Source organism: Alphaproteobacteria bacterium, from assembly GCA_039980135.1.
Taxonomy (GTDB): domain Bacteria; phylum Pseudomonadota; class Alphaproteobacteria; order UBA6615; family UBA6615; genus UBA8079.
This window is the reverse complement of sequence record JBDXCV010000009.1, coordinates 1-110,853: the sequence shown is the minus strand read 5'-3', so window position 1 is coordinate 110,853 and position 110,853 is coordinate 1. Positions and strand designations below refer to the sequence as shown.

Annotated in this window: 115 protein-coding genes and 1 tRNA gene (1 of these 116 only partly in view); 44 read left to right on the top strand and 72 right to left on the bottom strand. The window is 62.6% G+C overall.

The features are described 5' to 3' along the window. The 7 genes from ABJ363_10995 to ABJ363_10965 form a co-directional block, all read left to right on the top strand. On the top strand, positions 1-1,607 hold the 3' portion of the coding sequence (locus tag ABJ363_10995) for an NAD+ synthase (protein MEP4379519.1). 58 nt of this gene lie to the left of the window's left edge; the window shows 1,607 of its 1,665 coding nt (coding positions 59-1,665); its start codon lies off the left edge, out of view; it ends in the stop codon at positions 1,605-1,607. A 300-nt stretch (positions 1,608-1,907) separates the two neighbouring features. Beyond that, positions 1,908-3,296 (top strand): cysteine--tRNA ligase, encoded by a 1,389-nt coding sequence (gene cysS / locus ABJ363_10990; GenBank protein ID MEP4379518.1) that lies wholly within the window; start codon positions 1,908-1,910, stop codon positions 3,294-3,296. A 3-nt stretch (positions 3,297-3,299) separates the two neighbouring features. Further along, entirely contained in the window at positions 3,300-4,889 is a 1,590-nt protein-coding gene (gene cimA, locus ABJ363_10985; protein MEP4379517.1) for a citramalate synthase, read from the top strand. A gap of 171 nt (positions 4,890-5,060) precedes the next feature. After that, entirely contained in the window at positions 5,061-6,065 is a 1,005-nt protein-coding gene (locus ABJ363_10980) for a DUF3179 domain-containing protein (protein MEP4379516.1), read from the top strand. A 98-nt stretch (positions 6,066-6,163) separates the two neighbouring features. Further along, positions 6,164-6,772 carry an ankyrin repeat domain-containing protein gene (locus tag ABJ363_10975; protein ID MEP4379515.1) on the top strand — a complete coding sequence of 203 codons (609 nt, stop codon included), beginning with the start codon at positions 6,164-6,166 and terminating at the stop codon, positions 6,770-6,772. Positions 6,773-6,776: 4 nt separating this feature from the next. Then, the gene (locus tag ABJ363_10970; protein ID MEP4379514.1) at positions 6,777-7,592 is read left to right on the top strand and encodes an RNA methyltransferase; all 816 of its coding nucleotides are present in this window, start codon (positions 6,777-6,779) and stop codon (positions 7,590-7,592) included. A 52-nt stretch (positions 7,593-7,644) separates the two neighbouring features. Further along, on the top strand, positions 7,645-8,895 hold the full coding sequence (locus ABJ363_10965; protein ID MEP4379513.1) for an adenylate/guanylate cyclase domain-containing protein: 1,251 nt from the start codon (positions 7,645-7,647) through the stop codon (positions 8,893-8,895). Here ABJ363_10965 and ABJ363_10960 read toward each other — a convergent pair. Then, positions 8,892-9,776 carry a DMT family transporter gene (locus ABJ363_10960; protein ID MEP4379512.1) on the bottom strand — a complete coding sequence of 295 codons (885 nt, stop codon included), beginning with the start codon at positions 9,774-9,776 and terminating at the stop codon, positions 8,892-8,894. The genes ABJ363_10965 and ABJ363_10960 overlap by 4 nt on opposite strands. A gap of 191 nt (positions 9,777-9,967) precedes the next feature. On the opposite strand from ABJ363_10960, the gene rpsD reads away from it, so the two are divergent. Next, on the top strand, positions 9,968-10,582 hold the full coding sequence (gene rpsD, locus ABJ363_10955; protein ID MEP4379511.1) for a 30S ribosomal protein S4: 615 nt from the start codon (positions 9,968-9,970) through the stop codon (positions 10,580-10,582). Between the two features lie 160 nt (positions 10,583-10,742). Here rpsD and ABJ363_10950 read toward each other — a convergent pair whose 3' ends face one another. The 13 genes from ABJ363_10950 to purC form a co-directional block, all read right to left on the bottom strand. Continuing rightward, positions 10,743-11,090, bottom strand: a complete 348-nt coding sequence (locus ABJ363_10950; protein MEP4379510.1) for a redoxin domain-containing protein — start codon at positions 11,088-11,090, stop codon at positions 10,743-10,745. A 9-nt stretch (positions 11,091-11,099) separates the two neighbouring features. Next, positions 11,100-11,357: a hypothetical protein gene (locus ABJ363_10945; GenBank protein ID MEP4379509.1), complete on the bottom strand. Its 258-nt coding sequence runs from the start codon at positions 11,355-11,357 to the stop codon at positions 11,100-11,102. 102 nt (positions 11,358-11,459) lie between these two features. Then, on the bottom strand, positions 11,460-11,819 hold the full coding sequence (locus tag ABJ363_10940) for a redoxin domain-containing protein (GenBank protein MEP4379508.1): 360 nt from the start codon (positions 11,817-11,819) through the stop codon (positions 11,460-11,462). 9 nt (positions 11,820-11,828) lie between these two features. After that, complete coding sequence (locus tag ABJ363_10935; GenBank protein MEP4379507.1) at positions 11,829-12,065, bottom strand: hypothetical protein; 237 nt, start codon at positions 12,063-12,065, stop codon at positions 11,829-11,831. Between the two features lie 105 nt (positions 12,066-12,170). Then, complete coding sequence (locus ABJ363_10930) at positions 12,171-12,734, bottom strand: VOC family protein (protein ID MEP4379506.1); 564 nt, start codon at positions 12,732-12,734, stop codon at positions 12,171-12,173. A gap of 88 nt (positions 12,735-12,822) precedes the next feature. Then, a complete protein-coding gene (rarD, locus tag ABJ363_10925; protein MEP4379505.1) occupies positions 12,823-13,671 on the bottom strand; it encodes an EamA family transporter RarD in 849 nt (282 codons plus the stop codon). 148 nt (positions 13,672-13,819) lie between these two features. Beyond that, positions 13,820-14,158 (bottom strand): Grx4 family monothiol glutaredoxin, encoded by a 339-nt coding sequence (gene grxD / locus ABJ363_10920; protein MEP4379504.1) that lies wholly within the window; start codon positions 14,156-14,158, stop codon positions 13,820-13,822. Between the two features lie 21 nt (positions 14,159-14,179). Next, positions 14,180-14,419: a BolA family transcriptional regulator gene (locus tag ABJ363_10915; GenBank protein ID MEP4379503.1), complete on the bottom strand. Its 240-nt coding sequence runs from the start codon at positions 14,417-14,419 to the stop codon at positions 14,180-14,182. A 38-nt stretch (positions 14,420-14,457) separates the two neighbouring features. After that, complete coding sequence (gene purL / locus ABJ363_10910; protein ID MEP4379502.1) at positions 14,458-16,650, bottom strand: phosphoribosylformylglycinamidine synthase subunit PurL; 2,193 nt, start codon at positions 16,648-16,650, stop codon at positions 14,458-14,460. Further along, on the bottom strand, positions 16,647-17,339 hold the full coding sequence (purQ, locus tag ABJ363_10905; GenBank protein ID MEP4379501.1) for a phosphoribosylformylglycinamidine synthase subunit PurQ: 693 nt from the start codon (positions 17,337-17,339) through the stop codon (positions 16,647-16,649). The genes purL and purQ overlap by 4 nt, the downstream gene beginning before the upstream one ends. 79 nt (positions 17,340-17,418) lie before the next feature. Continuing rightward, positions 17,419-19,476, bottom strand: a complete 2,058-nt coding sequence (locus tag ABJ363_10900; GenBank protein ID MEP4379500.1) for a sulfotransferase — start codon at positions 19,474-19,476, stop codon at positions 17,419-17,421. Beyond that, a complete protein-coding gene (purS, locus tag ABJ363_10895; GenBank protein ID MEP4379499.1) occupies positions 19,473-19,718 on the bottom strand; it encodes a phosphoribosylformylglycinamidine synthase subunit PurS in 246 nt (81 codons plus the stop codon). Before purS ends, ABJ363_10900 begins: the two co-directional genes overlap by 4 nt. Before the next feature lie 20 nt (positions 19,719-19,738). After that, positions 19,739-20,506, bottom strand: coding sequence for a phosphoribosylaminoimidazolesuccinocarboxamide synthase (gene purC, locus ABJ363_10890; protein MEP4379498.1), 768 nt, complete (start codon positions 20,504-20,506; stop codon positions 19,739-19,741). A gap of 206 nt (positions 20,507-20,712) precedes the next feature. Between purC and ABJ363_10885 the strand changes: the two genes are divergently transcribed. Continuing rightward, complete coding sequence (locus ABJ363_10885) at positions 20,713-21,192, top strand: cupin domain-containing protein (GenBank protein ID MEP4379497.1); 480 nt, start codon at positions 20,713-20,715, stop codon at positions 21,190-21,192. Positions 21,193-21,210: 18 nt separating this feature from the next. On the opposite strand, the gene ABJ363_10880 is transcribed toward ABJ363_10885, so the two are convergent. The 7 genes from ABJ363_10880 to ABJ363_10850 form a co-directional block, all read right to left on the bottom strand. Further along, the gene (locus tag ABJ363_10880) at positions 21,211-21,963 is read right to left on the bottom strand and encodes an SDR family NAD(P)-dependent oxidoreductase (protein ID MEP4379496.1); all 753 of its coding nucleotides are present in this window, start codon (positions 21,961-21,963) and stop codon (positions 21,211-21,213) included. A 37-nt stretch (positions 21,964-22,000) separates the two neighbouring features. After that, positions 22,001-22,993 carry a zinc-dependent alcohol dehydrogenase family protein gene (locus ABJ363_10875; protein MEP4379495.1) on the bottom strand — a complete coding sequence of 331 codons (993 nt, stop codon included), beginning with the start codon at positions 22,991-22,993 and terminating at the stop codon, positions 22,001-22,003. 28 nt (positions 22,994-23,021) lie between these two features. Further along, entirely contained in the window at positions 23,022-23,351 is a 330-nt protein-coding gene (locus ABJ363_10870; protein MEP4379494.1) for a hypothetical protein, read from the bottom strand. 78 nt (positions 23,352-23,429) lie between these two features. Further along, on the bottom strand, positions 23,430-23,702 hold the full coding sequence (locus ABJ363_10865) for a hypothetical protein (GenBank protein ID MEP4379493.1): 273 nt from the start codon (positions 23,700-23,702) through the stop codon (positions 23,430-23,432). A gap of 58 nt (positions 23,703-23,760) precedes the next feature. Beyond that, positions 23,761-24,495, bottom strand: coding sequence for a hypothetical protein (locus tag ABJ363_10860; GenBank protein MEP4379492.1), 735 nt, complete (start codon positions 24,493-24,495; stop codon positions 23,761-23,763). Positions 24,496-24,529: 34 nt separating this feature from the next. Beyond that, on the bottom strand, positions 24,530-25,300 hold the full coding sequence (locus ABJ363_10855) for a glucose 1-dehydrogenase (GenBank protein ID MEP4379491.1): 771 nt from the start codon (positions 25,298-25,300) through the stop codon (positions 24,530-24,532). Between the two features lie 31 nt (positions 25,301-25,331). Continuing rightward, positions 25,332-26,096: an NRDE family protein gene (locus ABJ363_10850; protein ID MEP4379490.1), complete on the bottom strand. Its 765-nt coding sequence runs from the start codon at positions 26,094-26,096 to the stop codon at positions 25,332-25,334. Between the two features lie 87 nt (positions 26,097-26,183). Here ABJ363_10850 and ABJ363_10845 point away from each other — a divergent pair, with 87 nt between their 5' ends. The 4 genes from ABJ363_10845 to ABJ363_10830 all read left to right on the top strand — a co-directional run bounded on the left by ABJ363_10845 (position 26,184) and on the right by ABJ363_10830 (position 28,382). Beyond that, positions 26,184-26,507, top strand: a complete 324-nt coding sequence (locus tag ABJ363_10845) for a DUF1476 domain-containing protein (protein ID MEP4379489.1) — start codon at positions 26,184-26,186, stop codon at positions 26,505-26,507. 129 nt (positions 26,508-26,636) lie between these two features. Next, positions 26,637-27,236, top strand: a complete 600-nt coding sequence (locus ABJ363_10840) for a carboxymuconolactone decarboxylase family protein (GenBank protein ID MEP4379488.1) — start codon at positions 26,637-26,639, stop codon at positions 27,234-27,236. Between the two features lie 10 nt (positions 27,237-27,246). Next, positions 27,247-28,056, top strand: coding sequence for an alpha/beta hydrolase (locus ABJ363_10835; protein MEP4379487.1), 810 nt, complete (start codon positions 27,247-27,249; stop codon positions 28,054-28,056). Positions 28,057-28,088: 32 nt separating this feature from the next. Further along, complete coding sequence (locus ABJ363_10830) at positions 28,089-28,382, top strand: DUF1330 domain-containing protein (protein MEP4379486.1); 294 nt, start codon at positions 28,089-28,091, stop codon at positions 28,380-28,382. Positions 28,383-28,386: 4 nt separating this feature from the next. Here ABJ363_10830 and ABJ363_10825 read toward each other — a convergent pair whose 3' ends face one another. From ABJ363_10825 to purB, 3 genes are read right to left on the bottom strand one after another with little or no spacing between them, the layout of a single operon-like run. Next, entirely contained in the window at positions 28,387-29,322 is a 936-nt protein-coding gene (locus ABJ363_10825) for a tripartite tricarboxylate transporter substrate-binding protein (protein ID MEP4379485.1), read from the bottom strand. A gap of 47 nt (positions 29,323-29,369) precedes the next feature. Further along, on the bottom strand, positions 29,370-29,702 hold the full coding sequence (locus tag ABJ363_10820) for a DUF1491 family protein (protein ID MEP4379484.1): 333 nt from the start codon (positions 29,700-29,702) through the stop codon (positions 29,370-29,372). A 23-nt stretch (positions 29,703-29,725) separates the two neighbouring features. Beyond that, positions 29,726-31,039 (bottom strand): adenylosuccinate lyase, encoded by a 1,314-nt coding sequence (gene purB / locus ABJ363_10815; GenBank protein MEP4379483.1) that lies wholly within the window; start codon positions 31,037-31,039, stop codon positions 29,726-29,728. 220 nt (positions 31,040-31,259) lie between these two features. Here purB and ABJ363_10810 point away from each other — a divergent pair, with 220 nt between their 5' ends. Further along, the gene (locus ABJ363_10810) at positions 31,260-31,382 is read left to right on the top strand and encodes a hypothetical protein (protein ID MEP4379482.1); all 123 of its coding nucleotides are present in this window, start codon (positions 31,260-31,262) and stop codon (positions 31,380-31,382) included. A 16-nt stretch (positions 31,383-31,398) separates the two neighbouring features. Here the strand turns inward: ABJ363_10810 and radC are convergent, their stop codons facing one another. The 3 genes from radC to sfsA are packed head-to-tail and all read right to left on the bottom strand — an operon-like array spanning position 31,399 to position 33,678. After that, positions 31,399-32,088, bottom strand: coding sequence for a DNA repair protein RadC (gene radC / locus ABJ363_10805; protein ID MEP4379481.1), 690 nt, complete (start codon positions 32,086-32,088; stop codon positions 31,399-31,401). Between the two features lie 22 nt (positions 32,089-32,110). After that, positions 32,111-32,929, bottom strand: coding sequence for a type I methionyl aminopeptidase (gene map / locus ABJ363_10800; protein MEP4379480.1), 819 nt, complete (start codon positions 32,927-32,929; stop codon positions 32,111-32,113). Between the two features lie 32 nt (positions 32,930-32,961). Continuing rightward, positions 32,962-33,678, bottom strand: coding sequence for a DNA/RNA nuclease SfsA (sfsA, locus tag ABJ363_10795; GenBank protein MEP4379479.1), 717 nt, complete (start codon positions 33,676-33,678; stop codon positions 32,962-32,964). Positions 33,679-33,801: 123 nt separating this feature from the next. Between sfsA and ABJ363_10790 the strand changes: the two genes are divergently transcribed. The 3 genes from ABJ363_10790 (at position 33,802) to ABJ363_10780 (ending at position 36,624) form a co-directional block, all read left to right on the top strand. Beyond that, a complete protein-coding gene (locus ABJ363_10790) occupies positions 33,802-34,113 on the top strand; it encodes a hypothetical protein (protein MEP4379478.1) in 312 nt (103 codons plus the stop codon). A 39-nt stretch (positions 34,114-34,152) separates the two neighbouring features. Continuing rightward, positions 34,153-34,935: a molybdopterin-binding protein gene (locus ABJ363_10785; protein MEP4379477.1), complete on the top strand. Its 783-nt coding sequence runs from the start codon at positions 34,153-34,155 to the stop codon at positions 34,933-34,935. Positions 34,936-35,256: 321 nt separating this feature from the next. Next, positions 35,257-36,624 carry an amidohydrolase family protein gene (locus tag ABJ363_10780; protein MEP4379476.1) on the top strand — a complete coding sequence of 456 codons (1,368 nt, stop codon included), beginning with the start codon at positions 35,257-35,259 and terminating at the stop codon, positions 36,622-36,624. Positions 36,625-36,681: 57 nt separating this feature from the next. Here the strand turns inward: ABJ363_10780 and ABJ363_10775 are convergent, their stop codons facing one another. Then, on the bottom strand, positions 36,682-36,855 hold the full coding sequence (locus tag ABJ363_10775; protein ID MEP4379475.1) for a hypothetical protein: 174 nt from the start codon (positions 36,853-36,855) through the stop codon (positions 36,682-36,684). A 73-nt stretch (positions 36,856-36,928) separates the two neighbouring features. Here ABJ363_10775 and ABJ363_10770 point away from each other — a divergent pair. Next, positions 36,929-37,015 (top strand) — tRNA-Leu (locus ABJ363_10770). Here the strand turns inward: ABJ363_10770 and ABJ363_10765 are convergent. Both ABJ363_10765 and ABJ363_10760 read right to left on the bottom strand, forming a co-directional pair. Continuing rightward, entirely contained in the window at positions 37,016-37,957 is a 942-nt protein-coding gene (locus ABJ363_10765) for an AEC family transporter (GenBank protein MEP4379474.1), read from the bottom strand. A gap of 45 nt (positions 37,958-38,002) precedes the next feature. Beyond that, positions 38,003-38,686 carry a carboxymuconolactone decarboxylase family protein gene (locus ABJ363_10760; protein MEP4379473.1) on the bottom strand — a complete coding sequence of 228 codons (684 nt, stop codon included), beginning with the start codon at positions 38,684-38,686 and terminating at the stop codon, positions 38,003-38,005. 198 nt (positions 38,687-38,884) lie between these two features. Here ABJ363_10760 and ABJ363_10755 point away from each other — a divergent pair, with 198 nt between their 5' ends. From ABJ363_10755 to ABJ363_10745, 3 genes are all read left to right on the top strand, one after another. Beyond that, a complete protein-coding gene (locus tag ABJ363_10755; protein ID MEP4379472.1) occupies positions 38,885-39,868 on the top strand; it encodes an amidohydrolase family protein in 984 nt (327 codons plus the stop codon). A 90-nt stretch (positions 39,869-39,958) separates the two neighbouring features. Further along, entirely contained in the window at positions 39,959-40,348 is a 390-nt protein-coding gene (locus tag ABJ363_10750) for a cyclic nucleotide-binding domain-containing protein (protein ID MEP4379471.1), read from the top strand. Between the two features lie 78 nt (positions 40,349-40,426). Then, positions 40,427-40,831, top strand: coding sequence for a RidA family protein (locus ABJ363_10745; GenBank protein MEP4379470.1), 405 nt, complete (start codon positions 40,427-40,429; stop codon positions 40,829-40,831). On the opposite strand, the gene ABJ363_10740 is transcribed toward ABJ363_10745, so the two are convergent. From ABJ363_10740 to ABJ363_10725, 4 genes are all read right to left on the bottom strand, one after another. After that, on the bottom strand, positions 40,816-42,006 hold the full coding sequence (locus ABJ363_10740) for a multidrug effflux MFS transporter (GenBank protein MEP4379469.1): 1,191 nt from the start codon (positions 42,004-42,006) through the stop codon (positions 40,816-40,818). The genes ABJ363_10745 and ABJ363_10740 overlap by 16 nt on opposite strands. A gap of 124 nt (positions 42,007-42,130) precedes the next feature. After that, positions 42,131-42,976, bottom strand: a complete 846-nt coding sequence (locus tag ABJ363_10735) for an OmpA family protein (GenBank protein ID MEP4379468.1) — start codon at positions 42,974-42,976, stop codon at positions 42,131-42,133. A gap of 157 nt (positions 42,977-43,133) precedes the next feature. After that, on the bottom strand, positions 43,134-43,628 hold the full coding sequence (locus ABJ363_10730) for a CinA family protein (GenBank protein MEP4379467.1): 495 nt from the start codon (positions 43,626-43,628) through the stop codon (positions 43,134-43,136). Further along, entirely contained in the window at positions 43,625-44,551 is a 927-nt protein-coding gene (locus tag ABJ363_10725) for a DMT family transporter (GenBank protein MEP4379466.1), read from the bottom strand. The genes ABJ363_10730 and ABJ363_10725 overlap by 4 nt, the downstream gene beginning before the upstream one ends. A 100-nt stretch (positions 44,552-44,651) precedes the next feature. Here ABJ363_10725 and ABJ363_10720 point away from each other — a divergent pair, with 100 nt between their 5' ends. Beyond that, a complete protein-coding gene (locus ABJ363_10720) occupies positions 44,652-46,088 on the top strand; it encodes an amidase (GenBank protein MEP4379465.1) in 1,437 nt (478 codons plus the stop codon). Positions 46,089-46,093: 5 nt separating this feature from the next. Here the strand turns inward: ABJ363_10720 and ABJ363_10715 are convergent, their stop codons facing one another. From ABJ363_10715 to ABJ363_10705, 3 genes are read right to left on the bottom strand one after another with little or no spacing between them, the layout of a single operon-like run. Beyond that, on the bottom strand, positions 46,094-47,506 hold the full coding sequence (locus ABJ363_10715; protein ID MEP4379464.1) for an amidase: 1,413 nt from the start codon (positions 47,504-47,506) through the stop codon (positions 46,094-46,096). Positions 47,507-47,553: 47 nt separating this feature from the next. Then, positions 47,554-48,957: an aminotransferase gene (locus ABJ363_10710; GenBank protein ID MEP4379463.1), complete on the bottom strand. Its 1,404-nt coding sequence runs from the start codon at positions 48,955-48,957 to the stop codon at positions 47,554-47,556. A gap of 19 nt (positions 48,958-48,976) precedes the next feature. Further along, the gene (locus tag ABJ363_10705) at positions 48,977-49,915 is read right to left on the bottom strand and encodes an NAD(P)-dependent oxidoreductase (protein MEP4379462.1); all 939 of its coding nucleotides are present in this window, start codon (positions 49,913-49,915) and stop codon (positions 48,977-48,979) included. Positions 49,916-50,025: 110 nt separating this feature from the next. Here ABJ363_10705 and ABJ363_10700 point away from each other — a divergent pair, with 110 nt between their 5' ends. From ABJ363_10700 to ABJ363_10675, 6 genes are read left to right on the top strand one after another with little or no spacing between them, the layout of a single operon-like run. Beyond that, entirely contained in the window at positions 50,026-50,658 is a 633-nt protein-coding gene (locus tag ABJ363_10700) for a gamma-glutamylcyclotransferase (GenBank protein MEP4379461.1), read from the top strand. Further along, complete coding sequence (locus ABJ363_10695; protein ID MEP4379460.1) at positions 50,651-51,274, top strand: DUF938 domain-containing protein; 624 nt, start codon at positions 50,651-50,653, stop codon at positions 51,272-51,274. Before ABJ363_10700 ends, ABJ363_10695 begins: the two co-directional genes overlap by 8 nt. Positions 51,275-51,315: 41 nt before the next feature. Beyond that, positions 51,316-51,669 (top strand): VOC family protein, encoded by a 354-nt coding sequence (locus ABJ363_10690; GenBank protein ID MEP4379459.1) that lies wholly within the window; start codon positions 51,316-51,318, stop codon positions 51,667-51,669. Positions 51,670-51,704: 35 nt separating this feature from the next. Further along, complete coding sequence (locus ABJ363_10685) at positions 51,705-52,691, top strand: quinone oxidoreductase (GenBank protein ID MEP4379458.1); 987 nt, start codon at positions 51,705-51,707, stop codon at positions 52,689-52,691. A gap of 25 nt (positions 52,692-52,716) precedes the next feature. Beyond that, on the top strand, positions 52,717-53,595 hold the full coding sequence (locus ABJ363_10680; GenBank protein MEP4379457.1) for a haloalkane dehalogenase: 879 nt from the start codon (positions 52,717-52,719) through the stop codon (positions 53,593-53,595). An 8-nt stretch (positions 53,596-53,603) separates the two neighbouring features. Then, positions 53,604-54,350: a sulfite exporter TauE/SafE family protein gene (locus ABJ363_10675; protein ID MEP4379456.1), complete on the top strand. Its 747-nt coding sequence runs from the start codon at positions 53,604-53,606 to the stop codon at positions 54,348-54,350. Between the two features lie 16 nt (positions 54,351-54,366). Here ABJ363_10675 and ABJ363_10670 read toward each other — a convergent pair whose 3' ends face one another. From ABJ363_10670 to ABJ363_10655, 4 genes are all read right to left on the bottom strand, one after another. Further along, complete coding sequence (locus tag ABJ363_10670) at positions 54,367-55,155, bottom strand: hydroxyacylglutathione hydrolase (protein MEP4379455.1); 789 nt, start codon at positions 55,153-55,155, stop codon at positions 54,367-54,369. A gap of 81 nt (positions 55,156-55,236) precedes the next feature. After that, positions 55,237-56,334 (bottom strand): AbrB family transcriptional regulator, encoded by a 1,098-nt coding sequence (locus ABJ363_10665; protein ID MEP4379454.1) that lies wholly within the window; start codon positions 56,332-56,334, stop codon positions 55,237-55,239. Further along, positions 56,321-57,322, bottom strand: a complete 1,002-nt coding sequence (locus ABJ363_10660) for a succinylglutamate desuccinylase/aspartoacylase family protein (GenBank protein ID MEP4379453.1) — start codon at positions 57,320-57,322, stop codon at positions 56,321-56,323. The genes ABJ363_10665 and ABJ363_10660 overlap by 14 nt, the downstream gene beginning before the upstream one ends. Beyond that, entirely contained in the window at positions 57,319-58,119 is an 801-nt protein-coding gene (locus tag ABJ363_10655; protein ID MEP4379452.1) for an NAD kinase, read from the bottom strand. Before ABJ363_10655 ends, ABJ363_10660 begins: the two co-directional genes overlap by 4 nt. Before the next feature lie 158 nt (positions 58,120-58,277). Here ABJ363_10655 and ABJ363_10650 point away from each other — a divergent pair, with 158 nt between their 5' ends. Continuing rightward, entirely contained in the window at positions 58,278-58,772 is a 495-nt protein-coding gene (locus ABJ363_10650; GenBank protein ID MEP4379451.1) for a molybdopterin-guanine dinucleotide biosynthesis protein A, read from the top strand. Positions 58,773-58,779: 7 nt separating this feature from the next. Here ABJ363_10650 and ABJ363_10645 read toward each other — a convergent pair whose 3' ends face one another. From ABJ363_10645 to ABJ363_10620, 6 genes are all read right to left on the bottom strand, one after another. Then, positions 58,780-61,200, bottom strand: a complete 2,421-nt coding sequence (locus ABJ363_10645) for an ankyrin repeat domain-containing protein (GenBank protein ID MEP4379450.1) — start codon at positions 61,198-61,200, stop codon at positions 58,780-58,782. 18 nt (positions 61,201-61,218) lie between these two features. Beyond that, positions 61,219-62,265, bottom strand: a complete 1,047-nt coding sequence (gene moaA, locus ABJ363_10640) for a GTP 3',8-cyclase MoaA (protein ID MEP4379449.1) — start codon at positions 62,263-62,265, stop codon at positions 61,219-61,221. Between the two features lie 212 nt (positions 62,266-62,477). Then, positions 62,478-63,494 (bottom strand): ABC transporter substrate binding protein, encoded by a 1,017-nt coding sequence (locus tag ABJ363_10635; protein ID MEP4379448.1) that lies wholly within the window; start codon positions 63,492-63,494, stop codon positions 62,478-62,480. A 163-nt stretch (positions 63,495-63,657) separates the two neighbouring features. Further along, the gene (locus ABJ363_10630) at positions 63,658-64,488 is read right to left on the bottom strand and encodes a substrate-binding domain-containing protein (protein MEP4379447.1); all 831 of its coding nucleotides are present in this window, start codon (positions 64,486-64,488) and stop codon (positions 63,658-63,660) included. Beyond that, complete coding sequence (locus ABJ363_10625) at positions 64,482-65,204, bottom strand: ATP-binding cassette domain-containing protein (GenBank protein ID MEP4379446.1); 723 nt, start codon at positions 65,202-65,204, stop codon at positions 64,482-64,484. Before ABJ363_10625 ends, ABJ363_10630 begins: the two co-directional genes overlap by 7 nt. Positions 65,205-65,214: 10 nt before the next feature. Then, complete coding sequence (locus ABJ363_10620; protein MEP4379445.1) at positions 65,215-65,925, bottom strand: ABC transporter permease; 711 nt, start codon at positions 65,923-65,925, stop codon at positions 65,215-65,217. Between the two features lie 230 nt (positions 65,926-66,155). Here ABJ363_10620 and fdhD point away from each other — a divergent pair, with 230 nt between their 5' ends. From fdhD to mobA, 4 genes are all read left to right on the top strand, one after another. Continuing rightward, positions 66,156-67,019 (top strand): formate dehydrogenase accessory sulfurtransferase FdhD, encoded by an 864-nt coding sequence (fdhD, locus tag ABJ363_10615; GenBank protein ID MEP4379444.1) that lies wholly within the window; start codon positions 66,156-66,158, stop codon positions 67,017-67,019. A gap of 41 nt (positions 67,020-67,060) precedes the next feature. Then, entirely contained in the window at positions 67,061-67,558 is a 498-nt protein-coding gene (locus tag ABJ363_10610; GenBank protein MEP4379443.1) for a hypothetical protein, read from the top strand. Between the two features lie 99 nt (positions 67,559-67,657). Further along, positions 67,658-68,134 (top strand): hypothetical protein, encoded by a 477-nt coding sequence (locus ABJ363_10605; protein ID MEP4379442.1) that lies wholly within the window; start codon positions 67,658-67,660, stop codon positions 68,132-68,134. Next, complete coding sequence (mobA, locus tag ABJ363_10600; protein ID MEP4379441.1) at positions 68,131-68,754, top strand: molybdenum cofactor guanylyltransferase MobA; 624 nt, start codon at positions 68,131-68,133, stop codon at positions 68,752-68,754. The genes ABJ363_10605 and mobA overlap by 4 nt, the downstream gene beginning before the upstream one ends. A gap of 374 nt (positions 68,755-69,128) precedes the next feature. Here the strand turns inward: mobA and ABJ363_10595 are convergent, their stop codons facing one another. The 4 genes from ABJ363_10595 to ABJ363_10580 all read right to left on the bottom strand — a co-directional run bounded on the left by ABJ363_10595 (position 69,129) and on the right by ABJ363_10580 (position 73,628). Beyond that, positions 69,129-69,683 carry a cupin gene (locus ABJ363_10595; protein MEP4379440.1) on the bottom strand — a complete coding sequence of 185 codons (555 nt, stop codon included), beginning with the start codon at positions 69,681-69,683 and terminating at the stop codon, positions 69,129-69,131. 161 nt (positions 69,684-69,844) lie between these two features. Beyond that, positions 69,845-72,616, bottom strand: a complete 2,772-nt coding sequence (fdhF, locus tag ABJ363_10590; GenBank protein ID MEP4379439.1) for a formate dehydrogenase subunit alpha — start codon at positions 72,614-72,616, stop codon at positions 69,845-69,847. A gap of 35 nt (positions 72,617-72,651) precedes the next feature. Continuing rightward, entirely contained in the window at positions 72,652-73,041 is a 390-nt protein-coding gene (locus ABJ363_10585; protein ID MEP4379438.1) for an FKBP-type peptidyl-prolyl cis-trans isomerase, read from the bottom strand. Between the two features lie 143 nt (positions 73,042-73,184). Continuing rightward, positions 73,185-73,628, bottom strand: coding sequence for a GNAT family N-acetyltransferase (locus ABJ363_10580; GenBank protein ID MEP4379437.1), 444 nt, complete (start codon positions 73,626-73,628; stop codon positions 73,185-73,187). A gap of 304 nt (positions 73,629-73,932) precedes the next feature. On the opposite strand from ABJ363_10580, the gene ABJ363_10575 reads away from it, so the two are divergent. Beyond that, positions 73,933-74,616 (top strand): YciI family protein, encoded by a 684-nt coding sequence (locus ABJ363_10575; protein MEP4379436.1) that lies wholly within the window; start codon positions 73,933-73,935, stop codon positions 74,614-74,616. Here ABJ363_10575 and ABJ363_10570 read toward each other — a convergent pair. The 3 genes from ABJ363_10570 to ABJ363_10560 form a co-directional block, all read right to left on the bottom strand. Next, complete coding sequence (locus ABJ363_10570; protein ID MEP4379435.1) at positions 74,613-75,146, bottom strand: hypothetical protein; 534 nt, start codon at positions 75,144-75,146, stop codon at positions 74,613-74,615. The two genes, ABJ363_10575 and ABJ363_10570, sit on opposite strands and share 4 nt — an antisense overlap. Positions 75,147-75,574: 428 nt before the next feature. Beyond that, positions 75,575-76,618, bottom strand: a complete 1,044-nt coding sequence (locus tag ABJ363_10565) for a hypothetical protein (GenBank protein MEP4379434.1) — start codon at positions 76,616-76,618, stop codon at positions 75,575-75,577. 5 nt (positions 76,619-76,623) lie between these two features. Then, positions 76,624-78,552 (bottom strand): tetratricopeptide repeat protein, encoded by a 1,929-nt coding sequence (locus tag ABJ363_10560; protein ID MEP4379433.1) that lies wholly within the window; start codon positions 78,550-78,552, stop codon positions 76,624-76,626. Positions 78,553-78,639: 87 nt separating this feature from the next. Between ABJ363_10560 and ABJ363_10555 the strand changes: the two genes are divergently transcribed. Both ABJ363_10555 and ABJ363_10550 read left to right on the top strand, forming a co-directional pair. Continuing rightward, positions 78,640-79,911 (top strand): hypothetical protein, encoded by a 1,272-nt coding sequence (locus ABJ363_10555; GenBank protein ID MEP4379432.1) that lies wholly within the window; start codon positions 78,640-78,642, stop codon positions 79,909-79,911. Between the two features lie 165 nt (positions 79,912-80,076). Then, positions 80,077-81,648, top strand: coding sequence for a PAS domain-containing sensor histidine kinase (locus tag ABJ363_10550; protein MEP4379431.1), 1,572 nt, complete (start codon positions 80,077-80,079; stop codon positions 81,646-81,648). Here ABJ363_10550 and ABJ363_10545 read toward each other — a convergent pair. After that, positions 81,645-83,333 carry an NAD(P)H-dependent oxidoreductase subunit E gene (locus ABJ363_10545; GenBank protein ID MEP4379430.1) on the bottom strand — a complete coding sequence of 563 codons (1,689 nt, stop codon included), beginning with the start codon at positions 83,331-83,333 and terminating at the stop codon, positions 81,645-81,647. The two genes, ABJ363_10550 and ABJ363_10545, sit on opposite strands and share 4 nt — an antisense overlap. A gap of 121 nt (positions 83,334-83,454) precedes the next feature. Here ABJ363_10545 and ABJ363_10540 point away from each other — a divergent pair, with 121 nt between their 5' ends. Continuing rightward, positions 83,455-84,090 (top strand): histidine phosphotransferase family protein, encoded by a 636-nt coding sequence (locus tag ABJ363_10540; GenBank protein MEP4379429.1) that lies wholly within the window; start codon positions 83,455-83,457, stop codon positions 84,088-84,090. Positions 84,091-84,155: 65 nt separating this feature from the next. Here the strand turns inward: ABJ363_10540 and ABJ363_10535 are convergent, their stop codons facing one another. After that, on the bottom strand, positions 84,156-84,872 hold the full coding sequence (locus ABJ363_10535) for a response regulator transcription factor (GenBank protein MEP4379428.1): 717 nt from the start codon (positions 84,870-84,872) through the stop codon (positions 84,156-84,158). Between the two features lie 241 nt (positions 84,873-85,113). Here ABJ363_10535 and fliI point away from each other — a divergent pair, with 241 nt between their 5' ends. Next, positions 85,114-86,631: a flagellar protein export ATPase FliI gene (fliI, locus tag ABJ363_10530; protein MEP4379427.1), complete on the top strand. Its 1,518-nt coding sequence runs from the start codon at positions 85,114-85,116 to the stop codon at positions 86,629-86,631. Next, positions 86,628-87,047, top strand: coding sequence for a flagellar FliJ family protein (locus tag ABJ363_10525; GenBank protein MEP4379426.1), 420 nt, complete (start codon positions 86,628-86,630; stop codon positions 87,045-87,047). The genes fliI and ABJ363_10525 overlap by 4 nt, the downstream gene beginning before the upstream one ends. A gap of 118 nt (positions 87,048-87,165) precedes the next feature. Here ABJ363_10525 and ABJ363_10520 read toward each other — a convergent pair whose 3' ends face one another. The 15 genes from ABJ363_10520 to ABJ363_10450 all read right to left on the bottom strand — a co-directional run bounded on the left by ABJ363_10520 (position 87,166) and on the right by ABJ363_10450 (position 102,716). Next, positions 87,166-87,969: a MinD/ParA family protein gene (locus ABJ363_10520; protein MEP4379425.1), complete on the bottom strand. Its 804-nt coding sequence runs from the start codon at positions 87,967-87,969 to the stop codon at positions 87,166-87,168. Further along, positions 87,966-89,021: a GTPase gene (locus ABJ363_10515; protein MEP4379424.1), complete on the bottom strand. Its 1,056-nt coding sequence runs from the start codon at positions 89,019-89,021 to the stop codon at positions 87,966-87,968. The genes ABJ363_10520 and ABJ363_10515 overlap by 4 nt, the downstream gene beginning before the upstream one ends. A gap of 12 nt (positions 89,022-89,033) precedes the next feature. Then, positions 89,034-91,091: a flagellar biosynthesis protein FlhA gene (flhA, locus tag ABJ363_10510; protein MEP4379423.1), complete on the bottom strand. Its 2,058-nt coding sequence runs from the start codon at positions 91,089-91,091 to the stop codon at positions 89,034-89,036. 212 nt (positions 91,092-91,303) lie between these two features. Beyond that, a complete protein-coding gene (locus tag ABJ363_10505; protein MEP4379422.1) occupies positions 91,304-92,665 on the bottom strand; it encodes a sigma-54 dependent transcriptional regulator in 1,362 nt (453 codons plus the stop codon). A gap of 37 nt (positions 92,666-92,702) precedes the next feature. Beyond that, complete coding sequence (locus ABJ363_10500) at positions 92,703-93,578, bottom strand: MotA/TolQ/ExbB proton channel family protein (protein ID MEP4379421.1); 876 nt, start codon at positions 93,576-93,578, stop codon at positions 92,703-92,705. A gap of 7 nt (positions 93,579-93,585) precedes the next feature. Continuing rightward, positions 93,586-93,987: a flagellar motor switch protein FliN gene (gene fliN, locus ABJ363_10495; GenBank protein ID MEP4379420.1), complete on the bottom strand. Its 402-nt coding sequence runs from the start codon at positions 93,985-93,987 to the stop codon at positions 93,586-93,588. Beyond that, the gene (locus ABJ363_10490; protein MEP4379419.1) at positions 93,980-94,726 is read right to left on the bottom strand and encodes a hypothetical protein; all 747 of its coding nucleotides are present in this window, start codon (positions 94,724-94,726) and stop codon (positions 93,980-93,982) included. The genes fliN and ABJ363_10490 overlap by 8 nt, the downstream gene beginning before the upstream one ends. A gap of 2 nt (positions 94,727-94,728) precedes the next feature. After that, positions 94,729-95,751: a flagellar motor switch protein FliG gene (fliG, locus tag ABJ363_10485; protein MEP4379418.1), complete on the bottom strand. Its 1,023-nt coding sequence runs from the start codon at positions 95,749-95,751 to the stop codon at positions 94,729-94,731. Between the two features lie 12 nt (positions 95,752-95,763). Further along, entirely contained in the window at positions 95,764-97,416 is a 1,653-nt protein-coding gene (gene fliF, locus ABJ363_10480) for a flagellar basal-body MS-ring/collar protein FliF (protein ID MEP4379417.1), read from the bottom strand. Between the two features lie 236 nt (positions 97,417-97,652). Beyond that, positions 97,653-97,940, bottom strand: coding sequence for a DUF1153 domain-containing protein (locus tag ABJ363_10475; protein ID MEP4379416.1), 288 nt, complete (start codon positions 97,938-97,940; stop codon positions 97,653-97,655). Between the two features lie 182 nt (positions 97,941-98,122). Then, positions 98,123-99,442, bottom strand: a complete 1,320-nt coding sequence (gene flgE / locus ABJ363_10470; protein MEP4379415.1) for a flagellar hook protein FlgE — start codon at positions 99,440-99,442, stop codon at positions 98,123-98,125. 48 nt (positions 99,443-99,490) lie between these two features. Then, positions 99,491-100,168 (bottom strand): flagellar hook capping FlgD N-terminal domain-containing protein, encoded by a 678-nt coding sequence (locus ABJ363_10465; protein MEP4379414.1) that lies wholly within the window; start codon positions 100,166-100,168, stop codon positions 99,491-99,493. Positions 100,169-100,179: 11 nt separating this feature from the next. Beyond that, the gene (locus ABJ363_10460; protein MEP4379413.1) at positions 100,180-101,613 is read right to left on the bottom strand and encodes a flagellar hook-length control protein FliK; all 1,434 of its coding nucleotides are present in this window, start codon (positions 101,611-101,613) and stop codon (positions 100,180-100,182) included. Between the two features lie 298 nt (positions 101,614-101,911). Next, positions 101,912-102,337 carry a flagellar biosynthesis regulator FlaF gene (flaF, locus tag ABJ363_10455; protein ID MEP4379412.1) on the bottom strand — a complete coding sequence of 142 codons (426 nt, stop codon included), beginning with the start codon at positions 102,335-102,337 and terminating at the stop codon, positions 101,912-101,914. Beyond that, positions 102,327-102,716 carry a flagellar biosynthesis repressor FlbT gene (locus ABJ363_10450; GenBank protein MEP4379411.1) on the bottom strand — a complete coding sequence of 130 codons (390 nt, stop codon included), beginning with the start codon at positions 102,714-102,716 and terminating at the stop codon, positions 102,327-102,329. The genes flaF and ABJ363_10450 overlap by 11 nt, the downstream gene beginning before the upstream one ends. Positions 102,717-102,905: 189 nt before the next feature. Here ABJ363_10450 and ABJ363_10445 point away from each other — a divergent pair, with 189 nt between their 5' ends. The 5 genes from ABJ363_10445 (at position 102,906) to ABJ363_10425 (ending at position 108,644) form a co-directional block, all read left to right on the top strand. After that, positions 102,906-103,763 carry a TauD/TfdA family dioxygenase gene (locus ABJ363_10445; protein MEP4379410.1) on the top strand — a complete coding sequence of 286 codons (858 nt, stop codon included), beginning with the start codon at positions 102,906-102,908 and terminating at the stop codon, positions 103,761-103,763. 139 nt (positions 103,764-103,902) lie between these two features. Then, a complete protein-coding gene (locus ABJ363_10440) occupies positions 103,903-104,940 on the top strand; it encodes an N-acetylneuraminate synthase family protein (GenBank protein ID MEP4379409.1) in 1,038 nt (345 codons plus the stop codon). Continuing rightward, positions 104,937-105,707: an acylneuraminate cytidylyltransferase family protein gene (locus tag ABJ363_10435; GenBank protein ID MEP4379408.1), complete on the top strand. Its 771-nt coding sequence runs from the start codon at positions 104,937-104,939 to the stop codon at positions 105,705-105,707. The genes ABJ363_10440 and ABJ363_10435 overlap by 4 nt, the downstream gene beginning before the upstream one ends. Beyond that, on the top strand, positions 105,673-106,602 hold the full coding sequence (locus tag ABJ363_10430) for a hypothetical protein (GenBank protein ID MEP4379407.1): 930 nt from the start codon (positions 105,673-105,675) through the stop codon (positions 106,600-106,602). Before ABJ363_10435 ends, ABJ363_10430 begins: the two co-directional genes overlap by 35 nt. A 35-nt stretch (positions 106,603-106,637) precedes the next feature. Further along, on the top strand, positions 106,638-108,644 hold the full coding sequence (locus tag ABJ363_10425) for a 6-hydroxymethylpterin diphosphokinase MptE-like protein (GenBank protein MEP4379406.1): 2,007 nt from the start codon (positions 106,638-106,640) through the stop codon (positions 108,642-108,644). A gap of 21 nt (positions 108,645-108,665) precedes the next feature. Here ABJ363_10425 and ABJ363_10420 read toward each other — a convergent pair whose 3' ends face one another. Next, positions 108,666-110,666 (bottom strand): tetratricopeptide repeat protein, encoded by a 2,001-nt coding sequence (locus tag ABJ363_10420; GenBank protein ID MEP4379405.1) that lies wholly within the window; start codon positions 110,664-110,666, stop codon positions 108,666-108,668. Between the last annotated feature and the right edge of the window lie 187 nt (positions 110,667-110,853).

The following is a 110,853-nucleotide window of genomic DNA, read 5'->3' as shown; positions in this document are numbered from 1 at the left end:
ACGGCAATATCGCCAAGATTCGCGCGGCGCGCCTGGCTGCGGCCGGACAGGGCGCCGATCTCATGATCGGTACCGAGCTCTGTGTCACCGGATATCCACCCGAAGACCTGATCCTGAAGAACGCGTTCGTACGCGCCGCCATGGACGCGGTCGAGGCGCTGGCGGCCGATACGGCCGATGGCGGCCCCGGCCTGATCATCGGTGCGCCGTGGTTCGACGATGCCGGCAACCGCTACAACGCCGCGATCGTGCTCGACGACGGCAAGGTGCAGACCGTCCGCTACAAGTGGGATCTCCCGAATTACGGCGTGTTCGATGAGAAGCGTATCTTCAACGCCGGCGAGCTGCCCGGCCCGGTAAACTTCCGCGGCGTGCGCCTGGGCCTCGCGGTTTGCGAGGACATGTGGACGCCGGACGTCTGCGAGACCCTGATGGAATCGGGTGCGGAAATCCTCGTGGTCATCAACGGCAGCCCCTACGAGCGCGACAAGGTCGATGTGCGCATGAATTTCGCCGTCGCGCGGGTGACCGAGACCGAGTTGCCGCTGATCTATGTGAACCAGGTCGGCGGGCAGGACGAGCTCGTCTTCGACGGCGGCTCGTTCGTGCTGGGTGCGGACCGGCGCATGGTCGCGGCGTCGAAACAGTTCGTCGAAGACCTGACCCTCACCGAATGGACCCGCAACGAAAATGGCTGGACCTGCACATCAGATGAAGTCGCCGAATGGATCGAGGGCAGCGAACGGCTCTACCAGGCGATGGTGCTCGGCCTGCGCGACTATGTGAACAAGAACGGGTTTCCCGGTGTGGTGCTGGGCCTGTCGGGCGGCATCGATTCCGGTATCACGGCGGTTGTCGCGGTGGACGCGTTGGGTGCCGATCGGGTGCATTGCGTGATGATGCCGTCGCCGTATACAAGCGAGGACAGCCTCGTGGATGCGCGCGAACTCGCCGAAAACCTCGACGTCCGCTACGAGAGCGTGGGTATCGGCCCGGCCATGTCGGCCTTCGACGAGATGCTGACCGAGGCTTTCAATGAACCGGCCGCCGGCATTACGGCGGAGAACATCCAGAGCCGTGCGCGCGGCCTGACCCTGATGGCCATCTCCAACACCACCGGCGCGATGCTCGTGACGACCGGCAACAAGTCGGAGATGTCGGTCGGTTACGCCACGATCTACGGCGACATGGCCGGCGGTTATTCGGTCATCAAGGATGTCTACAAGACCGACGTGTTCAAGCTTTGCCACTGGCGCAACGATCACCATCCCGATGGGGCTTTGGGACCGGCAGGGCCCGTGATCCCGCCACGGATGATCTCCAAGCCGCCATCCGCCGAATTGCGCCCGGACCAGAAGGACGAGGATTCCCTGCCGCCCTATGAAGTGCTCGATGCGATCCTGCACGGCCTGATCGAGGAGGATCTCGGCGGGGCGGAGCTGGAGGCGAAGGGCTTCGAGCCGGCGACCGTGCAGCGCATCTGGCGCCTGCTGGAGCTTTCGGAGTACAAGCGCCGCCAGGCACCGCCGGGAGTGAAGCTCACCAGCCGCTCGTTCGGCCGCGACCGCCGCTACCCGATCACCAACGCGTTCCGGGGCAAGGCGTAGACCTTCGCGGTGTTCTGCACGGAGCCACCAAGCCCGTCATATGCGGACTTGATCCGCGTATCTCTGCCCAGTCCGTAACGAGATGCCCGGGTCAAGCCCGGGCATGACGCCTGGCTGGTTCTGCGAATGAATGCCAAACCCTTGAATTGCTTTGCTTTCCGGGGAGGCGTATATACCGCCACGTGATGATCAATCGTTCCCATCGATGTTGCTGCCCTGGCGGGCGAATTACCGCCTGACAGGCCCTGTCCGCGCGCGGTTAATCCGCGCGCATGCTGCACTCACTCCCGGGAACCACCAATGACCCTTCATCTCCACAACACCTACACGCGCGAAAAAGACCCGTTCGAGCCGATCGATGCGGCCAATGTGCGCATGTATGTGTGCGGGCCCACGGTCTATGACGATATCCATATCGGCAACGCCCGCCCGCTGGTGGTGTTTGACGTGCTGGCCCAGTTGCTGCGCCACGACTATGGCAACGATCATGTCACTTATGTTCGCAACATCACCGATGTGGACGACAAGATCATCGAGCGCGCCGCCGAGAATGGCGAGGACATCGATGCGCTGACATTGCGCACGACGGAAAATTTTCATGCCGCCGCCGCCGCAGTCGGCTGTGTGACGCCTGATGTCGAACCCCGCGCGACCGACCATATCGCGCAGATGATCACACTTATGGAGAATTTGATCGCGAAGGAACATGCCTATGAGGCCGAAGGTCATGTGCTGTTCCATGTTCCGTCGATGCCGGAGTACGGCAAGCTTTCGGGCCGCAACCGCGACGAGATGATCGCTGGCGCGCGGGTCGATGTGGCGCCCTACAAGCGCGACCCGTCGGATTTCGTGCTCTGGAAGCCGTCAAGCGACACGCAGCCCGGCTGGGACAGCCCGTGGGGCAGGGGCCGCCCCGGCTGGCATCTCGAATGCTCGGCCATGAGCGAGGAACATCTGGGGCGTTCGTTCGACATTCACGGCGGCGGGGTCGACCTCGTGTTCCCGCACCATGAAAACGAGATTGCCCAGTCGCGCTGTGCGCATCCCGATGAAAGCTTTGCGCGTTACTGGGTGCATAACGGCTACCTGATGAGCGAAGGCGAGAAGATGGCCAAGTCGGCTGGCAACTTCTACACGGTCACCGATCTGCTTGACGAATTCCCCGGCGAGGCGCTGCGTCTGGCCCTGCTCAAGTCCCACTACCGCCAGCCGCTCGATTTCTCCAAGGACGGCGTCCGTGAGGCGCGCCAGGAGCTGAACCGCTTCTACCGTGCCCTCGGACTGCGCGCGGCGGCGCTCGACGGAGAAGAAGGGCCGAAGGACATTTCCTATGTCATTCCCGCCGAGGTGGTATCTGCGCTGCAGGATGATCTGAACACGCCGCTCGCGATTGCCGGGCTGCATGTTGCCGCGAATGCCGTATTCGCCGCCGAGACGCCCGAACAGGTTCTGCGGGCCACCGGTGCATTGAAAGCCGCCGGTCGGCTGCTTGGTCTGCTGCAGATGGACTCCGAAGTCTGGTTCCAGGGCGACGGTGATGCGGCTATCGATGCGCTGATCGCAGAACGCATTGCGGCACGTGCAGCCAAGGATTTCGCCCGGGCCGACGAAATTCGCGACGAGCTCACCGCCCAGGGCATCGTCCTCGAGGATGGCGCCGGCGGCACGACTTGGCGTCGCGAGGGTTAACCCATGGCCGAACGCATCTACATCTTCGATACCACCCTGCGTGATGGCGTGCAGACCCGCGGTGTCGATTTCTCCGTCGACGACAAGCGGGCCATCGCGCGCGCGCTGGATGAGGTCGGCATCGACTATGTGGAAGGCGGCTGGCCGGGTGCCAACCCGGTTGATGACGCGTTCTTCGCAACCTCGCCGGGCTTCAGGAATGCGCGATTTACCGCTTTCGGGATGACGCGGCGGCCCGATCACAGTGCGGCCAACGACCCCGGCATCAACGGGCTGATTTCCACCGCGGCGGATTCCATTTGCATGGTTGGCAAGACCTGGGATTTCCATGTCGATCTGGCGCTGGGTATTCCGCGCGAAGACAATGTCGCGATGATCGCGGACAGCATCGCCTATGCCGCGACGCGCAAGGACGAGGTGCTGTTCGACGCCGAGCATTTCTTTGATGGCTACAAGGCGAACCCTGAATATGCGTTGGCCTGCATAAAAGCCGCCCATGACGCGGGCGCGCGCTGGGTTGTGCTGTGTGATACCAACGGCGGTACATTGCCCCACGAGGTCTCGACAATCGTCAAGGAAGTGCTGGCGCACATCCCCGGCGACCATGTCGGCATCCACACCCATGACGACACCGGCAATGCCGTCGCCAACACGCTGGCGGCGGTCGAGGCGGGGGTGCGCCATGTGCAGGGAACCCTGAACGGGCTGGGTGAGCGCTGCGGTAATGCCAATCTGGTGACGGTTTTGCCGAACCTGATGCTCAAATATGACGGCGCCTACGAGACCGGGCTCGACGCGGATGGCTTGCGGCAACTGACCCATGTCTCGCGGTTGCTCGATGAGTTGCTCAACCGGGCACCCGACCGGACGGCGCCCTATGTGGGCGAGGCGGCGTTCACCCACAAGGGAGGTCTGCACGTCTCGGCGGTCCAGAAAGACCCGGCAACCTATGAGCATGTCGACCCCGAAAGCGTCGGCAACGCACGGCATATCGTGGTGTCCGATCAGGCCGGACGATCGAATATTCTCTCGCGGCTCGGCGAGGCCGGGATCGAGGTCGATAGCAAGGACCCGCGAATTACGCGTCTGGTCGAGGATGTGAAGGCGCGCGAGTTCGACGGTTACACGTATGACGGGGCCGAGGCGAGCTTCGAGTTGCTGGCCCGGCGTGCGCTGGGTGAGGTGCCCGATTTCTATCGGGTCGAGAGTTTCCGCTCCGAGGTTGAGCGGCGGTTCAATGCCCGTGGCGATGTGACGACGATCAGCCAGGCCGTGGTCAAGATGCAGGTGGGGGAAAATCACTCCATGCAGGTGGCCGAGGGCAATGGCCCGGTCAACGCGCTGGATGACGCCATGCGCAAATCCCTGCTGCCGGAATATCCCGAGCTGGAGGCCATGCGGCTGGTGGATTTCAAGGTGCGTATCCTGACACCGCAGCAGGCGACGGCCGCCGTCACGCGGGTGATGATCGAATCTTCCGACGATACGGGCCAGCGCTGGGGCACGGTGGGAATCTCGCCGAACATCATCGATGCCGCCTACGAGGCCCTCGACGACGCCATCGTCTTCAAGCTGCTTCGGAGCCGAAGCTGATTGCGGGCGGGTTGTAACCCGCCCCTACAAAAAAATGGCATCCGGTTGTAGGGGTGGGTTTCAAACCCACCCGCAGCGTTCACATCGAATTGAAGCCCTTGTCATGCATGTGCCGCTGGCCGGCGCGGTAGCTTGGCGTACGGCCAACATCATGGCCAAGGAGATGACCGGATGATCGCCTGCCTGCCTGTGTTTCTGCGCGCTAATGCGTTGATGTTTCTGTTCGCGGTGGCCGCGACGGCGTTCGCCGTCCCCGTCGCGTTTGCCGATTTCGACCTGTGGGAGAAGGATTGGCCGCGCACGGATTTCTCCAAACGGGATGTCGATCTCGCCGAGATTTTATCCGGCGGCATCGGCAGGGACGTGATCCCGGCCATCGACACGCCGACCATCGGATCCCTCGAGGCCGCGTATGACAGCCATGACGCGCGTGAGCCGATGATCCGGGTCACGGTCAACGAACAGACCCGCGCCTATCCCCTGTCGGTCCTGATCTGGCACGAGATCGTCAACGACGAGCTCGGAGGGGTGCCCATCGCGGTGACCTACTGTCCGCTCTGCAATACAGCCGTCGTGTTCGACCGGCGCTTGGATAATCAGGTGCTCGACTTTGGCACCACGGGCAATCTGCGCTTCTCCGATCTGGTGATGTATGACCGCCAGACCGAGAGCTGGTGGCAGCAGTTCACCGGCGAGGGAATCGTAGGCGAGATGGCGGGCATGCATCTCACCATCATCCCCAGCCGGGTCGAGCCGCTGGGTGTATTTGCCGCGGCGTTTCCCGATGCCGATATTCTCCAGCGTCCGCCCGGCTTTCCGCGCAACTACGGCGTGAACCCGTATGATAGCTACGACACGTCGGAAACGCCGCTGTTTCCGGGTATTCCGCTGCCGGAAGGGGTCGCACCGATGGCCTATGTGGTCGCGGTCGGTGATCAGGCGTGGACTCTCGACCGGCTGAAATCCGAAAAGCGGATAGAGGCTGGTGATCTTGTCCTGACCTGGGAGACGGGACAGCTTTCCGTGCTGGATATCGCCTATATCAAGGAAGGCCGCGATATCGGCTATGTCACGGTCCAGCGCAAGACGCCGGCGGGTCTGCGGGATGCGATTCACGACATGACATTTGCGTTTGCCTTCAACGCCTTCAACCCGGACGGCACGCTCCACAAATAACCGATCGCCGGATGACGCGCGCGGACGCCTCGCGTAGGTTGCGTCCTGCAATGAAACCAACATCAAAAACCAGTCGGATATGGATTGTCGCTTGCGTGATGATGCTGACGGCCGCGCCGCTTGCGGCGCAGGCACCGCAACCCCTCAATCATGACCTGCTGAGGGTTTCGGCAACGGGCACCGTCGACCAGATCCGGGATCTTCTGGAACGCGGCGCGGACCCCAACAGTGAGGACAAAGTCGGCGTGACACCGCTGATCAATGTCGCCGCGCGCGGCAGCAACAAGTCCCTGCGCCTGTTGATCGAGGCCGGCGCACGGGTCGAGGAAGACGGCCGAAACGGCTGTACGCCGCTGACCTGGGCCGCGAAGAATGGTTGGGAAAAGACGATCGAGCTGTTGCTGGATCGGGGTGCCGACATAAACCACCGCGACAACGGCCAGATGACGCCGCTGATGCGCGCGGCCTGGAACGGGCAGTTTGTTGCGGCCGAGTTTCTGATCCGGCGTGGGGCGGATGTGACGGCGGTCGATTCGAACGGCAATACGGCGCTGACATATGCTCTTGCGAGTCGCAGCCCGCGAATCGAGGGGGCCCTGCGACGCATGGGGGTCCCGAGCAAAGTCGGCTCCCAGGCTGAAGCGATCGCCAAGGTGAAGGGCGAACCCTTCGTGTCCTGCGCGCGCGCAGTTGCGGGCCGGTCCTAGGGTCATGGCCGGTACAGACCGAACCCAACCGCCCGTCCTCGGCGGACCGCGCATCGTCCTGATTGAACCCCAGCTCAGCGAGAATGTGGGTGCGGTGGCGCGCGCGATGCTGAACTGCGGGCTCAACCGGATGTCGCTGGTCAATCCGCGCGAAGGTTGGCCCAACGCCAAGGCCGAGCCGATGGCCGCGGGGGCCACGGAGGTTCTCGATGCTGTGCAGGTCTTTGCCACGCCGGAACAGGCGGTGGCGGATCTCACGGCGGTGTACGCAACGACGGCGCGCCCGCGCGAACTGACCGTGCGCGTTCTGACCCCGCGCGAGGCGGCGGCCGACATGCGTGCCGCCCAGGCGCGCGGTGAGAATGTCGGGGTGTTGTTCGGGCCGGAACGCTCGGGCCTGACGAACGACCATGTGGCGCTGGCCGACAGGATCATCTCGGTGCCGCTGAACCCCGCCTACTCCTCGCTCAATCTTGCCCAGGCCGTACTGCTGGTTGCCTATGAGTGGTTCACCGCCGGCGACGAAACCCCGCCGGACACCGTGACGATGTCGGGCACGCGGATGGCCGCGAAAAGTGAGCTGATAGACCTGTTCGGGCGCCTGGAGACCGAGCTGGACGCGGGCGGATTTTTTCGTGCACCCGATTTGCGGCCGTCGGTGATGCGCAATCTCATGTCCATGCTCCAGCGCGCGCGCCTGACCGACCAGGAGGTGCGGACCTTCCACGGGATGATCAGCGCCCTCACGCGAAGCTGGCAGCACACCCAGAACGCCAAGCGCCGGCGGGGCGAACTGGAACGTGATTCCACGACAGAGTAAACGCCGCGCTGACTTAGTTGCTATAGGTTGGCGGGGAGTGGGGAGTTTGAATGTGAACGACGGAGCGACGTCCCGACATGGTCTGATACCGATGCAGGGCTCGAATGCCTGGCTGGTGGAAAAGGGGCTCGGCGATGCCAGCCTGGCCGAAATAGTTCAGGGGCTGGGGCATAGTCTTGTGGCCCGCGGAATCGCGCTGCACAGAATCGCCGTCGGTGGGATGTTGCTCCATCCCGTATTTGGTGCGCGCGATGTCATCTGGGATGCCCGGACCGACCATGTGCGAAGCGAAATGGCGACCCGTGACATCATCCGGTCCCCGGAATTCCAGAATTCGCCGTTTTTCAGTTCCCTGAGCAACGGTCTGCCGTTCGAACGCCATCGACTGGACGGAGATAATTACCCGGAATTTCCCATCCTGCACACGCTCAAGGAGGATGGGGTCACCGACTATCTGGTTTTTTATCAGCATTATGGCCGGCGCGATCTCTCGCTCTGGGAAGGTTTGCCCCAGGGCCTGGAGGGTGCGGTCAGTTCGTTTTCCACGCGCCGATTGAGCGGGTTCACCGACGACGAAGTCACGTATCTTCAGGCGCTCAACAAGTTGCTTGCCCTGATCGTCAAATCCAGGACGAACCGGGAGCTCTCGATGACGCTCCTCGACACCTATCTCGGAACCTATACCGGCGGACAGGTGATGGATGGCCGCGTCGAACGCGGCGATGGACGGCGCATCGAGTGCGTCATCTGGCAGTGCGATCTGCGTGGCTCCACGGCGCTCGCGGAGAAGCTGCCGATGGAGGATTATCTCTCGACACTGGATGACTATTTTGACTGCACTGCCGGCGTGGTTCTGGACCATGGCGGCGAGGTGCTCAAGTTTATCGGCGATGGAGTCCTGGCGATCTTTCCGATCGATTCCGAGATACGGGGCGTTGAAAGTATGTGCCGTTCGGCATTGTCGACGGCGCGCGAATCTCTGGACCGCGCGGCACGGATAAATGTCGAACGTGATGGTGCGGGATTGCCACCGATCAAATTCGGTGTCTCCATGCATGTGGGCGACGTGGTTTACGGCAATGTGGGAACGGACCGTCGGCTTGATTTCACGGTAATCGGATCTGCGGTCAACGAGACGTCGCGCCTCGAGGGACTTACAAAGATTCTCGATGTACCTGTCGTCGCGTCGGAAAAATTCGAGGAAGCGGCTCCCGAACCGCTGGTCGCTCTGGGCCAACACAAGGTTCCGGGTGTCTCGGGTAAACTCGAAGCCTTCACGCTCCCCGAACTGGTCGCTCCCTAGGCGTTGTGCTTCTCGTCACGCAGGCCGATGGCGAAGTGGACCGCGAGCGTTCCCACGATCACGGTGCCGCCGATCAACGAGAGCGGTGATGGCGCCTGCGAGATGAACCACCAGGCCCAGATCGGCCCCAGGACCGCCTCAAGAAGCATGATCAGGCTGACCTCGGGCGCGGACAGATGGCGCGGGCCGAGCAGGATCATGAAGAACGAGACCGGCAGCACCACGAAGCCCAGCAGGCCGAGCCAGAGCGCATCCAGTGCGATGATCGAGATTGTGGGCGCCACGAACAGCGCCACGACGGCGACGATATAGCCGCTGAGCGCCATGGCGGGCGCCGGATCGTCGATCTGGGTGTGGCTGAGCACAACCACCATTCCGGCCCACACAAGCGCCGTGGCGACCGCTGCGAGGTTTCCGTACAGGTCTCCGCGGCCCAGCCCTTCGGCGAAGATCACTGCCATCGCACCGATTGCGATGAAAATTGTCACGATCGTCCGGCGGGGCACGCGCTCACCCATGAAGATGCGCGCGAAGATGGCGGCAAACAAAGGTGCACAGGCGAGGATAAACAGCGTGTTGGCGACGCTGGTCAGGGTGATCGCCGTGACCCAGCCAACCGACGACGCGGCGAACATGAAGGCGACCGCCAGGTGGGGGAGCTGACGTAATCGGCTGAATATCTGCAGGAGATCGCCGCGGTAACGGACCAGCAGAAAGCCGGTCATCGCGATACCGAGGAGCAGACCGCGCCAGAACAGGGAAGTGCGGATGTCGGCGGCCACGAGCGAGGTGATCAGTCCGTCGGGCGACAGGATAACGACACCCGTTGCGGTGATCGCTATGCCCTTGAGATGATTGCCGGATCGGGAACTGGACGCCATGTTTCGATTCGCCTTGGATACGCAATGTTGGGGGGCGTTCGAACACGCCAAACGAGTTTGACATAGCGCGGCCGATGCCTATAGTGCGCGCCATTCCCGTGTATGTGGACCGGCAACGACCGGATCCCCGTAGTGCGTGACTTATAGCGCGGTGCTGATCGGGACAACAAAGACAAGAATGGATCTGAAATATGTCTAAGCGGCATTCCGCGAAGTACAAGATTGATCGCCGTCTCGGCGAGAATCTCTGGGGCCGGCCCAAGAGCCCGGTCAACCGACGTGAGCACGGCCCGGGCGAGCATGGTCGCCGCCGCAAGAAACCGTCCGATTACGGCCTTCACCTGATGGCCAAGCAGAAGCTGCGCAAATATTACGGCGATGTCGGCGAGCGCCAGTTCCGCCGCTACTACGATGAAGCCGTGCGTCGCCGTGGCGACACGGGCGAGAATCTGATCGAGCTCCTGGAGCGCCGCCTCGATGCGGTCGTCTACCGGATGAAGTTCGTGCCGACGATCTTCGCCGCCCGCCAGTTCGTCAACCACGGGCATATCCGTGTAAACGGCAAGAAGGTCAACATCCCGTCCTACGCGGTTCAGGATGGCGACGTGATCGAGGTCAAGGAGAAGTCGCGCGAGCTGCCGCTGGTGCTCGAGGCGATTGCATCGACCGAGCGCGATCTTGCCGAGTATATGGACGTCGATCTGAACAACCTGAAGGGCACCTATCTGCGCGGACCGAAGCTGGCCGATGTGCCGTATCCGGTGAAGATGGAGCCGAACCTGGTCGTCGAGTATTACTCGCTCTGATCGGTCGTTTCAGCCGAACCCATACAAAAGGCCGCCCTCGGGGCGGCCTTTTTCGTGTCAAAACCCCGTCATACGCGGACTTGATCCGCGTCTCTCATGAACTGCCGGTTGAGATGCCCGGGTCGAGCCCGGGCATGACGAAGCCAAGGAAGCTAAAAGGCTAGCTCGTCGCGTCCTTGCGCAGGACGGCCAGCACATTCTCGATGTCGGGGCGCGAGGAATAATGACGTTCCGAAAAGCGGTGGCTGACCTGGCCCGCGCTATCGAGGACCATGATGGCCGGGTGCGGTACCCCGTAGTAGAAGCTGCCTTGCGGGTAATTCTCCGCCAGTAGGCCGAACGCCCGGATGATGTCCGAATTCACGTCCGAGAGCATCGGGTAGGCGATCTTCTGGCGTTTGCCGAGGCGCTGCAGCGTGCCGACATCGTCATAGGTGACGGTGACGACCTCGTAGCCGAGCGCGCGCACCGCGTCGATCCTGTCGTTCCAGGCGACCGCCTGGACAATGCAATAGGGTCACCAGGACAGGGAGCGTGAGAAGATCAGGATCAGGCCCCGGTTTTTCTTCAGGGTAACGAAGCTCTGCACCTGATTGGACTGGTCAGGCACTGTCAGATCATGGGGCAGGGGAGTGCCGACCTGGACCCCGGCGCGGACCGCGTCCACGACCTGGGCATTGGCGGCATTCGGCCAGAGAAATCCCGCCAGCAGGATCACCGCCAAAGCGGAAATCCAAGCCTTTAGAAGCTTGTGGCAAATGCGACGGGCCGACATCACGGGTGTCTCAATTGTTGCGTATGGGACGCTACGCCGGAGACCCGTTTGTGCGTGATCGCACCGTCGCTTTCAAAACACATTCGCTTGAGAACTGGCGGGCTACTGGCTCTTCGGGGCTTCGGTGGCCTCGATCGCGTTGTTCACGATCGTCGCGATCTCATGATCCTCGGTGTAGCCGTGGCCGTTATAGACGTGGGTCACGACCCCCTCGGCATTGGCAACGATCACCATAGGAATGGCGGTGCCGCGATAGCGGCTGCCTTCCGGGAACCGGTCGTTGAACAGGCCGAAGGCGTTGATCACATCGCGGTTCGCGTCCGACAGGAGCGGATAGTCGATTTTCCGCAGCTTGGCGAAGCGCTGAACCGTCGCGACGTCATCGGCCGTTACCGAGACGACCTCGATGCCCTGGGCGCGGATTTTTTCGATATTTTCGTTCCAGACGACCGCCTGGTGAATGCATGTCGGTCACCACGCGAGGGAACGCGAAAAGAGCATGACCAGGCCCTTTGTGCCCCGCAGGGTCTCGAAGCCACGCACCTGATCGCTTTGATCGGGTACCTCCAGCATATGCGGGATGATCTTGCCCGCCGCAACGCTTTCGGCGGCCGCGCTGCCCGGATTGTGCAGGCTCACGGCGGCGATTAGCGCCGTGACCGCAAACGCCCTGCCGAGCGTTGAGGAAAGTACTTTTCGACCGAACATGAAAGGGAACTCCGAGGTGAATAGCTACCTACCAAACACCGTCGGTATCAGAATATTCCGGTATATTTCAATATCATCATATTCACATATAATTTACTGGAGACTCTAGACGTGGCGTGTGCGCTTTTTGGGCGGATGGATCGGTTTCGGCGCGCCCAGTTTCTTGTTGGTCTTCGACGTTTTCGCCTTGGATTTCTTCAGCGACATGATGCCCGTTTTGTTGAGGTCCGCACCCTTCTTGAACCGTCGCTTCGACGCCGCGCTGTTTCCCGGGAAGGGCTCCATATCGTCATTGTCGGTGGCGGCGAACTGGACCTCGACCTTGTTGCCGTCCGGGTCGAACACGTTGACCTGAACCATGTTTATCTCGAGCAGCGGGACCACGGTATAGGGCGCGTCATGTTCGCGCATTTTGCGCTGGAACGTCTTCATGCTGCCGCTGGCGCGCAGGGCAAAATGTTCGACCTGAGCTTCGCCATTCTTGACCTGCCGGACCGATTCCACGAGGTGAACGATCGCGTTGCTGCCGCAATAGTGCCAGGCACCTCCGAAATCGAAACTAAGCGGCCGTTTGCCACGCTTCAGCCCGAGGACACCTTCGTAGAAGGCGGACATCTCGTCGAGTTTGGCGGTGCGAATATTCACATGATCGAGCCAGTACATAGCCATCGTGTCGTCTCCGGTTATCTTGTTATCGTTGATGTATTTTGCGCTCTGTTCCGGGCGTATTCAACGCGTCAGGCGATCACAGCCACGATTAAACGATCCGTGTCCGCCATATCTCTGCAGTGTAGATGATCAGCGCCAGCCAGATGAAGGCGAAAGTGATGATCTCCGCCGTGCCGAAGGGCTGCGGAAAAAAGGTGAAAGCGAACAGCAGGTAGAATGACGGCGCGATATACTGCATCAGGCCGATGGTCGCCAGCTTCACGCGCCGCGCCGACGCGGCAAACATCAGCAGCGGCAGCCCGGTGACGATGCCGGACAGGGCAATCAGGGCATCGAACCCGAGCCCATGATGGCCGAATGCGCCGGTTCCCCTGAATTCGAACAGAATGAGCACGCCGAGCGCGAGTGGCGCGATGACCGCGCACTCGATGAACAGGCCGACCGCAGCATCGGCGTTCACTGTCTTGCGCAGGAGGCCATAGAGGCCGAACGAAAAGGCAATGATCAACGCGATCCAGGGGACCTGTCCGAACCCGATGACCTGAATGCCGACGCCGATGGTGGCCAGCGCGACGGCGATGCGCTGACCGTTCGACAGGCGCTCGCGCAAGACAACAAAGCCCAACAACACGTTGACCAGCGGGCTGAGGAAGTAGCCCAGACTTGCCGAGAGCAGCTGGTCGGAGACAACCGTGAAGATGAACGTGCTCCAATTGACGCTGATCAGGGCGCCGGAGAGGAACAATGTGGCGAGGACGCGCGGTGTGCGGATCGCGCGGGCCAGCCCCGCCCATTGGCGCGCGATGGTCAGGACGACGGCCATGAACGGGATCGCCCAAAGGAACCGGTGTGCAATGATCTGGGCGACGCCCAGTTCCTGAATGGCTTCGAAATAGAAGGGGGTGAAGCTCCAGATCAGGAATGCACCGACTCCCATCGCCAACCCGGCAGTTTCCGCACCGGAGAATTGCCGGCGGGCGTTCGGCGCTGTCGGGGGCTGTGGCAGGGGAGAACTCCGTTTGGAGGCTGCAAGCAAAACGGGCCGCGAAAACCGCGGCCCGTTCACATTAGCGGAAGGAGGTCGTTCAGGCAGCTTCGCGCGCGACGCCCTTTTCCTCGAACATCTGCTCAAGCTCACCGGTTTCGAACATCTCGCGGATGATATCGCAGCCGCCGACGAACTCACCCTTCACATAAAGCTGCGGGACGGTCGGCCAGTTGGTGAATTCCTTGATGCCGTCGCGGATGGCCGGGTCGACCAGCACGTCGGCGCTGCCGAATTTGACACCCATATGGTTCAGGATCTGGACCACGGCCGCCGAGAACCCGCATTGCGGAAACACAGGCGTCCCTTTCATGAAGAGCATGACTTCATTCTGGTCGATGTCGGTCTTGATGCGTTCCTGTACGGGGCTGTCGGTCATATCGAACTCCGGTTGATGTGGCTAGCTGCTCTCGGGGGCCGAGGTCTGAAGCGCGAGGGCGTGTAGCTCGCCGCCCATGCGGCCCTGGAGGGCGTCGTAAACCATCTGATGTTGCTGGACCCGGGATTTGCCGGCAAATGCCGACGAGACGACATTCGCCAGATAATGGTCGCCGTCGCCGCGCAGATCGTCGATCCGGATTTCGGCATCCGGCAACGCGTCCTTGATCAGGTTCTCGATCTCGCTGGCGGCCATCGGCATTTGGGTAACTCCCCGGGTGATTGCGGTATCGCGCCAGATCAGCTCTCGCGCGACGCCATATACGCCGGCAACCAGCGTGCATGTGCATCGCGTAGTGCCGCGACGGATATAGGCTTCGCCTCGGGGAGTGTCAACGCGGCCCCACCCACGGTGCCGATGGGCTCCACATGGACTCCGGCCTCCCTGGCCGCAGCGGCGAATGCTGCGCCATCGGCGCAGGTGACGATATAACGCGCCTGATCCTCACCAAAGGCCCAGGCATGGGACGGTAAATCGCTCTCATGGCTGATATTCGCGCCGATTTCGCCGGCGATTGCCATTTCGGCAAGTGCGACCGCGATTCCGCCGTCGCTGACGTCATGACAGGCGTTAATCCGGCCCGCGGGGATCGCATCACGCACGAAATCGCCGTTCCGGCGTTCGGCATCGAGATCGACCGGCGGTGGCGCACCGGCGGTCCCCCCTGCCTGATCGCGCTGATAGATCGAACAGCCCAGCCAGCCGGATGTTTCGCCGACCACAAACACGGAATCGCCGTCGTTTTCGAACGCGCCACCCACCGCCTTCGTCAGGTCGTCGATCAAACCGACGCAGCCGATCACGGGGGTTGGCAGGATCGCCTCGCCATTGGTTTCGTTGTAGAGCGAGACATTGCCCGACACGACGGGCGCATCGAGCGCCTCGCACGCGGCACCCATGCCCTGCACGGCACCGACAAGCTGGCCCATGATCTCGGGCCGCTCGGGGTTACCGAAATTCAGATTGTTGGTGACCGCCAGCGGTGTCGCACCGACCGCCGTGACGTTGCGCCAGGATTCAGCGACGGCCTGTTTGCCGCCCTCGACCGGGTTGGCGACCACATAGCGCGGGGTACAGTCGGTGCTGATCGCCAGCGCCTTGTTGGTGCCGTGGACCCTGACCAGGGCGGCATCGCCGCCGGGCCGGCCGACTGTGTCACCCATCACCATATGGTCATACTGCTCCCACACCCAGCGCCGCGAGCAGAGATCGGGGCTCGCGACCATCTGTAACAGCGTGTCCGCCAGATCGTCCGGGGCAGATACGTCGCCCGGAGTCAGAACCGCGCGGGGCGGGGTCGCCGTCCAGGGGCGTTCATATTCGGGTGCGGCGGCGACCAGCGGCGGCACCGGGATGTCGGCGGCAATCTCGTCCTGCCACATGAGGACGAGCCGCTGGCTGTCGTTGGTCTCGCCGATCACCGCCAGATCGAGTTCCCATTTGTCGAAGATGGCGCGCGCCATCTCCTCGCGGCCGGGCTTGAGCACCATGAGCATCCGCTCCTGGCTTTCCGACAGCATCATCTCGTAGGGCGTCATTTCCGTTTCGCGCTGGGGTACATGGTCGAGGGTCAGGGTAATGCCCACCTCGCCCTTGCTGGCCATCTCGACCGATGAAGACGTCAGACCCGCGGCACCCATGTCCTGAATGGCGATGATGGCGTCCGTCGCCATCAGTTCCAGGCAGGCCTCGAGGAGCAGTTTCTCCGTGAACGGGTCGCCGACCTGCACCGTGGGGCGTTTCTCGTCGGAATCGTCGTCGAACTCGGCCGAGGCCATGGTCGCGCCATGGATGCCGTCGCGTCCGGTCTTGGCGCCGACGTAGACCACCGGCAGACCCACGCCGGCGGCGGCGGAGTAGAATATCTTGTCGGTACCGGCGATCCCGACGGTCATGGCGTTGACCAGGATATTGCCGTTGTAGGCGGGGTCGAAATTTACCTCGCCGCCGACCGTGGGTACGCCCATGCAGTTGCCGTAACCGCCGATCCCCGCGATAACGCCGTCTACCAGATGGCGTGTTTTCGGGTGATCCGGGGCGCCGAAGCGCAGCGCGTTCATGTTGGCGATCGGCCGCGCGCCCATGGTGAACACGTCGCGCATGATGCCGCCGACACCCGTTGCGGCACCCTGGTAGGGCTCGATGAAGCTGGGATGGTTGTGGCTCTCGATCTTGAAGATCGCCGCGAGCCCGTCGCCGATATCGATGACGCCCGCATTCTCGCCCGGGCCCTGGATCACCTGCGGGCCTTCGGTCGGCAGGGTCTTGAGCCAGAATTTCGACGATTTGTAGGAGCAATGCTCCGACCACATGACCGAGAAGATGCCGAGTTCGGTGAAATTCGGTGTGCGTCCGAGAATTTCGAGGATCGTGTCGTATTCGTCGTCGCTCAGACCCATCAGGTCTTCGGGGCGTGCCGCCGTGTCACTCATGCCGCAATCGCCTCTGCCAGGCCCGTAAACATCGGCGCGCCGTCCGTGCCGCCGAGCAGCGGGTCGGCCAGCCGTTCCGGGTGCGGCATCATCCCCAGAACGTTGCCGGTCTCGTTCAGGATGCCGGCGATGTTGGCCAGGGAGCCGTTGGGGTTGGCCGCGTCCGTGATCGCGCCATCGGGCCCGCAATACCGGAAGGCGACCCGGCCATTGTCTTCGAGTGTTTGATGCGTGTCCGGGTCGGTGAAGTAGTTGCCGTCATGATGGGCGACCGGCACCCGGATCACCTCGCCGGCCTCGTAGCCGCGGGTGAAAATCGTGTCATTGCGCTCGACGCGCAGATTGACGTCGCGGCAGATGAATTTGAGGCTCGCATTGCGCATCAGCACACCCGGCAGCAGGCCGCATTCGGTCAGCACCTGGAACCCGTTGCAGATGCCCAGCACCGGTACGCCGCGTCCGGCATGGGCGACGACTTCGCGCATGATCGGACTGTTCGCCGCCATGGCGCCCGAGCGTAGATAATCGCCGTATGAAAAGCCGCCGGGGACCGCAATCAGATCGACCTTCGGCAACGCGCTGTCGCCATGCCAGACCATCTGCGGGGCGTGGCCCAGCACGGCTTTCAGCGCGACGGCGATATCGCGATCACAGTTCGACCCGGGGAATACAATGACGGCTGCTGACATTCGAAAACTCCAAGTTCAGCTATAGCCATTGCGGGCCGAGTCGCAATCGCGGCTGGGGAAAACCGACGTGCCGGCGCGCTCAGTCATCGGCGGGATCGCCATAGCCGAACGCCTCGATGTACGGCTGGAGGATCGGCATGACGGGTTCAAGCATCTCGGCATACCCTTCCCAGCGGCCCACGGCGCGTGTGTTCACCGATTGTGTCACGCCGGTGTAGCTGGGGGTGGACACGTAACGACCGACATTCGCACCGGCGGATTCGAGCAGGCTGTCGTGCCATTCGAGGCCGAGGAACGCCACGATTTGTCCCAGCACGGTGCGGGGGTCGCGGACGAGGTCCTCATAGCGGTAGACGAAGAAGTCGAGCGGCAGGATGTCCCGGTAGAGAAGCCACAACCGCATCGTCGCGGCGTAGGCGCGCGCTGTTTCCGGCAGGTCGAAAAATCGCATGGTGACGTTGTTGGGAATGAAATCGGTCGTGAAGCAGCTCATGCACACGTCGCGTGGGTCGCGCAGCGCGACAATGACTTTCGCGCCGGGAAACGCGCGTGCGATCAGGCCCAGATGGTCGAGATTGAGAGGGTGTTTGTCCACGACGAGGCGATCACCGGTCGGCCCGTCATGGCTTTCCTCCAGCAATTCCCGGTAGAGCATGCGCAACCGCGCGATCTCCTCGGCCCCGACATGGGCCAGCGCGTCGGGATAGATGTTGCCACCCGGCGCGGCCGTGTCGAGCGCATTGCACATGGCGTTGACCATCGGAAATTCCGGGGTTGCCGTGACCCGGTCATGCGCATCGAGCAGGCGCTCGACCAATGTCGTGCCGGATCTCGGGTACCCCGTCAGAAAACAGGGCGTCGCGAAACCGTCCGCGATGGGTTCGTCTGGCCATCCGGCAATCCACGACGGCGCGCTCTCCGCTTCGAAAAGCGCGAGGAGGGCTTCCTGGGTTCGCGCGTGTTTGTCCGGGTCGCACGCCCGCGCCTGCCGGGTCTGGGCGCGCGCGGCATGCGCGTCTTCAAATGTGGTGAAGGCCGTGTCGTGGCGGTCGAGCGCTTCGAGCACCTGGCCGCGCTCGAACAGAATATTCGCCGCGAGCCATGGGGGTTCCTTGCCGGTGTCGACTTTTTCCAGAAATGCCAGCGCACCACCATTGTCGCCGGACCGTCGATCCAGTCGCGCCGCGACCATGCAGGCGCGCGTCTTTTGCGGGTCCCACGAGAGCGCGCGTTCCACCCATTCGCGCGCTTCGTCGAGCAGCGACATACGTTCGAGGAGCTCCGCGAGCCGTGCTGCCGCATCGGCGCTGTCGGGCGCCAGCGCGACGGCTTGCCGGCCATAACCGACGGCGAGGTCGCCATCGCCCAGATTGGCGGCGATGTCGCGGAGCAGGTCGATCGCGGTCACGTTGTCGGGTTCGATTTCCAGAATTCGTTCGGCCGCAGGTCTGGCGCGTGCGTGCTGGCCGCTGGCACTCAGCGCCATGGCCGCGAGTTGCAGCAGTTCGATGGAGCGTGGTTCGGCATTCACAAGAGGTCGAAGCAGCGTGAGCGCGGCATCGAATTCCTCGAGTTGAATCAAGGCCATCGCCAGGTTGCGTTGCGCGAGCACAAAGTCGGGCGCGAGCCTGGTTGCTTTTTCCAGATGCCCGCGCGCTTCTTCGGGCCGGCCCGCGGTTAGCAGGGAGGCGCCGAGCTGGCCGAGGAGTGCGGGATGTTCCGTTGCATGGGGGAGTGCGGCGTGCGTGATATCCACGGCCGCGTCGGCGTCTCCGGCCGCGAGCAAGAGCCCCGACAGGCCGATAGCGGCCTCGACATGCGCGGGCCGGGCTGTGATCGCGGAACGATAGGCCTCACATGCTTCGGTCGCGTTCCCGAGGCGATGCAGGCATTCGGCCAGATTGTAATGCGCGTCGGCATTGGCGGGCTGGATCTCTATCGCGCGTTCGAGAACCTTGCGTGCGTCTTCCAGTCGGTTGGCCTGGCCGAGCAAGGTGCCGAGCAATTGCAGTATTTCTGGCGTATCGGGCCGGGCTTCGAGAATTTTTCGATAGGCCGTTTCGGCCTCGTTCAGGCGACCCGCGCGATGCAACTCGAACGCGGCGGTTGCGGCCGTGCGGAACTCCGCTTCGTTCACGAGTCGCCGATCTCGACGGTGTAGTTCTCGATCACCGTGTTGGCGAGCAGTTTTTCGCACATCTCGGCGACCCTGGCCCTGGCGGCCTCGGCGTCGTCGTCGGCGAGTTCAAGCTCGATGAATTTGCCCTGGCGCACATCTTCGACACCGGCGAAGCCGAGACCTTCGAGGGAGTGATGGATCGCCTTGCCCTGGGGGTCCAGGACACCGTTTTTAAGAGTGATGTGTACGCGTGCTTTCAACGGAACCGCCGGGAAATGGGTTACTGAATGGTCGAGGGACCCTTGATATCCTGTTGCCCTGATTCGGGTGTGATACCCAGCCGCCGCGCCACTTCCTGATAGGCCTCGGCGACCCCGCCCATGTCACGGCGGAACCTGTCCTTGTCCATCTTCTCGTTGGTCTCGACGTCCCACAGGCGGCAGCCGTCGGGCGTGATCTCGTCGGCCAGCACGATGCGCATCTGGTCGTTCTCGTCGTACAGGCGGCCGTATTCGAGCTTGAAATCGATCAGCCGCAGGCCGATCCCGAGGAACAGTCCGGTCAGGAAATCGTTGATCCGCAGGCTGAGCGACAGCATGTCGTCGATCTCTGGCGGTGCGGCCCAGCCGAACGCGGTGATGTGCTCCTCGGAGATCAGCGGATCGCCCAGTTCGTCGTTCTTGTAATAATACTCGACGATCGAGCGGGGCAGGGGCGTGCCTTCCTCGATGTTGAAGCGCTTGCAGATCGAGCCGGCGGCGATGTTGCGCACGACGACCTCGACCGGAACGATCTCGACCTCGCGGACGAGCTGTTCGCGCATGTTCAGGCGGCGCACGAAATGGGTCGGAATGCCGACCTCCGCCAGGCGCAGCATCAGGTATTCGGATATCCGGTTGTTGAGGACGCCCTTGCCGGTGATGACACCCTTTTTCTCATTGTTGAAGGCGGTCGCGTCGTCCTTGAAATACTGCACGAGCGTGCCCGGCTCGGGACCCTCGAAGAGAACCTTGGCCTTGCCTTCGTAAATCTTCCTGCGTCGCGTCATGGTGCTGAATTCCGCGGTGTTGGCGCGTTTCGAATCGTGTTTGTGCGCCCGCGAGGTATAGCAAGCGCCGTGACGGTGAACAATCGTGACGGGCGTCGAGCGGTGGATAGATCATATGGCTTCATGGTCTGGTCAACACAGCCGGAATGCTATGCTGGTGCCGCCTGACCAAGGCAATCGGGGTAACGTGAAGAGGGTCTGATCTGATGGAATACTCGACGACGCCCGGGCCGGTGATTGCGCGCGAAGTGCCGGCGCGGACACGACCTTCGAATTATCCGGAACCCTTCGCGAGCCGGATGGCTGGACGAAGCAAGCGGCGGCTCGGCGACGTATTCGGCTTGGCGAATTTCGGTGTAAATCTTACCGAACTGGCGCCCGGTGGAGAATCCGCGCTGCTCCACCGTCACAGTCGCCAGGACGAGTTTATTTATGTGCTCGAAGGAACGCCGACATTGGTAACTGATGACGGAGAAACCCTGCTCGCACCGGGCATGTGCGCGGGTTTTCCCGCCGGCGGAACCGCCCATCATCTCCAGAACCGATCCGATGCGGGTGTCACATATCTTGAGATCGGCGATCGCCAGTCCGGTGACACTGCGGAATATCCCGACGATGATATCCGCGCCGAGCTCGATACATCCGGGCAGTGGGTGTTCACCCACAAGGATGGGCGCCCTTACTGAATTCGGCAGAGTTGGAGTTTAGTAGTCCGCGCGGCCGCCCGAGATATCGAACACTGCACCGGTGGTGCCCGAACAGTCCGCCGAAGCGGCCCAGACGGCCAGTGCGGCGATCTCCTCGGGCTCGATCAGGCGGTCGAGCGGCATGGCTGACGCGACCTGCCGGGCGTAGGCGGCCGGCAGATTGTCGAACAGTTCGGTGTTGGCCCCGCCGGGGGCGACCGCATTGACCAGGATTCCCGTCCTGGCGGTCTCCTTTGCCAGCGTCTTCGTGATGCTGATGACTCCCGCCTTTGCGGCGGCATAGGGCGAGTTCTGCAACGTCGCCATCTTGCCCGCATTCGAGGCGATGTTGACGATGCGCCCGTAGCCGTTCTCCATCATATGCGGGGTCACGGCACGGCAGCACAGGAACGTACTGGTCAGGTTGATAGTGAGCATCCGCTGCCAGTTCTCGACCGGTTGTTCCCAGAGGTTCGCCACGGTCCCGACGGCACCCGCATTGTTGACCAGGATGTCGACATTTCCGAAGGCCGCGATAGCCTGTTCGAGGCCCCGCGCAATGGCGTCCGGTTCGGTGACGTCGATCATGTCAAACCGCAGCTCTTCGCCCGCACCGAGTTGCTTGATGGTCTGGTCGGTTCGCGCGGCATCGATATCCCAGATGGTCACCCGTGCGCCCGATGCACGCGCCCGTGCGGCGATGGCCTGGCCGATGCCCTTGGCGCCGCCGGTGACGATGGCATGTCGGCCTTCGAGATCGATCTGGTTCATGGGTGTAATCCTGGTTTGCCGGGCGACGTATCGAGCCTCACGGCGCCAGCACGATCTTGCCGGTGACACTGCCGCCCTCAATGAGGCGGTGTGCATGTTCGGCTTCGGCGAGCGGCATTGTCGTGTGGATGTGCGGCGATATCTCGCCGGCGGCCAGCGCCGCCATCGCGGATTTCATGGCGCCGCGGCGAATGCCGGGCTTGTCGTCGAGGACGTGGATCGAGAACAGGCGAAACGCAACGCTGTCGCCGAACTTCGCGCGCATGGGTGTGAAAAGGTCCGGGTCCGGGTCGCCGCCGAGATAACCGAACATCACCACCATTCCCATCGGCGCGAGCATGGCGAAATCGTCCGACAGTCCCGGCCCGGCAACGGAATCATAGATGAAATCGACACCCTCGCCGTCGGTCAGCTCAGCGATTCGCGCACCGGTATCCTCGACTTTACGTTCAATCACTGCGTCGGCACCCAGTTCACGAACATAGTCTGCCTTCTCGGATGAACCGGCGATGCCGAACACGTTCAGTCCCATGCTCTTGGCGACCTGGACGAGCGCGCTGCCGACACCACCGGCCGCCGCGTGCACGAGGATGCTGTCGCCCGCCCGGGGTGTACCGGCGTAGTTCAGCAGCAGCCAGGAGAGCTGGTAGTTGCCGAGTGCGACTGCCTGGGAGGCCTCGACATTGTCCGGCATGGCGAACACGGCGCCGGCCGGCACCACGATCGCCTCGGCGTAGCCGCCGCCGCGCTCCGGGAGTTCGCGGGAATTGACGTAAACCCGGTCGCCCACCGAGATAGTGTCCACGCCATCGCCGACGGCGTCGACCGTTCCGGCCAATTCGTTGCCCGGGACCACCGGCAGTGGCGGGATCCATTCATAGTTGCCACGGCGCATCAAAATGTCGGGCACGCCGACCCCGATGGCCTCGGTGCAGACGCGAATTTCACCCGGCCCCGGTGCCGGGTCGGGCACGTCATCGACCTTGAGGACTTCGGGTCCGCCGAATTCATGGAAACGAACGACTTTCATCGCGATTTCATCCTGTTTGACGCGCGCGCTATGCCTTCGGTGCGGTCGGGAACTCTTCCGGCCAGTTGTCGAGCAGGTGCTGCAGGTACGCCTTCAATGCGTCCGGGTCGACCTGGGAGCCCGCACCGACCGCATCCGCGCCTTTCTCGGGGTCCGGATCCAGGTGCAGGGAATCATGCATCCGGTTCCGCATGTTGCGGAACGCGCAGACGGTCGTCAGCTCGACAATCTCCGCTTCCGAAAAAACCGCGGCAACCTCGTTGTAAACGTCTTCCCGGTTCTTCGCCGTGTTGAGCGTGACATGCTCCGTCCACAGCAACGTCGCCTTCTCGCGCGCCGTCAGCAGATCGGAGTTCATGTACTCGTTTCCCTGAATGACCTCGAGTTCTTCATCCGTTACCCCCGCCACCCGACCGAGCGACACATTGTGATGGGTTCAGTAGAAGCAGTCGTTGATCGTGCTCGTCTTGATATCGACGAGGGTCTTGAGCTTCGCGGGAAGGATGCTGCCCGCGCCGTTGCGTTGCATCGCGGCGATAAGTGGTGCCAGCCAGCGCGCGACCAACGGGACATGTGAGATCAGCTTGAGGGAATTGATCTTCGAGGCCTGTGCGCCGAACAGAACGTCGTTTGCGGCGTAGTTGGTCTCGATATCCGCTTTCAGGTGATCGGGTGCGTTGTGCGTGTCGATCAGGCTAACCCGGGCCATATCGCCTCCTTCGCGGGTGGATGTTGCGCCGGTCGTGAGACCGGCAGGTGATTGACCCTCAGACCTTCGGCCAGACCCGCCGCCCCGCATGGGGACTGCCCGGAGCGTGGCTGACATATCCCAGGACATGCCGGCCGCGCCAGTTTTCGTCGCGGTCGGCCTCGATGAAGCGTGGTTCGAACGACGTGTCATTGGCACCCAACTCGGTGCCCTCCCACAACACGCCGTGCTTGGCCCAACCCGTCACCGAAATCATCTTGCGTCCGCGGATGATGCCGCGTGACACAGATATCCGCGGGAAGCGCTCTGCGCGATACCAGCGCGCGAGTTCCTCGTCGTCGCCGGGCGAAATGGTGTTGAACGAGCCGATCTGCATCGCCGGCGGCGGGCCCATGCCGTAGGGCGCCGCGCGTTCCTCGGGACCGTTGACCACTTTCTCCTCGATGAACGTGCAGCTGCGATGGTTCTGCCATGTCGCCAGTGCGTCTGCATGCGCCATGTGCAATGCGTCGACGCCGTTGTTCGGCCCCAGGAATGTGTTCGTTGAAAGGCCCGCCGTCAGCACGACATTCTGCCAGCCGGTGGCGATGGCCGGGTCCGTTGTCTCCTGTTTGGCCGGGGCGCCCTCGATATAGGGTCGATCGGGATGCTTGATGATGTCGTAGTGGCCGACCCAGGCGACGCCGGATGCGGACTGCAGCGCCGGCAGGAACTCGGCATGCAGCCATGCCCAGTGCGTGTCGCGTTCGTTATTCGCCAGATCAAACCAGTCGGCGCGCAAGACTTCACCCATCGAACAAACCCTTCTTCTTTTGTGTCGGCATGGCCTAGAGCATGACTTCGCCGCCGCAAACCGCAAGGGTCTGGCCGGAGATAAACGAGCTCGCGGGCGAGGCCAGGAACATCGCCGCGCCGATCAAATCGTCCGGGGTCCCGGCGCGTTTCACCAGGCGCTTGTTCTGGATGAACTCATGCAGGTCGTCGTCCATGCTCGCATGTTCGACCTCGGTCGTCGTGTAGCCGGGCATGAGCGTGTTGACGTTGATGTTGTCGTCGCTCAGCTCCCGCGCCATCACCCGCGTCATGCCGATGATCGCCGATTTTGACGTCACATAATGCATGAATCCGGGGGCACCCTGGGGCACGGTGCCCGATGAGATATTGATGATCCGGCCCTCGCCGGCCGCCTTCATTGGTTTTGCCACGGCGCAGGCGCACAGGTATGAGCCGGTGATGTTCACATGGATCACCTTGTTCCACTCCTCGAAGGGGATCTCATAGAAGGGCCGCTGGGGCAGGGACGCGAAAATTGCCGCGTTGTTGATGAGCACATCGATCCGGCCATAGGCGTCGAGCGCGGCGGCGACCATTGCTTTCACAGAATCCGGATCGCCGACATCGGTCTCGACGGCCAGCGCCGTGCCGCCCGCAGCTTCGATCTCGCCAGCGACCTTGCGCACATTCTCGCCATTCACCTCGGCCAGCACGGGCGTTGCACCCTCCTTGGCGAAGGCCAGCGCGTATTCGCGGCCCAGGCCCTGGCCGGCGCCGGTTATGACGACAACGCGATCGCTCACGTCGAATCGGTCATTACCCATCTGCTTCCCCCGTTCACGGTTCTGTTGACGGTCATTCGACTGCCAGCGACAGAATGACATGCTCGTACGGCGTTGTATCGGGTCTTCCGGGGGCGAAACGCCAGATCGCGTCCACATCCGGCCGGTCGGCGGACGGCAACGCGACAAGAGCACTTGAGACCGTCCCATAGCCCCTGTCGGTGACGATACACATGGCCTCTCGCGGGTCTTCGTCGCTCGAATGCAACCGTGTGGACAGCAGGCTTTCCCAGGCCGACCAGTCGCCCGCCTCGACATCCGGTTCCGCGGCGTCCCGGAATCGCGGCAGAAACCGTCCGATCCGGACACCATCGACATCGTCCAGTTCGCGCGACGTGATCATGTGCAGGCCGGGCGGGATTTCGATAACCTCGACCTTCGGCTGCTCGGTGCCCCTGATCCAGAAGGCGTCGCGGTTGTCGGCAATGATGAGATTGAAGGAGCGATAGGCGCTGCCATCCAGATCGGCCATCGCCTCGGCCGCCACTGCCGCGTCCGGGTGATCGACGGCCTCGAGCACCAATTCGCCGCGCGACCGTTTATCGTTTGTGGGGCCCAGGGAGCCCTCGCGGTTCAGAATCGCCGCTGCGACACCCGTATCGTTGAGCGCCAGCCAGGTGCCGCCCGCCAATTCGTCGAGCCCGCCGACCACGTCGTCACGGTCGGGCCAGTGGCGCGCCGGTGATTTCCAGGCGCGGTCGGTCATTTCGTCGCGGTTGGCGGCGATAAGCAACGGCCAAGCGTGATCGGGGCGACGAAGAATGACGAGGGTGCACATGAGAATTCAATTCAAACCGGGGCAATGGAGCACTATATCTATCTTCAAGGAACGACCGACAAGAAAGCAATGGAGAGTGGGTTAGATATGTCGACTTTTGACGAGCGCGAGCAGGGCTTCGAGAACAAGTTCAAACATGACGAAGAGTTCAAATTCAAGGCGACGGCGCGCCGCAACAAGCTGCTGGGTCTATGGGCCGCAGACCTTCTGGGTCTCGGCGAGGCCGAGGCGCAGGCCTATGCGCAGGAAGTCGTGAAGTCCGACTTCGATCGCCCCGGCGACGACGATGTCCTCGAGAAGGTCCTGGGCGATTTGCAGGCCAAGGGGGTCGAGACGTCTACGCATATTGTGCGCAAGCATATGGACGAGTTGCTCGCCGAGGCCATGCAGCAGGTCCACGACGGCGTGTAACGCCGGCCCGGCAACGGTCGGGCAAGTTTTCGTGCAAACGCGAAGACAGGCGACCCCTGACAGGGAGCCGGATAATCGAGCAGGGGCGGGCTGCGCTCGCCCATCACAATTCAGCTGGGGGGCTGTTCAATGGATGATGTAGCGCAAGCTGCGGGACATAATTGTCTCGTACCGCTCGTGGAAGACGAGGATTTTTCTCCACCGTTCCAAAAGTCGGCCAAGCGGGTTTCAGGCCGTGTCGGCATGGTCGCGAACAATGTGCGGGCGATGGCAAACTCGCCGGAACTGGGCGCCACCATGCGGCAATTTCTGGACGATGTGTGGGATCAGGGCGACCTGCCGAAGCCCATGAAGGCGCTGATCCGTAACAAGGTCTCGAACATCAATGCGTGCCTGTATTGCTCGGCCCACCAGGTCCGGGTGATGGAAAGCCAGGGCGTCGCGCGTGAGAAGATCGACAATATGTACGATTACCTCTCGCATCCGGCCTTCTCCGACAAGGAGCGCGCGATTCTAGCCTATAGCGAGGCATTGACCGTCGATGCCGGCGCCATTCCCGAAGATGTTGTGGCGACGTTCATGGAACACACGACGGCGCAGGAGCGCACCGAGGTGACCATCGTCGCGGCGGCGATGGGCTTGCTGAATCGCCTGAACGACGGACTGCGCGTCCCGCTCGAAGAACCGATGCTGGAGATCGCCAGCGGCATTTCCTTCGAACCCAAATAAGGCGGCGGATATGGCACGTATCGATATCGGGCACATCACGCTCAACTGCGCCGACGCGGGCGAGGGCGACGCATTCATTTTCATTCCCGGACTGGTCGGCCTGTACGACGCCTGGTCGTTTCAGCTCGAACATTTCGCGCAGAACTATCGCTGCGTGACCTTTGACCATCGGGGCACCGGCGAAAGCGACAAGCCCACGGGACCCGGCGCCTATTCGACCCAGGCCATTGCGGATGACGTGATTGCATTGATGGACAAACTCGCCATCGACAAGGCGCATATCGTCGGCACGTCGACAGGCGGCTGCATCCTGCAGAATCTGGCGCTCGACCACCCCGACCGGGTGCGCGCGTGCATCTTCAACAATACCTGGGTGACGGCGGACGAGTTCATCACCCGGGTCGCGCTCACTCGCAAGCGGATCGCGGAATCCTATGGACCCGAGGAGTATGTGAAGGTCTCGTCGATGTTTACCTCCGGCGCCAATCAGTTCCGCCACAACCTCGACGCCGTTATGGAGCTCGAACGACGGGCGCTGGAGACGGTCGGTTCGGTGGAAATTCTGGCCGCGCGGCTCGACATGATGCTCGCGCATGACCGTACGAACGAGCTCAAGGGCATCGACCGGCCGTCGCTGGTGATCGGCACCGTCGATGATGCGACGATCCCGTATTATTTCGCCGAGGACCTGCACGCCGCGATCCCCGGATCGCAGCTGCTGATGTTCGACGATGGGGGGCACTACTCCTATCGCCGCCATCCCGAAAAATGGAATATGGCCGTTACTGAATTCCTGGCCGAGGCCGAGAAGAGCGTTTAGGCCCATACGGGCCGAAACAACGGAGACATTACATGCCGAAAGCCTACTGGGTCGCCGCTTACCATGAAATCCACGATACCGAGCGGTTCAAGGCCTACGCGGAGATCGCCGGGCCGGCGATCGAGGCCGTGGGTGGCAAGTTCCTGACGCGCGGGGACGCCGCGAAGGCCTATGAGGCGGGGCGGCTGGCACGTACGACGATCATCGAGTTCCCGTCGCTCGAGGCGGCGGTCGCGTTGCACGACGGACCGGATTACCAGGCGGCGTTGGAGGTGCTCGGCGACGCCGTGACGCGCGATCTGCGGTTCGTCGAGGGAATCGACTGACCGGTCAGGCGCCGCCGCGCGCGCGGAGCAGGCCAAGCTCGTCGAGAAGCTCGGTGTACTCGGCCGTTTCGTTCGCCAGATAGTCGGCGAGGGCGTCGCCGTCGATATGCATGGCCGACCAGCTCAGCCGCGCAAGTTCGTCCTGCCATACCGGGGTCGCGACGGCTTTCCGCAGCACGTCCCGCCAGAACGCCCCCTGGCCCGCTGACAACCCTGCCGGGCCGGTGACGCCTCGCCACGCGCCGACAACACAGGGCGCGCCCAACTCAACCCAGATCGGCACGTCTGCGAAGCGACCGGCCAGCCGCTCGGGCGCGGAAATGGCGATCAGGCGCGCATTGCGCGCCTCGACCTCGGCCAGGAGGCTCGCGGCAGTCACCGCGCACACGTCGGCGTTCCCCGCCATGACATCGGCGACGGCATCGAGCGCCGAATCGAAGACCCGCACGATCGGCGCGTTTATGTCGGACCCCAGGGCGCGCAGAAGCTTGGCGAGCGCGATGTGATTGGGGTTCCCCAACGCGGTGGAGAGCGCCACCGTCACGTGGTGGGGTTCTTCCTCGAGGCGCAGGAGGAGGTCCGCACCGCTCGCGTAAGCGGATTCGGCGCGCACGGCAAAGGCGATATATTCGGTGACCAGCGTCGCGATCGGCGTGTAGCGGCCGTGGTCGAACCCGGCGAGGCCGGCCAGATAGTCGGTCGTGAGGTTGGGCGAGCTGATGCTCACCACGTGGCCGTCGCCCGGGTGCCGGTCCATGAGTTCGGTCCACACCTTGCGGGCGCCGTCGCCGGGCACGTTTTCGACCGCGACCGGCACCTCGACCGCTTCGGCGACCGCGATCGCCTGTTCCAGCGCGCGCGCAACCCGGTCGAGCCCGCCGCCCGGCGGTGTACCGGCGGCAAGGGTGAGGGGGCCTTCGGGTGTCCAGGTCTCGGTCATCATGCGCTCCCGTTCCGCGGTTGTTGCCGTCAGTCTGGCATCCCGCGCTACATCGTGTCGAACGGGTGCCAGCCTTCGCGGTGCTCGATCTCGATGACCCACAGGTCGGGATCGCGCGATACGGCGCGCGCGATATAGGCGTCGGCTTCGGTTTCGGGAATCGCGGCACCGTCCATGGCGGGAAACCATGACAGCCGGCCGTCCAGGTCACGCGTCTGGGTAAGAATACGGCAGCCCCTGTCGTGCTGATTGAGCTTCAGGATCACCGTGCCCGACTGACGCTCGCCCTTGCGCACCACGGCGATGGGAATGCTCGCATCCGAGGCCCGGCGAAGCCCGGCGCTGACCCAGAGTTCTGTCGGCAGCCGGTTGTCGCTCATCGTTTGCCTTTGCCGTAGCCGGTTCAGGCGGCGCCGAACACGCGGGTGAAAATCGTGTCCACATGTTTGGTGTGGTAGCCGAGGTCGAAGCTCTCGGCGAGATCGTCGTCGGAAATGAGCGCGCTCACCGCGTCGTCGGCCTGCAGGAATGAGAGGAACGCGCCCTCGCGCTCTGCCTCGGGCAGTCCCCACACCTTCATCGCGTTGCGCTGGACGGCCTGGTAGGCGTCCTCGCGGCTCATCCCGGCCTGGGTGAGAGCAAGGAGCACGCGCTGGGAGTGAATGAGGCCGCCGAGTTTTTCCATATTCGCGATCATCGTTTCCGGATAGACGAGCAGTTTCGAAACAACCCCTGTCAGTCGCACGAGGGCGAAATCCAGGGTGACCGTGGCGTCCGGGCCAATCATCCGCTCGACCGACGAATGGGAAATATCGCGCTCGTGCCAAAGCGCGACGTTCTCCATCGCGGGGACGACCGCCGAACGCACCACCCGCGCAAGCCCCGTCAGGTTTTCCGTCAGGATCGGGTTGCGCTTGTGAGGCATGGCGCTCGAGCCCTTCTGGCCCGCGGCGAAAAATTCCTCGGCCTCGCGCACTTCCGTGCGCTGCAAGTGCCGGACTTCGACCGAAAGGCGCTCGACCGCGCTGGCGATCACGCCGAGCACGGCGAAGAACATGGCGTGGCGGTCGCGCGGGATGACCTGCGTCGACACCGGCTCGGATGCCAGGCCCATTTTCTTTGCGACATGGACTTCGACCGCCGGGTCGATATTGGCGAAGGTGCCCACGGCGCCCGAGATCGCGCAGGTGGCGATTTCTGCCCGCGCCGCGACCAGCCTATCCCGGCAGCGGGCGAACTCCGCATAGTGGCCGGCGAGTTTCACCCCGAAGGTGGTCGGCTCGGCATGGATGCCGTGGCTGCGCCCGATGCAGACATCATCCTTGTGCTCGCGCGCGCGTTTCTCCAGTGCCGCAAGCAACCCGTCGAGATCGGCCAGGAGGAGGTCGGCGGCCTGGGTGAGTTGCACAGACAGGCAGGTGTCGAGGACGTCGGATGAGGTCATGCCCTGATGCACGAAGCGGGCATCTTCACCGACATATTCGGCCAGGTTGGTCAGGAACGCGATCACGTCATGGTGGGTTTCGCGCTCGATCTCGTCGATCCGGTCGATTTCCCATGCACCCTTGTCCCAGACCGTCTTGGCAGCCGACGCGGGGATCACGCCCAGTTCGGCCTGCGCGTCGCAGGCATGTGCCTCAATCTCGAACCAGATCCGGAACTTGTTCTCGGGTTCCCAGATCGCGGTCATTTCGGGGCGGCTGTAGCGGGGAATCATGGGTGTCGGCTTTCGCGTTGGCGGGGTGTCTAAACGGTGATCAAACTAGGTGAGCGAGTGATACCCCGACAAGGCGAGTCGCCGATTGTTGACAGGATCCCCCACCTCGCGAATGACGGGAGGTGAACAGGCTTCACACAATAATACCGTTAAGCTATCTTAACCACGCGTTAACGGGTTCCGAGCGATTCTGTTGCACACGCATAAGGCGAGAAACACGATGTCCGTGACCTACCCAGGAACGATCCCGGCACGCCGGACGATCTTCAAGAGACAGAGCCGCTGGCCCGGGCTGCTGCGCCGGGTGATTGTGCTTTGTCTCGTGATGATCGCCACCGCCTGACCGGACGGCCGGGCGCCTAGAAAAGCCCTTTTTCGCGCAGGCTGGCATGGCCCCCCCGCGCGATGATCACATGATCATGGAGTGCCACGCCGAGGCTTTCGCACACGGCCGCGACCGCGCGGGTGATTTCGATGTCGGCGTCGCTTGGTGTGGGGTCGCCGGAGGGGTGATTGTGGACCATCACCAGTGCGCACGCATTGAGTTCGAGTGCGCGCTTGATGACCTCGCGTGGATAGACCGATGTCTGATCGACGGTGCCGGCGCTTTGTTGTTCGGCGGCGATGAGGCCATTCTTACGGTCCAGAAACAGCACATGAAAGCTTTCGCGCGGCAGGTGCCCGATCGCCGCGCGGCAATATTCCAGGACCTTGTCCCAGGAATCGAGGATCTGGCGTTCGTGCAGGTCTTCGCGGGCCTGGCGGATGCCGGCCTGATGCACGGACTTGAGCAGCCCGGCCACCCCGGGTCCGGCACCTTCAACCTGCACGATGTCTCCGCGATCGGCGGCCAGAACACCCGCCAGACTACCGAAGCGTTCGATCAGGCGTTTGGCCAGCGGTTTGGTGTCGCGGCGCGGAATGGCGCTGAACAGGATCAGCTCGAGCAGTTCATAATCCGGCATCGATGCGCCGTCGTCGGCCGCGAAACGTTCACGCAGGCGGGTGCGATGGTCTTTTTGATCGTTGAGATTCCGAGGCGCGGCCATGGCTCCGCCGGTTCCACCGCCATCAGTCGTAGGGCGGCTTGTCCCAGCCCTTGGGCGAGTGGGTGAAGACTTCACAACCGTCGGCGGTGACGCCGATCGAATGTTCGAACTGTGCGGACAGAGACCGGTCCTTTGTTACGGCGGTCCAGCCATCGCCCAGAATCTTCACGTCGAAACGGCCGACATTGACCATCGGCTCGATGGTGAAGAACATGCCTTCGCGCAGCTCGGGTCCGGTACCCGGCTGGCCGAAATGCAGGATCGACGGGGCGTCGTGGAACACCTGACCGAGCCCGTGGCCGCAGAAATCCCGAACAACCGAAAACCGTTCGGCTTCGACATAGGTCTGGATCGCGTGGCCGATATCCCCGACCGTGGTGCCAGGGCGGACGATGTTGATCCCTTCCCACAAGGCCTGATGGGTGACGTCGACCAGCCGCTCGGCCAGGCGCTTGACCTTGCCGACATTGTACATCCGGCTGGTGTCGCCGTGCCAGCCGTCGAGGATGACCGTGACGTCGATGTTGACGATGTCGCCGTTGGCGAGGCGTTTCTCCCCCGGAATGCCGTGACAGACGACGTGGTTGACCGAGGTGCAGATCGACTTCGGGAAACCGCGGTAGCCAAGCGGTGCGGGAGTTGCCCCATGATCCAGAATGAATTCGTGGCAAAGCCGGTCGAGTTCCTCGGTCGTGACGCCGGGCACCACATGGGGGGTCACATGATCGAGCGTCTCGGCGGCGAGTTTCCCGGCATGGCGCATGCCTTCGAAGGCATCGGCATCATGGATGCGGATGCGGCGCGCTTCGGGATCGAGTGAGGCGGTCTTCGTGTCGGTCATCGTGTGTATCGGCTACCGGTCGGAGTCTGGATTCAAGGGTTCATCGGCAAGGGCCGGGTGATTTCGATGCGTTCGAGCGAAACGTCGCATGCATAGCATATCGCCTCAACCCCTCGATGCCGGGCATCTGCGAAAGCGGCGGCGTAGTCCGGGTCGATGTCGTCGGCGAGGCGAAAATCGTCGCAGTCGCTGCGCTGGACCACATAGACCATGACGGCACGGGCGCCGGCCTCGACGGCGTTTGCCAGTTCGCGCAGATGCTTGGCGCCGCGCTTGGTAACGCTGTCAGGAAATTCGGCGGCACCGGATTCGTCGCGCTTCAGATGTACATTCTTGACCTCGACATAGCAGTCCGTCCGGCCCGGGTCCTCGAGCAGAAGATCGATGCGGGAATTTTCGCCGTAGCGCACCTCGCGACGGCGGGAGGCATAGCCGGTCAGTTCCGCGATGCGTCCGGCTTCGATTGCTTCATCGACCAGCGTGTTGGGCAAGGACGTGTTGATCCCGACATGATGGGCGCCGACCCGGATGATTTCCCAGGTGTATTTGAGCTTGCGGTCCGAGTTGCGCGCGGGCGAGACCCAGACATCCGAACCCGGTTCCTTTAATCCGAGCATCGCACCGGGGTTGGGGCAATGCGCGGTGATTTCGGTCGGTGCCCCGTCGCTGCCGACGATCTCGATATCGGACAGGAAGCGCTTGTAACGCCGGATCAGGCGGCCGGGGATGAGCGGGTCGGGAAATTCCATGATGGCGGCAAGGTATGAAGCCGGTCGGAGATGATCAAGCCATCGTGCCCATTGCCGGCGTGTTTTGACTGTCCATTGGGTGCATGATAGTTCGTCAGGTCGGTTCACCATGGAATGAAGCGCATGAAACCTGTTCTGCCCCTGCTTTTCGTCTTCGCGCTCGCGGCCTGCGCCGGTACGGGCGCGGCCTGGGTCAAGGAAGGTGCCAGCGAGGATCAGGTGCGTGCCGATCAGGCGGCGTGTCGCGCGCAGGCGGAAGGCGCGATTGGGCGTAACGAAAGCTTCACCCGTGATATTCGCAGTTCAACGCGCGGTGGCCGGGAAGACACACAGGCCATCGTTACGGAAACCCGCGACCGGAAAGTGGCGCGATCCTTCGAGAACATTTTCGGCCGTTGCATGGCGGCGCGCGGTTACGTGCACCCGAAGTCCTGAATTTGCACCACGGTACAAGCACATAGGCGACGAGACGATATGAACGAATCCACACGCGTCACGGCGGCGGTCCTGATCATCGGCAACGAGATTCTCTCGGGCCGGACCAAGGATGCCAATCTGCCCTTTCTCGGTACCGAGTTGAATCTGCTGGGCATCCAGCTCCTGGAAGCCCGCGTCGTGGCGGATATCGAGGCCGAGATCATCGACGCGGTCGACGCCTTGCGGGCGAAATACGACTATGTCTTCACGACCGGGGGTATCGGCCCGACCCATGACGACATCACGTCGGCCTGCGTCGCCAAGGCGTTCGGCCAGAAGCTGATCCGCCACCCCGAGGCCGAGCGCATCCTGCGCGAACGTATGACCCAAATGGGGGTCGAGGCGACCGAGGCGCGGCTGAAGATGGCCGAGACGCCGGAATTCGCCGAGCTGGTCGACAACCCGGTCAGTGGCGCGCCTGGATTCCGGGTCGAGAATGTCTATGTCATGGCGGGCATTCCGCGCATCATGCAGGCGATGTTCGAGGGGGCGAAACCCCAGCTCAAGCGGGGCGTGACCCTGTTGTCGGTGACTGTCGGCAGTTTCGTGCCCGAGGGGCAGATCGCGACCGAGTTGTCACTTCTGCAGGACGCCTACCCGGATATGGATATCGGCAGTTACCCGTTCTTCTTCGACGGCAAGCCGGGTTCCAATCTGGTGTTACGCGGGCCCGATCAGGCGCGCCTGGATGAGGCTGTGGCCCGGCTGGGGGATCTGATCCGCAATTTGGGCCAGGAGCCCGTCGAAGGCGGCATCGAGGTGCCCAAGTCTGCCGACTAATATTCGGAAGAAGCCATGCGGGGCTTATGTTGATGACCTGGAACGCTGACCGGCTGGGCGAAGCCCGGTTAGAGGCCTCGGCGATATCGGGGGTGCCTGCATCGCCTGCCGAACGGGTGACTTCGGGGCCGCGGTGCTGCTTGCGCGCGGGCTTGCGGTCTGCGATGAGACCCATGCTCCGCGCGGCCCGATAGGCGATCCGCAGCGTTTGTTCTAAGCGGCGTAGCCGCGGCAACCTTTACGACGGGCCTCACAAAATCCTATCCTGAAATCGTTGGGAATATCCTGGAACAACGGGTCCAGTGATGAGGGGGGTCGGATTTGGCACGCACGCTAATACGTAACGGTTGGATCGTGACGGTCGATCCCGCGCTGGGCGACATTCCCGGCGGCGATATCCTGATCGAGGACGGTTTGATCCGGGAGATCGGTCGCGGCCTCACCGTGGGCGATGATGTCGAGATCATCGACGCGACCGACAGGCTGGTGATGCCGGGCTTCGTCAATGCACATCATCATCTATGGCAAACGGGCCTGCGCTCGCTCGCGGGCAACTGGACATCGCCGGATTATCACCGCAACGTCCACGGCAATATCGCGCCGCGCTACCAGCCTCACGACAGCTATCTCGGCGGATTGATCGGCGCGCTCGGCCAGATCGATTGCGGCACCACGACGGTGCTCGACTGGTGCCATAACAACGCCACACCGGACCATTCCGACGCCTCGATCGACTCGCTGGAGGAGGCCGGTATCCGTGCCGTTTTCGCGCACGGCTCCGTCAAGCCGCCAACGCTCGAAGGTGGCAAACCCTTCTCCGAAGTGCCGCATCCCCGCGCGGATGCCGAGCGCGTGCGCAAGGGCCGGCTTGCCACCGACGACGGGCTGGTGACGATGGCGCTGGCCATCAAGGGCCCCGATTACTCCACGCTCGATGTGACGCTGCAGGACTTCCAGCTCGCCCGCGATCTCGATCTGCTGTCCAGTGCGCATGTCTGGAACAAGGCCAGCCGCGTCGCGAAGGAGGGCTATGCCGCGGTCGCGGCTGCCGGTCTGCTCGGCCCCGATCACAATGTCGTTCACGCAAACTGTTCCGACGCGGCGGAGTTTGAGGTCTTCTTTGACGCCGGTGTCACGTTTACCGCCACGCCGGCCTGCGAACTGCAATCGAACGATGTGTCGATCATCGGCCGGGTCCTGGCACGCGGGTTCGCGCCGTCGCTCGGCCCGGATACCGAACTCTATCTCTCGGGCGACATGTTCCAGGTGATGCGCCATGCGCTGCAGACCCAGCGGCTGGCCGACAACGTGACGCGAGTTGCCGCCGGCGAGACGATCGACGGCGTTTCCGTCGGCGCGCGCCAGGCGTTGGAATGGGCGACGATCGAAGGCGCGCGGGCGCTGCGCATGGATGCGCGCACCGGCTCGCTGACGCCGGGCAAGCAGGCCGACTTGCTGCTGCTCCGGGCTACCGACCTGAACCTGGCGCCGGTGCATGATCCGGTGAACGCCATTGTCTTCTATGCGACGGCGGCGAACATCGACACGGTGATGATCGGTGGGCAGGTGGTCAAGCAGGACGGCAAGCTGCTCTACGACCCCAAATTGCGGGTCGAGAAACAGGCCGCACTGGCGGCTTCGGCCGAGCGGCTGTTCGCTGAAGCGGCTTATGCGCACGCCGCCGCCTGACGGACACACCCGTGTCGAGGTGACCGCGTCTGCCGGCTCGGGGGAAAATCGGTTCGTCTAGGGCTGCCAGACGGCGGTCCAGAGCAGTACGCCCACGCCGCCGAGAGCGAACCAGATCACCGCATTCTGCATCGCGGCCTTCCGGTCGCGCGCGATTAACACGATCGTTGGTGCGAGGATCACCAGCGCACCCACGAGCGCGATCAGGCGTGCGATATCGAAACCATCCATTTGGCGGCACCCATTGGCGTTTGGCGGCGGGGTATGTCGTTCGCTACAAGTATAACCCAGTCAGTCACGCGATGCGGGCGTGGTGAAATTGGTAAACACAAGGGACTTAAAATCCCTCGGCCTCACGGCTTTGCCGGTTCAAGTCCGGCCGCCCGCACCATCATCCCACCGGGCTGAAGAGCGCCACCAGTACAGACAGTGTCACAACGGCGAAAAGCATCGACACCAGGGTCGCCGCCGACGCCCGATTGACATAGGTGTCGTAGGTGGACGCCACGAGATAGACGCTCACACCGAGCGGCGTGGCGGCGGCGATGATTGCGATGTTGCGCCACTCGACCGGGATATCCGGGAACGCCGACATGAAGACGAAGACCAGAAACGGATACAGAAGCAGCTTGCCTGCCGCCATGAAACCGGTCTCGCGCATGCGTTCGCTGAAGGAAAGCCCGGCCAGTGACGCGCCGATTGCGAACAGCGCGCACGGGACGGTCGCACCCTGAACCAGGTTGACGAGGCCGTCCAGAACGGCGGGGATTTCCAGCCTCATCATCGCGGCGGCGATGCCGAGCAGGATGGAGGGCACGATCGGATTGAAGAAGATCGCCCGGAAGACCGTCCCGGAAATTGCGACAAGACTGCTGCGTTCGCCGCTCTGGATTTCGAGCAGGACGATGGCCAGCGGCACGATGACAGCCATTTCCACGGCAATCAGGAGCGCGATCGGCAGAACCGAGGCTTCGCCATAGAGCGCGAACCCGATGGGGATGGTCATGAAAACGGTATGGCCAAACGAAACCGCCAAGCCCTGAACGGCCTGTTCGGCGACAGTGCAGTTGAAGATCCATCTGGCAACCGCATAGCCGATCGCGAACGACAAAAGCCCGCCCAGCAGATACGCCAGGATGAAATCACCGCGCAATTGCTCGGCCACCGGGGCGTTAGCCAGGTTGCGGAACAGCAACAACGGGAGGCAAAAGTAAAAGACGAAGGACGTGAAGGCCTTGATGCTCTCCTTGCCCATGATCCCGCGCCGGGCGGAGATGTAGCCGGCCAGAATGACGACAAAGATCGGGATCGTGACTGTCAGCACCAGAATCATGATCGTTCCACTCGTGTGCCGGCGCGCGCGCCCGTGCCCGGTGCTTTATGCCGCGTCCGCCGCCGCCCCTGCGCGTTCGTTGAGGTCATCGAAATCATCCGGCCAGTTGTCGGCGAGCCAGCGCAGGTAGGTCTTGATGTTGCCCGGATCGATCTTGACCGAGCCCCGGATCTTGTCCACTTCCGCCTGTTCCTCGATGGTCAGCTTCAATGAATCATTGAAGCGGTTGAACATGTTGAACATGGAACAGATCAGGCTCAGCTCGACGATCTCGGCTTCGTTGAACTGTTCGGCGACACGCGCGTAGACATCGTCACGGGCTGCCGCGGTGTTCTTTGTCATATGTTCGGCCCACTCGATCGCGGCGCGTTCGCGCGCATCAAAGATATCCGCCGTCAGGTAATCGTCCGACGACATGGCGATCACCTGGTCGTGGGAGATTCCGGCGGCCTCGCCGAGGGCTGTGTTATGGGCGTAGCAATAGTCGCAGCCGTTGATGTGGCTGGTCTTGATGATGACCATTTCCTTGATCTTGGCCGTGAGGCGCACGCCGGGCCATTCTCGCTGGTTGGCGGCCTGAAACGGCAGGAGCAGCATCGCCAGATAGGGCGCATGGGCCATCGTGCGATATGCGTTCGGTACGCGACCGACAAGGCCGGTCACGGCGTCGTAGAAATGTTGTAACTCGTCAGGGGCATTCTCGGGGTTGATTACCGGTACGCGCGCCATCGTTTCTCTCCTCTGTCTCATCGGTTGCCCGGAATTATTGTGCAGTCGGAAGGCCCGGACCGGGTTTCACCACCCGCAGTCTACGCACCCCCGGGATGCGCCTCCATGAATATTCCCTGTTTTGCGGCGAATGGTGCCCCTGAACGGGAAAATTGACTACTCTGGAGCCCTATCCCGCCAAACCGGAGTTCGGAAAGCATGCCCACCATCGATATTCACACCCACATGTTCGGCGATGGCTGGCTCGACATGATCAAGAAGCATGGCGCGCCTGCCTACGAGATCGCCGACATGGAAGACCGGCGTAACTATCTGGTCGAATACGGCACGCCCGCCTGCGCGCTGGAAGTCGAGGCGTTCGACTATGACAAGCGGGTCGAGATGATGGACCGGCTGGGGATCGATATTTCCATCGTCTCTCTGACGTCGCCCAACGTGCATTTCGGGGACGAGGCGATCAGCATCGCGACCGCGCGCATCGCGAATGACGAGATGGCGGCCGGTCAGACGGCACATCCCGACCGCATCCGCTGGTTTGCCTCCCTGCCGTGGGAGTACCCGGATGCCGCACTGGCCGAGCTCGACCGTTGCATCGCGATGGGCGCGGTGGGGGTCATGTGTGTGGCCCATATCGGCCAGCGGCATCTGATCGATCCGCTGTTCGCGCCCGTCTGGGACGCGCTGAACAAACGTTCGTTCCCCGTGCTTTTGCATCCGACCGCACCGCTGGGTGCCAAGGACGTCAATTACGGCTTCGAACGTATTCTCATGCCGGCGGCAGGTTTCATGTACGACACGACCATCGCGCTGGCGCGGATGGCCATCGACGGCTTCTTCGAACGCTATTCGGACATCAAGATGATCGCCAGCCATGGCGGCGGCTACATCCCGTTCGTGAACGGGCGGGTGGACATGTTCTTCGGTGTCGAGACCCTGGCCAAGTTCGACATCCCCAAGCTGCCGAGCGACTATTTCAGCCAGCTTTACTACGACGCGATTGTCTATGACCCGGCCGCACTCCAGCTGGTGATCGACATTGCCGGCCCCGAAAAGGTGATGTTCGGCACCGATCTGCCGATGCCGGCGGATGTTCCCAAACTCTATGACCTCGTGGACGGCCGTCCAACGGACGAGATCGCGGCAATTCGTGGCGACAACGCCGTCCGGGTGTTCGGCCTGTAGAAAGCCCGGCCCGCGTCATCAACGGATTGTTCATGCATTCACGCGAAAATCCGTCTCCGCCCGATTCGCCGGGCGGGGATAGGGTTTCGTATGAACGTCCAACGACAGAAAACCGGCTGGAAGTACGGTACGCAGGATTTCCGGGCCGGGGACATTGTCTTCCGTGAGGGCGATCTTGGCGCGGAGGCCTATATCGTCGAATCCGGCGCGCTGGAAATCCGCAAGGAAGCGGCTGGGCATCCTGACGGCCTTGTTCTGGGGGTCCTGGAGAAGGGCTCGGTTTTCGGCGAGATGGCGCTCGTGGATGACTGTCCGCGCATGGCCAGCGCCGTGTGCACCGAAGCGACGGTCCTCCGCGTGATTCCCGTCGATGTTTTCGAGATGAAACTCCAGCAGTCGGACCCCTTCATTCGCGCCCTCGTGCGCGTGCTCGTGCGGAATGCCCGGGCGAATGCCTGCGTTCAGACCGAAACGGACTAGCTGCCGGCAGGCCTTCACGCAACGCGCGCGCGCGACGTAGACTGGGCGCGTTTTTCACCGATCAGCGGAACAAGTTTCGTGTGCGCGAAAAAATCCGATCTGCGATACGTCTCACCCGAAGGTGCGATTGAGCCCACCGGCACGTGGTCGCTGGCGACCCGCGCCGGCGACCACGTGTTCGTCGCCGGTATGCGGGGCATCGACCCGGCGACCAACGAACTCGTCGCGGGCGACGAGAACCGCATCCGTCAGGCATTCGTGAACATGGCGCATATTGCCGCGTCGGAAGGCGCGCGCTTGGGCGACGCCGTCCGCTTGACCGTCTATGTCACCGACATGGATCGCTACCGCCCGATCGTGAACAAGGTCCAGGAGGAGATGTGGGCCGGCGGGCCGTATCCGCCGCGCACGATCTTGGAAGTATCCGCTCTGAACCAGGGGGATATCTTCGAGGTCGAAGGTACCTTCTACGTCCCTGTTTGACCGCGACGCTCATAGACGAAAACGAGCAGCAGCGCCGCCGTCAGGCTAAGCCCGGTCGTCGTCATTTGCGCGATACCGAAAGGCAGGGTCGATGTGTGTTCGACGCTGGCAACGGTCAACGTGATCACGAATGCCCAGCCCATATGAATGAACCCGCTGAGTGCGGAAGCGGCGCCGGCATAGGACGGGGAGACCGTGTTGAGCGCCTGCGAATAACAGCAGGCCAGGACCAGCCCGGTTCCCAGATTGGACAAGGCGAATGCGCCAAGCACGTGCAGCGGCGTAATCTCGGTCTGGCCCAGGCCGAGCCCGAAGCCCAGTTGCAGCAGCCCGCCGCCCGCGCTTGCGAATGCGCCGATCAGGACGATGCGGTTGACCGGGATCCAGAAGGTCAGCCGGCCGGCCAGGAAGCTGCCGATCATGTAGATCATCGGCATCAGCATGACGCAGAAACCATAGAGAGCGGGGGGCATGTCCATCTGCACGATCAGGATGATCGGCGATGCCGCCAGGAAGGCCTGCATGGCGCCGCTCGCGAATGCGACCGTCAGGCTGTAGCCGACGAAGACCGGGTTTCCGCACAGTCTGAGATAGGTCACGATCTGTTCGCCTGCGCGCGCGGCGCGACGCTGGTCGGGCGGGAGTGTTTCCTTGAGATAACGCAGAACGGCGAAGGTCGTGACCGTGCCGATCAGGGCGGTGAAATAGAATGTGGCGCGCCAATCGAACCAGGTCACGAGCTGGCCACCGATGAAAGGCGCGGCAGACGGACCGACGGCCATGGCGATGGCGAGCGCGCTCATCGCGCGCGCTGCGGCGGCCCCCTGGGCGGTATCGCGGATGATGGCGCGGGCCACGACCATGGTGGCGCATGCACCGCTGGCCTGTACGGCGCGCGCGGTCAACAGCAGTTCGATGTCGGGCGCAACGGCGGCGGCAAGGCTTGCCAGGCTGAACAGGCCGAGCCCGCCGATGATGACGCGGCGGCGACCGAAACCGTCGGACAACGGGCCGACGACGAGCTGGGCGATCGCGAAGCTGCCGAGATAGGCGGGCAGCAACATCTGTGCCGCGGAAAGGGTCGTCTGCAGATCGTTGGCGATGCCGGGCAGGCCGGGCAGAAAAATTGTGGTGGCAAGCTGGCTCGCGAACATCATCGCGAACAACAGCGGCATCGAGGGCGCCCGGGGTTTGGCCTTTATCATGGCGCGGTCGATGCTGAGGTCACGATGTTCCCATCAATACAAAAAGGGCGCCGGCAACTGCCGACGCCCTTCTAGTGCTTGGTGTCAGTGCCGCTTACGGGGCGACCGAAACCTCAACGCGGCGGTTCTTGGCCTCGGCAACACCGTCTGCGGTGCGCTTGGCAAGGAACTCTTCGCCGTAGCCGTCCATCTTCATGTTATCGCGCGAAATGCCGCGGATACGAAGTGCGGCGGCGACCACTGCGGCGCGGCGCTTCGACAGCGTCAGGTTGCTGGCGGCGCTGCCGACCGTGTCGGTGTAACCGCTGACGACAACCTGAACCGGGTTGAAGTTGGCGGAATACGCAACGGCGTCCGTCAGAACAGCGTTCGCGGCGGCATCGAGCTTGGCACCACCGGTCGGGAACGAAACGACGAAGGTCTTGCCCTTCAGCGGCTTCGCCTTCGCAACCGGCGCCTTGGCAACCGCGTTACGCAGGGCCGGGATCAGCCCGTCGAGCTGGTCGCGACATGCTGCGATGTGCGGCGGCTGGTTGTTCTCTTCGAGTTCCTGTGTCCAGCACTCGTATGCAACCTGGGCGGTCGCGGCGAGCTGGGGCGCACGCACACGCGCGCCGGCTTCGAGAACCTCGGTAAGATCCTTGTTCATGGCGGCAACACTCGCGGCGTTGTCCGGCGTATATTGACGCGCGTCGGCGGCAGGCAGAGGCACGACTTTGGTCGGCGATGCAGCTGCCATGGACTGAAGTGCGAAATAGTCCGAGTCCGTATAATCGCCTTCGGCGTATTCGGCCTGCGCCAGCCGGAGATAGCCGGCCGCCAGTGCGTTGTCGAATTCGGTGCTGTCGGCCGCTGTCTTCTGCGCCTTGCCCAGTTCCTGCCCCGCACACGCTGTCAGTGCGATCATTGCCGCGGCAGCGAGTAATGCTTTCATGGTCATCCTAAGGATCCCCTTGCTAATTATTTCTTCCGGTCGATGTTGGTTTCCGCCGTGGGCGGTCCCCGCTCACATACTCCCCCGACCGGTTCTGCCCGATCATGGCGATTTTACCAAAGTAAATATTTAATCCAACCCGTAGGTACCAAGATATGCAGATTTATGATTCTGCCGATTCTTTCAGACATAGCATGAACAAAGCCAACGCTTCCGCGGAAAACCGCCACATATTGGCGCCTCGGTCGTCACTTCGGGTCTCGAGTGTCGCGACTTTGGACACAGGCCCGGATACCGCAACGCATGTATGCCCGGCATCGTCACCATATCGATTGCCCGTCGGGCCGGCTGCGCCAGTTTCCGCGAGCCCCCATGTTGCGCCGAGCTTTTCCCGCAATGTCTGCGCCAGCAGTTGGGCAAATGGTTCGCTGCTGGAGCGAATTCCCGCCATGTCCGCATCCGTGATGCCGGCCAGACCCTCGCGAGATTCCCCGGTATAGAGAACGCCGCCGCCCAGGAAGTAGGCGGAGGCGCCCGGCACGGCGAGCAGCTGGGCCGAGACCAGGCCGCCGGCGGAGGTCTCGGCGACGGCAACGGTTTCACCGCGCGCCTTCAGGAGTTCGGCGATCGCGCCGGAGTGTTGGAGCAGGTTTGTCATGATGTTTTCTTTGCCTCGGAAAGTTGGCCGTTCGCAGGTGCCTTGGCGATGGGAACGCGTGTGTCGGACAAGCGTAGCGACAATACGGCCAGAATGACCAGCGCCGCCCCGAACAATTGCATGCCCGACAGCACTTGGCCGAGCAGCAGGAATCCGAATGTCATGCTGGCGACAGGCTCGAAATTCATCGACATCGCCGCCGTCGACGGTCCGGCGAGCGATATCGCGATGAAGACCGTGACGATGGCAACGGCATAGAATCCCGGGCCGATGAGAAAGGCTGCCCAGCCGGTTGCCGTGGCGGGCAATGCGTAATCGCCGGTTACCCCCGTGACGATGGTGGAGATAATGGCGGCAGAGAGCATCATATGGAATGTGACCGGGCGTGAATCGCCATCACCGACCACGCGGTTGTTGAGGATGACGACCAGAGTAATACCCATGGCGGCCATGACCGCCAGCCCGACACCCAGGGCATTCAGCTGCCCGCCCTGGAGATCCAGTGCGAGGACCAGCCCGATGAACGCCACGATCAACGCGCTGACGGCGCGGATCGTGGGGCGTTCCTGCCCGCTGACCCAGGCGTAAATACTGGTCAGCAGCGGGAATGTGTAGAAGATCAGTACCGCGAGCGCGACGGGGATGAACTGGATCGCCGACAACAGGCCGTAGGAGTACAGCGCCAGTATGGCGCCGATACCGAGTGCCGCCAGCCGGCGTCCGGCTGGCAAGCGAAGGCTTCGGCGGCTCAAAAGGATGATCGCGAGGACCAGTAGAGCGGCTACCGCCGAACGCAGAGAAAGGAACGTGAGCGGGTTTGTGCCGCCGTCATAGGCGATTTTTGCGGCCGTCGAGTTGGCGGCGAAGCCGACACCCGCGGCACCCGCCAGTGCAGCGCCGAGCAATATGTTGGGGCGTGACATCGTGTGCCGTTTCAGTGAACCATGCGTATTCGCGACAGTGGACAAATCGAGCGCGGCAATCAACACGCGGTTTCAAACAGCGAACAGGGCGGGGACGATAGTGACGACATTCGACGAGTATGAGGACCATGATGCGGTCGGCCTGGCGGCGTTGATCAGGGACCGCGAGGTCACGGCCTCGGAGGTTCTCGAAGCCGCCATCGCCCGCAGTACCGCACGCAACCCGGCCCTCAATGCATTGGTCATGGAGCTCTACGACCATGGCCGAGCGGCTGCAGCAGGCGATCTGCCCGCCGGTCCCCTGGCGGGTGTTCCGTATCTGATCAAGGATCTGGGCGCGACCCTGGCCGGAACCCCGACCACCGGCGGCAGCAAATTCATGGCCGATGTGGTGCCGGATACCGACAGCGAGACTGTCACGCGTCTGAAGGCGGCCGGTATGGCGATCTTCGGCAAGACCAACACCTGCGAATTCGGCATGTCGATCACCTGCGAGCCGCAATTCTATGGTCCGACACGCAACCCGTGGGACGACGCGGTCACGCCCGGCGGTTCATCGGGCGGCGCGGCATCCGCCGTGGCGGCACGCATTCTGCCGGCCGCCCATGCGAGCGACGGTTTCGGCTCGATCCGCGTACCGGCTTCCTGTTGCGGGCTGGTCGGTATGAAGCCGACGCGCGGGCGCAACAGCTTTTCTCCGGGCCTGGGCGAACGCATGGGCGGGATTGTCGCCGAACACGCGGTATCCATATCCGTGCGCGACCATGCGGCGATCCTCGATGCGACCGCGGGGCCGGCACCCGGCGATCCCTATTTTGCACCCCCACCGGCGCGGCCGTTCCTGGAGGAGGTCGGCGCCGACCCCGGGAAACTGCGGATCGGGTTCAGCCATGGCGGGGCCACGGGCGCGCGCACCGACGGAGAGCATAGGCGAGTGCTCGACGAGACGCTGAAGGCGTTGGGGACGCTGGGTCATGACGTGATCGAGGCGGACCCGCCGATCGACAATGGCGAGATGCAGGACATATTCCGCACCCTGATGGCCTCGAATGCGGCCCAGACGATCCGGCTGCATCCCAGCAAGGGCCGATTGCCGGAATCGGGTGAAGTCGAGAATGTCGTCGCGGCAACAGCCGAAAAGGGCGAGAAGGTCACCGGCTATGACGTGTTCCTGGCGCAGGGACGAATGCATCAGGCCGGGCGGCGCATGGCGGCCTACCACGCAGATTATGATGTCCTGCTGACCCCCGGGCTTGGTCATATGCCGCCGAAACTGGGCTGGCTCGACATGATGATGGACGATGCCGACGAATACTGGGACCGGGTGGCGGCGTTCTCACCCTTCACGGTCTGGTTCAATTTGACCGGCCAGCCGGCGATCAGCCTGCCGGTCGGGACGACGGACGAGGGCTTCCCTGTGTCGGTGCAGGCCGTGGCACGCTTCGCGGACGAAGCGACGTTGTTCCGGCTTGCTGCACAACTCGAGACCGCGATGCCGTGGCGTGACCGCAAGCCCGCGGGGCTTCCCGCCGTCTGAAATTTCTAGACGTAGCCCGGCGCGGTGGCGAACGGATGTGCCTTCTCGTAGGCGCGCGCCGTCCGGAGAACCAGCGCGTCTTCCCAGTGGCGCCCCACCAGTTGGAACGCGACCGGCAACCGCTCGTCGCCCAGCCCACACGGCACGGAGCAGGCGGGCTGCATGGTCAGGTTGAACGGATAGGTGAATGGGCACCAGTCGACCCATTGCTTCATGTCGCGTCCGTCGGGAACAAGCTTGCCCGCTTCGATCGCCTCCAGGGGCATTTGCGGGGTCAGCAACAGATCATGGTCTTCGTGAAAACGTGCCATCCGGTTGCCCAACTCGACGCGTGCGGCGTGGGCGCCGACGAGATCGGTGACGCTCAGCTTGCGGCCTTCTTCGGCGATGGCCAACAAACCGGGGTCCATCAGTTCGCGTTTGTCGACCGGCATCTGATCGACCAGCCAGGCATCCGCGGCAGCCCAGATCACCTCGATGATCGGCCGAACCGGGGGGATGTCGGGGTCGACCTCTTCGACGATCGCGCCCAGGTCGGAGAGGGTTTTCGCCGCGGCCGCGACCGCTGCGGCCACATCGTCATCCGCCCAGCCGTTCCCGCCCAGGGTCGGGCTATAGGCGATGCGTACGCCCTCGATGCCGGCGTCCAGCGCGTTCAGATAATTCTCGTTCTGGGCCGATGCGGGCGCGGCCATGGAATCGCGCGAGTCGGGCTTGGCGATGATGTTCAGCATCAACGCCGCGTCGGTCACGGTCCGGGTCAACGGGCCCATATTTGCCAGATTGCCGACATGGCCGGGCAGGGGATAGTTGGGCACCAGTCCGAAGGTGGGCTTGTGGCCGAAGACGCCGGCGAAGGCGGCGGGAATGCGGATCGAACCGGCCGCGTCGGAGCCCTGGTGCAGTGGTCCCATGAAGGACGCGCAGGCCGATGACGCGCCGCCGGACGATCCACCCGGCGTCCTCTCCGGGTTCCACGGGTTGCGGGTTATCCCGGTCAGGGGATTATCGGTCACGCCCTTCCAGCCGAATTCCGGTGTCGTGGTCTTGCCCGTTAGGACGGCACCCGCCTCGCGCAGGCGGGCCGTTGCCGGGGCGTCTTCGTCCCACGGGCCTGCCGGGTCGCTGGTGCGTGAGCCGCGCAAGGTTGGCCAACCCTTGGTGAGAGTCAGGTCCTTGATCGAGACGGGTATGCCGTCGATGGCGGACAGCGGCTCACCCTTCTGCCAGCGCGCCTCGGACTCCCGCGCGGTCGCCAGCGCGGAATCTCCGTCGATCAGGCAGAAACAGTTCAGGGTCGGATTATGGGCCTCGATCTGGTCGAGCACGGTCTGGGTCGCATCGACGGGTGAGGCCGCGCCGCTCGCATACAGATCGCTGAGCTGGGTGGCCGTCAGCGCCGCAAAATTCTCGGACATTCTTAGTTCCTCACGTCTTCAGTCAGGCATCGTTCGCGCGCGACGGCCTATTTCGCCGCAACCTGTCCATGCGTCTGCAGCAATTCGAGTGTGTCGTCGAGCGCAAGCCGGAATCGTGAGATCATTTCCACGATTTCGTCCCTGTTGATGATCAGCGGTGGGCAGAAGGAGATTGTGTCCCCGATCGCGCGGACGATCAGGCCATGTTCCTCGGCGCGCGCGTTGCAGTAGGGGCCGACGCCGAGCGCCGGATCGAAGGCGGCACCGGTTTCCTTGTCGCTGACAAGTTCCACACCGGCGACGAGCCCCTTGCCGCGGACTTCGCCAACCAGCGGATGTTCGCGCAGCGCTTCGAGCCCGCCCATGAAGTGCGGCTCCATTGCCCGGACATGTCCGACGATGTCTTCTTCCTCGTAAATACGCAGCGCCTCGCGCGCCACGGCGGCGGAAACCGGATGGCCCGAATATGTGAAACTCAGGCCGAACACGCCGACGCGGTCGCTTTCCTCGGCGATCACGTCGAACACGCGGGCATTCACCATCAGCGCGGAAATGGGAATATAGGCGCTCGACAGGCCCTTAGCGCAGACCAGCATGTCGGGTTCGAGCCCCATCGTGGTCGTGCCGAACATGTTGCCCGTTCGACCGAAGGCGGTGATCACCTCGTCGGCGACGAGCAGCAGATCATGCTTGCGGATGACCGCCTGAATTTTATCGTAATAGGTCCGCGGCGGCACAATCACGCCACCTGAACCCATGATCGGTTCGGTGAAGAACGCACCCACGGTCGCGGGGCCTTCTGCCTCGATCAGCGCATCGAGTTCGTCGGCGAGACGCGTTGCGAAATCTTCCTCGCTCTCGCCCGGTTTTGCATAGCGATAATGATGCGGCGGGGTGACATGCAGGAAGCCTTCGAGGGGCAACCCGAAGGACGCATGGTTGTAGTGCATGCCGGACAGGCTCGCCGACGCGATCGTGTTGCCGTGATAGGCGCGCTCATGGGCGATGATCTTGCGCTTCTCGGGCTTGCCCATCGCATGCCAGTAGTACCAGACGATCCGCGCGGCGCTGTCGTTGCCCTCGGATCCCGAGTTCGCGAACCAAATCTTGGACATTGGAACCGGCGCGATCTCGAGCAGCTTCTCCGCGAGGTCGATCACCGGCGAATGGCTCTTGTGGTTCGTCAGATGATAGTAGGGCAGGCGGGCCATCTGCTCGGTGGCGGCATTGACCAGCCGCTGCTGTCCATAGCCCAGCGAGATGCACCACAGCCCGGCCATCCCCTCGATATATTCTTTTCCATGGGCGTCCGTGACCCAAACGCCCTTGCCCTCCTCGATGACGACCGGTCCCTTTTCCAGGTGCGTCTTCAGGTTGGTGAGCGGATGAATCACTGACGCGGCGTCGCGCGCCTCGGGTGAATTCGGGCGGGGTGCAGTGTCGTCGGGCATGACCTTCTCCGGGTTACCGCTATTCGGCAGCTTCGTTCAGGCCGTCATCGACGTCGACATTCTCCGGCTTGATGTCATAGCCCGCCATGGCGGCCTGAACCTTGATCATCGCGGCGAAATCGTCTTCACCATGGCCGAGCCCGATCAGGGCCTGCACCAGTTCGCGGGTGAGATTGGTGACCGGCATCGGCACTTCGAGGTCGTGGGCCTCGGCCAGCGCGAGATCGAGATCCTTGCGCAGCATCTTCGATGTGTGGGTTGCCGTGAAGTCCAGGTTCACCAGGGCCGGGGCCTTGTAGTTGGTGAAGATCGAGGACATGGCGCTGTTGTTGAAATAGTTCAGAAACGCGTGGCGCTCGATGCCGCCTTTCTCACAAAGAACCGTGATCTCGGCCAGGCACTGGGCAACGACACCCAGCATGACATTATGCGCGAGCTTTGCGAGGCGCGAGGAATCACCCTCGCCGATATAGGTCTCGGCGCGGCCCAGCGCGGCGATATAGGGGCGCGCGATGTCGTAGGCTTCGCGCGGACCCGAAACGCCGAGAGTCGCCTTGCCCGCCGCCACCGCATGGCCATTGCCGCTGATCGGTGTGGCCAGGAACATCACGCCCTTGGCCTCACAGGCGGCGCGCATGTCCTTCGATGTTTCGATGGAGATCGTCGAGCTGTCCGAGATGATCTTCGGCAGCGTTGGCCCGGAGAGCACACCGTCAGGCCCGGTGATCATTTCACGGATGGCCTTATCGTCGGTGACAATCGTGAAGACGATGTCCCGATTGGCCAGATCCGAGGGTTTGGCGACGACTTCGACGCCGAGCGGTTCGGCCTTGGCAGCCGTGCGGTTATAGACTTTGACGTCCGCGCCGGCTTCGATCAGCAGGCCGGCCATCGGGTAGCCCATCTTGCCGGTGCCGATCCAGCCGACGGTGTGTGATTTCAAACTATAGCCAGACATGACCATGCCTCTCCCGAGAACGCAGTTTTCTTTGGATGGAAGAATAACAGGACCCGCGCTATACCGCCCCGACTTTCTGTTGAAGAGTTCGCACCGCGTACGGACTTGCCATGTCAGATGGACCCATTAACCCGCCGCCGACCTCCTTCGTTGAATGGAGTGACGAGACGCGGGCCGTGAATCTCCGCGATACGCTCACGGCGTTGCCGGACCCGGCCGCGCTATGGGTGTTCGGGGCCGGTTCGCTGATGTGGGATCTGCGCTTCGAACCGGACGAAACCCGTGTTGCGACGCTATTGAACTATCGCCGCGCGTTCAGTTTCTGGACTGTCCGGGCGCGGGGGTCGTTTGAGCGACCCGGCCTTGGCCTGGCGCTGGAACCTGGAGGCACGTGTGCGGGCGTGGTGTTTCGCGTGCCGGAAGCCGGCCGGGAGGAAATTCTCGATGAGCTGTGGCGGCGTGAAATGAGTGGCGGCGTCTATGTGCCGACCTGGACAGAGGCTGAAACGGAGATGGGCAAGGTCTGGGCGCTGGGATTTGTCGCCAACCGGGAACATCGGAATTACGCCGGGGAACTGCCGCTCGATATGTCGGTGCGCATCATCGCATCGGCGCTGGGGACGCGCGGCACATGTCATGAATACCTGTCGCTTTTGATCGCGGCGCTGGATCGCCATGGCCTGGAGGATGACGAAACCCGCGCACTGCATCTGCGTGTCCAACAGGAACTGGCGAATGGTTGAAATGCCGCGTGGACAGGCCTCGGCCGACCGCAATAGCGATGATATTCTTTCTGTCCTGCAGACGCTTGTGCCCGAAGCCGGAAGCATCCTCGAAATCGCCAGTGGCAGCGGACAGCACGCGGCCCGGTTCTCCGAGGTCTTCGCGCCACGGGTCTGGCAACCGAGCGAGTATGATCCGGACCGTATTGAATACATGCGCGCGCGGTTCGCCGGGCTCGATCGGCCGAATTTGCGTGATCCGGTCGCGCTCGATGTGACCGCCGTTCCCTGGCCCGTTGAGCGGGATTGGGCTGATCCGCCGATCCGCATGATTTACAACGTGAACATGATTCATATCGCGCCCTGGTCGGTGTGCCTGGGACTTTTGGCCGGTGCGGCACGGATCCTGCCGGCAGGCGGTTTTCTGTTTCTTTACGGACCGTTCAATCGGGAAGGTGCCTTTACATCCGACGGCAATGCGGCGTTCGATAGCTCACTGCGTGGACAAAACCCGGAATGGGGTTTGCGCGACCTGTCGCAGGTGTGCGAGGCCGCTTCCGATGCAGGGCTGGCGCTGGATCGGGTTGTCGAGATGCCGGTGAACAACTTGTCTGTGGTGTTTCGCGCCTCGGGATAGAAAAATGCCGGCGCAAAAGCGAACGGACGGAGGAGAACGGAATGACTGTCGAGAAGCTTCAGAATGCCTATTACGTCACCGGCGACATGGAGCGGGCGGTAGCGTTCTATCGTGACACGCTCGGCCTGGACCTGATGTTCCAGGACGGCGGCAAGTGGGCCCAGCTCAAGGCGGGCGGCGTGAATTTCGCACTCAGTTCAACCGACGAAGCGCCCGACGGCGCGGTCGGCGCAACGGTGGTTTTCGAAGTACCGGATGCCGCAGCAGCCGGTGTCGCGATCGCGGCAGCGGGCGGCGAAATTCTCGGCGAACGCGACATGGGTGACCATGGCAAAACCGTCACCTTCCGCGACCCCGACGGCAATCTCGTGCAGCTTTACCAGCGCGCGTCCTGACCCATTCACAAGCGATAGAGATTCTGGAGAACGACATGATGACGAACGCGTTTCGGATCTACAAGAACGGCGGTCCCGGCGAGCTGAAATGGGAAACGGTCGAGGTTCCCGCACCGGGAAGAGGCGAAGTCCTGCTGCGTCACACGGCGGTGGGCCTCAACCTCGCCGATACGTACCGGCGCACCGGTCTCTATCCGATGCCGCTGCCGAATGGCATGGGCAACGAGGCGGTCGGCGTGGTTGAAGCGGTCGGCCCCGGTGTACGGGCCCTGAAGGTGGGTGATCGGGTCGGTTATATCGGTGGCCAGGCTTTCGATGCCTATTCCAAGCGGCGCGTGGCCAAGGTCGCGAGCCTCATTCCGATACCCAAATACATCGATGACCGGGCAGCCGCCGCGTCGTTGCTGAAGGGCATTACCGCGCAATATCTGCTCCGCGACGCCTATCAGGTGAAACGCGGTGACACGATCCTCGTGCATGCGGCGGCTGGCGGCGTGGGCATTATCATGTGTCAGTGGGCCAAGGCGATTGGTGCCACCGTCATAGGCACGGTCAGCACGGAAGCGAAGGCGCGATTTGCCAAGCGCAACGGTTGCCATCATCCCATCGTGGTGAAGCGCAAGGGGCCGAAATTTGCCAAGAAGGTGCGTGAACTCACGAACGGTGAGGGCGTCCATTGTGTCTATGATTCAGTCGGCAAGGAAACCTGGGAAGAATCGATGGCCAGCGTGCGCCTGCGCGGGACGGTCATCAGTTTCGGCAGCGCGTCGGGCAAGCCGCCGTTGGTGGATATCGCCGCAACGGGCAACGCTGGTTCACCCTTTATCGCAAGATGTTCGCTGGTGAATTACACCACGAGCCGGAAGGAAACGATCGCACGTGCCGACGATCTGTTCGCCGCCATCAAGAAGGGCCACGTCAAGGTTCAGGTGAAACAGCGATACAAGCTGAAGGATGCGGCGAAGGCCCATCGCGATATCGAGGCACGGCGAACCACCGGCTCGACGGTGCTGATCCCCTGAACAACCGCATCCCGAGGAACGTCATATGACCTGGACCGAGAAGAAGTTTGCCGAGGTGAATGGCCATCGCATGGCCTATGTGGAAACCGGCAATCTCGATGGCGATCCCATCGTCTTCCTGCATGGGAATCCCACATCCAGCTATCTCTGGCGCAACATCATGCCCCATGCCGAAAAACTCGGGCGTTGCATCGCGCCGGACCTGATCGGCATGGGGGATTCCGACAAGCTGCCCGACAGCGGACCGGACCGGTATCGCTTCGTCGAACATCGTGAGTATCTCCACGTGTTGCTCGAACAGCTTGGCGTCAACGCCAATGTCACCCTGGTGATCCACGACTGGGGCAGCGCCCTGGGGTTCGACTGGGCGAACCAGCATCGCGACGCGGTAAAGGGCATCGCGTACATGGAGGCGATCGTGAAATCGCGCTCCTGGGATGATTTCCCGGAACGTGCCCGTCCGGCGTTCGAGGCTTTCCGCTCGCCCGCCGGTGACAAGATGGTTCTGGAGGAGAACTTCTTCGTCGAACGGATGTTGCCGGGGTCGATCCTGCGCGATCTGACGGATGAGGAAATGACCGAGTATCGCCGCCCTTTCACGCAGCCGGGTGAATCCCGTCGCCCGACCCTGACCTGGCCGCGCCAGATACCGATAGATGGCGAGCCCGCGGATGTGACGGCAATCGTGGACGACTTTGCCGCCTGGGTCTCGACGGCGAACTTCCCCAAGCTGTTCATCAACGCCGATCCCGGCGCGATCCTCGGCGAAGGGGAAAGCCGGGATTTCTGTCGTACCTGGACGAACCAGACCGAAGTGACGGTCAAAGGCTCGCACTTTATCCAGGAAGATTCCCCGGACGAGATCGGCCAGGCGCTTGCCGACTGGCTGCAGGCCATCGGCTAGGCGCGCCGATGGATTTTGACATTGCCGGACTGGTGCTGGTCGCCGCGGTGTTCGGTGTCGCGGGGCTTGTGAAGGGCGTTATCGGTTTCGGTCTGCCAACCATCTCGATGGGCGTACTCGGCGCCCTGATCGCGCCGGATGTCGCGGCGGCGATTCTGATCGTGCCGACCTTGCTGACCAATGTCTGGCAGACCTTCGTGGGCCCCCACACGCTGGCCGTCCTGCGCCGGATATGGCCGATGCTCGTTGCTGTCATTCTGGGGACGCTCGCGACGGCGGGCATTATTACCGGCGCCGATCCGAGCATCGCCGCCGCGCTGATCGGGGCGATGTTGTTCCTCTATTCTGTCCTCGGTTTGTCGGGCGTGCGGTTCCGGGTGTCGCGGAAGGCAGAAGTGCTGGCCGGTCCGGCGGCGGGGCTGGCGACGGGGCTGATCAACGGCGCGACCGCGATCTTTGTGCTACCGGGTGCGCCCTATCTGCAGGCATCGGAGTTTGGAAAAGACGAGCTTATCCAGGCGCTCGGGTTCGTGGGCCTCGTCGCACCAGCTGCGCTGGCGTTGGGGTTCGGCCTGAATCAACCCATCGATTTCGGGCTCTGGCCGGCGGTGATCATCGCCCTGGTTGCTGCGAGCGCGGGCATGACGGTCGGCCAGATGGTTCGTGGCCGACTGTCGGTCGCCGTATTCCAACGATGGGTGTTCGTCGGCCTCGCGGGCCTCGGTTTTGTCATGATCATGCGGTCGTTTCTCTAGAAGCCGACCTCGACGCCTACCAGTCGTTGCGCAGCAGCCGCAGGCTGAGGAAGATGTCTTCGTCGCTCGGCGTTTTCGGCAGGTCCGGGAACTTCGCCTTGATGCCCTCGACGACGCCCGCACTGTCGAGGCGCATGAAGGTGTTCACCTTGCGCTCCGTGCCCAGGGTCGTGACCAGCGCCTGGTCCGGGTCCTGGCCCTCGACGTCGGCCAGAAGCGCCTTGGCATCGGTATTGTCCGGTTCCCGGTCGAGCGTGAACTGAAGGTTGTTGGCGATGTAATCGTGACCCGGATAGACGCGGGTCCCGTCGGGCAGTTTCGAGATCTTGTCCCGGAACGTTGCGTAGAGCACGTTCGGATCACCGGAATGACAATGGCCGACACCGGCGTTGAAGACGGTATCGCCGCACAGCAGATGTGGCTCGTCGTTTTCACCGAACAAGGAGATATGGATTGGCGTGTGACCGGGGGTCTCGATGACCTCGAGGTCGACCGTCTTGCCGAGCTTCACATGGTCGCCCTCGCGCACACCCTCGTCGACCTTGGGAATCCGGCTGCCGGCATTGTAGGGCGCAATCAGCCTGGCGCCTGTGGCCGCGACCACGTCGTCGTTGCCGGCGATATGGTCGCCATGTTCGTGGGTGTTGAAAACGCGGGTGATGTCCCAGCCCTTGTCCTTGGCGACGGCCAGGCATTTGGGCGGATCGATCGGATCGATTGCGACCGCTTCGCCCGTCTCCGAGCATGCGACCATGTAGAAGAAGTTGCGGCCCGAATTTCCGGTCCAGATCTGTTCGACGATCATATCTCTACCCCGTGATTTTTCCTGTTGGCATGAACATACGCCCCCGGTGACGGCTTCGCTAGGTTCCGGCGAAGTCCCTGTCTAGTCGATCAGGCCGCGCGCGCGCATGATCTTGAAGAGGAACGGAATGAGCATAACCACGACCGTAATTCGCACAATATGATGTGTCGCGACGAATGCGGTATCGACATTGAGCGCGAGCGCCACGAGGCTCATTTCCGTCAGCCCGCCGGGCGAAAATGCGAGCACGATCGATGCGAAGGGAATGCCGGTGAGTGCGTTCAGTCCGACGGCGAAGATGCCGGTGATGAAGAGCATGATGACCGTCGCGATTCCCCCCAGTCGCAGCACGCGCCCGAGGTCTCGATAGGTCAGCCCCGCGAACCGGGCGCCGACCGAAGCGCCGAGGAGAATTTGCGCGAACGCGACGACGATGACCGGGGGTGACGCATTGGTCAGGCCAATCAGGTGCACGGCGGCGCTCGCCACCATCGGGCCGGTGAGATGCGGCGCGGGGAGACGCAGGAAACGTGCAGCGTAGAGGCCCGCCACGGCGCTGCCGGCCAGCAATGCGATATCGACAAGCGTGAACGCTGCGCCGTCGCCGGAGAAGGTACGCAGACCCGGCTCGAAATCCTCGATCAGGCGAAACAGGAACGGCAGGACCATCACGACCAGAAAAATACGTGTCGTGTGCGCGACGCTGACCTGGCGTTCATCGCCGCCCATCGCGCCGGTCAGCGTTACCATCTCGTTCAACCCGCCCGGAACACCCGAGAAAAAGGCCGTCTTGGGTTCGAACCCGGCCAGGCGGAAATAGACGTAGCCCGACACGGTGCTGAGCAGAACATAGCCGGCCAGGGAGACCAGCGTGATCGGCCAAAGCGCCGCACGGTCCAGGATTTCAGGTGAAAAGGCGCTGCCGAGCAGCACCCCCAGCACGACGATCATCAAGGTGCGCAGGCGGATATCCATGTTCGTCTCGATCCGCATGAGCGTGACCGACCCGGTGGCCAGCATCGCCCCCAACATCCAGGGCAGCGGCAGATTGAGCGCATTGAATATCGCGCCGCCGACGAAGGCGATCGCAACCGTCCGTGCGAAGACCGGCAAGTCGGCGCGCGTCAGGCGGCGGACCGGATTGATCTGTGGTGAGCTTGCCCCGTCAGCCATCGTCATGTTCTTCGATTCGGTGCCTGCGACCGAGGCGAACGGCGGTCTGACCGGCCGCCGGTTGGCGCGACGGCATGATCAGGACGCAATCGTCATACGGGGTCCGGACGGGTTTCATGGCGTCATAGGCGATGACCGTGCCGCGTTGCGCGATCACTTCCATGCCGACGAAGGGCTTGATGAAATACGCGTCGTCGTTGCGCGGGACGAAACGCTCCGTCACTTCGACCCAATAGTCGGGTGGGGTACCGGCCAGCAGGTGTGCCGCAGCCGTTGCCTGATCGATCATTCCGAGCGCCAGGAGGAAACGGTAAGCCGTGTCGATAGCCATTCTCGCCGTTGCGCTCTTCCAGTGCTGACCGCATTCCGCGAGTACCGATTTCTGCGGTTGCTCCGGCTTATTGAACGGGCCGAAATCGCGCAGTCGCGTGCCGTCATCATGCCCCGTATCGCAGACAATGACGGCGGCACTCGAGAGGCTGCGGGAAAGAATTCGTCCCTTTTCGCTGGGGCCCGCGAGCAACAAAGCCGGGATTTCCGACTGCATGGAATGGAGGTCGAGCAACAAGTCGACAGTGTCGATGAATGGTCGAAGCGCCTCGACGCGCAGGGCCTCGACAGATGTGGAATCGACGGCGCTGCATGCGTCCGATCCCCAGAGCCGGTTCAGGTCGTGGTCGATATACCGCGATGCGCTGGGGCGGCGCGGGTCGAATTCCGCATAGGCGGCGACATTGGCGAAGATCAGTGAGAGTTTGCCGAGCCCGGGTCGGATATCGCTACGCAGGAGCTGGTCCAGGGCCAGCGCACCCGAAATCTCATTGCCATGGGTCAGCGCCACGATTGCCGCATGGGGCCCGGGGTGACCGCTGTCGAAGCTCGTCACATAGGGGATGCCGGTGTTTCCCGCACGGTAGGCCGTAATATCCGGTGGTTCGAGTTCCACCCGTTCGGCATCACCGGGGTGCATCCAGGCGCGGCCGGCTGTCGTCACGGTGCGAACTGTTCCTTGAGGATGCGCTCCTCGAGGTTGGTCTCGGGGTCAAACAGGATCTCGAAACTTCGGGTCCGGTCCTCGCGGATGGTGACCTCAATGACGTTGCGGACTTCGAAGTCATCGGCCGTTGCGCTGACCGGCCGCTTCCCGGCTTCGAGAATGCGGAATACGACGTCGGCGTCATGGGGCAGCAAAGCGCCGCGCCAGCGCCGGGGCCGGAATGCGCTGATGGGTGTCAGCGCCAGGATTTCCGCGCTGAGCGGAATGATCGGGCCATGCGCGGACAGATTGTAGGCGGTACTGCCCGCCGGGGTGGAGACCAACGCGCCGTCGCAGATCAGTTCCGGCAACCGCACGACGCCGTCGACCAGGATTTCCAGTTTTGCCGCCTGATAGGTCTCGCGAAGCAGGGAGACTTCGTTGATTGCCACGGATTCCTGAGTGCTGCCGTCGAGCGTCTTGGCGATCATCTGGAGCGGATGCAGTGTTACCGCCTGCGATTCTTTCAGGCGATTGGGCAGGTCGTCGGGCCTGAACTCGTTCATGAGGAATCCGACCGAACCGCGGTTGAGGCCGAAAACCGGCACGCCGCTATCGATGAAGCGGCGCAGGGTCTGAAGCATGAATCCATCGCCGCCCAACGCCACGATCACGTCGGCGTCCTCCGGCGCGACACTGTCATAGGCCGCGGTCAGATTTTTCAGCGCCGCTTGTGCGGCGTCAAAGTTTGCGGCGACGAACGCGATGCGATCGGCAATTACTGTTGACGCCTTGTCGGATGCTGCCTGGGACACGATCTCGCACGCGGATTAAACTGTTTGGCCGCCGGGCCGGGGAGAAATGCAGTATATCGTAGGGATATGGTGACAAACCAGCCGTAGTCACGATGCTGGCAAGACGCCGCGTCGTTGCGGCTGTAAGTTCCGTACCAGAATCCGAAGGGCGCCTGTGCATGAAGTTCCATCGTTTGTTTATCGCAACCTTGTTCGCCGGATTGGCTTTTTCACCGCTCGGCGCGTCTGCCATCGCCCAGTCGGGTGATCGGCATGTCGGGTATTATTATCCGGCACCCGCGACATCCGAGGTCTACGAGGCCCGGGTTCCCGTCCTGCCGGGCAGTGACCGCAAGCGTCGCATCGGTTTCGTGACGGTCATGACCAACGAGATGCTGAAAAACCCGTACCCACCGCAGTTCGCGATCTTTGCCAAGGGTGCGGAGGCCGAGAAGCTGATCATCACCGGGTTGAACGCGAACAGCTATGACACCCTGTTTCGCGCACGTGGGCTTTTCGCGATTTTGACCGCCGTTGCGCGCGGCACGCCGTTCTTTCAGGAACAGCCCGAGGCCGACCGGTTCACCTTCTTCGATCTGGCCAAATTATTGGGATTCAGCCAGATCACCTATACCGACGGCGCCTCGTTCGCGCACCAGATACAGCTCCGATGATGCGTGTCTAGGCGCCGAACGAGCGAAGCGTGCGCGCAACATTGCGATGCTTGCCCTGGATCGCGTAGTCGAGCGCGGTCTTTCCGTTCCCGTCTTTTATATTGGCGCGCGCGCCGGATTCAATCAGGAGGCGCACAATCGTGTCGTGGCCGTTCCAGGCCGCCCGCATCAGCGGTGTCAGCCCGTCACGGTCGATCACATTGGGGCGTGCGCCGGCTTCGACGAGCTTCTGGACAACATCGTTATGCCCGTTGCTGGCGGCCCAGGAAACCGCCGTACGTCCGTCATAGTCCGTGACGTTGAAATCGGCGCCGAGTTCAACAAGCAGGTCCACGACTTCGGTCCGGCCTCGCCAGGATGCATTGATCACCGCGGTCCGGCCCGATGTATCGTTGCCCTCGAGGTCGGCGCCCCGCGACAGGAGTTCGGCAATCTTGGCGGTGTTTCCGGCCGCGGCCGCGTCGAGCAGTTGATCGCTCAAACCATCACCGTTTGTACCGCGTGCGCGCGGTTGCGCCACAGCGTCGAGCAGGCGCTTGTATTCCCGCGCAAGCCGGCGGGAATCGGCAATTTCCCGGGGCGCCATCTGGCGTTCAAGCACCGGCAGAATGTCGTTCGCCTCGTCGCTGCCCTGCGCGGCCGCCAGGTCGAAGAAGACATGGGCCTGGACCTTGTCCTGCGGCACGATGCGGCCGTCGGCGAACAAGGCGCCGAGCATGAGCTGCGCTTCCTGATCACCCTGTTCGGCGGCATTGCGCAGAAGCTCGACCAGTTTATCGGGATCGCTTCCGTCGACGAGGCCCAGGACGTAGCGTTTTGCGAGCTTCGTCTGCGCGGCGGCGAGGCCGGCTTCGGCGGCCTTCTCCAGGACCTCATTGGTGCGCTGGGTCCCGGGGTCGGGGTTCCCGCCGATCGTGTCGAACGGGCTGGGATCCGACAAGGCACGTGACAGCGCGTCGTCATCGCCGGCAATCGCCGCGACGATCCTGGCGAGGGGATTGTCTTCGCCGTCGCGCAACGATGGCCGGTCGAACTCGTTGGTCTCGCGTGCGGTGAAGGCTTCGCCGGTCTTCAGCGCAGCAACTTCCGTCCCGGCCAGGTCTGAATCCTTGGATTTTTCGGCGCGGTCCAGCGCGCTTTCCGGCGCACCGGGCCGAACTTCGTCCGACCGGCGCGCAAGCTGGGTTGCTTCGGACAAGCCTTCGGCGACCTTGACCTGTTGTTGGTTGACATCCTCGTTCTGGCCGATGAGGCCGTCTTCCTGTTCGGTCACACCGGGGAGTTTGGAGCCGATACGCGCAAGCGAGGTGCCAACCTCGTCGGGATCGCGCAACTGCTGATGATCCTTGAGTTGCGGTGCGGGCGTGACGGCACCCGGAATGCCCTTCAGCGGCACCGCCACGGTGCGTTGGGCCTGGGCCGTTGTGTCCGGCGGGACCGGTTCGTTCTTCGGCTTGATGTCCGGACCGGCATCGGGCAGGCCGGGTTGGCCGGTCGCGGCCTGCACGGCGGTCGTTTGTTCCGATGCCTCGGCCACGCCGGACGGGTTTTCGTCCTTTTTGATCGCGGCGGTGGATCGCGTCGGGGCCAACGAGTTTTCGTCAGCCAGCGGGAGGGAGTCCGGGAGACCACCTTCGACATCGGTCTGCGCCGCCGCGCTGCCGCTGGAGGGGGAAATTTCGCCTGACTCCGGAGCGACCGCCTTGTTCGGGTCGAGCGTGCTTTCCCGGCCTTCGGAAGTTTCGCCGTCTTCCGGCGCATCGGGAACGCCGGCGCGTAGATCGTCCGGCGCAATTTCCGGCGTGTCCTCGTCGAGCGCGGCGAGTTCGGCCAGCGCTTCGCCCGCCGTTTCAATTGCGATCGGGGCCGGCAAATCCGTGGGCCCGGCCTCGCGAGCGGCTTCGGTCTCGACGATTTCCTGGTCGGGCTCGGGCTCCGGGCGGAGATTCACGAAGATGATAATCTCGCGTGTCGCTTCGCCGGCATCCTCGGCGTCGCCGGTATCGCCATCATCCTCTCGATCGCCCTCGAGGCTTGCTTCCACGGCCTGATCTTCGCCTTGCCCGGCGCCACCGGACGGCGTGTTCCGCTGTCGAGCCGCATCGGGCGAACCCCTGAGGGAGTCGGTCTGGTCCGAATCACCGGCTTCGTCGAAGCCGAATTCACCGCTGGTGAGCGTATCGACATTATCATCGGGGTCGAGGCCGGATGCGTTCTCGTCCTCGATCATCTCGCCGGGATTATCGGTCAGCGCGCCGGTCGAGAATTTGCTCTGGAATTCATTGCTTTCCTCATAGGAAAGGACATCGCGGGTGGCGCCGCGACCGAACCGGTCGCCGAAGGCCAGTTCGATGGCCGGCAAGGTCCCCAGCGAGGCGGCCACGATGATGACGTGGACGATACCCGAAGTACCTGCCGAGAAATACATGTCGGGGCGCGATCGCGGCTAGCCGCCCGTCACGCTCATGTGACGGCCGACCGCCGGGGCGTTGTGGCGTCGATCGATGATGAAGTCATGGCCCTTGGGTTTGCGGCCGATGGCTTCGTGGATCGCCTCCGTCAGGAGAGCGTCGTCTTCGCTGGCCCGCAGGGGCGCGCGCAAATCCGCGGCATCTTCCTGACCGAGGCACATGAAAAGGGTGCCGGTGCAGGTCAGGCGCACCCGATTGCAGGATTCGCAAAAATTGTGGGTGAGCGGCGTGATGAAACCCAGCCGTTGGCCGGTTTCGGCCAGATCGAAATAACGCGCCGGCCCGCCCGTGGAATGATCGGACTCGGTCAGGGTCCAGCGCTCCGAGAGGTCGGCGCGGACCATTGAAAGGGGGAGATACTGATCGAGCCGCTGCTCGCCGATCTCGCCCATCGGCATGACCTCGATGAAGGTCAGGTCGAAACCGCATTCGCCGCACCAGTTGATCAATCGATCGATTTCATCGTCGTTGACGCCGCGCAGCGCAACTGTGTTGATCTTGATCGCCAGGCCGGCCTTGCGTGCGGCGGCGATGCCGTCGAGTACCTGATCGAGGTCGCCCCAGCGCGTGATCGCCTTGAACTTCGACGGGTCGAGCGTGTCGAGGGAGATGTTGATCCGGCGAACGCCTGCGTCGGCGAGTTCGTCGGCATAACGTGCCAGCTGGGTGCCGTTCGATGTCAGGGTCAGCTCGTCCAGCGCGCCGCTGTCGAGATGGCGGCCGAGACGCCGGATCAGCCACATGATGTTCTTGCGGACAAGCGGTTCGCCGCCGGTCAGGCGCAGTTTCCGCACACCCAGGTCGACAAATGTGGTGCAGAGCCGGTCCAGCTCTTCGAGGGACAGAATCTCGGCCTTTGGCAAAAAGGTCATATCCTCCGCCATGCAATACACGCAGCGGAGGTCGCACCTGTCAGTGACCGAAACCCGCAGATAGTCGATCGATCGCGCAAATGGATCGATCAATGCCGGTTCGGCAGGTGCCGGTTGAGTATTCGCGTTTTCAGACAGTTCAGTGCTCATGCATGTGTATGTAGTACATTTCGCGAACGGTATGTAGGGCGCGATCGGTGTCATATCGGCAATATTCGCGAAAAAGGGCATGATTCCGGCAGTTTTTGCGTCGATTCGACAATCATTCTCAGCCTCTACGAAGCATGTTTCGTGCCACGCATGCTGGTCGGCGTCGAGGCACCGGGTCTTGCCGAATGGCTGTCGGTCAGACGGTTCTGCACTCAGCGCAATGGTGTCTCCGGCTTGACCCGGGGTGCCGGCACGTCGATTCCCCGCGCCACGCCAAGCGGCGGCGGTTCTTCGGGGGCGCTCGGCTTGATCCGCGGCCGCGGCCCGGCGATGTCGGCCCAATCCACGACGGAGCGCTGTCGAAACGCCGTATCGCGCTCCAATGCGGCGATATCGACGAGTGCGCGCGCGTCCTGGTTCACCACCAAATGAGACGCCCGGGCGCGCTCGAAGGGCGCGCGGGTCGCCGCTGAATCTTCGAGAATTCGCGCGATCAGATCGCCGAGCTGGACCCCGACCCCGAAGGGTTCCACCACCATGGCCGCGAGCGCACCGCGGATCACGCTGTCCTCATCGGTCGCAAACAGGGGCAGTTTGCGTGTTTCTGCCGCGGCGGCGAGAGCCTCTACCGGGGCTGTTGGAAGAAGCTCCCGGTCCAGGAGGATGACGCTCGTTTCCGGGTCGAGCTCGGAGATTCTGTTGCTGACCGCGTTCTGCAACACCGAAACCGGCAGCGGCATGATTGTCAGCCCATGGCGGCGCGCGACGGCGGTCAGGCCGCGCAAGCGCTCGTGCATGTTGCCGTCGATCGGATCGACCGGTACGGCGACGGTCTTGGTTTGCGATGCGAGATTCCCGATCAGTTCGAATTGCTCGTTGTAGGTTTCGCCGGACACGATGCCGGTGACCGTCCGCCGGCGACGTTTGCGTTTGTTGGCTTCCGCGATCTCGAGGGAGACCCCGGCAACGACCAGCGGCAAACGCGAATTGGCTGTTATCGCCGCCTTGATCGATGGTTCCGATATGGCGACCAGGACCTCGGCGCCGCGCCGGACAAACGCGCGAACCTGATCGGCCGCACGTGCCGTGTCGGCACCGGCGTCGGCCACCTCGATCGTTATCGTGTCGCCGGGCCAATGGCCTCGTTTGGCAAGCTGATCGCGCATGCCGTCGATGATCGCCTGGATTTCCGCGCTGCTGGTGATGGTTGTCACCGCGACAAACGGCATTTGTTTGTCCGTTTGACGGTCTTGTGCATACGCATTGCCGGTCACCGCCAGCAAGACGGAAAACGCGATCGCGAGCAAAAGAGCGGTCGTCCTGATGGGGGCATTGGCCATGGCGCCAGCGTGGCGGCGATGACGGGATGCGTCAATCACGGCCTGGCGCCATTCAACGGGCGGGCGCGAATGGCGGTTCACCATCGACACGGAAGTCGGCAATGAAGGATTGGCCTGGCGGCCCTGTCAGCCACTCCACCAGGCGTGCGGCGGCGCCGGCGGCAACATGGGGATGTCGATCGGGATTGATCGGGATGATGGTGTAGGGATTGGCGAGATGCGGCCCGCCCTCGAAAAGCACGGTCAGGTCACCGCGATTGGCGAAATTGGTCCAGGAACCGCTTTCGGTGAAGGTGTAGGCGGAAAGAACGCTGGCCATGTTCAGGGCCGCACCCATGCCGGAACCGGTTTCCCGATACCAGCCCGTGCGATCGGTCCAGGGCGCTCGTCCCGCGAGGCCCCAGAGGTTCCGCTCCGCGGCGTTGGTGCCGCTTTCATCGCCGCGTGAAATGAAATTGAACGTCCCGTCTGCGATACGCGTCAGTGCGCCGCCGGCGTCGGGTGCGGCGCGCACATTCGCCGGGTCGCTCTTGGGGCCGACGATCAGGAACCGGCTGGTCATCACCGGGTGGCGGGCGATGCCGTCGCCGCCTGCGACGAAGGCCGCTTCCGCGTCGGGATGATGCACCAGGACCACGTCGAAATCCCCGCTGCGCCCCAGTTGCAGTATCGCGCCGGTGCCGCGCACGACGGTCCGCACCTCGATCCCGGTCGCGTCGTGGAACGCCTCGAGAAGGGGGCCAAGAAGCCCGGAATTGTCGACCGATGTGGTGGTGCCGAGCAGCAGCGCGCGGTCATTGTCTGCGGCGATGGTTTGCGACGGAAGTAACAGCGTGGCGACTACCAGCGGGGCCAGGAAAATCCGGCGCAGGCGCGCTACCACAGCAATTCTCCGGCGATGAATGCGCGGCCCTCGTCGGTCTGCGGTTTCTCGAAGAACTCTGTGGCGCCCGACGTTTCGAGCAACCGGCCCTTGTGCAGGAACAGGATGTCGTCGGCGATCCGCCTGGCCTGTGCCAGGTCATGTGTCGCCATGACGATCTTGGTGTCGGCGGCGTGGAACCCCTCGATCAGGGTCTCGACGGCGCGGGTCGCGGCGGGGTCGAGACTCGATGTCGGCTCGTCCAGAAACAGGATCTCGGGTTCGGTCGCCCAGGCGCGGGCAAGCGCGAGGCGCTGTTGCTCACCGCCGGACAGCACCCGGGCGGGCCGCCGCGCCACATGGGAGAGCCCGGCCAATGCCAGCGCGGCGTTCGCGCGCGCCAGCCTGTCGGCGCGCGGAACATCATGTGCGGTAAGCGCGTGGGTGATGTTGCCAGCCGCCGAGCGGCGCAGCATCACGGGCTGCTGGAATACCATGGCCTGCCGGCGCGCGTTTTGTCGTCCCTCGATGGCCCAGCGAACGTCGCCCGATGTGGGCTGGAGCAGCCCGTGGCACAGGCGGAGCAGGAGGCTCTTGCCCGCGCCGTTCGGCCCCAGCAGGACCGTGCGTCGCCCGGCCTGCAGGGTGAAACTCACGTCGTCGAGCAGGCGCGTGCCGTCAGCCTCGAAGGCGAGACGTTGCACCTGGAGGGGGAGTATGGACGCCGGGCCGCTCATGGAAGCTTGCTCATGCGAGCGCCGCCCGCTTGCCTGCTTGTGTGTTGATGATCTGCACGGCGGCGTTGACCGTTAGTGCGAGGAACAGAAGCACGATACCAAGCCCGAGCGCGGTCGAAAGATTGCCCTTGCTGGTCTCGAGCGCGATGGCGCTCGTCATCACGCGGGTCACATGGTCGATGTTGCCGCCGACGATCATGACCGCACCGACCTCTGCGATCGCCCGGCCGAACCCGGCCAGCACGACTGTGGCCAGGGAATAGCGCGCGTCCACAATGAGCGTTGCCAGCGTGGTCACCGGCCCCGCATCAAGCGACCGCAGATGTTCGCCATACTCGACCCACAGATCGGCGACGATCTGTCGGGTGAGCGCGGCTACAATGGGCGTAACCAGGATCGTCTGGGCGATGATCATCGCGGCAGGCGTGAACAGAAGTCCCAGCACGCCGAGCGGTCCGGCGCGCGACAACACGAGAAACACGATCAGCCCGACCACGACCGGCGGCAGGCCCATGAAGGTGTTGAGCAGCAGGACCGCCACGCCGCGGCCGGGGAAGCGCGTCAGCGCCACGAGTGCGCCCAGCGGAAACCCGATCAGGCAGGCCAGGGCGACGGCGGTCAGGCTGACCCGCAGCGACAGCCCGACGATCGACAGGAAGTCCGGGTCGAAGCTGACCAGCAAAGCGCCGGCTTCCGCGAAGGCTGTGACGAAGCTGTCCATCTGGTTTCTGCGTCAATCCGCTGGTTTGGGTTCGGGGCCATTATCTATGCAGGGCCGTGGCCCATGTCCACACACGCCTCTGGTCCGGGCGACCGGGTGTGTCACAGACCCACCCCTACCTGGGATTGGCGCTCGCGGTTGTAGGGGCGGGTTTCAAACCCGCCCGGGTGTTTTCGCGCCGTGGTCGATTGCGACCCATCTTGCCGTGGATTTGATATGCTGGGCAGGTCATGCCACCTGATCACACCCTCCAGCCCAACCCGGACGACCCGCGCCTGACCGAACCCGTCCGCGGGATCGACCAGGACGGCAACCCCGTCGACGCCCGGGTCGTGGTCGAGCGTCCACTCACCCTGTTCCTGAACGGGCAGGAGATCGTCACCATGATGACGATCGGCGACTACCCGGATTATCTCGCGGTCGGCTATCTCGCCAACCAGAACATGCTGCTCCCCGACGACACGATCACCGGCATCGACCATGACGATGATCTGGGTGTGGTCGTGGTGCGCACCGACCGGGAGACCGACTACGAGGCGCGGCTCAGGAAGAAGACGCTGACCAGCGGCTGCGCCCAGGGGACGGTTTTCGGTGACTTGATGGAATCCCTAGAAGGTGTGGTCCTGAAGCCCGATGCGGAACTGCGCACGTCATGGCTCTACGCCCTGACCAAGGCCATCAACACCATGCCGAGTCTCTATCTGGCCGCCGGTGCGATCCATGGCTGCGTGCTGTGCGAGAAGGACCAGCCGCTGATCTATATGGAGGATGTCGGCCGTCACAATGCGGTGGACAAGATTGCCGGTTACATGCGCCTCAAGGGCATCGCGGCGGATGACAAGATATTCTACACGACCGGGCGGCTGACCTCGGAGATGGTCATCAAGACCGTGCATATGGGCATCCCGATACTCGTGTCACGCTCCGGCTTCACCGCCTGGGGCGTAGACCTCGCCCGTGAGGCGAACCTGACCCTGATCGGCCGCGCGCGCGGCAAGCGCTTCATGGCGCTGGCGGGGGAAGAGCGGATTACGTTCGATGCGGATGCTGACGGTGAGGAGCCCACCGACGTGGCGCGCAAGGGTGCTGCGTAATGGGGGACGATTATTGATCTGCTTCGGGAACCAATAGTCGCATGAAACTGGAGTTTTGCACACCTGCTTCGACTGCGGTTGCCAAGTCGTATTTAGGCACAACCGCCGCATTTACGTTCGGCATAATTGTTTTGATCGCCTCTTTAGAGGGTGATTCAGAAGCCACTTCTATTGTTTTTGTCGTCATTGGTACGTTTTTGTATCCGTCTGTCGAGTTGATACTTTTCCCCTTTCTTTTTTTCTTTGCTTATTTCCGTCCTCATTTAGCGTTTAGGTCTCGAACCAGCTTTGTCCTACGATTTATGCCGTTCATGCTATTGGCTGTTATTGCCAACGGACCGTTGGCTTCATTCGTATTTTGGCTGTTCTCGGAGGATACTCTGGAAGATCTTTTCCAAAGTTTTTCAATCTCTTGGCAAACGAGCCTCTATGCAGCCCCTTTCAGCTTCTTTTTGTTGTTCCTCACTTTGCTGATTTCGTCGCATTGGTTTCTTTGCGATGTCTCGAAATCGGTAGGTTCCAATGACACAGGCGTTTGACCCGGATTCCGTCCTCGGCGTCATCCTGGCCGGCGGGCAGGCGCGGCGGTTCGTGCGCAGCGATAAGGCCGTTCGACGAACGGCGCTGAGGACCAAGCTATGACTGAGCAAACTGACCTCATCGAAGACGACTGGGCGTTCCGCCGTCCGCGCGTTCTGTGGGTTGCGATCGCTGCCCTGGCGCCGCTCGGGATCGCGGGTGCCGTGTCCTATGGGCTGCTGGTGGTCGGGATGCCCATTCTGCCGTGGTTCGGGGCGGCGATGTTTGCCGCCGCGACGCTTGTCTTCGCGGCACTCCTGACGCGCTGGCTGATTCGCCGCGGGAGCCTCGCTTTCGCCCGGCGGGCGGATCTGATCATGCCCGCGTTCATTCGGGCGCTTTTGGCTATCCTGATTGCCGATATTGGCATTCTTATCTGGTTTGTCGCGATGGCGCCCGACGGAGATATTCCCCGCACGGTCATGTCGATCTGGCTCGTCGGTTCGCTTCTGACGTGGCTGCTCGGTACGCCCATCGCCTTTTTGTGCGTTTTGCTGTTCGGCTTTATTGCGCTGGGTCGGATCCGCTCGAATTGAGTGAATCTTTGTCCATTCTTGGCGTCATCCTCGCCGGCGGGCAGGCGCGGCGCCTCGGCGGCGGCGACAAGGCGCTGCAGGAGGTCGCGGGGCGGCCCCTGCTGGCCCACGCGATCGAACGTCTCAGGCCACAAGTCTCGCGAATCGCCCTCAACGCCAACGGCGATCCGGCACGGTTTGGCTCGTTCGGATTGCCGGTTGTGCCCGATACCGTCGAGGGGTTCGCAGGTCCCCTGGCAGGTATACTCGCCGGCCTCGATTGGGCGGCGGAAAACGCCCCCGAATGTGAGTGGGTGGTGACGGTTGCGACGGACGCGCCGTTCTTCCCCGAAGACCTGGTCGCGCGCTTCGTTGAGGCCGTTGATTTCGACGATACCGACCTAGCATGCGCGGAATCCGGGGGGCGGACGCACCCGGTATTCGGTCTCTGGCCAGTCGGTTTGCGTGAGGATTTGCGTCGCGCGCTGGTCGATGAGGACATTCGCAAGGTCGATCGCTGGACCGCGCGCCACCGGCTGACAGCGGTTCCATTTCCCGTGTTGGTGGTCGATCCGTTCTTCAACATCAACCGTCCGGAAGACGTCGCGGCGGCGGAGAGATTTTTCACAAGCTTGAAATAGTCCTCTGGGATGAGACGTGAATTGACTCTTGTCGCCGGACTCACTTAAATCGCGACCGCAGAATAAAGCACCCTGGCAAAGTCGGGGTGTCGCGCACCAGCCGGAAGAAAATTCAGGCGGTGTGCACGACGGCCCGAGGGAGGGGAGGAGAGGAGAGCAAAGACGGAAGAGCGCCTGGCGCTCGACCAGCGGGAACGGGGGAACAAGAAGACCTGCCCGTGGAAAATGCTCTTGCTTAGATCTGAGGGGTCCGGTGCGAATACGCGCCGGGCCTTTTCTTTTTTCGATATGCGGGTGGGTTTGAAACCCACCCCTACATTCGTCTATGGCCGTAGGGGCGGGTCTGCGACCCGCCCGGCTAGCCGGTTGTGGCTCTACCCCGCCGCGACATCCTTGAGGTTCCCGTCGTCATCCACTTCGAGGCCGGTCTCCCGGGCGCGGTCGATGACACTGGGGTGCCAGGCGACATTGCCTGCCTCGGGGCCGCCGACGATTGCCAGCATCAGGGCGTCGTCTTCGTCGGTGATGCAGCGAAAGCCGCGGTACACGCCGACCGGCACACTGACCACATCAAGCGGTTCAAGCGCGATGGCGCGTTCCTCGTCGCCCTCCAGCCAGACCACCTCCCAGGTGCCCTTCATGGGCACGAACACCTCTTCGGTCTGGTGGACATGGAAGGCCGGGCCGGAGCCGCTGCCGGGGGTCCGCTTGTTGTAGACCAGCGAGAAGCCGAAGGCGTTACCCAGCTTCGGGACGAGATCGGGGTCGTCACGATTTTCGGTCACGTTCATGCCGATGACGTTGACGATCTCGCGCTCGTGGCCGGGCAGGCGCTGGTCGAGATAGGCGAGGTCCGAGCCGTTGCAGTCGGCGTAGCGGACGACATGGTTCTGCTCCATCTCGGCGGTGGAAACTTTCGGCGTGTCCATGAGCGTTCCTCCCGGTGGCGTGCGGGAAAGTCTCGGGCGACCGGTGGCCGGAGTCAATTCCGCTACCAGAGTCGTCATGCCCGGGCTCGACCCGGGCATCTCATTCAGCTGTTGAGACAGAGATGCGCGGATCAAGTCCGCGCATGACGATTGGAGGTTATTTATTCCGCAGCGTTCTTGACGCCGGCCTCCACCTTCGCGGCGCAGAATTTGAACTCGGGGATCTTGCCGAACGGGTCCAGCTGCGGGTTGGTCAGCAAATTGGCCGCCGCCTCGGCGAAACAGAAGGGGATGAAGATCATGCCCTCGGGCACGTCCCGGTCGGACCGGGCCGCGATCTCGATGGTGCCGCGCCGGGTCGAGACCCGGATCGGGTCGCCCGGCCAGACGTCGAGGCGCTTCATCTCGCGCGGATGCAGCGAGGCGACCGCCTCGGGTTCGAGATGGTCGAGGATCGTGGCACGGCGCGTGATGGCACCCGTGTGCCAGTGTTCAAGCAGCCGGCCGGTCGAAAGCACCATGGGATAGTCGGTGTCCGGCAGTTCGTCCGGCGGCAGCACTTCGGTCGGGACGAACTTGCCCCGGCCCGTGGGTGTTGGAAAACCGCTTGCGAACATGATTTCCGTACCCGGCGCGTTCTCGTCGTCGCACGGATAGATCACCGCATCCTCGCGTTCCAGCCGTTCCCAGCTGATGCCGTCGATCGAGTGCATGGCCTCGCGCAGCTCGCCATAGACATCCGCCGGGCCGTCGTAATTCCAGTCGAGCCTGACGCGGCGTGCGAGCTCCTGGATGATCCACCAATCCTGTTTCGCGCCGCCCGGTGCGTCGAGGGCCGGGCGGCCCATCTGGACCTGCCGGTTGGTGTTGGTGACCGTGCCGGATTTCTCGGGCCAGGCCGAGGCCGGCAGGATGACGTCGGCATGAAATGCCGTCTCGGTGAGGAAGATTTCCTGCACCACGAGATGATCCAATGCGGCGAGCCCCTGACGGGCGTGATGCTGGTCCGGGTCCGACATGGCCGGGTTCTCGCCCATCACATACATCGCCCGGATGTCACCCGCGCGCGCCGCGTCCATGATCTCGACCACGGTCAGCCCCGGTTCGGGGTTGAGGTCCTCCACCCCCCAGAGCCTCTCGAACTTCGCCTTGATGTCCGGGTCGGCCACGCTCTGATAGTCGGGATAGACCATGGGGATCAGGCCCGCGTCCGATGCGCCCTGAACGTTGTTCTGGCCGCGCAGCGGGTGCAGGCCGGTCCCGGGGCGGCCGACATGGCCGGTCATCAGCGCCAGCGATATCAGGCAGCGTGCATTGTCCGTCCCGTGCACATGCTGGGAGATGCCCATCCCCCAGAAGATCATCGCGCGTTCGGCGTTGGCATAGGTCCGGGCGATGGTTTTGATGGTTTCGGCATCGATGCCGCAGACGTCGGCCATGGCTTCGGGCGTGAAGTCCGTCAGCGAGGCGCGCAGCGCTTCGTAGTCTTCGGTGTAGCCGGCGATATACTGCGCGTCGGTCAGGTCTTCCGCGACGATCGTGTGCATGATCGCATTCAGAAGCGCGACGTCCGTGCCCGGCTTGAACTGGAGAAAGTGATCGGCGTGGCGGGTCAGCGCATAACCGCGCGGGTCCATCAGGATCAGCTTCGCCCCGCGTTTCGCCGCGTCCTTGATGTAGGTGGCGGCCACGGGATGATTTTCCGTCGGACGCGCGCCGATCACGATGATGCAGTCCGTGTCTTCGGCGGCGGTGAAGGGCGCGGTGACCGCACCCGAGCCGATGGTCTCCATCAACGCCGCGACCGAACTGGCATGGCACAGCCGCGTGCAGTGATCGACGTTGTTGGTCCGGAACCCGGCGCGGATCAGCTTCTGGAAAAGATATGCCTCCTCGTTGGAGCCCTTGGCCGAACCGAACCCGGCGACGGCCTGGCCGCCATGTTCGTCGCGTGTGCGGGTCAGGCCGGCTGCCGCGAATTCGAGGGCCTCGTCCCAGCTCGCCGCGCGGAAATGGGTCGAGGGATCAGCCGGGTCGACCTGGTCGTCCCAGAGCTTGCCGATGCCGTCTATCCGGATCAGCGGTGTGGTCAGCCGGTGGGGATGATGCACATAGTCGAGACCGAACCGCCCCTTGACGCACAGGCGCTGCTCGTTCGCCGGGCCGTCGCGGCCATCGACCTTCTGAATCTTGCCGTCCTTGAGGTGATAGGTGATCTGGCAGCCGACCCCGCAGAAGGGGCAGACACTGTCGACCGTCTCGTCGGCCTTCGCCACGCCGACGCCGGCCGCATCGACCATCGTCGACGGCAGCAGGGCGCCGGTGGGGCAGGCCTGGACGCATTCGCCGCAGGCGACGCAGGTGGACTGGCCCATGGGGTCGTCGAAATCAAACACGATCTTCGATTCAGTCCCCCGCATGGCCATGCCGATGACATCGTTCGACTGGACCTCGCGGCACGCCCGCACACACAGGTTGCAATGGATGCAGGCGTCGAGATTGACGGCCATCGCGGGGTGGCTGGGATCGGCCTCGGGGGTGGCATCGCGCGACGGGAAACGGCTGGATTCGATGTTTACGCGGTCGGCCCACTGCCAGAATCTGGAATCTGCGTCATGGGCGGTGGCGCGGTCCGGCTGGTCCGCCGCCAGCATCTCGATCACCATCGCGCGGGCCTTGCGGGCCCGTTCGGCCTCGGTGTCCACCACCATGCCGTCGGCAGGCTTGCGCAGACAGGATGCCGCCAGCACCCGTTCGCCCTCGATATGCACCATGCAGGCGCGGCAGTTGCCGTCGGGCCGGTAGCCCGGCTCGGGGGCATAGCAGAGATGTGGAATCTCGGTGCCTTCGCGGGCCGCGACCTGCCAGATGGTCTCGTCGGGCGCGGCCGTGACCTCGCGCCCGTCGAGGGTGAATCGGATCGTGTTACTCATGGCCCGATTATATCACGCGGGCAGAGAGGGCAGGTCTAGCGAATCTCGATCAGCTCGACGTCGAACATCAATGTGGCATTCGGGGGAATGACCCCGCCGGCACCGCGCGCGCCATAGCCGAGTGCGGGCGGAATGATCAGCGTGCGTTTGCCGCCCGGGCGCATGCCCGCGACCCCTTCGTCCCAGCCGCCGATCACCCGGCCGGCGCCGAGCGGGAAGTTGAACGGCTGGTTGCGATCGACGGAACTGTCGAACTTGCTGCCCTTCTCGCCATCGACATAGAGCCAGCCGGTGTAGTGGACGATCACATTGTCGCCGGCCTTGGCCGCCTCGCCGGCGCCAGGCGCGCTATCGACATAGCGCAGGCCACTGGAGGTGGTGATCGTGTCTTGGGCGTCGGAATCGTTGGGCATAATGAAAACCATCGCCGCGGCGAGAAGCATCGCGGTCAGCAAGTGTTGAAGACGAGTTAGGTGTGCCATGGGATACCTCCGGGGCGAAAAGTGCAAGACCGAACCAGCACTAGCCCGGTCTCGCACCCGATCGAAATAAACAGCGCGTGAGCACATCACGCGTTGGCCTGGAGAATACCGCGTTGCACGGCGCTCGTCAGTGCCGGCCCTTCATAAAGTCCCATCGCGTTGGTTTGCGCCAGGAAACCGAACTTCGCGTAGAAATCTTCCTTGCCGAAGACAGACGTCAGGAATATCCGCTCGAATGGCAGCTTCGCCAGCAGTCCCTCCATCAGTAACCGGCCGACGCCGCGTCCCTGATGTTGTGTCGCCACCACCACGTCAAACACCGTCGCGTAGTAGACCCCGTCGGATGTGGCGCGCGCGGCGGCAACGAGCGTGTCGCCCTTGTATACGAAGACCGAGGTATAGCTGCCGTGAAAGGCGCGTGCGATGTCGAACGCCTTGCGGTCGAACAGGTTCGCATCGGCCATGATGTTGGCCAGCTGCCACCAGTCGATGGTCGAGAGTTCGTCGCTTAGTCTGTATTCGTTCTGCATGGTTCGGTCCCCGCTCGCTTGGGTTGTTTGCCGGGTCCACGCACAAAAAAACCGCCGTGCATGTTGCCGGCGGTCCGTCGATCTTCTGTGATGTGATGGGTGCTAAGCCATCGTCCTCACAAATACGGAACCGCCCTCGCTCGCGCGTCGCGCGGCAAGTTTCCACATATAGTTCATCATGGCGGTTCGGTTGATCATGGCGCGGCTTGTAGGCGCGTTCGCGGGTGCGGTCAACCAGAAGATATTGACCGCACCCGGACCGGCGCGTGAACATGGAAAAAATTCAGCGGCTTGAGGGAACATCATGAGCGACGAAAAAATCACCGGCTATCAGCCCGACGACCCGCGTTACGGGCTGACGCCGGATGAACTGGCGCAATATTATCGCGACAAGCCCGCACAATGGGTCATCGTCGCCTGGGACAAGCCCGGCCAGGCCGATGCCCGCGCCGCCAACCTCGAAGCCCAGAAGGCCTATGCCAAGTCACTCGGTGACCAGCTGATCGGCTACGGCCATATCGTCGGCGACGATGACGAAAGCGATATCCGGGCGACGGCGTGGTTCGTCGAGCTCGGCGGCCGGGAATTCGCGGAGGCCTTTGCGGCCGACGACCCTCTGGCGAAGGCCGGGGTCTATGACCGGACAGACGTTCGCCGCTGGTCGAACAGTTTTATCAAGCGCCAGGCCGACTACGCGCGCAAGGGTGAACAGCAGTTCCTGTATTTCGGCTGGAAGATTCCCGATGCCGCGCCGTTCATCGCCGTGCATCTGAAAGCCCATGAGGATTTCTTCAAGGCCCATGAGGACCGTTTCATTTTCCGTGGCCCTCTGCGGTCACCGGATGGAACCGAGAATGTGGGCTCGGCGCTGATGATCGAGTTGCCCGACCGTGCCGCCGCCGATGAATTCTGGGCGAATGAGCCGTTTTCCGCGAATGGCGGTTATCAGGACGATTTCCAGATCTATCGCTGGGTGTTCGGGGATTAGGGTCGAATGAAGTCAGTATTGTCGTAGACGAGTTCCGCGATCTCGACTCTGGCCCGAAGCGATTCAATCGTTCCGTCACGGGCGGCGTCATATGGAACCTGGGACCACTGGGCGATCACCAAATCATAGAACGGTCCAGCCGCGGATATCGTCTCGGGTGGTGGCTCTGTTTCGGATGTGGCGAGGGCTGGCGTGACGGCGAGTGCGGACATGCTGCCCGGCGGAATGACAGCGATCAATGATTCGCCCCCGGCACCCAGTCCCGATTGGGAATAGGCATAACCGAGAATGCGGACGAGGTGCGCTGTGTCGTTGACAACAATGGTGGCGACGGGTCCCCAGCCGGGTTGTCGATCGATGTGGATCGTGCGGCCATTAGCGTCCGTGTAACTGCCGCCATGGAAATTGTCCGCGCGAACGGTTTCGATACCGGATTCAGAACTTTGGACGATCAGGACGTTTACGGGGCGGTCGCGCAACAACATCGGCGAGATGAGCGCTCCGGCGCCGATCAGCGCACCGAGCGTCATGACCAAAATGCTTCGCCTCAGGAGAATCGAATAGAGAATAATTACTGCACCGAATCCGGCGACGGCGAGCGCGACAAGTTCCGCGCTCCGGGGCGCTTCTTCGAGCATTAGTCCCGCGCGCGTTCGGGGATCGGCCGCGGCGCTCGCGGGACCGGCACGACCCGGGCCGACCCGGCCGTCGTATTTTGCGGATTCGGTATGACCACCGGGTAAATGACCGGGAGGGAGCCCTGGTCGAGTCTGGGTGCACCGGCGTTCCCCGGGTTGCGCGGCGCGCCCGATCCGGCGGACTCCTGTCCCGGATTGACGAACGGATTTCCGTTCTGAGCGATCGACGGGGCTTGTGTGCCGACGATCATGGTTATTGCCAGAATACCCACTACAAACGGTCGAACACACATTTGTGCGCACCTTTCGTGAAATCCCGCCTACCGGGCAGTGTCGTTCGGAGGTTTTTGATCGACGATCTTGGTTCCGAAGTGGAATCCGACGGTCGGTAAATCCTTCATCACCGCCTCGGCCTTCTCCCGGTATTCCTGCCGAAGTTCACGGTCCTTGATCAAGAAACGCTCATAGGAATCACCCAATTCCTCCTGGGTTTTGAACGCTTGCCGCAGTTCGGGCGAACTGGGCTTTTCGTCGGACAGGTAGAAGCGAAACCCGTCGTGTTGATCTATTCTGGCCTCGGTTCGCTCGGATTGCCGAGCGACGCCGACTTTCTCTCGGGCAATCGCGACCCGTCCCTCGCGCACGTCACCGAGTTCATCGTAAAGGTCCTCGATCGCATCGAGATCGGCCCCGGTTGCGGGTACGGGCTGAAGGTTGCCGAGGTACAGCTGCACAGGTTCGCCGGCGAGCATATGCCCGGCCTGGTCGAGGAGAAACCGGTACGCTTCCGGATTGTCCCTGTTTTTTTGTTTGTCCGCTTCCCGAACGATCGCCAGCGCGTACTGCAACTGCTCAAGTGTCGCGTCCACCTTCACTTTCGGGCCGCTGGGAACCAAGAGACTGGCTTCGGGAGGATTTGGTAGAAATTCATCCAGGCGGCCGCCCGGTGGCGTAAAAAAGGCGGTTCCGGTCCGTCCGTCTGAAAGATTTGCCGAGGATCGCACGGTCGCGCTGTGTTTCGGGTCCGTGCGGATAATGCGCTCGGAAAGGTTGCTGCGGATCGATTTCTGTACGCCAAGCCAATCCCGCATCACGCGCGGCATTTCCGGTTTTGCTGTCGGTGGAGCTTCGCTGGTGCTGGCACCGAACCCGGGGCACAAGCCCGGCACGAACAAGCAAAATAGCACCGGGGTGCCGCTGCCCGAACCGCCGCCGCCGCTGTAGCTATCACCACATGGCGGACATTCCGGGCAGGGTACGCAGCGTCCTGGCCCGATCGACTGGGAATAGCCAGGGCCGGACATCGAAATCGCCGATACCGCCAGACCGGCCAATAAGAGAAGATGGATTGTGAATCGTCGCATACTGCCTAATCGAAGTCGTTGTCGCCGAAACTGTTTGCCGTATTGTCGTTGTCGTCGGTCTCGCGGTATTCGATCACCGCATGGTCGGGCTGGATCACCATTTCGCCATCCATGTTTCGGCCCTGGCGGGCCATGCCGTCGATCATCGGTGTCCACTCCGCGATCAGCCGACGGGCTTCGTCGGCCCGCTCGCCGTGTGGCGCGAGTTCGAGATAGGTCTGCAGCCATTCGACGGTGTCCCGATTGATACCGAAGACCGCCGCGCCGGCCATGGCGCGATTGAAATAGGCCGGCGGATACCAAGGCTCGTAGGAGTTCACGAGGTCCTGGTAGGCGCGTCGTGCACTCTCGAAGTTGCCCGCGTCAGCCGCCGCTTCTCCCTGGGCGAGCAACAGTGTACCTACGCGCGACAGCTTTGGAATGGGCATGGCCGCTCGTGCGTCGTCGATATACGCTCCCACTTCATCGAAGTCCGGTATCCGTTTGTCCGGATCGCAGGTGTAGTTTTGGAAATAGTCGATGTAGTCCTGTGCGTCCTGTCGGATATTCTGGCCAAGGCGAACCATCTGATAAAGTTCGTACTTGGCGTAGACGTTCCCCGCTTTGGATGCAGCACTGGCCAGCTGCTGCATGGCGTCGACGAGCATGATCGATTTCTCGCTGGGCCGACCGCGGGTGCCGCAGAACTCCTGCCAGGGGAAGTGTCGATCTTCCCTGTCCACGGCATTGGACCAGGACGCGCGACGACCGTCACGGTTGCGCACAGCCTCGACCATTTGCTTTGCGTCCTCGAGACCCGGGACGCCGCCGCGCGCAATCCCCGTTGCGGCAGCGAGATTGTCCATCTCTTCGGTGATCGCGCCGTCGATCCAGTCGTCATAAATCTGAGAAGCGAAAAAAAATGCGGCGTCGAAATTGGCTTGTCGGAGATGAAGTTCGGCGATTTCGGCGAGAACGCTACGATCGAGCGAAAACCCAAACTCCTCGCGCAACCGACGCAACCGGGCTTGCCGTAACTGCGGATCCTGGCCGGCGAGCATGGCCCACACATGCTCCCATGCGTCGGTCGCGAGCCGAAGATTGCGGGGAAACTCGAGCGAGCTTATCGCCCACGCCCGCGCATAATCGATCCAGTAAATCTCTTCGGCTGGCTCCAGGATAATCGCGGCCTTGAGTGCCCGGCGAACCCATCCAAGATCGACATAGTGGGCTTCGACGGCACGTGATGACGGCTTCCGGTTTGGATTCCATTCGTACAGACCGCACTTTGTGGCGCCGTTGTGCAGCAGGTACGCCTCCGTTTGTGCCGTGCTTCGGAAATAATAGACGTGCTTTCTTCCGCCCAGGAGCCCATCGCCTTTGCCGAATGCTTCGGCTGAATTTCTGGCATTGTTTTGGGGTACGAGTTCACGAACGAAATCGGTGAACCTCTCGATACGCGATGGATGACGCCAGCACAGGTATTTGTCGGAATCGTATTCGTGATGGATATCCGCTGAAGCTTGGTCCAACGCAACAGTGCCGTTGACGACCCCGTTCTCGAATACCGAACGCCGCAACCAAAGCGCTGCACTGGCGATGTCCTGCTCGATGGCGTCACCCAAAATCAGTTGGCGTGCGTAGTCGATCTTGGCCGCCCAGTAACCGGCTTCGGCGCCTTTCCGGAACCAATCCGCCGCCGCTCTCATGTCTCGGGGGACAGCTTTGCCTTCAAGGTGGAGCGTACCGATGCCGTGCATGGCCTCGCCGCTGCCCTGCGCGGCGGAGTCCCGCCAATATTTTAGTGCTTCGGCATGATTGTCAGATTGATAGGCGCGCCACCCGTAGTAGACGTTATTTGAACAGGTGAGATCGCAAGCAAGGCCTCGCTGTGCGGGGGCCAATGCGGCAAGAAATCCAAGGATCGCCAGAGAGGCGAAATATCTAGGTTTCATAGCAATGCTCGACAAACACGATCCCGTCACCGTACCGTCGTTGCGGCATAGCTTAGAGACGAATTGCAACCAAGGCGACTCTTCCTCATGCCGATACGAATCTTCGGTGTTGTCATCGCGGTGCTGGCACAAATTGCCACGATGTCTTCTGCCCAGGCCCAGTTCATCAGAATTTGCCCGATATCACCGGTTCTAACGGGCGAAACGGCCCGGACGTTCGAGGCCCGCCGAACGAATTTGCTGAGCGAACAGATTGCACTTGTCGCCCGCGGCGAACGGTTCAACACGCGCTGTGAAAGCGTGGGCCAGGGAACCGCTGCGTTCGAGAATTGCGCGGTGGAACAGGGGCAACTTCTCGACCGGCGCGCGCGCCTGAACGACGCTGTCGGCGCCTTCTGTAACGAATTGGAGTCGGCACGGCTGCGCGGTGAATTCGAACGCATCATGGCCGGCTTCGAGGTCCATGCAGGTCGGCGGACCGATGACAAACTGGACGCGCTTTTCGACGAGGCCCTGTGGGCCGACTGGTCGGCGACCTCCCGCACGGGGTTTCTCCTGAGCTTGTTGAAGGTTGGACGGGGCGCCTATGCGCGCGCCCGCGAGTTCATCGGCCTGCAATCGAACGGGACGGACCATGACGCGTTTGTCGCTCGGCTCGACGAGCTGGTGAACCAACGCATGCTCTCGGGCGCCATTCCATCGGGTGGCCCGCTCGTCGACCCGTACGAAGCGGAACGACAGGTCGAGCGTACGGATATTGCGATCCACGGAATGATCCTCCGGGGCGCGTACCGCCTGGGGCAGGGCAATTACGAGGACGCGGTCCGTATTTTCACGGAGGCCCGGGGGCAGGCTGCGACATCGCCGAGCACCCGCTCGGCGCTGAACGACGCGATCATCTGGGCGCGACAGCTCCGTGCGGCGGCCGACGAACGGCTGCAGCCCGGTGAGCGGGATGCGATCTATGTGTCGCTTCGCGATCAGGCCGAGGCCGAGCAGACATGGCGTCTCGGCTGGGCCCTGGCCGTGTCCGGGGCGCAGCCCGAACGCGCGCTCCGGCTGATGGAGCAGGCCGCAGAATTCTTTTACGAGGATGATCCCGATGGCGTCGGGGCGGTCGTCACGAGTCAACTCGAACAAATTACTCGCGGAGAGGTCATGCGCAATCCGTCCGCGGCGAGGCTCCTCGCCCAAGCGCCGTCGCGGACGCATGCCGTGCTGGATGCCCTTGAATTCGGCAAGGGGGATTGGGACCGTTCGCTGGAATACATCCGGGAGCGCCGCCGCATTCTTCCCGACAACGAGCATCTGCGGGATGCGGAAATCTACCTTGAGGGACTGAGCGCGGGTCGCCGATGAATTCTGGGCGAATGAGCCGTTTTCCGCGAATGGCGGTTATCAGGACGATTTCCATATGTATCGCTGGGTATTTGGCGATTAAGAATTCCGTTATGGAATGGTGAGACGATCGGCGACCCAAGGGTTTGGAGAATCCGCACGGGTGCCGGATGGACGTGAGCAGGCATGACGGAAGCACTTACGATCGATACCGAAGGCTGGTCTTTGATTGGTGTCCCCATCTGGGTTTTCGATCTGGATCATCATCGGGTCTTGTGGGGCAACGAAGCTGCGGTTGAATTCTGGCGGGCGGAATCCCTCGCGGAGTTGCAAGCGCGTGATATGTCCAATGTCTCGGATGTAACCCATTCGCGATTGCGCGAATATGCCGACCGTTTCTCGCGGGACGAGAGCGTGGATGCGGCCTGGACGCTTTATCCGAAGGGTGAGCCGGTGACCGTTCGTTTGCGTTGTTGCGGTGTTCCGCAGGCCGATGGCCGAACGGCGATGCTGGTGCATGCGATTGATCTGGACGAGCTGGCGCCAGAACAGGTTGATCGGTCGGAAGAGTTGCGCCAGGCGCGGGATCAGTTGGCGCAGGCAGAGGCGCGATTTCGCGCCTTCGCGGAAGCCGGGTCCGACTGGTTGTGGGAGACCGATGAAAACCACCGATTCGTCTACTACTCGTCCTCGGTCTTCAACTATTACGGCTATCCGCTGGACGAAGTCCTCGGTGTCACGCGGCTGGAATTGATGCAGGACATCGGCGTGGAATCGCGGAATGAGGAATTCGAGGAAAAATGGCGGCACCACATGGAAGATCTCGAAGCCTGCCGACCGTTCCGCGACCTCGAATATGTCTTCAAGACGGGAGCCGGGGAAATCGGACACGCCTCTATTTCCGGGCACCCGATTTTCGACGAGACACAGAACTTCATGGGGTATCGCGGGACGGGGCGGGATATCACCAAGCGGGTCGAGGCGGAGCGTTATGCCCAGGAGTTGCTGAGCGAACGTGATATCGCGATCACGGCAAACGCTGTCACCAACCAGTTTCTCGCGACGATGAGTCATGAGTTGCGGACGCCCCTCAACGCGATTATCGGATTCTCGGAAGTCATGACCAAGGAACTGGTCGGCCCGATGGAGAACAAGAGCTACAAGGGATACGCGACGGACATTCTCGACAGTGCGCAGCATTTGCTGTCGGTGGTGGAAGACCTTCTGAACGTTTCGTGTCTCGATATTGCAGACGACAATCTCGATATCGAGAGGATCGCCGCCGGTCGCTTTGTGTCGGATGTTTTCCGGCTGACCCGCAGTCTCGCCGAGCAGCGCGGCATCAAACTCATGGGCAGAACACCCGATCCGGGATTCGAACTCGATATCGATCTCCGTGCGCTGCGTCAGGTGATGTTCAATCTTCTTTCCAACGCCTTCAAGTTCACACCGCGCGGCGGAAGTGTGGAAGTCTCATGCATCCGCGTTGGCGGCGGTGCGGCGGATATCACTGTCAGGGATACGGGCTGTGGCATAGATGAAGCCGAGTTGCCGCGGCTCTTCGAACCGTTTCGAACGATCGACCCGCTTGTCGCGCGCGAGAATGGCGGCGCGGGCCTCGGGCTCTGGATCTGCAAGCGGATTATCGATGCGCATGGGGGAGAGATTACCGTCACCAGCACCCCCGGCCAGGGAACGGCCGTGACGGTCTGTGTCCCCGGGCGCGGCGACGCACGACGGCCGCTTCAATCGACCTAGTCGGCGAAGTATCTGAGCACGCTCTCCATCGGGTTGGGCGCGGCCTGACCCAGCCCGCAAATCGAGGCGTCGCGCATGGTCTGGGCCAACTCGCCGAGCAAGTCCGCATCCCAGTCGCCCGCCTGCATCAGCTTGACGGCCTTCTCGCAGCCCACCCGGCACGGGGTGCACTGGCCGCAGCTTTCATCCTCGAAGAATTGCGTCAGGTTCAGCGCTGCCGCGCGGACATCATCTTCCTGCGATAGCACCACTACCGCCCCGGATCCCACGAACGCGCCATGCTCCTCGAGTGATCCGAATGCGAGCGGCAGATCGGCCATGGATGCGGGCAGGATGCCCCCCGAGGCCCCGCCGGGAAGGTAGGCGCGAAGGTCGTGACCGTTGGCCATGCCGTCGCAATATTCCTCAACCAGCTCGTTCAGGGTGATGCCGTTGGGCGCGATTTTTACACCCGGATTTTTGACCCGGCCCGAGACCGAATAGGCCCGCACGCCGGCGTGGCCGCGCCGGCCCTGATCCTTGTACCAGGCCGCCCCGGACTCCAGGATCTCGCGGACCCAGAATACGGTTTCGACATTGTGTACGAGTGTCGGCTGGCCGAAGACCCCGTTCTGGGCCACATAGGGCGGCCGGTGGCGGGGCAAACCTCGTTTACCCTCGATCGATTCGATCAGCGCGCTTTCTTCGCCGCAGATATAGGCGCCCGCGCCACGCCGAAGCTGAATGTATCCGGGTCCGATCATGCCGGACTCCTCGATTGCCGCGATCTCGCGGCGGAGGATCTCCCGCGCCGCCGGATACTCGTCCCGCAGATAGATCCAGAGAGATTCCGCATCGACGGCCCAGGCCGCGATCAACGCTCCTTCGAGAATCGAATGAGGAGAGCGCTCGAGGAAGTAGCGGTCCTTGAACGTGCCGGGCTCGCCCTCGTCGGCGTTGATCACGACCGTCCGCGCGCCGTCCTCGGCGCGCACGAAATCCCATTTTCGTGCGACGGGAAATCCCGCGCCACCCATGCCGCGCAAGTCAGCCTTGTCGAGGGCGCCATGGACCATCTCGTAGGTTCGGTTCTCCGAGACGCAAGACTGGAAAATGCCATAGGCGCCGCGCTTCAGGGCGACATCGAGGGTCTGGTATGGCTCGATTTGGGGGTGGGTCTCACCGGTGGAAATGGCCGCGGTGACGTTTCCCGGAGTGGCGACGTCGATGTGCCGGTGGCCGACCTCGGCGACGGGCGCATGGTCGCAGCGGCCCATGCAGGGTGCGCTAACGACACGCACATCGTCTGCGGTTTGGGTTTCAAGCACGGCCAGCAGTTTTTCCGACCCGGCCTGCATGCAAGGCAGGCTGTCGCAGACGCGCACCGTCACCGCCGGCATCTTCACATTGTCGTCGGTCGCGACATCGAAATGGGCATAGAAGGTCGCGACCTCATAGACTTCGACCAGGGACAGTTTCATCAGGTCGGCCAGTGCCGCGAGATGGCGCGGCGACAGGCCGTGATGGGCGTCCTGGATCACATGCAGATGCTCGATCAGAAGCTCGCGATGCAGCGGCGCGTCTCCGAGAAGCGCATGAACCTCCGTGAGCGCGTCGGCGTCGACCTGTCGTCCTTTCGGGTGGGATGGTGCCTTGCGGCGCCCGCTGCCGGGATGATGGAAGTCTTGCGACGTCTGCTCACTCATGGTTGGCCAGTTGCTCGGAGTTGATCGGATGGATGGGGTGGGGCGGGCGAATCGCATTAGATTGCCCGACGTGGCCGGGGTCAACCGGGCGGTAAGCTTGGTAGAATATCGAGGATCAGAGATGGAACCGACAATTGAATTGCGGGTGGCCGAACTTCTCGCGTCGCGTCTGTGTCACGACCTGATCAGCCCCGTGGGCGCGGTGAACAGCGGCATCGAGTTGCTGACCGAGTTCGGTGACGACCCCGACGGCGAGAACATGGCGTTGATCACCAGCAGCGCGCGCACGGCGTCCGACAAGCTTCTGTTCTTCCGGATCGCCTATGGCAATGCCGGTTCGGGCACGAATATTCCGCTGGCGGACGGGCTGAATCTCATCGCGCCTGTTTGCGTCAACCAGCGAACCGAGACCGTGATCGACGATTCGAGCGCCGGTGCGATGCCCGGGGCGGGCGCGGTCAAGCTGCTGCTCTGCGTCGCGCTGATGGCCGGTGAATGCCTGCCGCGCGGCGGCACACTCACGGTACGGGTCGGGCCGGACATGGCGCTGGATATCACGGCGGCCGGCGACGGCGCGCGCATCGGTGAGGGAGAACAGGCCGCGCTTGACGGTACGTTCGATGTCGATGACCTCGATCCGAAAACGGCACATGCGTATTTCACGCATTGTGTGCGCCAGCGCGTGGCGGTCGATGTCGTGGTTTCGACCGCAGCGGACCGGGTGAATTTCACGGCGCAGCTGCCGGTCGCGCTCTGACCGGAGCCAAAAACGAGAACGGCCGGCAACATGCCGACCGTTCGGGATACTTCGACGAAGACGGCCTATGCGGCCTTCGCCTTGGATTTCTTGGTTTCGGGTTCTTCGACCGGGTCCCGCAATACATAGCCGCGTCCCCAGACCGTTTCGATGTAGTTGTCGCCTTCGGTGGCGGTCGACAGCTTCTTGCGCAGCTTGCAGACGAACACGTCGATGATCTTGAGCTCGGGCTCGTCCATGCCGCCATAAAGGTGATTCAGGAACATTTCCTTCGTCAGCGTCGTACCCTTGCGCAGGCTGAGCAGCTCGAGGATGCCATATTCCTTGCCGGTGAGATGCACCGGTTTGCCTTCGACGGAAACTGTCCGGGCATCGAGATTGACGTCCATGAGGCCGGTATGAATGACCGAATCGGCATGCCCCTTGGAGCGGCGCACGATGGCCTGGACGCGGGCGACCAGCTCGCGCTTGTCGAACGGCTTCGTCAGATAGTCATCGGCGCCGAACCCGAGGCCCTTGATCTTGTTGTCCGGCTCGTTGAGGCCGGAAAGGATCAGGATCGGTGTTTCCACGCGCGCTTCGCGCAGGCGTCTCAGGACTTCGTAGCCGTCCATGTCGGGCAGCATCAAATCCAGGATAATGATGTCGTAGTCATACAGCTTGCCGATCTCAAGACCGTCTTCGCCGAGATCCGTGGTGTCGCAAATATACCCTTCGGATTTGAGCATCATCTGGATGCTCTGGGCGGTTGCGGTATCGTCCTCAACTAATAGAACACGCATTCTGTCTCTCCGTAGGTCGCCCACCCGTTTATCCGGGTGCTCGTTCGGCTTAATCATCGTTAACAGACTAGTCCCAAATGGTTAACGGAAAGTTGCCGGATTTGGCCATCCCCGAAATACGCGCACCCATGTTCACTGTTCCTTAAACACGTTGCTGGCAGAATTGCAGGGTTCTCAAGGGTTTGGGCGGTTTTCGAAGCTGTTCCATCCCTCCCAAATAAACCCAAGCGATGGGTGTTGCGTGGTTAATTTTCGTCATCTTTTGTCTCAAGTCGAAGCGATTCCCGACTGTTACCGGCATGGGCGTGTCGCGGCCGTCAAGGGAATGATGGTGGAAGTGGGCGGTGTCCATAGGTCGCTTTCAGTGGGCGGTCGCTGCAATATCGAAAAACGTGGTGGCGGGCATGTGGCTTGTGAGGTCGTGGGATTCCGCGATGACAGAGCGCTGCTGATGCCGTTCGACACCCTCGACGGGGTGGGGATCGGATCACGCGCCGAGTTGGCCGATCCGTCCGCGATGGTACGGCCCGACCCCAGCTGGCTTGGGCGCGTCGTGAATGCCATGGGAGAGGCGGTCGACGGTAAAGGCGCAGTTGAGAGCGGGTCACAGGCCTATCCGCTGCGGGCCAATCCGCCGCCGGCACACCAGCGCCGCCGCGTCGGAGAAAAACTCGATCTCGGCGTGCGCGCCCTCAACACTTTCCTCACATGCTGTCGCGGACAACGCATGGGTATTTTCTCGGGCTCCGGCGTCGGCAAGTCGGTGCTGATGTCGATGCTGTCGCGCTACACCAGCGCCGATGTGAACGTCATCGGCCTGATCGGCGAACGCGGCCGCGAAGTGCAGGAGTTTCTCGAAGACAATCTGGGGCCGGAAGGTCTGGCAAAGAGCGTCGTGGTCATCGCGACGTCGGATGAATCCCCGCTCATGCGGCGGCAAGCCGCCTATCTGACATTGACGATCGCCGAATACTTCCGCGACCAGGGTAACGAAGTCCTGTGCCTGATGGACAGCGTGACACGCTTTGCCCAGGCGCAGCGTGAAATTGGTCTGAGTGCGGGTGAGCCGCCGGCCAGCAAGGGCTACACACCGACGGTATTCTCCGAATTGCCGAAACTTCTCGAGCGCGCGGGGCCGGGTGTCGAGGGCACCGGCAATATTACCGGCTTGTTCACGGTTCTCGTCGAAGGCGACGACCACAATGAACCGGTTGCCGATGCGGCGCGCGGAACCCTCGATGGGCATATCGTCCTGGAACGTGCAATCGCGGAGCGCGGGCGCTATCCGGCGGTGAATGTTCTGCGCTCGATTTCGCGGACCATGCCCGACTGCAACAGCGTATTCGAAAATGCACTGGTGCGGCGCGCCCGTGCCTTGCTCTCGCGCTACGAAGACATGGCAGAAATGATACGGCTGGGCGCCTATCGGCACGGCGCCGATCCGGAAATTGACGAGGCGATCAAATACTATCCGGCGCTCGAATCGTTCCTTTCGCAGACCATTGATGAACGTTGCTCACTCGACGATGGCTACACGGCCCTGGGACAGATCCTCGAGATGTCGAGCGCCCAGGAAGCCGCGCCCGAGCTGCCGCCGGGCGCGCAGCCGTTATCCGACCCGGGGATAAACGATCCGGATTCAATCGCCGCGGCCTATGGCTCCCAGCTGCCGGAATTTGGCGAGACACCGCCTCCGGAGACATCGGCCCACATGTCGTCCCTGAGCGCCGGGGTTGCGCCGGCAACGAATGACGCATGAAGTCGCTCCCGACCCTGATCCGCCTGCGCAAGCACACGCTGGACGAGGCGCGGCGCGAGTTGACCGAGTTGCAACGGGCCGTGGATGCAATCAACCAGGCGCGCGCAAGCCTCGATCGCGAACTGGCGACTGAGTCGGCGACCGCACGCGACGATATCGAAGCGTCGTACCGGTATGGCGAGTACCTCGTGACCGTGCGCGAGCGGCGCAGCATGTTCGACCAGCAGGAAAGTGAACTTGCCCAGCGGATCACATTGGCGGAGGCCGGCGTGCGCGAAGCGTTTCGGGACCTCAAGCAGTTCGAGATTGCGGACGCACAGCGTATCGAAAGCGAACGCGCCGCAGAGACACGCAAGGAGCAGCTGTCACTCGACGAAGTCGCCCTGTCGTCGTTCCGACGTCAGGAAAACGGTTAGCCGGGCAGACCGCCTGCGGGCTCCGTAAGTTCTCCGGATATCAGTTTGGCTGCGCCCGGCCGCCGCCGGCGTATGTCGGCGGTTTTGCCGCAGCTGTTGGTTCGAAATCACCCGGCGGCTAGAAATACTGACGCAGACTCTTGGCAATTTTCTCTACATCCGCGGCCGCCGCCGATGTCGGGTGGCGGGTCATCATCAGGGTCTGGTTGCGGATCGATTCCGTAACCAGGCGGTCGATGCGGATAATGCCGGCCAGCGGGGGTGTGCTGCCGAGAAACTTTTCGCAGGCCTTCGAAAGCGTTTGATACACGCGCTCGCCTTCGGCCGTGCTGGCTGCCTGGTTTACGACCACGCGCAAATCCTTGTCCGGCTCGCGCATTTTCATCACCTTCACGAAGGCGTATGCGTCCGTGAGCGCAGTGGGTTCGGCCGTTGTGACCACCAGAATGGTGTCGGCGGACGCCGCGAGTGTGCGAACCATATTGTCCACGCCGGCCCCCAGATCGAGAATGACACGATCATAGTTTTCACTGACGATATCGAGGTCGGCGAGCAGGCGGTCCAGCCGTGCCTGGGGAAGGCTGGCCAGAGATGCCGTGCCCGAACTGCCGGCAATGACGTCCAGATTCTTCGCGACGTCGGCGGTCACTGCATCTTCGATGCGGGCGCGACCGGCGAGCACCTCGGACAGGTCCGTCTGGGGGGCGATGCCGAGTTGAATATCGACATTGGCCAGCCCGAGATCGCCGTCAAACAGGAGGGTGTGCCGCCCCTTCAGCGCAAAACTGTGGGCCAGGGTCGAGGAGAACCACGTCTTGCCGACGCCGCCTTTACCCGACGCGATCGCAATCCGCCGCAAGTTTTTGCGGGGTTCGGAGCTAAGCGCCGGCATGGATTCCTGTTGCAAGCCAATATCGGTCATGATGCCGAAATCCTTTCTGCGGCAAAGGCGGGTTTACCCGCCTCGGCGTCTTCGTGAAGCAACAATGTCGGAAGCATCAGCCGCGCCAATGCAACCGGGTTTAACGTGCCCAACCCGCCGCCGTTCTGCCCCAGGATTTCGGGTGACACGGAGACATCGGAGAAGGCCAGTCCGCTTTCATAGGCGGCGGCAAGCAGGCTGCCGAGACGGCGGGTCATGTCGACCCGCGTGACGATCATCCGCTTGCATCTGAGATCCGAGAAGGCCTGTGCGGTTTCGATGGCGTCCACCCGGTCGATGCCCGCGGGCATGACCAGGATCGGTTCGACATCCGCCGCCTCGATGAATTCGGACAGATGGTCCACATCGACGCTGTCGAAGGGATTGATGCCGCTGCTGTCGATGATCGAAACATCGCCGGTGCTGCCGGCGACCAACGCGGCCAGTTCTCGCGGGTCTTGGGCGGCCCGCATGCCGATCCCGAGCGCCTCGGCCAGTGCACGGAGATGATCGATGCCGCCCGTCTTGAGTGTATCGATGGAGTAGAGACGCACGCCGTGTCCGGCGCGATCCGCGCGGGCCGCCATCTTTGCCGCCGTCACGGTCTTGCCGGACCCGGGGGGGCCGATCAGCAACGTCGCGCGTTTGAGGCCGGCGTCCGTGACGACGCGGCCCCCGAGCTTGCCGAGCGGCTGGAAGTCGAACACGGTATCCAGAGCGGCGGCGAGTGCGAGTGCGGGCGCAATCGGCTTTGTGACAAATGACGCTGTTTCCAGCATGCGGGTCGCGAGGTCGCCCTCGACCCCGTTGTCGGCCAGTGCGGCGCGCAACACCGGAATCGGGTCATCGACGGGCTGTCCGTTAAACTGCTTCTTGTCGATGACGAGCGAGTTGGGGTCAGTATCCTTTTCGGGGATCGCGGCGGTCACACGGATCGCCTTGCCATGCTTGACCCGGTCCGTGGATACGATCAGCGCGTCCTCGCCGAACGTGTCGCGAACTTTCTTGATCGCGTCTTGCAGACTTCCGGCCTCGAAGCTTTTGAGTCTCATCTTCGTTCGCTCCTAGACCGCACCAAGGGTCCGAATGCGGACCTTCGGGTGAACTTCGTTCTGGGATAAAATCGTCGTCTGGGGCCGGAACCGTTCGACGACCGAACGGACAAAGGGTCGTACGCCGGGGCTGGTCAGCAGCACAGGGGCCGCGCCATCCATGGCCTGCCGGTCGAACTCCTGACGCACGATGGTGATGAAATCCTGGAGCTTGGACGGCGCCATCGCGAGATGGATGTCGTCGCCGTCCCCGATCAGCGATTCCGAGAAGGCCTGTTCCCAGTCGGGCGACATGGTGACGATGGGCAGGAAACCGTCAGGGTTCGTGTGACTGTCGCTGAGCTGGCGTGCCAGGCGGGAACGTACATGCTCCGTGATCGCGGTCACGTTGCGGGTCGCGACACAGGCTTCGTTGATCGCCTCAAGAATTGTGGCGAGGTCGCGGATCGACACGCGCTCGGTCAGCAAATTCTGCAGGACACGCTGAATACCGCCGACGGTGATCTGGTTGGGAACCAGGTCCTCGATCAGTTTCTGGTGGTCATTGTCGAGTTCGTCGAGGAGACGCTGGGTTTCACTGAAGGACAGCATTTCGGACATGCTGTCCTTCACCACTTCGGTCAGATGGGTGGTGATGACTGTCGGCGGGTCGACGATGGTGTAGCCGCGAAACAGGGCCTCTTCCTTATGGCCGTCGGAGACCCACATGGCGGGCAAACCAAATGTCGGCTCGACAGTGTCTTCGCCTGGCAGCGTGATTGGCTCGCCGCGCGGGTCCATCGTCAGCAGCATGTTGGGGCGGACGTCCCCGCGTCCGGCGGCGATTTCCTTGATCCGCACGACATAGGCATTGGGGCCGAGCTGCATGTTGTCCTGGATGCGTACCGCGGGAAGGATGAACCCCATCTCCGAGGCAAGCTGGCGGCGGAGAGCCTTGATTTGATCGGTCAGACGCTGGCCCTTTTCCGAGTTGATCATCGACAACAATCCGTAGCCGAGCTCGAGCCGAATCTGGTCTATCTGCAGCGCCGTTGAGATCGGCTCGTCAGCGACCGGAACGGCGGCCGCTTCGGCTGCTTCGGCGTCCACGACTTCCTGTTCTTCGGCCTGCTTTCGTTTCATCAGGGCATAGGCGCCGGCGCCGGTGGCGCCCGCGAGTGCGAGGAACGGCAGGGCCGGGATGCCTGGCAGCATCGACAGGCAAACCATCAGGAAGGAGCTGACGCCGAGCGCGCTCGGATAGCCCGATAGCTGGCCGAAGACGGCCTTGTCCGCGCTGCCGCTGACTCCGGCTTTGGTGACGACCATGCCTGCGGCTGTCGAAACGATCAGCGCCGGGATCTGGCTGACCAGCCCGTCCCCGACGGTCAGGAGTGTGTAGGTGTCAGCCGCTTCGGAGAAGGTCAGCCCCTGCTGGCCGACGCCGATAATGATGCCCGCGACGACGTTGATGAAGGTGATCATCAGGCCGGCGATGGCGTCACCGCGGACGAACTTGGCGGCACCATCCATGGCGCCGAAAAAGCTGGATTCTTCCTCCAGGGTGCGGCGCCGGGTGCGCGCATCGTCTTCGCTGATCAGGCCGGCCGAGAGGTCGGCGTCGATCGCCATCTGCTTGCCGGGCAATGCATCCAGGCTGAAGCGCGCCGCGACTTCGGCGATACGGCCCGAACCCTTGGTGATGACGATGAAGTTCACGATGATCAGGATCGCGAAGACGATAATTCCGATGACGAAATTGCCGCTCATCACGAAGTTGCCGAACGCCTCGATCACGTTGCCGGCGGCCGCCGTTCCCTCATGGCCGTGGCCGAGAATCAGCCGGGTCGACGCCAGATTCAGCGATAAACGCAGCATTGTCGCGATCAACAGGATCGTGGGGAATGAACTGAACTCGAGCGGGGTGCGAATGAACAGCGCCGTCATCAGAATCAGCACTGCGAAGGTGATCGAAATGGCCAGACTCATGTCCAGCAGCCATTTCGGCATCGGCAGAATCAGGACCACGAGAATCGCGACGATACCGAGCGCCAGCCCGATGTCGCCGCGGCGCAGGATGGCGTGAAGCATGCCGTTCAGATCGAGCGGGGTCCCCGCCGGTCCGGTGGTTTCGATGGTTTCACCACCACTGCCCGGCATGGGTTGCGCCAGCCCGGGTTGTTCAGACCCGCCCGAGCCGCCACCTCTACCGGATATCGGTGCAGGGGGGGTCGGCGCGGGCAGCGCATTGGTGGAGAGATCGCTCATGGCGGTTCAGGGTCGCGTACGGCCGGATACCGGCTTTATGCGGCTGCGCCGGCGCTGGCGCCGGGTGTCGGCACCTGGGCACCTTGCTCGGTGTAGAGCTTGAGTTTGTTGCGCAGGGTGCGGATCGAAATGCCCAGGATATTTGCCGCATGAGTGCGATTGCCCAAGGTGTGGCTGAGCGTGTCGAGGATGAGTTCGCGCTCGACTTCGGCTACCGTTCGGCCGACCAGCGCCTCCGTGCTCGCATCGTCCAGGATTTCACTGTCGGCCGTGACTTCGGTCGTGGCATGGCCGAGGGGCGTGTTCGTCAGCTGTATGGCCTCGGGGCCGATCTGATCGCCGGCGGCCAGCAGGACGGCCCGATGCATCGCGTTCTCCAGTTCGCGAACATTGCCGCGCCAGTGATGCTGGCGCAGCTGCGCCAGCGCCGCATCGGACACCGGCAGAAGCGGCACGGCATTGGCCTCGGCGTATTTCTGGGCGAAATGGTCGGCCAGCAAGGCGATATCTTCGGGGCGCTCGCGTAACGGCGGCAGCGTCAGGTTCATGACGTTGAGGCGGAAGTACAAATCCTCGCGAAACTTGCCTTCGGCGGCTTCCGTCGCAAGATCGCGGTTCGAGGTCGCGATCAATCGGATATCGACCTTGATGGGATCATTGTTGCCGACGCGAGAAATCTCGCGCTCCTGGATGGCACGCAGAAGTTTTGCCTGCAGCCGGATATCCATCTCCGAGATTTCATCGAGCAGAAGGGTGCCGCCATCGGCTTCCTCGAAACGGCCGATCCGCCGCGCTACGGCGCCGGTGAAGGCACCTTTCTCGTGACCGAACAGTTCTGATTCGAGAAGATTTTCCGGGATGGCGGCACAGTTGACCGACACGAAATTCGCCTGGGCGCGTTTCGATTTCCGGTGAATATGGCGCGCCATCAATTCCTTGCCCGTGCCGGACTCGCCGAGGATCAGGATTGAGGCCTCCGACGGTGCCACCTTTTCGGCCAGCGCGATCACGTCAGCGGTTTTGGGGTCACGGAAGATGATTTCATTGTCTTCCTCGACCACGGCTTCCAGCACCGCGGCGATCAACTCGGGATCCGGGGGCAGGGGGATGTATTCTTTTGCGCCCGCCTTGATGGCAGCCACGGCGGCTTCGGCGTCGTTGCGGAAGCCGCAGGCAACGACAGGAACGCTGATCCGCTCGCTGGCCAGGCTTGTCACCAGCCCGGCGATATCCAGGTCGATATCCACCATAACCAGTTCGGCGCCGTAGCCTGCCCGGATCGTGGACATGCCGGTCTCGACATCGTCGACCTGCGTGACTTTCGCGCCGCGTGCGATGGCGATCTTGCTCGCCATGGTGATGTGGCCTTCGAGGCTACCGATGATCAACAAACGCATGTGAATTCTCCAATCCGGACGGCAAGTGTCCGGTCATTCATCCGAAGTATGAAATTCGTTTTGCCGGGGGCAAGATCGTATTCAGCAGAACTTCCAGCCGGCGGGGATGTTCCTGACGGGCGATCGAGACGATCGCCAGAAGATAGATTTCATTGAGCAGCGCTTCCTCGTCGGATTTGCGCTCGAGTTTTGCGGCCAGCGGCCCGAAGACCATGCTGCCCAGGACGGCACCGTAGAATGTGGTGAGCAGGGCGACGGCCATGGCCGGACCGATCGCGGACGGGTCATCCAGATTGCCGAGCATCTGGACGAGGCCGACCAGCGTGCCGATCAACCCCATGGCCGGGGCGACTTCCGCGGCCCGCCGCAGAATGTCCGCGCCCTTATTATGGCGTTCGGCAATCGCATACATTTCGGTGCGCATCACCTGCTCCGTCTCGCCGGCCGGCGTCCCGTCGATCACGAGGCCAAGCCCCCGGCCGAGGAACGGGTCTCCGCGGCCCTCGTCGAGATAGTTTTGCAGGGACAATACCCCGTCCTTGCGGGCGCGTTCGGCCAGTTGCAGTGAGCCCAGGGCCGTTTCCGCGGGGTCGCGCGAGACGTTGAAGACACTCTTCGCGACAACGCGTTGGGACCGCAGAATATCCGTCAGGTTGAAACTGATACTGGTGACAGCCACGGTGCCGAGAAAAACGATCAACACGGCGGGCACGTCCAGAAAACCACCGATCGAACCGCTCATGAACATCGCGCCGACGATCAGCGCGAGACCGCCCGACAAGCCCGCGACCGTCGCGATGTCGATGCTGCGCGTCCGGCGCGCCTCGACCAGCGGTGCTTCGCCGTCCGAACCTTTTCGGCTGCGTTTTCGCGCGGCCGTACTGGCCGAAGCGGGGGCGGTGGTTTCGCTCATATCGCGCTCAGTCGGCCTTGATGATTTCCGTCATCGTCACGCCGAGGCGTTCATTCACGACAACGACCTCGCCGCGCGCGACCAGACGGTTGTTGACGTAGATGTCGATCGCCTCGCCGACCTTACGGTCGAGTTCGACGACCGCGCCGCGCCCGAGTTTCAGAAGCTGGCTGACTTGCATCTGTGAGGTGCCGAGAACGGCGGCGATCTGTACGGGGATATCGTAGACAGCCCCGAGACCGGCAGCATTCAGCTCCGGATCTTCACCGTCGGCCGGCAACACTTCCTGACCGGCGTCGAGGGCATCGATTTCGTTGCTGTCCAGAATGGGTTCAGCGCTGACGGCCTCCGGCGGTGCCGTGGTTTCGGTGTCCAGATCTGATAGTTCGAGATTTTCAGTTTCATCCATGCCCGCTCTCCTGTTTCGCGGTGTCGTTTTCAACGTCGTTAAGGGACTGCGCGGACGCCACTGCATGGGCCTCCGGCAGGTCGTTGGGCTGCGCGGCGAGACTCTCGAGTTCGTCGAGAGGTGACGCCGGCATTGGTTGTGTGCGTGTGTCGGTGATCATGCTGACGGCGGCGTTGATTTCGGCCCACAGTCGATCGAGTTTCCGCTCTGCCCCACCGTCGGCCCAGAGCAGGCTGCAATCGGTTTCGGCGAGTTCGTCGTCACCCAGCAACACGAGTGACCCCTCGAAGGCACCCGACATCCGTTCAAACCGGGCCTGCAGATCTTCGACTTTCGCGTCGGCGACCCGCACAACCAGGCGCGGTTCATCCTGCATTTCGGTGATCGTGCGGACGACCAAACCCTCGATTTCGGTCATGACATTCTGAGCAGACAGCGTCGGCAGTATCTTGCGGCAGATGGTCAGGGCGAGTTCGCCCGCCTGTGTGGCTGCGTCGTTGGTTTCAGCGCCCCGCTGCGTGCATAGACCTTTGAAGGTCTCCGCCATCTGCGTGAGGAGCGTGAATATATCCTGTTCGTGCGCGGCGTCCTGTTCCGCCTGCATGGCGGCGCGGCCTTCCTCGAAACCCTGCGCGTGTGCCGCCGTAAGTTCCTCGGCGGTGTGAACGGCAGCCCGTTTCCGCATCTCGTCGGGATGGGCGAAGTCGTTCTCGAAGAGATATTTCTGTCCCGCTGGCATGATCAGTACACCAACTCTTCTTCGTCCTTGGTGTCGGCGATCATGATTTCACCCTTGTCGGCGAGCTCCTTGGCCTTGTTCACGATTTCGACCTGTGCGTCGTCGACGTCGCGTAATCTGACGGGGCCCATGCCCTCCATGTCCTCGCGCAGAATTTTGCCGGCGCGTTCGGACATGTTCGAGAAGAAGAGCTCGCGGATTTGTTCCGAAGAGCCCTTCATGGCCATGGCCAGCTTGTCTTTCTCAATCTCGCGCAACAAGGTTTGCACACCCGAGGTCTCCAGGTTCAGCAGGTCCTCGAAGGTGAACATCAGCGCCTTGATCTTGTCGGCGGCGTCCTTGTTGCGGTCTTCGAGGGAGGTCAGGAACTGGGCCTCCGTCTGGCGATCGAGGCCATTGAAAATTTCCGCCATCATCTCGTGAGAATCTGTTCGCTGCGCCCGCGCGAGGTTCGACATGAACTCGGTGCGCAGGGTTCGCTCCACATCGTCCAGGATTTCCTTCTGGACCGATTCCATGTTGAGCATCCGCATCACCACTTCCATGGCGAATGATTCGGGCAGCGTGGCCAGCACCTTCGCGGCGTGTTCCGAACGAATCTTGGAAAGGATAACCGCCACGGTCTGCGGGTATTCGTTCTTCAGATAGTTGGCGAGGACCTGCTCGTTCACATTGGCGAGCTTGTCCCACATGGTACGGCCCGCCGGCCCCCGGATTTCCTCCATGATGCCCTTGACCCGATCGTCGGGGAGCACCTTGGCGAGCAGCCGTTCGGTGCTGTCCATAGAGCCCGTCAGCGAACCGGTCGCCGACATCTGATCGACGAATTCATGGAAGATCTTCTCGACGATCTTGGAATCGATGGTTCCGAGATTGGCCATCGACTGGGAAACCTCGCGGATTTCCTCGTCGTCCATCATGCTGAAGAGACGCGAGGCGCCTTCTTCACCGACCGCGAGCATCATGATCGCTGCCTTCTCGGCACCGTTGATTGCTCTGATATCCTCGCGCAGGCGTCCCGCCATCGTTAAATGCTCCTAGGCGTCCTGATACATCCAGCCGCGCATGATCGAGATCGTCTCGTCGGGATGTTTCTCGACGATCTGATTGATCTGCGACAGCGATGACTTTTTCACTTTGCCGTCGACCTGGGCGATGTCGATTTCCGGATCGTCCTCGGCTTCGATTTCACGCGGCATGGGTTCGGCGTCGCCGCTCGATTCAAGGGCTTCGTAGTCCCCGGATGGGGGTGCTAGGCGCATTTGTTCGGCGCCCGCCGGCAACATGGCGGCCGATTCGCTTGCTGCATTCGCCGTCGCCGCGGCATCGAATGCGCGGGTCAGGAGCGGGCGCACGACCAGCAGCAGGACGAGCACCGCGACGATACCCAGGACCAGCATTTCAGCCAGGCGGAAGATGTCGTTTTTCTGAAAACCGAGCAGGCCGGCCTCCACGGCGACTTCGTCACCAATGTCGGGGGCGACAAATTGCTGGTTGATGACCTGGACAACGTCGCCGCGTTCTTCATTGAAGCCGATCGTCGATTTAACCAGTGCAACATAGTTCTCGAGTTCGTCGTCGGAGCGCGGCGAATAGGTTCCCTCGGCGTCGTAGGTGCCATCGACGAGCACCGCGACGCTAATGCGTTTCACCTGACCCGATTCCCGGACGAGCGTCGTGACCTTTCGGGAAATCTCGAAATTGACGGTTTCCTCGGCGCGGCGGGAGCTGTTGGTGTTGCGATTGTTGTCGCCCGCACCGTCCACGCTGCCCGCATTGGGCAGGTTGTTCGTGATGGAGACGGAGTCGTTGTTCTGCGCCTCGCTGTTTGCGTCTTCCTGTTCGACCGACTGGGTCGAGCGCACCACCTGGCCGTCGGGATCATAGGATTCATTGGTCGTCGTTACGCGGTCGAAGTCGATCTCGGCGGAGATTTCGGCGCGTACACCGCCAAATCCGATTGTGCTTTCGAGAAGCTTCTCGATCGAGCGGGCAAGGCGGGCCTCGTAGCGCTGGCGTGCTTCCTCGCCGTTGGCGCCCGACAGATTGCTGTCGTCTGTTCCTCCGCCGCGCGCGTGCAGGCGCCCGGTATGGTCGACGACTGAAATCTGGTCCGTTGTCAGTCCGGGCACGGCAGACGCGACCAGGTTCTGAATGGCCAGTACCTGGCTCCCCTGGATCGATGAACCGCGTAGCTTCAGGACCACCGATGCGGTCGGCTCCTGTTTGTCGCGTGTAAACAACTCGCGGCGTGGCAGCACGAGATGGACGCGGGCCGTCTGGACCTGCGCGAGGGCACTGATCGTGCGCGCGAGTTCGCCCTCGAGTGCGCGAACATGGTTAATTCGCTGGACAAAATTTGTCGTGCCGATGGCGTCCGTCTGATCGAAGAGTTCGTAGCCGACGGAGCCGCCACCGGGCAGTCCATCGGCGGCCATCGTCAGGCGCAGGCGCCCGACCGAGTCGGCGGGTACATAGATTTGAGTGCCGTTCCCGCGCACCTCGAACGGAATATTGTCGGCTTCGAGTCGCTGGGAAATAGCGCCCGCATCCTCAATAGCGAGGTCGCCGAACAGGAGCGACATCTCGGCGCTTCCGAGGCGTGTGGACATGAACATGAAAAAGGCGATCAGGCCAACGGCGACGAAGCCCATGATCGCAAGCCGGGCCGGGCCCAGCTGTCGCAGCATTTGTTGAAAACCGTTCACTCTGGCGACCGCCCCTGATTAACCAAAAACCGCCCGCCAGAAGCGGCGGGAACAGGGGGCAATTTAGGGGCGCTGAATGAAGAAGCAGTTAACGGGCGGCAAGAATTGCCGCCTCACTGGGAAAAGTTTTCCCAGTGCGGAAATCAGATCGCCACGCCATACCGGCGCGATGGCAGGAAGGTCGTCACCGCGCCGGTTTCCCGCCGCGGTGAATCGACCTATCGATAGTCCTGAAGACGCGTGACCCGCAGCGCGCGAACACCGTGTTCGTCGATCAGGCGCTGCCAGGAAAGGAACTCTTCGGCCGTAAGGCCATAGCGTTCGCAAGCCTGCTCAAGCGTAAGGAGGCCATCGCGTACGCCGTTTACAACGGCGGCCTTGCGACGAACGACCCAGCGCTTTGTATCGCGCGGGGGCAGCTCCTCCAGATTGGCCAGACGGCGCTGGGCGCCGGTATCGATTTGGGACAATTCGGCTTCCTGCCGGGTATAGAATTGACTGTCCATTGTGCAACCACCTCTTCCTGATTGTGGTCTGACGAAGGTAGTGCTCCGTGTTTTAAGGAAAGGCTAAATGGCGGATTTTATATGCTTGGATTTTACCTATCTGCCATCGTCGGTTGCGTTTACGGCCCCGATGTTCCCTGCCACGCCGGAAACATCGGGGCCGCCGCGTCACCCGCGGATGCCTAGCGCTTGATTCGCACCAGTTCTTCAAGCATCTGATCCGCCGTCGTGATGATTCGACTTGAGGCGGAGTAGGCGCGTTGGGTGATAATCATGTTGGTGAATTCCTCACCGAGATCGACGGTCGAGGCCTCCAGGCTGGCCGGTGAGATTTTGCCCGCGGATGCCGTGCCCGCAGGGTTGAGGAAGACGTTGCCTGCGTTGACGGTATGGGACCATGCGTTCCCGCTCTGCGCCTGCAGGGCATTCGGGTTGGCGAAGGTCGCGACCGGCAGCTTGTAGATCGACCGGGTGCCGCCATTGTCGAACAGGGCATTGACGCCGCCGGCTTCATCCACCTCGATGGACTGGAAGCGGCCGAATGTAACGCCGTTCTGGTTGATCGATGTGATCGAGTAGTTCGACGCGAACTGGGTGATGCCGTCGGCCTGGTTGGCCGTGCCCAGGTCGAAGGTGATGGCGCTGGTCGCCGCCGCCGTCGTCCAGTCGGCCGTCGGGACGGCAAGGGTTGTCGGCGAGTAGCTTGCCGGCGTGCCGTCACCGTTGAACACGACCGTATCGAGCGTGAGGGGCATGGAGGCGAGGGTCGCGCCCTGCAGGGACGCCGCACCATTGTCGGCGCGGGTGATGCCCGTTGCGTCCAACCGCCATGTCGGCGGCGCGGCGACGGTCTTGGTCCATTCCAGCGCGACGTTGTGACCGACACCGAGGGAGTCGTAAACGAGAACCGTCAGGTTCTGTGTATCACTGACCGCGGCGGTCGCCGGAAGGTTGAGCGCCAGGGTCACGCTCGATGTCGGTGTTGCGGTACCCGACAAGCTGGTGACCTGGATGGATTGCAGGTTGGTCAGGCTCGTCGGATCGGGGACGCTGCCGTCATCGACGCCGTTCTGATCGACATCGTAGGCGCCGTCGGGAAGGGTCGGCCAGCCGAGCAGATATTGCCCCGTGTTGTTGACCAGATAGCCGTTCGCGTCGACCGAGAACTGACCGGCGCGGGAATACAGATAGTTGCCGCTGGTTGGCGTCGAGCTGGAATTGACCACGAAGAACCCGCGGCCGGAGACGGCCAGATCGGTCGGATTCTGGGACGCTTGTAGCAGCCCCTGACGGTCGACCATCTGAAACGGATTCGACTGCACGCCGCCCGGCGCGTAACGGCTTAATGACGAGGCATTGGTGACCAGGGTCGAGAACCGGGCCTGGGTGTGCTTGTAACCAATCGTGTTCAGGTTGGAGATGTTGTCGGAAATCATGCCCATTGCCTGACTGTTGGCATTGAGACCTGAAACGCCCGAGAACATCGCGCCATAGATACTCATATTCGGTTCTCCCCTTGGGGTTGGAAAACGGCTGAAATGGTGGCCGGACTATTCGGCCGGGATTTCATCGGGCGTTGCCGCCGCGAAGATTGAAGTGAGAGGTATGTTGATCGGTCCGACCTGGACGAAGGTCTGTCCGGCCTCCTGGGTTACGCCCGTGGCGGTTCCCTTGAGATAGACGGATATGGGGTCGAGCGCGGCGTCGTCCTGATCCACCGCGCTGACGAGGATCGAGTAAACGCCGTCGGCCTGCAGGACACCCTGTTCGTTCAGGCCGTCCCATGTTGTGCTGTGGTGTCCGGGATCGGTCTCGGCCGGCAGGGTCTTGATAATGTTGCCGTCGGCATCGAAGATCGTGATCGACGTCGTGTGGGCACCGACCGGCATATCGTAGGAAAATTCTGCGCTGCCGTTGTCGAGATAAACGGCGGAGCTTTGGGCTTCGACCTCTGTGCCGAGATAGGACAGCGCGGCGGTGGCCTCTGCAGACTGCTGCAGCGCGATGACCTGCTCCAGATTATCGTTCGCCTTAATTTCCTGCTCGAGTTGACTGAACATCACGAGCTGGTTGGTGAATTCCGTCGAATCCATCGGCGAAAGGGGGTCCTGGTTCTGCAACTGAACGGTCAGCATGGTCAGGAACTGGTCGAAATTCTCCGACAGCGACTTCTTCGCCACGTCGGAGTCTGACGAGTCCGCGCCGGAGGTGAGAGCTGCGATATCCATCGGCTTCCTTCCTATACTTCCACGTCGAGAAGACCGTCATGGTGCCGCCGGTCGGCGGCTTCGGCCTCGATCTGGCCGTGACCATCGTCATGTTCGGTGTGTTCGGAGCGGTTGGTGCCGTCCGATGATTGTCCGTCCGGATCCGACGCCGTATCGGCGGATGCACCCGGATCGCGGCGCTCGAACGAAAGGCTGTCGGAGTTGGTGCGCAGGCCCGCTTCTTCGAGCGCGCGTTGCAATGTCCGCGCATCGCGTTCGAGCATATCGAGCGTCTCGGGTTTCTCGGCCGTCACGATCGCCTGGACCGTTTTGTCCGGCGAAAGCTCCAGTTTCACTTCGACCTTGCCGAGGGCGGCGGGGGAGAGGCGGATGCTGATCCGGTCGGTGCCGCTGCGCGCGGCGTTCTGAATTTGTACCGACACCTGCTCCGCCGGGCGTGATCCGGGCAGGTTGAACGGGGTGCGGGTCGCCGCGGTTTTTGCTGCGGCCGTCGTGTTGGTACGCTCTGCGCTGTTCTGAACCTGGGTGTTCGTATCGCCACCGTCGCCGGAACTGGCCGCCGTCAGGCTGTCGGCGAATACAGCGTTCTGGGTGGCGGGCTGGCCCTGAGCGAGGTTGGGCGTTGCATTCGTTGTCGCGGCGGAAGTCGACGCGTTCTGCGGGAAGGCGGCGCGGAACACCTGATCGAGGCGCCCGGCTTCGGACTTCGGTTGCGATGCTTCCTGCGGCGCCGACGCAGGCTTGGCCGTATCCGTCGATTGTGCAGCCGTGCGCGCGGCCGGGTTGGCGGTTGCGCCCTCGGCCTTGGCGAGCTGCGATTTCGCGGTCTCGACATGCTGTGCGTTCGCCTGCAACACGCGCGAGCGCCTGTTCAGAACGCGCACTTCGGACAGATTGGCCGCACCCGGGGCGGCGCTGCCGGTGCCAGCCAGGGCGGCATTGAGTTGATCCGGGGGCGATGTTGCGCCGGCGGCGGCGTCGCCGGCCTGCGGGCTGTTCAATTGTGTCCCTGAGAGCGCGGCGCTCCCGGACATGTTCCCGGTCGTCGGGATCGTCCCCGCTGTCAACGCCTGCTGTAGAGCGGTGGGAGAAGAAACGGCGTTCTCACCGGCATCCGCAGCCGACCGGTTGGCGTCTTCATGCGAGCTGTTCTGATCCGATGCACGGTCGTCGTCGGAATGCCAGTCCGGGTCAGCATCTTCATTTCTGTTGTCATCAAGGTCGTCATAGGCAGACGCGTCGTCCGCCCAGTCATCGCGCGCGGTCAGCGTGTCGAGTTCGTCATAGACCGCGTCAGGCGTCGGTCGATCAGACGCGTCGGAGAACATGTCGGACGAGAGGAATTCGGCAAATGGCCGGATAAGCGAATCCGAAGCCGTCTGACCGGGCGTGTTCCCGGTGGCAGACCGCAAGGACAAATCATATTCAGTGGTCGGCAAATCCATTATCGCTTCCTGCGAAACTGTTGCGGCGTACCTGCCGCGGCTTGCCAATTACTCAGCAAGCGCCGGGCCAGTTTCCACGAAAACAATTATACCGTTGAAAACAAACGATAATAATGGAGTTTGGTCGCCGAGATGATTGGTGTGTGGGCCTGTTTCTCGGGAAAATATTGCCGTCGCAGGGAAAACCCTGCCGCTGATGTGTCGCGGTGTTTTGCCGCGAAACGCAAAACGGCCGGCGAGGGCCGGCCGTTTCGAAACGGATCGCGAGTGGGTTCGCGAAACGGGTCTGGTGTGACGCCTAGGCGCTCATGCGTTCCAGCGCGTCGGTGTTGGCAGCCGGTGTGTCCATCACCGCGCCGGGATCGGCCAGCAGGCCGGCGGCGATATTGCGATTGATGCTGATCAGAATGTCGAGTTTGTCGGGGTTCGGGTCCGACAGGATTTCAACCGTGTGCTTGTCGATGAAATTGCACAGGGTAATCACGTTTGTCCTGATTTCCGGCGGCAACGGCGATTCCTGGGAATTGACCTCCGATTGGAAAATCGTCCAGAGGCGCCAGTTCAGCCGTACCGTGTCGAGAAGCTCTTTCTTCTCTTCGGGCTTGTCTTTTGCCGCCGTCAGCCGACGCGCGGCCTCGAGCAGGGCACGACCTTCGGTTTCGCGCGGGGACCCGCCCTGCTGGCCAGGCTGACGATACTGTGCCGACGCATGTTCATTGGACATGATTCATAATCTCCGCTTCCAGGTCGATAAGCCGATGGCATTCCTTGAGGGCGCCATACAGATCGTGTTCGTCCACATGTTTTCGAATGGCGCCGGCGACATCGCCCGTGCTGGGGGCGGCGTCCTGGAACTCTTCGAGGAGGGATGCGAAATCGCCGAGATGGTCGTTCTCGCGATCCTTGAACATGTAGGCGCATTGCAGGGCCAGATAGACCCGGCGGGCCGGCGTGCTCGCCGTATCCGCCGTCATGATGTCCTTCTGACGAAGGATGTGTGCCTTGTTCTCGAAGACAAGGTTGATGTCTGCTCCGTCATTCTTGATGACGGCGCCGTTGACCACGAATTTCTCGCCTTTGGCGAGCGACAATTTAAGAGGCATGACCCCTACCGGGTTAGGTGACGTTCGGACGCTACTTTCGCCCCGGGCTGTTAAGGAAGAGTAAAAAGCGCGGAATTTGCCGAAAATTGTTCGTACTTTCGCGCAGGATCCGTACTTGCCGGGTCACTGACGATCGTGGAAGATCGGCGGATAACCGGACGAAATTGGGTAAGCGGGGCCCTTATTGCGATGGCATATGAAAGTTTTGAAATGCACGAGATGTCGCCGGCATGTGGTGCCGTCATCGAAGGCATTGATCTCTCCCGGGAATTAACCAACCGGGCGTTCGATGAGATTCACGAGGCATTGCTCGAACGCACGGTGATTGTGTTCCGTGACCAGAATCTGACCCCGGATCAACATGTCGCCATCGCACGCCGTTTCGGTGAATTGCAGCCGTCGGCCGTATCCGGGTTCGAGAAGAGCAAGGATAATCCGGAGATTGATATCCTCGAGTATGACGCCTCCAAGCCACCCCATGAAACGCTCGATCTGTGGCACACGGATTTCGCGGGAATGGAGATCCCGAGCATGGGCACGGCGCTGTATGCCCGGGACATTCCGCCGCGCGGCGGCGACACGGTCTGGGTCAACATGGTGGCTGCGTATGAGGCCCTGTCGGACCGGATGCGGGCGCATGTGGATGGGTTGTGGGCGTATCATGACCGGTTCAAGGCCTACGGCGAACATGTCCGCCCGGAACTCTGGAGCAGGGATCACCAGGAACATTTGCGTAACCGCAAGGCGACCTACACGCCCGCCCTTCACCCGGTCGTGCGGACCCACCCCGTGACGGGCAAGAAGGGGCTGTTCGTGAACGAATCCATGACCAGCTTCATCAAGGACATGGACCGCCGCGAGAGCGATTTCCTGCTGCGTTACCTGTTCGACTACCTGCGGACACCCGAGTTTCAGTATCGCCATAAATGGAAGACCAACGACCTGGCGGTTTGGGACAACCGGCTATCGCTGCACTACGCCCTGTTCGACTACACCGAACACCGGCTGATGCACCGCATTGTCATCAAGGGCGACAAGCCGGTCTAGGCGGGATGAAATCGAACGGCATCGCCGCGCGAATCAAACCGCGTCGGTTCAGACGTTATTAACCACCATTAACTAAGCTTTCCCGATGAAGCGTCGGCCCGTCGCCGGCGAGTCCTTTTCATTTGCGGGAATGCCCACCATGCCTCTTCATTCCGACGGTCGCGCCTATGTCATCGCCGAGATCGGCGCGAACCATAACGGCAACATGAAACTCGCACGCGAACTGGTCGATGCCGCCAAAGCCGGCGGCGCCGATGCGGCCAAATTCCAGAGCTGGGGCACGGGGCTGTTTGCCCGCTCCGTCTATGAGGCCAATCCCGGGCTCGAGGATCAGGTCGCGGAATATGCGGTCGCCGAGGGTGATATGGCCGAGCTCGCGGCCTACTGTCGCGAGGTCGACATCGACTTCGCCTCCACGCCCTGCTCCGACGAAGAGCTGCACGCGCTTGATCTTCTCGACCCGCCCTTCATCAAGCTCGCCTCGATGGATTTGAACAACGACCCGCTGCTGCGTGTCGCGGCCGGGAAAGGCCGGCCGATCGTGCTGTCGACCGGCTTCGCGACCATGGGCGAAATCGAACATGCGCTCGCGACATTGGAAGCCTGTGGTCATCGCGACACGACCCTGTTGCATTGTATCGCGCTCTATCCGCCGCCCGCCGACGACTACATGAACCTGCGCAATATCGAGATGTTGCGCGACGCGTTCGGCTATCCGGTCGGATTTTCCGATCACACGATCGGGGTTGAAATTCCCCTCGCCGCGATCGCGCTGGGCGCGGTCGTGATCGAGAAACACTTCACGCTCGACAAGAATATGGAGGGCTGGGACCACGCCGTCTCGGCCGATCCCGCCGATCTGGCTCTCATCGCCTCGGCTGCGGGACGCATTCCCGCCGCTCTCGGAGAACGCCGCCGCGTTGTCTCCGACGCCGAGCGCCAGCAAAGCCTCGGCATGCGACGCAGCGTGGTCGCCGCGCGGCCACTGCCGGCGGGGCATGTCCTGTCGGAGACGGATGTAACCTATCGCCGTCCCGGCACCGGAATTTCCCCCAATGACGCTCATCGCCTGTTCGGCCGTGTGCTCGTGCATGATATTTCGGCGGATGCGTTGCTGTCCGATGACGACCTGGCACCGGCCCCGTCTGTGGCCGCCGGTATCAGCGACGCCGCATGATCGTTATCGTTCCTGCGCGCGGCGGCTCAAAGGGGCTGCCGGGCAAGAATACCCGGCTGTTTGCGGGTGAGCCGCTGATCGTCCATACCTTGCGGACCGCGCTGGCTGCACGATCCGTTACCCGGGTGCTTGTCACGACGGATGATGACGAGATCATGCGGATTGCCCGCGATATCGAGGGGGTTGAAATCCCGGTTCGCCGGCCGCCGCATCTCGCATCCGACACCGCCAACGCGCTCGACGCCTATCTGCATCTGATCGACAGCCTCGAGCTTATCGAGGGATCCGCACCGCGCGAGGTGTGCGTGTTGTTGCCGACCTCACCGCTGCGTTCGCCCGACGACATCGACGGCGCGATCGCGCTTTATCACCGCAAGGGAGCCGATGCCGTGATTTCGGTGAGCGAAGCCAAGCCGCTGGCCTGGCTGCACACGATCGCCGCCGACGGCCAGTTGGTCCCCGCGGTTGCAAGCGACGGCCCGCTGGTCAACCGCCAGGCGCATGATGAGGCCTATCTGCCGAACGGTTCTGTTTATGTCTTCGATGTCGCGGCGGCACGCCGGCGCGGCTCGATCTACGGCGGCGAAATGTTCGCCCATGTGATGCCCGTTGAACGCGCGGTCGATATCGATGCCGAAGCGGACTTTCTGGCCGCCGAGGCGCTTTTCCTGCAGCGCCCCGAAAACCGATTGAAACGCCAACGGAATGACCAACAGGAGCTCGACCAGGCCGATGACCCGGTTCGCCATCTGCACCGCGCTGTATGAGGCCGGGCGGCCTTATTTCGATGCCTATACGGCGGGCCTGCGCGCTGCCGTAAGCGGTGCCGATGTTTGCCTGGTACTCGCGATCGATGATTTCGATGCGCCGGACCCCTTGATTGCGGCCTTACGCGAGATCTGTCCAGTCATGACCATCAAGGCGCGTGACGCGGCGACACCCGCGCAAGTGCGACGCACCCTTCTCATGGCTGCCCTCGAGACCGGTGCGGACTTCCTGATTTTTGCCGATATGGACGACATGCTGGCCGCCAATGCGCCCGGGTTGCATGAAGACGCGTTGGCCATGGGCTCGGGCGCGGATATTTCGTTCGGTGATCTGGAGCTGATGGATACCCGCGGAGAATACCTCCACCGGCGCTTTTTCGATGGCGTGAAACTGCCGCGCCATGTGGACGACCCGGCGGCATTGGCCGGGCGGAATTTTCTGGGCCTGTCCAACACTGCGGTACGCGCCGCGTCATTGACCGAGGAAGCGTTGCACATTCCCGCCGACGTGGTGGCGGCGGACTGGTGGATTTTCACGACCTTGCTGCGCGCCGGCCGCACGGCCCGGCGCACGATGTCTCCCGTGGCTGCGTACCGCCTATACGGCGGCAACACGCTGGGTGCCGGTGTGCCCGCGACGCGGGCGCAACTGGACCGGTCGATTGAAATCGCCATGCGTCACTACCGGGCGTTTCCCGCCACGCGCGAGCTTGCCGCCCGCCATGGCCGCCTGGAGACGCTGGTCCAGACCCTGTCCGGCAGTTCGGACACGCAAGCGGCGGCGGCCTTGAATGCCTGTGCCGGGCGGCCCGGTGTCTGGTTCGAGTTTCTCGACTGGATCGAGATCGAACCGGCAGACGAACGTCAGGCGCGCGGACGCCTGTCGGCGGCCTGACCGCTCATCGACGTACCGAGGAGTTGGAGAAAAGCATGAACGACCCGAAGATCCTGTCTCGTCCCGACATGTCCGCTGCAGCGGTCGAGGCGCGTGTGGCGCAGAACCTGGCGGCCTTCGAACGCCATGCGCCCCAACTCCATGCACGGCTGGCCAACATGAACCACACGGCCACCCAATTGTCGGCAGACGAAGCCGGGCGGCTCGATATTGTTTTCGGTGAGGGCGCGCTCTACCGCGCCGATGCGATTGACTACGCCAACACACAATTGGCGGAATATTTCGCGGAGCCGGAGCGTGTCTATATCTCCATGAAAACCGCGGACAAACTTTTGGGGTTGGCGGGCGAGTTTGCGCGCTGGTCGGTGGCGTATCCCGAAACTCACGGCATCGCCCTCGAACAGGTACGGACCGGCGGCGATGCCGGCTATATGTTCGTGTACGGCGTCGGACTGGGTCTGCACCTGGCGCCGCTGGTTGCACATGCGGGCTGCCGGGACCTGGTCCTGATCGAGCCCAATCTGGAACATATCCGGCACAGCCTCTCCACCATCGATTGGGCTGAAATCTTCATGGCGATCCATGGAGCCGGGGGTTCGGTCTACTTCATTTTCGAGCGCGACATCGATGCGATTTCATCGCGTATCCGCGAGGTCGTCCGGGAAACCGGCACCGCATTCCTCGACGGGTCCTATGTCTATCAGCATCTGGGATCGGGCGTGCTCAATGGCGCCCACCAGGCATTCCACGATGATTTCGCGCTCCACATTTACGGCCTCGGATTCTACGAGGATGAAGTGGTGATGATGTCCAACGCGGTCAGTAATCTGGGCCGCGGGACGACCAAGGTCATCGCGAGCCCGCTGCCGGTCCGCGACACGCCCGTGATGATCTGCGGGTCGGGTCCATCGATCGACAGGGATATGGATTTCATCATCGCCAACCGCGAAAACGTCATCCTGGTCTCGCTCGGTTCAAGCCTTCGCGCCCTGCGGGCGAACGGCCTGACGCCGGACTATCATGTCGAGCTGGAGAATGAGGCCGCGAATGCGCGCAACGTTCGCAACGCCGTCGAGGAGTTCGGCAAGCCCGAAGGCACCACGCTCATCGCATCGACCAGCGTACGACCCGAAGTGTGCCGGTATTTCGACGACCGGGTGTTCTATTTTCGTGACCGGGTCAGTTCGACAATGCTGCTGAGTTCCGGCGCGGATCCGCTGGGGGCCTGCGGGCCGTCCGTCGCGAACGCCGCGTTGATCACGCTGCTCTATATGGGGTTCCGGAAACTGTACCTGTTCGGCGTCGACATGGGCACGCGCGAACGCGACACCTATCACGCGTCGGCGACCTATATCGGCCTGGGCAAGGCGCCGGAGTGGGGCGGTGAGAATCGCTTCGAAGTGCCGGCGAACTTCGGCGGCACGGCCTACACCGAAGGCATACTAAACTGGAGCCGCTTCACCTTCGAGAATGTGGTGCGCCTGCACCGTGACCTCGACTGCATCAACTGCAGCGACGGGGTCCGCATCGCCCATGCCACGCCGCAGCTCTCACGGCTCGTAACATTTCCCCAGGGGCGCCTGGATCGTGCGAAAGTGAAAGCGCGGGTGGCGGAAGGCCTGCCGAACTATTCCGACAGCCATTGCCAGAGCCTGTGGCGCCGTGAGCAACTGGAGCGGCATGCGGGCGCGGTCTTTGGCCGCGTGAACGATATTCTCAAGGGGGCCGACCCGGCCGGTGACATGGCGTGGGCGCGCGACCTCTATGAAGAGACCCGGTATGCCGAAGTGATCACCACCGAGCCTCCGACCCGGGTGTTTCTGTTCGGGACCACCGTGCTGTTGCTGGCAAGCATGATCTGGGTGGAGGGGCGGATTACGGACCCCGAATCCCGTATCGAATACCGGCGCGCGGCTTTGGCGGAGCTGGAGTCCCTGTTTGCGCGCATGGCACGGCGCTACACGCGGCTTCTCGATGATGTCGATGCGTTCTTCGACGGCACGCGCGAGGAGCTCGAGGCCTTCAAAGAGGACGTCGCGTAAAGTTTCGGGGTCTGGGAGGGGTTAGTCTTCGGCCTGCGCGTTGCACCACCGAATCCAGTGAGCCCGATACGCGGCCTCCAGACTGGCGGTAAACCTACCAACATCGAACAGGGGGGCGTCGGCGAGCGAAAGCCGCATATTCTGCCGGTGTTCGTGCAGCAACTCGACGTTGCCTGCCAGGCCCTGGACGGTGTCGCGCAAACCGTCGGGACCGGAATATACCCAGGCTTCCTTGCCCGCGGCAGTTAAGGCGCGCGCGCCCGCTGATCCGGATTCTGCGAGCGCTGGTACGCCCATCCACAAAGCTTCACCGACTTCGGTAAAACCGCTCTGCGGCATGGTGTCGAGCACAATGTCGATATAGTCCATGAACTTCGCGCGCGGTGCGCGGGGATCTTCGAGTTCCGCGATGGTGACGCGCTCGCTCAATCCCACATGGGCAGCCAGCCGATAAACGCGATCCAGCGTCTCGCTGTCCATCCGGGCGTGGTTGGCGACCAGCAGTTTCGCATCGGGCACCGCTTCGAGGGCGGTCTTCCAGATCGCGACGCTGTCCGGGCCCAATGCGGAGAACGGTCCCAGCACCCCAAAGGTGATGTGGCCGTTGGTTGACAGCGGCGGGACCGGGTTGACCGCCGGCATGCCGGCCATGGTAATCGGATGATCGGCCGGCAGGGTCAGGGCGGACGCACCATCGTCGGTCGTTGTGGCGGCGTTCGTTCCGGCGGCGATATTTTCCTTGCAAACCGTGTCCGTGCCGACGAGTTGGGCGTCATGGACATCGAGGGATGCGGGCCGGACACCCAGCCAGCCTAGGCACACCGGTGCGGGCCGACGTGCGAATGTAAGCATGCGATTGTCCGTGCCATGCCCGCGCAGATCGACGGCGATATCGATCCCGTCCCCCCGGATGATTTCGGCGGCGGTTTCCGGATCGACCCTCCGAAGGTCGGTCCACCGTGCCGTGTGGCGCATCAGACTCTCGGTCATCGGGTCCTGGCGCGCATCGTCGGCGTAGACATAGATCTCGATCGTGTTTCGGTCATGGCGCGCCAGAACAGGCTCGAGCATCGGTGCGAGGTCGCCCGCATGCAGGCCCGCGCCGATGTAACCGATGCGAAGCCTGCGGTCGGGTTCCGTGGGATTCGAGAATGCGACCGGCCGTTTGGCATCGCGACACCCGAACCGGTCGATCCAGCTCCGGCATGCCGTGGCGAACGGCGACACGGGATCCTCAACGCCATATTGCTTTGCCAATGTTCGGATTCGTGCCTGTTCCGGTGCGGGATCGCCGGGCTGGCGCCGAATGACCATGGCATGAGCCAGCATGGCGTCGTCGAATTTTCCGGCGGCGCCCAGAAAACGGGCCAAATTCTCATAGTCGTGCGCAGTCGCGCAGTCCCGGATCACGGTTTGCAGGGCCGACACGGCGCTGGTGACCTGGCCCATTTCGAACAGCGCGGATGCGATCAGCCGCAGGGTCTCGGGTTCGTTGGGTGTGAGTTCCAGCTGGGTGCTGCACAGATCGACCGCCTCTTGCATGGCCCCGCGGTCGAATGCTTTGCGTGCGCGATTTCGAAAAGTATGCGGGCGGGCAAAGTTCAGGTTCTTGAAATACTCGGTGAATTTGGGAGGCAGCAGCGCGGCGCCAAGCGGATGGGGCGTGAGGATGGTCGCCAGCTTCGCGTAGTAGAGGGATTCCGTGCTGTCCCCCAGCTGCGCCAGAATTGTCGCCAGGGCGTCGGCATATTCGCGTGATTCCGGATCTGCGGCCTGGGCGCGGCGCAACAGATCGACGGCAGATACAGGCTCATCGAGTTTCCAGCTCACCAGTCCGAGCAGCATCAGTGCTTCGGGTGAACCCGGGCATGCCGCCAGAAGTCGCTCACATGCCGCGATGGCGCCGTCGTAATTCTCGACATCGAAGGCGGCGCGCGCCGCGCGCACATGGCCTTCGACCATAGCGTCGAAGGCATGCGTTTCTGCGGGTTGTGACGGGTCCTGGGGTGCCGCGAGAGTCATGCTCGTATCGTATGCAGCCCTGCTTAACGGGCGATTAACCTCAAAGGAAAAGGGGGAGCCGAAGCTCCCCCTTTCCCAGGGATCGATTGTCGAAGTTCCGGTTTAACGGAGCAGCGACAGAACCGACTGTTCGGCCTGACCGGCGAAGGACAGGGCCGAGATACCGAGCTGCTGACGCGTCTGCAAC

What these genes read in the sequence shown, in the direction of transcription:
- grxD (MEP4379504.1), bottom strand. Translation starts at nt 14,158, where the DNA reads ATGACCGACAGCCCCGTACAGGAACGCATCAAGACCGACATCGACCAG.
- ABJ363_10595 (MEP4379440.1), bottom strand. Translation starts at nt 69,683, where the DNA reads ATGGACACGCCGAAAGTTTCCACCGCCGAGATGGAGCAGAACCATGTC.
- ABJ363_10670 (MEP4379455.1), bottom strand. Translation starts at nt 55,155, where the DNA reads ATGATCGTCGAACAGATCTGGACCGGAAATTCGGGCCGCAACTTCTTC.
- ABJ363_10790 (MEP4379478.1), top strand. Translation starts at nt 33,802, where the DNA reads ATGAAACCTGTTCTGCCCCTGCTTTTCGTCTTCGCGCTCGCGGCCTGC.
- ABJ363_10460 (MEP4379413.1), bottom strand. Translation starts at nt 101,613, where the DNA reads ATGGATTTGCCGACCACTGAATATGATTTGTCCTTGCGGTCTGCCACC.
- ABJ363_10465 (MEP4379414.1), bottom strand. Translation starts at nt 100,168, where the DNA reads ATGGATATCGCAGCTCTCACCTCCGGCGCGGACTCGTCAGACTCCGAC.
- flgE (MEP4379415.1), bottom strand. Translation starts at nt 99,442, where the DNA reads ATGAGTATCTATGGCGCGATGTTCTCGGGCGTTTCAGGTCTCAATGCC.
- ABJ363_10450 (MEP4379411.1), bottom strand. Translation starts at nt 102,716, where the DNA reads ATGCCTCTTAAATTGTCGCTCGCCAAAGGCGAGAAATTCGTGGTCAAC.
- ABJ363_10830 (MEP4379486.1), top strand. Translation starts at nt 28,089, where the DNA reads ATGCCGAAAGCCTACTGGGTCGCCGCTTACCATGAAATCCACGATACC.
- ABJ363_10785 (MEP4379477.1), top strand. Translation starts at nt 34,153, where the DNA reads ATGAACGAATCCACACGCGTCACGGCGGCGGTCCTGATCATCGGCAAC.
- ABJ363_10620 (MEP4379445.1), bottom strand. Translation starts at nt 65,925, where the DNA reads ATGGACAGCTTCGTCACAGCCTTCGCGGAAGCCGGCGCTTTGCTGGTC.
- ABJ363_10845 (MEP4379489.1), top strand. Translation starts at nt 26,184, where the DNA reads ATGTCGACTTTTGACGAGCGCGAGCAGGGCTTCGAGAACAAGTTCAAA.
- ABJ363_10860 (MEP4379492.1), bottom strand. Translation starts at nt 24,495, where the DNA reads ATGGGTGAAGTCTTGCGCGCCGACTGGTTTGATCTGGCGAATAACGAA.
- fliF (MEP4379417.1), bottom strand. Translation starts at nt 97,416, where the DNA reads ATGCTGCGACAGCTGGGCCCGGCCCGGCTTGCGATCATGGGCTTCGTC.
- purC (MEP4379498.1), bottom strand. Translation starts at nt 20,506, where the DNA reads ATGACGCGACGCAGGAAGATTTACGAAGGCAAGGCCAAGGTTCTCTTC.
- ABJ363_10575 (MEP4379436.1), top strand. Translation starts at nt 73,933, where the DNA reads ATGAGCGACGAAAAAATCACCGGCTATCAGCCCGACGACCCGCGTTAC.
- ABJ363_10645 (MEP4379450.1), bottom strand. Translation starts at nt 61,200, where the DNA reads ATGTATTTCTCGGCAGGTACTTCGGGTATCGTCCACGTCATCATCGTG.
- rpsD (MEP4379511.1), top strand. Translation starts at nt 9,968, where the DNA reads ATGTCTAAGCGGCATTCCGCGAAGTACAAGATTGATCGCCGTCTCGGC.
- ABJ363_10560 (MEP4379433.1), bottom strand. Translation starts at nt 78,552, where the DNA reads ATGAAACCTAGATATTTCGCCTCTCTGGCGATCCTTGGATTTCTTGCC.
- fdhD (MEP4379444.1), top strand. Translation starts at nt 66,156, where the DNA reads ATGCCACCTGATCACACCCTCCAGCCCAACCCGGACGACCCGCGCCTG.
- ABJ363_10625 (MEP4379446.1), bottom strand. Translation starts at nt 65,204, where the DNA reads ATGAGCGGCCCGGCGTCCATACTCCCCCTCCAGGTGCAACGTCTCGCC.
- radC (MEP4379481.1), bottom strand. Translation starts at nt 32,088, where the DNA reads ATGGCCGCGCCTCGGAATCTCAACGATCAAAAAGACCATCGCACCCGC.
- ABJ363_10850 (MEP4379490.1), bottom strand. Translation starts at nt 26,096, where the DNA reads ATGTGCACCCTCGTCATTCTTCGTCGCCCCGATCACGCTTGGCCGTTG.
- ABJ363_10855 (MEP4379491.1), bottom strand. Translation starts at nt 25,300, where the DNA reads ATGGGTAATGACCGATTCGACGTGAGCGATCGCGTTGTCGTCATAACC.
- ABJ363_10970 (MEP4379514.1), top strand. Translation starts at nt 6,777, where the DNA reads ATGGCCGGTACAGACCGAACCCAACCGCCCGTCCTCGGCGGACCGCGC.
- ABJ363_10430 (MEP4379407.1), top strand. Translation starts at nt 105,673, where the DNA reads ATGACCCGGTTCGCCATCTGCACCGCGCTGTATGAGGCCGGGCGGCCT.
- ABJ363_10715 (MEP4379464.1), bottom strand. Translation starts at nt 47,506, where the DNA reads ATGTCCGAGAATTTTGCGGCGCTGACGGCCACCCAGCTCAGCGATCTG.
- ABJ363_10545 (MEP4379430.1), bottom strand. Translation starts at nt 83,333, where the DNA reads ATGAGTGAGCAGACGTCGCAAGACTTCCATCATCCCGGCAGCGGGCGC.
- sfsA (MEP4379479.1), bottom strand. Translation starts at nt 33,678, where the DNA reads ATGGAATTTCCCGACCCGCTCATCCCCGGCCGCCTGATCCGGCGTTAC.
- ABJ363_10945 (MEP4379509.1), bottom strand. Translation starts at nt 11,357, where the DNA reads ATGTCGGCCCGTCGCATTTGCCACAAGCTTCTAAAGGCTTGGATTTCC.
- ABJ363_10760 (MEP4379473.1), bottom strand. Translation starts at nt 38,686, where the DNA reads ATGGCGCGCGTACCGGTAATCAACCCCGAGAATGCCCCTGACGAGTTA.
- ABJ363_10840 (MEP4379488.1), top strand. Translation starts at nt 26,637, where the DNA reads ATGGATGATGTAGCGCAAGCTGCGGGACATAATTGTCTCGTACCGCTC.
- ABJ363_10605 (MEP4379442.1), top strand. Translation starts at nt 67,658, where the DNA reads ATGACTGAGCAAACTGACCTCATCGAAGACGACTGGGCGTTCCGCCGT.
- ABJ363_10540 (MEP4379429.1), top strand. Translation starts at nt 83,455, where the DNA reads ATGGAACCGACAATTGAATTGCGGGTGGCCGAACTTCTCGCGTCGCGT.
- ABJ363_10690 (MEP4379459.1), top strand. Translation starts at nt 51,316, where the DNA reads ATGACTGTCGAGAAGCTTCAGAATGCCTATTACGTCACCGGCGACATG.
- ABJ363_10980 (MEP4379516.1), top strand. Translation starts at nt 5,061, where the DNA reads ATGATCGCCTGCCTGCCTGTGTTTCTGCGCGCTAATGCGTTGATGTTT.
- ABJ363_10730 (MEP4379467.1), bottom strand. Translation starts at nt 43,628, where the DNA reads ATGACAAACCTGCTCCAACACTCCGGCGCGATCGCCGAACTCCTGAAG.
- ABJ363_10935 (MEP4379507.1), bottom strand. Translation starts at nt 12,065, where the DNA reads ATGTTCGGTCGAAAAGTACTTTCCTCAACGCTCGGCAGGGCGTTTGCG.
- flhA (MEP4379423.1), bottom strand. Translation starts at nt 91,091, where the DNA reads ATGCTTCACGCCATCCTGCGCCGCGGCGACATCGGGCTGGCGCTCGGT.
- rarD (MEP4379505.1), bottom strand. Translation starts at nt 13,671, where the DNA reads ATGGGAGTCGGTGCATTCCTGATCTGGAGCTTCACCCCCTTCTATTTC.
- ABJ363_10500 (MEP4379421.1), bottom strand. Translation starts at nt 93,578, where the DNA reads ATGAGCGAAACCACCGCCCCCGCTTCGGCCAGTACGGCCGCGCGAAAA.
- ABJ363_10650 (MEP4379451.1), top strand. Translation starts at nt 58,278, where the DNA reads ATGAAGTTCCATCGTTTGTTTATCGCAACCTTGTTCGCCGGATTGGCT.
- ABJ363_10675 (MEP4379456.1), top strand. Translation starts at nt 53,604, where the DNA reads ATGGATTTTGACATTGCCGGACTGGTGCTGGTCGCCGCGGTGTTCGGT.
- ABJ363_10505 (MEP4379422.1), bottom strand. Translation starts at nt 92,665, where the DNA reads ATGCGTTTGTTGATCATCGGTAGCCTCGAAGGCCACATCACCATGGCG.
- ABJ363_10580 (MEP4379437.1), bottom strand. Translation starts at nt 73,628, where the DNA reads ATGCAGAACGAATACAGACTAAGCGACGAACTCTCGACCATCGACTGG.
- map (MEP4379480.1), bottom strand. Translation starts at nt 32,929, where the DNA reads ATGACCGACACGAAGACCGCCTCACTCGATCCCGAAGCGCGCCGCATC.
- purL (MEP4379502.1), bottom strand. Translation starts at nt 16,650, where the DNA reads ATGAGTGACACGGCGGCACGCCCCGAAGACCTGATGGGTCTGAGCGAC.
- ABJ363_10535 (MEP4379428.1), bottom strand. Translation starts at nt 84,872, where the DNA reads ATGCGTGTTCTATTAGTTGAGGACGATACCGCAACCGCCCAGAGCATC.
- ABJ363_10565 (MEP4379434.1), bottom strand. Translation starts at nt 76,618, where the DNA reads ATGCGACGATTCACAATCCATCTTCTCTTATTGGCCGGTCTGGCGGTA.
- purQ (MEP4379501.1), bottom strand. Translation starts at nt 17,339, where the DNA reads ATGTCAGCAGCCGTCATTGTATTCCCCGGGTCGAACTGTGATCGCGAT.
- ABJ363_10570 (MEP4379435.1), bottom strand. Translation starts at nt 75,146, where the DNA reads ATGACGCTCGGTGCGCTGATCGGCGCCGGAGCGCTCATCTCGCCGATG.
- ABJ363_10665 (MEP4379454.1), bottom strand. Translation starts at nt 56,334, where the DNA reads ATGACGATGGCTGACGGGGCAAGCTCACCACAGATCAATCCGGTCCGC.
- cimA (MEP4379517.1), top strand. Translation starts at nt 3,300, where the DNA reads ATGGCCGAACGCATCTACATCTTCGATACCACCCTGCGTGATGGCGTG.
- ABJ363_10435 (MEP4379408.1), top strand. Translation starts at nt 104,937, where the DNA reads ATGATCGTTATCGTTCCTGCGCGCGGCGGCTCAAAGGGGCTGCCGGGC.
- fdhF (MEP4379439.1), bottom strand. Translation starts at nt 72,616, where the DNA reads ATGAGTAACACGATCCGATTCACCCTCGACGGGCGCGAGGTCACGGCC.
- ABJ363_10705 (MEP4379462.1), bottom strand. Translation starts at nt 49,915, where the DNA reads ATGTCTGGCTATAGTTTGAAATCACACACCGTCGGCTGGATCGGCACC.
- ABJ363_10870 (MEP4379494.1), bottom strand. Translation starts at nt 23,351, where the DNA reads ATGAACTCCGATCTGCTGACGGCGCGCGAGAAGGCGACGTTGCTGTGG.
- moaA (MEP4379449.1), bottom strand. Translation starts at nt 62,265, where the DNA reads ATGAGCACTGAACTGTCTGAAAACGCGAATACTCAACCGGCACCTGCC.
- ABJ363_10750 (MEP4379471.1), top strand. Translation starts at nt 39,959, where the DNA reads ATGAACGTCCAACGACAGAAAACCGGCTGGAAGTACGGTACGCAGGAT.
- fliN (MEP4379420.1), bottom strand. Translation starts at nt 93,987, where the DNA reads ATGGATGAAACTGAAAATCTCGAACTATCAGATCTGGACACCGAAACC.
- ABJ363_10680 (MEP4379457.1), top strand. Translation starts at nt 52,717, where the DNA reads ATGACCTGGACCGAGAAGAAGTTTGCCGAGGTGAATGGCCATCGCATG.
- ABJ363_10445 (MEP4379410.1), top strand. Translation starts at nt 102,906, where the DNA reads ATGGCATATGAAAGTTTTGAAATGCACGAGATGTCGCCGGCATGTGGT.
- ABJ363_10865 (MEP4379493.1), bottom strand. Translation starts at nt 23,702, where the DNA reads ATGGCCCGGGTTAGCCTGATCGACACGCACAACGCACCCGATCACCTG.
- ABJ363_10695 (MEP4379460.1), top strand. Translation starts at nt 50,651, where the DNA reads ATGGTTGAAATGCCGCGTGGACAGGCCTCGGCCGACCGCAATAGCGAT.
- ABJ363_10610 (MEP4379443.1), top strand. Translation starts at nt 67,061, where the DNA reads ATGAAACTGGAGTTTTGCACACCTGCTTCGACTGCGGTTGCCAAGTCG.
- ABJ363_10525 (MEP4379426.1), top strand. Translation starts at nt 86,628, where the DNA reads ATGAAGTCGCTCCCGACCCTGATCCGCCTGCGCAAGCACACGCTGGAC.
- ABJ363_10765 (MEP4379474.1), bottom strand. Translation starts at nt 37,957, where the DNA reads ATGATTCTGGTGCTGACAGTCACGATCCCGATCTTTGTCGTCATTCTG.
- ABJ363_10755 (MEP4379472.1), top strand. Translation starts at nt 38,885, where the DNA reads ATGCCCACCATCGATATTCACACCCACATGTTCGGCGATGGCTGGCTC.
- ABJ363_10735 (MEP4379468.1), bottom strand. Translation starts at nt 42,976, where the DNA reads ATGACCATGAAAGCATTACTCGCTGCCGCGGCAATGATCGCACTGACA.
- ABJ363_10515 (MEP4379424.1), bottom strand. Translation starts at nt 89,021, where the DNA reads ATGAGACTCAAAAGCTTCGAGGCCGGAAGTCTGCAAGACGCGATCAAG.
- ABJ363_10885 (MEP4379497.1), top strand. Translation starts at nt 20,713, where the DNA reads ATGGAATACTCGACGACGCCCGGGCCGGTGATTGCGCGCGAAGTGCCG.
- ABJ363_10775 (MEP4379475.1), bottom strand. Translation starts at nt 36,855, where the DNA reads ATGGATGGTTTCGATATCGCACGCCTGATCGCGCTCGTGGGTGCGCTG.
- ABJ363_10440 (MEP4379409.1), top strand. Translation starts at nt 103,903, where the DNA reads ATGCCTCTTCATTCCGACGGTCGCGCCTATGTCATCGCCGAGATCGGC.
- ABJ363_10550 (MEP4379431.1), top strand. Translation starts at nt 80,077, where the DNA reads ATGACGGAAGCACTTACGATCGATACCGAAGGCTGGTCTTTGATTGGT.
- ABJ363_10740 (MEP4379469.1), bottom strand. Translation starts at nt 42,006, where the DNA reads ATGCCGCTGTTGTTCGCGATGATGTTCGCGAGCCAGCTTGCCACCACA.
- ABJ363_10880 (MEP4379496.1), bottom strand. Translation starts at nt 21,963, where the DNA reads ATGAACCAGATCGATCTCGAAGGCCGACATGCCATCGTCACCGGCGGC.
- ABJ363_10810 (MEP4379482.1), top strand. Translation starts at nt 31,260, where the DNA reads ATGTCCGTGACCTACCCAGGAACGATCCCGGCACGCCGGACGATCTTC.
- ABJ363_10685 (MEP4379458.1), top strand. Translation starts at nt 51,705, where the DNA reads ATGATGACGAACGCGTTTCGGATCTACAAGAACGGCGGTCCCGGCGAG.
- ABJ363_10725 (MEP4379466.1), bottom strand. Translation starts at nt 44,551, where the DNA reads ATGTCACGCCCCAACATATTGCTCGGCGCTGCACTGGCGGGTGCCGCG.
- ABJ363_10425 (MEP4379406.1), top strand. Translation starts at nt 106,638, where the DNA reads ATGAACGACCCGAAGATCCTGTCTCGTCCCGACATGTCCGCTGCAGCG.
- ABJ363_10420 (MEP4379405.1), bottom strand. Translation starts at nt 110,666, where the DNA reads ATGACTCTCGCGGCACCCCAGGACCCGTCACAACCCGCAGAAACGCAT.
- ABJ363_10975 (MEP4379515.1), top strand. Translation starts at nt 6,164, where the DNA reads ATGATGCTGACGGCCGCGCCGCTTGCGGCGCAGGCACCGCAACCCCTC.
- flaF (MEP4379412.1), bottom strand. Translation starts at nt 102,337, where the DNA reads ATGTCCAATGAACATGCGTCGGCACAGTATCGTCAGCCTGGCCAGCAG.
- ABJ363_10490 (MEP4379419.1), bottom strand. Translation starts at nt 94,726, where the DNA reads ATGCCAGCGGGACAGAAATATCTCTTCGAGAACGACTTCGCCCATCCC.
- ABJ363_10930 (MEP4379506.1), bottom strand. Translation starts at nt 12,734, where the DNA reads ATGGCTATGTACTGGCTCGATCATGTGAATATTCGCACCGCCAAACTC.
- ABJ363_10475 (MEP4379416.1), bottom strand. Translation starts at nt 97,940, where the DNA reads ATGGACAGTCAATTCTATACCCGGCAGGAAGCCGAATTGTCCCAAATC.
- cysS (MEP4379518.1), top strand. Translation starts at nt 1,908, where the DNA reads ATGACCCTTCATCTCCACAACACCTACACGCGCGAAAAAGACCCGTTC.
- ABJ363_10960 (MEP4379512.1), bottom strand. Translation starts at nt 9,776, where the DNA reads ATGGCGTCCAGTTCCCGATCCGGCAATCATCTCAAGGGCATAGCGATC.
- ABJ363_10875 (MEP4379495.1), bottom strand. Translation starts at nt 22,993, where the DNA reads ATGAAAGTCGTTCGTTTCCATGAATTCGGCGGACCCGAAGTCCTCAAG.
- ABJ363_10555 (MEP4379432.1), top strand. Translation starts at nt 78,640, where the DNA reads ATGCCGATACGAATCTTCGGTGTTGTCATCGCGGTGCTGGCACAAATT.
- ABJ363_10825 (MEP4379485.1), bottom strand. Translation starts at nt 29,322, where the DNA reads ATGACCGAGACCTGGACACCCGAAGGCCCCCTCACCCTTGCCGCCGGT.
- ABJ363_10915 (MEP4379503.1), bottom strand. Translation starts at nt 14,419, where the DNA reads ATGCCGATGGCCGCCAGCGAGATCGAGAACCTGATCAAGGACGCGTTG.
- ABJ363_10820 (MEP4379484.1), bottom strand. Translation starts at nt 29,702, where the DNA reads ATGAGCGACAACCGGCTGCCGACAGAACTCTGGGTCAGCGCCGGGCTT.
- ABJ363_10585 (MEP4379438.1), bottom strand. Translation starts at nt 73,041, where the DNA reads ATGGTTTTCATTATGCCCAACGATTCCGACGCCCAAGACACGATCACC.
- ABJ363_10635 (MEP4379448.1), bottom strand. Translation starts at nt 63,494, where the DNA reads ATGCCGTTTGTCGCGGTGACAACCATCACCAGCAGCGCGGAAATCCAG.
- fliG (MEP4379418.1), bottom strand. Translation starts at nt 95,751, where the DNA reads ATGGCGGGACGCCTGCGCGAGGATATCAGAGCAATCAACGGTGCCGAG.
- ABJ363_10700 (MEP4379461.1), top strand. Translation starts at nt 50,026, where the DNA reads ATGTCAGATGGACCCATTAACCCGCCGCCGACCTCCTTCGTTGAATGG.
- ABJ363_10520 (MEP4379425.1), bottom strand. Translation starts at nt 87,969, where the DNA reads ATGACCGATATTGGCTTGCAACAGGAATCCATGCCGGCGCTTAGCTCC.
- ABJ363_10835 (MEP4379487.1), top strand. Translation starts at nt 27,247, where the DNA reads ATGGCACGTATCGATATCGGGCACATCACGCTCAACTGCGCCGACGCG.
- purB (MEP4379483.1), bottom strand. Translation starts at nt 31,039, where the DNA reads ATGATTCCCCGCTACAGCCGCCCCGAAATGACCGCGATCTGGGAACCC.
- ABJ363_10710 (MEP4379463.1), bottom strand. Translation starts at nt 48,957, where the DNA reads ATGCCCGACGACACTGCACCCCGCCCGAATTCACCCGAGGCGCGCGAC.